This window comes from Aquamicrobium aerolatum DSM 21857, assembly GCF_900113935.1.
Classification (GTDB): Bacteria; Pseudomonadota; Alphaproteobacteria; order Rhizobiales; family Rhizobiaceae; genus Aerobium; species Aerobium aerolatum.
This window is the reverse complement of record NZ_FORF01000004.1, coordinates 113,664-205,162: the sequence shown is the minus strand read 5'-3', so window position 1 is coordinate 205,162 and position 91,499 is coordinate 113,664. Positions and strand designations below refer to the sequence as shown.

The following is a 91,499-nucleotide window of genomic DNA, read 5'->3' as shown; positions in this document are numbered from 1 at the left end:
CCATGGCAGGCCCGACATCTTCAACACGGATCAGGGAAGCCAGTTCACCAGCTTCGCCTTCACGACGACGCTGAAGGATGCCGGCATCCGCATCTCCATGGACGGGCGCGGCCGCTGGATGGACAACGTCTTCATCGAGCGGCTGTGGCGCAGCCTCAAATACGAATGCGTCTTCCTCAATGCCTTCGAGACCGGCAGCGAGGCGCGCAGCGGCATCGGTTCCTGGATCGACTATTACAACCGTCGAAGGCTGCACTCAGCCTTCGACGGCAGGACACCCGATGAGGTCTATGCTACGGCAGAAATGACGGAGCAATTGGCGGCGTAGAAACAACCGGATCCACCTTAGCAAAGCCGCCAAGCTGTCTCACAGGGCGGGACCACCTCAAACACCCCGTCCGCTGGAAATGCGGCATGCGGCGGGCCGAAACGGATGAGTGGCCACAGTTTCAGCTACGAAGGTCTTGTGACCCCCGAAACCTAGGATGGCGGAGCACCTTCCTGTCGTCACGCTGCTTGTGCTCGGCAGTGGCAACAGCCTCAATCAGCAAGTCCAGAGCTTCACGTGCGTTCTTACTGATTTCATCCTGCCCATACAGATAGTCAAATGCCCGCTCCAGATGAAGGCGGGCGGCGGGATAGTCGCTCATGCAAAACTCCGTACAGCGCAAACCACGTCGCCTATCAGAACTGATGCACGTAAACGGGTGATCACTATCCACAGGTGGATTTAAATCAAACGCGATACGTCACCTCGGTAACTCAGCGTTTACCATTTTTCTGCAATCCTGATTTTGCAGCGGATTGGTATTGCGTTCCGCTTGCTGTTTCCTTTGATGACGAGTGGGCAACAAGACAACAGGACGTAGGTGACCACCACGCCAGCGGCAAGAAACAGAAACAGCGCCATGCAGAACGTGGGGTATTTCCACTTGTCGTCATGCATCGTCTGCCCTCGCGTCCGCTCCTTGACGCTCCAGCCTATGGCATCGCCGTCGCAATCGCCGCCGTCACGTCTTGAACGCCGGGGGCGTTCCAGACATCATCCCGCAACATGAACCTGTTGCTGTTCGTATGGGCGATGAAGGTGGACTTTTCGACCACGAGTGCGATGGGGATCAGCGCCGCTTTCATCACGTTGAAGTCGTCATCGAACAGAACGCCCGCCAACACGTCAAAGTGTCCGCCTTCAATGTCGCGGATGGTCGGTAATCCCCCCTGAATTTAAGGGTCTTCATTAGTAGAATTTTCTCGGCAAGATGTCTGAGGAGAATTTGAATGAAGAAGAGCAGATACAGCGAGGCACAGATCATCGCGATCCTGCGCCAGGCCGAAGGCGGTGTGCCGGTAGCGCAGCTTTGCCGTGAACATGGCATGAGCGATGCGTCATTTTACAAATGGCGGGCGAAGTATGGTGGCATGGACGCGTCCATGGTCAGCCAGATGAAAGCCATGGAAGACGAGAACCGTCGCCTGAAGCGGATGTATGCCGATTTGAGCATGCAGAACGATCTGCTCAAGGAGGCCCTAGGAAAAAAGTAGTTCGGCCATCTCAGCGCCGCGAGATGGCTGAAATAGCGGTGGAGCGACGCAGGGTCAGCATTGCGCTGGCGTGTCGAGCGTTTGGGGTCAGTCAGACCTGCTTTCGTTACAGCCCTAAGCTGAAGGACGAAAATGCAGTGATCGCCGATCTGCTGACAGAGCTGACAGACACGCACAGAAGTTGGGGATTTGGCCTGTGTTTTCTGCATCTGCGCAACGTGAAGGGTTATCCATGGAACCACAAGCGGGTTTACCGGATCTATTGCGAGTTGGAGTTGAACCTGCGGATCAAGCCCCGCAGGCGGCTGAAACGGGACAGGCCCGATGCGCTGGTCGTTCCAGATGCACCGAATGTGACCTGGTCGATGGACTTCATGGCTGATCGCCTCGGTGACGGCCGTGCGTTTCGGCTGCTCAACGTGCTGGATGATTTCAACCGCGAGGGACTTGGCATCGAAGTTGACTTCTCGTTGCCTGCCGAACGCGTTATCGTATGCGCTGCGCAAGCAAACCGTTGAACCCGTCTTTGGCATCATCAAATCGGTGATGGGCTTTCGTCAGTTTTCCTTGCGTGGTTTGAAGAAGGTGACGGGAGAATGGACGCTGGTTTGTCTGGCGTGGAATGTGAAGCGCCTGGCCGCCGTATTGCGTCTAACGTAGGGAGAAACAGGCTGAAAAGGGCTTTTTTGAGCCAAAATAGCCTGTTTTTAGCGAATTTTTCCTGTTTGGCTTGATCAAGACCGACAGGCTGCTAGCCAGTAAATATTTAACCGATTCTACTGCCGCTTACTGCTAAATATGGGGGGATTACCGTGTGAGCTTGCAAGACGACAAAGATCGTAAAGTTCCCGCTTCCGGCCGGCGCTCATGCCCTATCATCAAGCGACCCGGAATGATTCAACACGCCTGCTTCAATATGAATACTTCATTCTCGCCTTATCGCCGCAGTTTGCTCGGCCTGATGGCCGGAGCCTGGCTGCCTACGTCTTTCGCTGCTGCCGCTCCTGTTTTCAGCGTGCAGACCGAGCCGTCATTGGCCCATTGCATCGCCTTGCTGCATGCAGCCTTGAAGGCTGCCCAGTTTCCGGCGTCTCTGACCGACGCGCCTCACACGTCTGAAACGCGCAATCTTCACGAAACAACGTCTGGACGTATTCACATCAATCTGCTTCCAGCGTCTCCCACCAGACTGGATATGGTGCGGGAAGGACGTTTGAGAATGATCCCGGTCCCGCTTGAACGCGGCCTGCTGGGGTGGCGCACTTCTTTTATCCTGCAGGGCCAGGAAAAGGCCCTGGCTCATATCCGCGATCTGAACGGCCTACGTACTTTGACGATCGGGCAAGGCACAGGCTGGTGGGATGCAGAAGTCTATCGAGCAGCCGGGATCACAACCCGCGAAGTCCAGGCATGGCGCAACGGGGAATTTATAGAGCAGATGAAAGCTGGGGTAATTGACCTGTTTCCTATGGGGCTGGAAGAATCGCTGAGTTATTTCCTGCCTCATTTTCGTCAACACCATCAACAGCTCGGTCTGGAGGAGTCGCTGTTGCTGCGTTATCCCTGGTATCGCTTTGTCTGGGTGTCTCCCCATCCTAGTGCGGATGAGTTGTATGAAGCCCTGCAAAGGGGCTTCGACATCATCTGCAGTAACGGTGTATTCGAGTCAGTCTGGAACCAGACGCGCCAGTTGCCGCCCGCCGATTCCTGGCAAAACCGCACCGTCATTGAGCTGGACAACCCTTTCTACACTCCAGACATCGTTCCGCAGCGTTACCAACATCTTCTGCTGAAGAAAAAAGTCTCGTGATGTCCTCCCGGAAACTTTACACTCGGTTCCTGCGACAGCTCTTCCCATTGCTGGCCCTGGCCTACTTGCTTGCGGCCTCGCTCACCGCCTGGCTTTATTATCAGGATCAGATCACAGACGCCGTCAATCACCGCAAACAAACCCTGGACACCTTCGCCCATGTCCTGATCAAACCCTTGTGGGACTGCAACAGCCTGACGGCCAGCGGCATTATCCAGGCCATGATTTTGCAGCCTGACGTCTTGGGTGTCAGCGCGCTTGATCAATGCGCGCAGCAACCGATACAGGCAGGCGCCCTACCGCAACCGGGCGACAAAGATACCTTGGTTGCCCGGTTGCAATACATCGATGAAATGGACCGCGCCCACGCCCTGGGTGAGCTGCGTATTGCCTTCCGTCCGATCTCGATCTTTACGGCGGCCTCCCGGAGTCTGGCGCCCCAGCTGGCGGTCTTTCTATCAATGCTGGCCGCCGTGCTGGCCAGCGCGCTCTGGACGTTCAACCGCACCATCGGGCAGCCGCTGTCAACACTTCGCCAAGCCATGCGCGAGCACCAACCGCTGGACCCCATCCCTGAAAGCTGGACCGAAGAGTTGACTGAAGTGACCCAGACTTACAACACCCAGCTTCAGGATCTGCGTCGGCAGGCCAGGCATGATCCACTGACCGGTCTGGCAAACCGGCTGCTGCTGGAAGAGCACCTGAACCGCGTTATCCTGCAAGTCAGACGCGCAGGGTCTCAAGGCCATGTTCTGCTGCTGGATCTGGACCAGTTCAAGCCTGTCAATGACACACTGGGCCATGCCGCCGGTGACGAGGTGCTGCGAACGGTAGCTCAACGCCTGCTTGCCTGTGTGCGCAGCACCGACATCGTGGCCAGGCTCGGGGGCGACGAATTCGTCATCGTCACCAGTGACAGCCCGACCGACCCGCAAACCCACGACATCAAGGCACTGTTGGAACGCATTGAGCAGGCTCTGCGTGAACCTGCCTACTGGCAAGGGACTCCCATACAGATTTCTTACAGCTTGGGCCTGGCACGATTTGGGCAGGACGACTGCACCAGTGCTTCCTTACTTGCTCAGGCTGACGCTGAAATGTACCGTGAAAAAAATAAGCCGCCGGTAGGTTGAGCCAGCGGCTTAACTTGATTAGCAAGACTTAGTTTGGCGCGTGGTCAATCCATTTCTACAGCGGTCGTCTGTCCCGACACTACCTGCGCTTCTTCCAACATCAATTCAGGCACCAGCCCCACCCTGACCCGATAATTGCCGGGGGGCAGGGCCACTGGCTCGCCATCCACCTGTCCTTGCGCCACTTCCTGGCCGACCGCATCCAGTACGGTGTAATGCACCTGCAGCGCCTGACCCACCGCCTGATCAAAGCCGGCCTTATCCGCCGCGCTGAAATATTCCCCACCCCCAAGCTGGGCCCAGGCGCTGAAAATCTGTTCCAGAATGGGATCGTCCAGCGCGAAGCCGATGATGTTCAGGCGGACGTCATAGCCTTCACTGATCAATTCTCGGATCACCGCTTCCGGGTCGCCATCGCAGGTTTCTTCGCCATCGGTCACCAACACGATGGTGCGGGGGCCCTGCGCCTGGGCCAGGTATCGGTGCTGGCGTGATGCGGCCACGCTGCCTGGCCTGCCGATTCGCTTCCAAGTAACGCTTGAGCATGCTGGCCGTCAGCTCGTGGCGCTGCGATAGGCCGGTCATCAAGACGGCGTCAACGGGCTGATGATTTTGCAGCAGCGCGCGCACCGCCACGAGCTGATCCTTGTAGATACGTGGCGATGTGCGTTTGAGCACCGCGCATAAAGCGGTGGCTGTTTCCTGCTGTATGAGGGCCGCGATGGCTTGCTCAAGGTCGGCGATGCGCTGAGCGTGATCCCGGTAATGGTGATTGTTCTTAACGATCCGGCCACGCTCGGCACACAGCTTGTGCACGGCAATCGTGTCGCCCGTTTCCAGGTCAGTGACAGTCAGATCATTGTCGTGTTCTACCACGCCTACGTTGGCCTGTTGCCAGGCCATGGGCACGGAGTACTTGTTCGACTTCCAGGAGATGAGACCGACCTTGTCGGCGCACCGGGTCTGGACCGTGGCCGCCCGGGTGGTCACACTGGCCGGCGACAAGTACGGACGCAAGTGCTGGCGTTCCTCTTGCTCGAAGTGTTTGCGTGGCACGCGCCCCGTCGTTCCATGCACCCGCGCATTGGCCACCGTCTCGAGCCATTGCTGCAGGTGTTCGCGCAGCTCCTGTTGGCTGGCAAACTCCTCGCCGTACAGGCAGTCCTGCTTGACGTATTTGACGCCGGCTTCCACCTTGCCTTTGCTCTCTGGATCGTAGCCTTCGCAGGCGTAAATCCGGAAGCCCGCCGTGGTCGCGAATTCATGGAAACGCTGGTTGACGGTCAGTTCCCGATATTGTTCGCTGAGCACCACCAGCTTGGTCTGATCGTACACACACTCTTCAGGCGTGCCGCCGAAGTAACGCAAGGCCTCGTCGTGCAATTGAATGAAGGCCGCGGTATCCAGCGGCTTGAACGCGACCCCAACGTACATCAGGCGCGAGCACGACAGCACGAACACCACGAAGTGCACAGTACGTTCCTGCCCTCCAATGAGTACACCACGCAGTTCGCCCGGATCAACCTGGCATTGAATGCCGGGCACGGACTGGAGCACCGGCTCGTAATAGCGCAACTGGCCCGTGGCTACTTGCTCCTTTAACGCCTGCACATAGCGACGGATGCTGCGCGAGGATACCTCCAACTCGCCACGGCGTTCCTGTAGCCGACGCGCCAGCTTGACGGCACTGAGCTTCGGGAAACGCTTTAGTTGATGGATCAGGAAATCCCGGTGCGCATCCAGGCGCTTGTGGCGAGACCGGTCGTCCTGGTAGGCACTGATCTGCGTTTCTTCCATCTGCAAATATTTACGTACCGTATTACGCGAGATGCTCAGTTCCTGGCTAATGGCACGGATCGACAGTCCATTGCCCTGGTCATACAACCCTTTGATCTTGTGAATCACTACCCACTCCTTCACTGACGCGCTCCCGTTGCCCTTCTTTATATGGCGGGAACGCTACACGTTTCATGGCTTTGCAGCCACCGGGGGTGGGTCAAAACTACTGGCCATTATGGGGTCAGTTTAATTGGCCAAAAGTGGGTCAAAAAGTAAGCGGTGTTGCGCTCACACCTTGTCGGGATAGTTCCAGGGCAGCAGTTCATCGATCCGGCTCTGTTTGTGGCCGTTGACGATGGCGGTGAGCGTGCTGGTGAGATATGGACTTACAACAATGACCGCCCCAACATGGGCATCGGCGGCATAACACCCGCACAGAAACTGAAAATGGCCGCGTAAATTCTACGAATGCACCCCGTTAAAAAGGGGGAGATTACCGGTCGACAAAACCGGATCGACCACATGGCTCCTTTGCTGACATTGCAATTCATCGCGCTTTCGCTGTTTCCGCTATATTTTACCACGCTACCTGCGCCAATGCGGCGGGTTCATTTCTATGTCTATATAGCGCTCGTCCTGCTCATCGGCGGCTTTATGGGGAACGTCTATTCGGTGCCGATAGCCGATGGTGCCGTAATCTCGGGCGGCAACCTCTGCTACGGCGCCTTCATGATGGCGTCTGTGATGTTTGTCTGGGTCGAGCGAGACACGTTCATCTTGCGACATCTCGTCCGGCTTGTGATTTTCGTCAATATTTTCAAGATCGTTTTTGCCTTTCTCACTCAAGCCCTTTTGAGGGCGGACGGCGTTATCAATACCCACAATGTTCCGCCGGACATGTTTGAGGCGTCCACCTACCTGATTGTTGTAGGCGGCGTTCTCATTATCGCTGAATTGCTGATCCTTCTGTTCATTTTCGAGGCGGCCAAAAAGAAGATAAGCTCGCCGCTCGCCAATGGCGCGATCTACATCCTCGCGTTCATTCTTGTCCTCGTGTTGGATGGCTTTGCCTTTTTCTTCATTGCCTTCGGCGTCGGTTCGGAAATCGTGGCCATTGTTTTCGGAGGCATTCCCGGCAAGGTGTTGATGGCGACGGCCTTCAGCATACCGCTCGGTCTGTTCATGTTCTGGCAGCGAGAGGCATTCGTCGATTATCTTGAGAGCGACGTAGTCCGCTGGCGTCTTCTGACTTCCAGTAGCGCCGCCCTCATCAGGGAGATGGCCAGAAAAGATGAGGAGGTCCAGCGCGGAGCTGCCGTGTTCAGGAACTCGTCCGAAGGCCTTGCGATTGTTGATGCGTCCGGTGCGCTGCTTAGGGCAAATTTGGCATTCCGGAAGATGCTTGGGATCGACCCTGAGGCTAAGGACGTGAGCAATGCGTTCTGGTACGCGAACAAGCCCCTCAACCTGCCGAAAACGCTTGGGGCGCGGTGGCGCAACGAGGTCACGTTTGGGCGAGACCAGCAGAGTGTCGGCATTCTTTCCATCGTCCCTGTTGAAGGGGAAAGCGGCCCCCGCGACACCCACGTCTTTTCCCTCGCTGACATAAGCAAGCAAAAACACACGCAGGAAAGGTTGGAATACCTCGTACTACACGACCAACTGACCGGGCTTCCCAACCGTCGTTTTCTGGACCAACACCTGAGCGGCCTTCAAGAAACGCCGCATATATTCATTGCGGTCGATCTCGATCGTTTCCGCGACATCAATGACAGCTATGGCCACGGCGCGGGGGACCGCGTCCTTCAAGTCATAGGCGAGCGCCTTGACACACTCCGAACGACGCATCTCGGAGAAGGCGATGTGCTCTGCAACATCGGCGCCGATGCATTTGTCTTCGTCGTCCGGTCACGGGATCGCAAGTTCGTGGAACGCATCACAGAAGATATTCAGCGCGCGATTGAGCAGACGATCCACATTGACGACAGTCTAGCGGTATTCACCACCGTAACGATCGGCGTGAGCTATCAGGACATCGAGCAGAATGGTGATGCCCTTTTAGAGGCGAACACCGCCCTCTATGCAGCAAAGCGCAAACGGCGCGGTTCTATCGGGGTCTATCATCACGGCTTGAGTGGCGAGACCCAGAAGAAAATGGAACTGAGCCTCAAGCTGAAAAATGCGTTGGCGGATAATTTGCTGGACGTTCACTATCAGCCACAATTCGATACTGTCAGCCGCAAATTGCGCGGCATGGAAGCGCTTGCCCGGTGGACTGATCCGGAACTTGGCGTCATCTCGCCGGGCGATTTCATACCCGTGGCGGAGGCGACCGGCCTTATTGAAGTCCTTGGCGAATATGTTCTTGAACGCGCTTGTCAGGATGGGCGGCGATGGCTGCAAGACGGGCATCCACCCATCACCGTGTCAGTCAACATTTCGGCAAGCCAGCTCAGATTCGGGCGCTTTGCATCCGTCTTGCCCAGAACACTGGAAAGAACGGGCTTCCCCGCCCGGCAGCTTGAAATCGAGATAACCGAATCCTCCTACATTGAGCGTGAGGAAGAAGTGACGCCCTTGCTCCACAAATTGAGGGAAATGGGTGTCAGCATCGCCATCGACGATTTCGGTACGGGATACTCATCTCTTGCCTACCTGCGCGACATGCCGTGCGACTATATCAAGATCGACCGGAGTTTCATTACCGACATCCCCCACGATGCCAAACAATGCAACCTGACCTCCGCCATAATCGGACTGGCCAAGAGCATGTCGTTCAAAGTGGTGGCGGAAGGGGTGGAAACCAAGGAGCAACTTGATTTCCTGGCGGCTCAGGGCTGTGACCTTGTCCAAGGATACTATTTCGCACCCGCTCTGCCGAAAAACGAACTGGAAGCGCTGTTGGAGCGGGCGGAAAAGGGGGCCGGTTAATGTGCTCGACATGACTATCGCCGAACGACCCCAGGCCGAGAAGCCTAGCATATCGGGCAGCTCGGAACGCTCCCATGATTGCCGGTCAAGCAGGCAGTTCGCTTGTGCATGGTGCGGTGCAGGTGGAGAGGGCATATCTCCAGGCCCTGCGAGTGGGTTCAGGGCGGCGCGATAGCCCTCTGATCGGGTTCAGCGCCGATGCGCTGGCGGCATCCAATCGGCGCACGGTTGGTCAGGTGTCCAGAGGGCTGGAACGCCCTTTGCTCGATGGGTGCAGGGAGAGCCGAAGTCTCCCGCGCGTGGTCAACCGGCGCAACGGTTGGATGGCAGAATGAGGCTCGATGCTGAGGTTCCGCCACGGCTCGGGGGATGCAACGGGGGTGGCCTGTTGCCACTCGGCCAAGGTGAAGTTGAGCGGATTCTTCCAGCCATTTTCCTTGTAGCCGTCCGGCAGTTGCCAGCCGTGCTCAAGGAACAGGTCTTTCGATAGGCTATTCAGCCGGTTCTTGAAGTGCGTTTCGACTTGCTCCAACACGTTCGGAAAATATCCCAGTGCCCATTATGCTGGTCGGAAAAAATTCTCGGAGCCGGTTCCAGGAGGAAGGCAACGGGATTGAATCGTGTGCATTTTTGGTTATATTGAGTACACCGACATGAAAGGAGCGTTGCAATGTCTCGAACGACCACGATGACGGTCCGCATCAGTGGCACGCTCAGCGATTTCGTTGCCGCCAATGTCAGCGAGAACGGATCTTATGAAAACATCAGCGAATATGTCCGAGATCTGATCCGCCGCGATAAGGAGCGGGTAGAGATGGAAGCATTTGATCGGCTGAAGGGTGAACTGACACTTGCTTTCGCCGCACCCGAGGCGTCCTACAAGCCGCTCACTGCGCGCGAAGTGATCGCGCGGAACCGGGCCTGATGGCTGCTGTCCGTGTTCAGGAGGCAGCCTCTCACCGTCTCGACGAGATCTACCGCTACACGCAGGAAAGATGGGGTACCGATCAAGCAGATCGGTACATTACCGGATTGTTCGATGCTTTCGGCAAGATCGAAACTCACAGTGTCATGTCGAAGCCCGTCCCTGCGGAGTTCGACGTAGAGGGATATTTCTTCCGATACGAACGGCATTTCGTCTATTGGCGCCGTCTCTCGAACGGAGATATCGGCATCGTTACAATCCTCCACCAGCGCATGCACCAGATGGATCGGTTCCGCGAGGATTTTGGCTTGTAACCCCGGCTGCCACCGGTCGGCCGAGAGAGTTCATCAACGGGTTCTCACTCTTTCGCCATCCGAGGCCCGCCACAATTTCTTCAGACTGGAGAAGGTTGGATTTCAGGCCCATCCCCTCCGCCACTCCCCCAGATTGCCCTCTACGGCGCGATATTACCGACGATCTCCGCAGTAAAGTAGGGCGAGTCCACTTGAATCAAAGAATGCGTTGCGTCATTGCTGCCATCTAGTTGTCAGCCAACCGGGGAGTATCGAGGACGAAATGGCGTATTTGGAAGACGTTTTTGTTACCGAGGGCGTTCCGGAATTTACCTTTGTAAAGCCCCCAAATTACACCGCGCTTCTTGTTGACATCCGCCGCAAAGGCAAGCCGGTCGTGGTTGAAGGCCAATCGGGCACTGGTAAGACAACCACCGTAAAAAAGGCACTCGCGGAAGTTTTTCCACACAACACGCCAAAACTTTTGACGCCGCGCGAACCCAAAGATCTACCGATCATTGAGGCCATCAATTTAGATTCCGGCGATGAAACATATGTTGTCGATGATTTTCACCGGCTCGACGCAGATTCCAAAGAACGTCTTGCGAATCTCGCCAAAGTAATCGCTGAACGAGATAATCGTGACGGGCTTCCAAAAATCATACTCATAGGAATTAATAATGTAGGGTCAGATCTTATTCAGCTAGTGCCTGACATAGCAAAGCGCATGGGCATTCACCGTATCGCGCCAGGTACGACCGGTGTAATCGCCGAAATGATTAGACTCGGAAGCAGTCAACTAAATGTCGAGATTACGAACGAAGAAGCCATCATCACGGACTGCAGGGGCGACTATTGGCTAACCCAGCAAATTTGCAGAACAATCTGCGTCTCTAACGACGTCGACCAAACGCAAGAAAACACGCGGCGTATCGACTGGACACCAGACGAGATAAAAGCTCGCGTAGTGGAAACGCTACATCACAACTATGATCCGGCTGTTCGCGAATTTTGTCGCGGCCGTCGTTTTCGTCCCACAAATGACCCTTACTACAAACTTCTGCGAGCAGTCTCTGAGCAAGAGCGATCAAGTGTTGACCTAAATGAAATTACAAATTCACGCCAAGATATTAAAGGAAGTATAAACAACGTAAAAGATCATCGCCTGCGGGTTCTTTTGGAGCAAAAAGAGTCGTGCGCCAGATTGTTTTACTACGATGTGGATACTAAAAATTTTGCAATCGAAGATCCTGCTCTTTTTTATTACATAAAGAATCTGGACTGGGAGGATCTTCGGCAGCGTTGCGGTTTTCGCGAAGATGCCAAAGATTTTGAGTGGGATGTTGCAATTTCCTTCGCCGGCGAAAATCGGACCTTCGCAAACTTCGTTGGCGAGCAGCTCCGCGAACTTGACATTTCAGTGTTTTATGATCGCAACTACGAAGACAATTACCTAGGCGGCCTCTGGTCCAAGGAGTTCTTAGAAATCTTCGTTAATAAATCGCGCCTAGTCGTTGCGATTCTCGATCAACACCACAAGGACAAGGTTTGGCCGACTTTTGAGAGGGATTGTTTTACCTCAAGGGTTTCGGATGCCGAGGTGATTCCCGTTTTCCTTGATCGGACAATATTCCCCGGCATCCCGTCCGATCTTGTTTCTATTCATTTTCTGTTCGGGGGGGATGTTTCGACACAGTCAGACGCCATTATTGATGACGTGGTGCTCCGCATCGCGGGCAAACTGGACGGTCTCTAAAACGATGTCAGTGGCGATGGTGTCGCCAACCCAACCGCTAAAAAAACGCAGAATTTCCACATCTAACCAAACGAAATCAGCTTGGGTAACCGGCTAAAGAGCCACTTTCCGGGAGCAAGCCCCCGAAATCTGCCTGTCCGCCCTCCACCCCATCGCAGCCACCCGCTTATGGCTCATTTTAGAGGACCATAGCGTGTGTTGTCCTCGGCTTCGTCCCGCCAAAGACTTACCCCTGACCCGCTCAGACAGGTTCGGGCGCTCCTTCCGGTTGCTTCCAACTCTTTGCGTGCGGCATCTTCAGGTCCGCGTCCGCGTCACCACTGACTGCGCTCCCCCCCGCCCCGTGGCGACCTCAGATTCGGGCGAGTTGCCAGTTGGCGAATATGCCTGCGCGTTCGGCAAAAACATCCGCCTCGTGGCCTGCGAAAAGTCCGTCTTTGGTGACAAGCACGGTCTGCCAGCCGCGGGCGGCGGCACCGATGATGTCGGTGTGAAGCGTGTCGCCGCACATGGCGATGCGCGCGGGCGGTATGCCCGGCAGGGTCTTTTCCACCAGTCGATAGGCTTCAGGGAACGGCTTGCCGTAGAAGCTGACCTGATCGGGGTGGCGATCTGCGATGCGGTGTCCGTAATAGCCCGGCTCGATTGAAAAGCCGTGGTCGCGCGGGGCCACGAGGTCAGGATTGGCGACAACAAGCGGACGCGGCGAAGCGTTCATCGCCGCTTCCAACATCGTCTGCCGCTCTTCGGTCCACTCGGCCGACGACAGGAAGAGAAAACCCTCCACGTCGGCATAGGCGCTTTTATCGCTCTCAAGACGCGTCCACCTGAACGGGATGTCGGCAAGACGATCCTCGGACGTCGCGATCACGCCCCAATGCAGATCCTGCAGGCTCTGCAGCGCAGCATCGCGGCTGGTGATGATTTCTTCGTCGCGAACCCGAACGCCAAGACGACGGAATTTTTCGACCGCATGTGCGCGGTCATAGCTCGCCGCATTGGTCAGGATGCGAATCTGGCAGCCTTGGGAGCGCAACTCATCCAGCCGGATGTCGGCTCCCTCGATCAGCGTGTCCCCAACATTCAGAACGCCGAATGCATCGAACACGAAAGCATCGACCTTTCCCGCCAGATCCAGCAAGGAGCTGATTTCCGCCGTCGTGGAAACAGCGTCCGCTTCCGGCAAGCGCGACCGGACGGCTTCGTAGCGGCCAAAGATAGTTTCTACATCCTGCATGTCAGCTTCCATTCACCAGCCCCGGACGCACTGTCACGAAAGTGCAACTTGTCCGCGTTAACCGATCATATCGCAAGACCACAGCGATCTGGAAGATACAAAGCCTCAAAACAACATCAATCGGCCTATCGGCGGCGAATTCTTGGGAATTTCTCCACAGATCGGGATAGTTTTGTTATTTTTTTGTTTCTTCTCACAAAAACTTGTTGTTTTGCCAGTTTGGCTGCCCTAGCCTTCAAGTGGAGGAGCCCCAAGGATGTCGTACAGCAAGAGCAAGAGGCGTGAGAAACTACTCGCCCTCGTCAATGAGCGAGGGGCCATCTCCGTTGGCGCACTGGCCGAATTGCTCGACGTCTCGATGCAAACGATCCGCCGCGACGTGGATGAATTGTGCGACGGCGAGAGCCTTCGTCGGCTGCATGGCCGTGTCGAACTCGGCGAAAAGGCGCTCAACATTCCTTTCGATCAGCGCACCGGGACCAATCTGGCGGCCAAGGAATCGATTGGCGCCGCAGCAGCGAGGCTGATCCCTGACGGAGCCACGATCTTCATCTCGATCGGCTCCACGCCGGCAGCCGTGGCACGCGCGCTTCGGGCGCGCAAAGGACTGACCGTCATCACGAACAATCTGACCGCCGCAATGGCGCTGAGCGACGAACTTTCCAATCGCATCATCATTCCGGGCGGCGAGCTTCGCCTGCCCGACCGCGACCTGCTGGGCGATGAGGTCGTCAGTTTTTTTGCGCGCTACCGGGCGGAATTCGGGATTTTCGGCACAGCAGGGGTCGCAAGCGACGGCCGCCTGCTCGAATTCCATTCCGCCGAAGTCCGCGCCAGCGAGCGTATCAGGCTCAATTCGAAGACATCCATTCTTGTCATCGATCGTTCGAAATTCGGTCGGGCGGCACCAGCGCTCGGGCCAAAAATCACCGACATAGATCGCGTTGTCGTCGATGAAATGCCAGCGGAAGACTTTGCGGAAGTGATCGACTCGTTGGGCGAAAAGATTGTGCTGGCCAAGGAGAACGGGTCGTGACGGATAAGGGTTTTGTGGTTCTCGACAACGTCGCAAAGCGATGGAAAGGCCAGCTTGGCGTCGAAAACATCACGCTCGACATCGAAGAAGGCTCATTCGTCGCCCTGCTCGGCCCGTCGGGCTGCGGCAAGTCTACGACGTTGCGGCTGATCGCTGGCCTTGAGGCCGCTGACGAAGGCCACATCATCATCGACGGCAAGGATGTAACCCATGCGCCGTCGGCTGACCGCAACCTGTCGATGGTGTTTCAGTCCTATGCGCTGTTCCCGCATCTGAGCGTTGCCGAAAATGTCGTCTTCGGCATGAAGGTGCGGCGCGTTTCCAAGGCGGAGCGCGCTGAAAGGCTGGCGCGTGCGCTCAAGATCACCGGCCTGGAAGGGCTGGAGGCGCGCAAGCCGGGCGAATTGTCTGGCGGGCAACGCCAGCGCGTGGCGCTGGCGCGGGCGATCGTGGCGGGCAAGCGTCTGTGCCTGATGGATGAGCCGCTGTCCAATCTCGACGCCAAGCTTCGCGCCTCCGTTCGCAAGGACATCAAGCGGCTGCAGCGGGATCTGGGCATCACCGTCATCTACGTCACGCATGACCAGACAGAGGCGATGAGCATGGCCGACAAGGTCGTGCTGATGAAAAGCGGCCATATCCAGCAGGTCGGCTCGCCAGCCGATCTGTATGACAGACCCGCCAACACTTTCGTTGCCGAATTCATCGGCGCGCCACCCATGGCGCTGATCGAAGCGCCAGTTATCGGCGGGGCCGCATCAAGCGACATTCTCGGGCTTCGGGCGGAACATGTCCGTCTGGCCGAACCAGGCGCCGGAAGGCTCACTTGCACCGTTGCGGAAAGCGAATTTCTCGGTGCCGAAACTCTCATCAGCCTGTCACATCCGGGCACTACAGGCTTGTGCGTGCTCCAGCCGGGACTGGCTCCCGTCGAGGTGGGCACAGAGGTTTCGGTCACGTTCGACGACCGCGACATTCATGTCTTTGACAGCGAAGGGCGCCGCAGGGAGGCAGTTTGAGCCTTGCAGGTGCAGCTCCGCACGCATTGTGAAACGAAAGGACAGGAGGAAAAGCCATGAACTACTTTACGAAAGCCAGCTTTGGACTGGCAGGACTTCTGGCAGCAACCGCACTGACGCTGCCGGCCTATGCACAGACCGAACTGACGATGTACTATCCGATCGCAGTCGGCGGCCCGCTCACCAACGTCGTCGACAAGATGATCGCCGACTTCGAGGCCGAAAACACCGACGTCAAGGTCAATGCGATCTACGCCGGCAATTACGACGACACGCGCGTGCGTGCGCTCTCGGCGCTGAAGTCCGGCGAGCCAGCGCAGCTGGCGGTCCTGTTCTCGATCGACGCCTATGACCTCATCGAGCAGGAAATCATCACCCCGTTTGATGAAGTGGCCACCGACGAGGCCAGCAAGGAGTGGCTCAAGAGCTTCTACCCGGCGCTGATGGCCAACGGCGAGATCGAAGGCCATGTCTGGGGCATTCCGTTCCAGCGCTCGACCATCGTTGCCTACTACAACAAGGACAAGTTCAAGGAAGCAGGCCTCGACGCCGAAAACCCGCCAAAGACCTGGGACGAGATGGTCGCAGCCGGAAAGGCGCTGACCAAGAACGGCAAATGGGGCCTGATGATCCCGTCGACGGGTTACGCCTACTGGATGTTCCAGGCGCTCGCGATCCAGAACGGCAAGGAGTTGATGTCGAACGATGGCCTCAACACCTATTTCGACGATCCAGCCGTCGTCGAAGCGCTTGAGTTCTGGAAGGCACTGTCCGACGAACACAAGGTGATGCCGTCCGGGACGATTGAGTGGGGCACCCTGCGCCAGGCGTTCCTGGAGGGGCAGACCGCGATGATGTGGCACACGACCGGCAACCTAACTGCCGTCAAGGATGCCGCGACGTTCGACTTCGGCGTCTCGGTCCTGCCGGGCAACGTGCAGCCGGGTTCGCCGACCGGCGGCGGCAACTTCTACCTGTTTGCCGAAACGACGGAAGAAGAACGCGCAGCGGCCCTGAAGCTGATCCAGTTCATGACCGCTCCCGAACAGGCAGCGCAGTGGTCGATCGCGACCGGCTATATGGGCGTATCGCCGGCATCGTATGAAACCGAGGCGCTGAAGGCCTACGGCGCGGAGTTCCCGCCAGCGCTGGTCGCCCGCGACCAGCTCGAGAACGCCATCGCCGAGTTCTCGACCTACGAGACGTCGCGCGTTCGTGACGGCCTCAACAATGCGATCCAGGCAGTTTTGACCGGAACCAAGGATGCCAAGTCTGCGCTCGGTGAAGCGCAGGAAGCAGCCGAGCGTCTCCTGAAAGACTATCGCTGATCCACTAGCACGATGGCGCATCAGCCCTGCGGCTGGTGCGCCAATTTCCGAGGACAGTCATGGCGCGAAGCATCAATCTCGACAAGAAGCAGCAGACAATCTACGGCTGGCTGCTGCTGCTGCCGGCAGGCGTCCTTTTGTCCCTGTTCGCGTTTTACCCGGCTGTGGCGACATTCTGGTCGAGCCTGTTCTCGCGCGGAACACGCCGCCGCGCCGCCGAATTCGTCGGCACCGAAAACTACACGGCCCTGTTCAATGACCCGACCTTCTGGGTCGTGGTCAAGAACAACCTCATCTACGCCGCCGCAACGGTCCCGATCTCGATCGGCATCGCGCTGGCCATGGCGCTATGGGCCAATTCAAAGATCCCCGCGCGCGGTTTCGTGCGCACCGCCTATTTCACCCCCACCGTCCTGCCGATGATTGCAGCGGCAAATTTGTGGCTGTTCTTCTACACCCCGGATCTGGGTCTGCTGGACCAGATCGGCGGGCTGTTCGGGTTCTCGTCCGTCAACTGGCTCGGCCGGCCTGACACCGCGCTCTGGGCGGTGATCATCGTGACGATCTGGAAGGAGGCAGGCTTCTTCATGATCTTCTACCTGGCGGCCTTGCAGACGATCCCGGAAGACCTGCGCGAAGCCGCCAATATCGAGGGCGCAAGCCGCTGGACCTTTACGCGGCGCATTGTGCTGCCGCTCCTGATGCCGACGACCCTGTTCATCATGGTCAATGCCATGATCAATTCGGTGAAGCTCATCGACCACCTTTTCATCCTGACAAAGGGCGGGCCGAACGATGCTTCGAAACTGATCCTCTACTACATCTGGGAAATGGCCTTCGCCTTCTTCGATGCGCCAGCAGCGGCAGCCACAACGGTGATCGTGCTCGTTGTCCTCTGCACCGTGGCAGCAGTTCAGTTCTTCATGCTTGATCGCAGGACGCATTACCAATGAGCCGCTTTCTCCGACATATCGAAGGCGCAGGCGCCATTCTCCTGGCGATCATCTGGATTTCGCCACTGGTATTCGCGTTCTGGGCGGCGTTCCACACGACGTCCGACGCGGTGAACTTTCGCATTTTTGCGCCGTGGACCATGGAAAATTTCCGCACCGCATGGGAAGGCGCGCCGTGGCTGCGCTATTTTCTCAACACATTCATCCTCGTGACCGTGGTGCTGATAGGACAGTTCATCCTCACCACGCTTGCCGGATTTGCCTTTGCCCAGCTGAGATTCCCCGGCAAGGATTTCGTCTTCATCCTGGTCCTGATGCAGCTCTTCATCCTGCCTGAAGTGCTGATCGTCGAGAACTACGCGATGGTATCGCGGCTTGGCCTGTTCGACACGTTTCTGGGCGTCGGCATGCCGTACATGGCCAGCGCATTCGGCATCTTCCTGATGCGACAGGCATTCAAGTCCGTGCCGGTCGAATTGCACGAGGCGGCGAAGATCGAGGGATGCAGCCTTCTGGGCATCTTGTGGCGTGTCTATGTGCCGCTCGCGCGCCCGACCTACCTCGCCTATGCGCTGGTTTCGGTCTCGACTCACTGGAACAACTTCCTGTGGCCGCTGATCGTGACAAACACGACCGCGACACGTCCCCTGACGGTCGGCCTTTCGATCTTCGGCGCACCGGAAAGCGGCGTGAATATCAGCGTCATTTCGGCGGCGACCATGATGAGCGTTGCGCCATTGCTGATTGTCTTCCTGATCTTCCAGCGCCAGTTCGTGCAGGCATTCCTGCGCACCGGCATCAAGTAATTTCGGGAGGACGCCGTGGCGCGCATTCTGCAGATCACCGATACGCATCTGGTCGCCCGCTCCAGGCTGGTTTCCGGCGTGCTCGACACCGCCCAATTGTTCGAGGCGCAGATCGCTCAGATCGCGCAGGCGCTGCCGCGTATAGGGCCGATCGATAGTCTGCTGGTGACCGGTGACATCAGCGATGACGGCACCGCCGAAAGCTATGCCTTGTTTCGAGAGATCGCAGAGCCGCTTGGCCTGCCCTTGCTGGTGATCCCCGGCAACCACGACCAGCGCGAGCCGATGCGCGCCGCGTTTGCCGATCTTGGTCTTTTCGAGGCCGCAGGGCCACTCAACTGGGTGCGCGACCTCGGCAATCTGCGCCTCGTCGGCATCGACACCCTCGTTGAAGGGTCGGGCGGGGGACGCATCGATGCCGTCACCGCCCGTTTCCTTCAACAGGCGCTGGCGTTTGACGGGCCGGTGCTTCTGGCGATGCACCATCCGCCATTCGAATGCGGCATTGCATTCATGGACGCTATCGGCCTGGCGGGGAAGCCTGAGCTGGCCGACCTGTTATCGCAATCTCCGGCGGACATCCGGATCGTCTGCGGCCATCTTCATCTGGCGATGACGGGCCAGATTTCGAGATTTCCCGCGCTGGTTGGCCCCTCGCCCTGCAGCACGTTCCAGTTTGACGTGCGCCCCGACGCGCCGGTCGGCTTTTACACCGGCAGCGGCGGCTTCATGATCCATGAATGGAACGGCGTTTTTCGCAGCGTGCATATTCCCGCACAGACAGGACAAGGCCCGTTCCCGTTCTGACGGGTCAGGCAGGCCTCAAGCGGGTGCGCCAGCAGCCGTCCGCGATGACAGGTGGATGGCGAGGCCCGTCAACGCCAGCGTGATGCCACTGACGATTGTGCGCACCACGTTCCAGAACTGCCATGGCGTCGAATAATCATCCCAGATGCGCTGCGCTTCGGCGGCGTCCTGAGGAATGGCGACCACAGCCAGCGCCTCGTTCATCGGAACGTTGACCGTCATCGTCAGAACCATGCCACCCAAAAGATACAGCAGGCCGGCGAGAGCAAAAATCACGCTGGCGGCTTTCAGACGGCAAAACCAGGCGAGCAGCGCGGTCGCGAGCAGGAAAAAAGGCGTGCCGAAAAACGCCGGGGCAAATACCGCATTGCGCACAGACGCGTTCATCGCCTGCATCGCGCCGATCGCGACAGCCGGATCAGCCGCATCCAGCCCCCACATCGTCGAACACACCCACGCATAAAAGAAGCCGAAAATCGCACCGCTCGACAACAGCGACAAAAGCGAAAACACGCAGAGGGCAGGTTTCATCTGGAAGGTCTTTCCTTTGGGGGAGACAGAGACTGCGTCTGGTTGGCGGGAGCATGAAGGCGGAGAAAAAGGGTCATGGCATCGCCGGCCCGCCGCTCTATTTCGGCAGGCGACAATTCATCGAGAACGCCAATGACACGTCGAATCTGAAGGTCGCCGATCAACAGTCGCAGGTAGATGTCGGCGGCGTCCGCGGGACTGTCGCAGATAATACGGCCGGACCGGCTGGCCATCTGCAGCACGTCGCAGACGAGCGGCGCAATGGTATCACGCCCGAATTGCGCGATGGCCGGGCCGAGCGTCTTCGTGTCGCCAAAATCGCCCGCAGCGGCGCGGTTCAGCACGATAGCCTTGTCGCTGGTCACAAGAGACAAAAGGACAGGGCCGAGCGCAGCTAGCGCATCGAGCAGATCGCCTCCTTCATGAAGCGTGCGCTCCAGCAGGAGTTTTGCCTCTCTCGCGTTGGCTTCGACCAACGAACGGAACAACGCCTGCTTATTGCCGTACCATTTGTAGAGGGTTTCATTGGAGACCGCTGCGCGCTGGGCGATCGCCAGCAGCGAGGCAGATTTGTAACCGGATTCCTTGAGAACCGCATAGGCAGCGTCTTCAATACGCTGGCGCCGTTCGATCTGCTTTTCAGTAGCCATCACACCTGCCTCAATGCAAAAATCGTACAAATATGTACGATTTTGTCAATGAGACTGTTCAGACGAAAAAATGCTATTTTTGAAGATGCAGGTGGAAAAGACGCGGCAGCGAAGCCGTCAGAGACGCGGACGACCGCCCTCTGAAGGCGGGCAGATCATCCAGAGCGTGTCCGATTTTCGTGGGCCCAAGGGAGCGCGAAAGCGTTGTTTTGGCGTGATTCATGCAGCACTGAGCGCCCGCCGCTGCAGTCATTCCACAACGTCTGCAACTGATCTGGCCGGTCGCGCTGGGTTCTGCTCGACGAGAGCAGAGGGCAAATGAATTATCTGCGGAAAAGTGTTACAAGCACACTGCGCATCGCAGAATAGTCATCGCTGCCGATTTTGACTTCCCAGTCCTGCTTTACCTTGCGGGGCGGAAATTTAGCTCTTCGCAACGCCGTCTGAAAAACAGCGAGATCAATGCCGACTTCCAGCGCCATATCTCCAACTGTCTTGTGAAATCTAGACAATGTAAAATCTCCTTATTGCTACACTAGATATAGGAGACGGAACCGCGAACCGCAAATCACCGCTCCAGGAGACGATGAATCCTTGCCAATCGGGTTCTCCATTGCGTCAGTTTGTGGAGAAAACAGGCCGCGTTCTTCAGAACCGGATTGAATTAATTGAACGACCGTTTTATTCCTTATTCAACAGGAGCGGATGATGGCGCGGACGGTTGGTTCGGACGGTGAAAAAACGCGCAGCGCAATCCGCGATGCAGCGACCGGCCTTTTTGCCCGTCACGGCTACGACGCTGTCTCGATCCGTCAGATCGCTGCCGAAGTCGGCGTCCAGGCAGCCGCCCTCTACCGCTATTTTGCGACCAAGGAAGACCTGCTGTTCGATCTGATGCAGAGTCATATGGATGCGCTGATCGACAGCTGGGAGCAGCAGCGCCCAAATGACGACCCGACCGCGCGGCTGGCCGCGTTCGTGGGCAACCATATTCGCTTCCACATCGAGCGTCGTCATTCGACCCACGTCAACAACATGGAGCTGCGCAGCCTGTCCCACGACCGGCTCAGCACGATATTGCGTCTGCGCGGTGCGTACGAAAAGGAACTGCGCCAGATCCTGCGCGACGGCGCAGAGACGGGCGCATTCGTGATCGAGGATGTCACGCTGACGGCGATGGCGATCATCCAGATGATCACCGGCGTGATTGTCTGGTTCCGGCCCGATGAGCGTCTGTCGGTCACACAAGTCACCGAAACCTATCACCAAATGACCATGCGCCTCGTCGGCGCGCAGGAATGGGAGAGCCAGCATGTATGATCACGTCATGAATTTCGGGCTTGGCGAAGACATCGACGCCCTGCGCGACACGGTGCGCCGCTTTGCGCAGGAGCGCATCGCGCCAATCGCCGCCGAGATCGACCGCTCCAACGAATTCGCACCGCATCTGTGGAAAGAGATGGGCGATCTCGGCCTGCTCGGCATGACCGCCGACCCCGACCATGGCGGCACCGGCATGAGCTACCTCGCCCATGTCGTCGCGATGGAGGAAATTTCCCGCGCCTCGGCGTCGGTCGGCCTGTCCTATGGCGCGCATTCAAACCTGTGCGTCAACCAGATCAACCGCTGGGGCACGCCGGAGCAGAAGGCGAAATACCTGCCGGGGCTGTGCGCCGGCGATGCCGTCGGCGCGCTGGCGATGTCAGAGCCGGAGGCAGGCTCCGACGTCGTCTCGATGCGCCTGCGGGCCGAGAAGAAGAACGACCGCTATGTTCTCAATGGCTCGAAGATGTGGATCACCAATGGCCCCGACGCCGACACGCTGGTCGTCTATGCCAAGACCGACCCGGAGCGCAATTCGCGCGGCATCACCGCGTTCCTGATCGAACGCGAGATGACGGGGTTCTCGGTCGCGCAGAAGCTCGACAAGCTCGGCATGCGCGGTTCCAACACCGGCGAACTGGTGTTCGAGAATGTCGAAGTGCCGTTTGAGAACGTGCTCCACGAAGAAGGGCGCGGCGTCGAGGTGCTGATGTCAGGCCTCGACTATGAGCGCGTCGTCTTGTCAGGCGGGCCGCTGGGCCTGATGGCCGCAGCGCTCGACGCAGCGGTTCCTTACGTCCACGAGCGCAGGCAGTTTGGCCAGCCGATCGGCGCGTTCCAGCTGGTGCAGGGGAAGCTCGCCGACATGTACACCACGATGAACGCCTGCCGCGCCTATGTCTACGCCGTGGCGTCGGCCTGCGACCGCGGCCAGACTTCGCGCAAGGACGCCGCCGGCTGCATCCTCTACGCCGCCGAAAAGGCGACCCAGGTCGCGCTCGACGCGATCCAGCTGCTGGGTGGCAATGGCTACATCAACGACTACCCGACAGGCCGCCTTCTGCGCGACGCAAAGCTTTACGAGATTGGCGCCGGCACCAGCGAAATCCGCCGCTGGCTGATCGGCCGGGAGATGATGGACGAGGCGGTTTAGCCCCTTCCCTTCCTGCGCCGGTTTCTTCACACTGCCGCCACACGAGATGATTTGAGGACCGCATGCCTGCCATTCAGTCGAAGATTTCTCCCGCTTCCGAGACGTTCAAGGCCAATGCCGAACGGATGCGAGCGCTTGTCGACGACATTGCCGACAAGGCGACAATCGTGGAACGGGGCGGCAGCGACGAGGCGCGCGAGCGTCATATTGCGCGGGGCAAACTTTTGCCGCGCGACCGGCTGGCGCAATTGCTTGACACCGGGTCGCCGTTCCTCGAAATCGGCCAGTTTGCGGCGTGGCAGATGTATGGCGACGAGATCGCGTCGGCGGGCATGATCGCCGGCATCGGCCGCATCGAAGGCACCGAATGCATGATCGTCGTCAACGATGCGACGGTGAAGGGTGGCACCTATTATCCGCTGACGGTGAAGAAGCATCTGCGCGCGCAGGAAATCGCGATGCAGAACAATCTGCCCTGCATCTATCTGGTCGATTCCGGCGGCGCGAACCTGCCCAACCAGGACGAGGTGTTCCCCGACCGCGACCATTTCGGTCGCATCTTCTTCAATCAGGCCAATATGAGCGCGGCGGGCATTCCGCAGATCGCCTGCGTCATGGGTTCGTGCACGGCGGGCGGCGCCTATGTGCCGGCGATGTCCGACGAAACGATCATGGTGCGCAAGCAGGCGACGATCTTCCTTGGCGGCCCGCCGCTGGTGAAAGCCGCCACCGGCGAGGACGTGACGGCGGAAGAACTTGGCGGCGCGGATCTGCACACGCGCGAATCCGGCGTGGCCGATCATTACGCCGTCGATGACGAACATGCGCTCGCCATCGTGCGCCGCATCGTGCGCAACCTGAACCGGTCCAAGAAATTGCAGCTGACGCTGCAAAAGCCAGCGCAACCGCTCTATGCGCCGGAAGAGCTTTACGGCGTCGTCCCGGCCGATCTGAAGCAGCCCTACGACGTGCGCGAGGTGATCGCGCGGCTGGTCGACGGATCGGAGTTCGACGAGTTCAAGGCGAATTACGGCACCACGCTCGTCACCGGTTTTGCCCATATTCACGGCATGCCGGTCGGCATCATCGGCAATAATGGCGTGCTGTTTTCCGAAAGCGCGCTGAAAGGAGCGCATTTCATCGAATTGTGCTGCCAGCGCAAGATTCCACTGGTGTTTTTGCAGAACATCACCGGCTTCATGGTCGGGCGCAAATATGAGGCGGGTGGCATTGCCCGCGATGGGGCCAAGCTGGTCACCGCCGTTGCCACCGCGCAGGTGCCGAAATTCACCATCATCATCGGCGGCTCGTTCGGCGCCGGCAATTACGGCATGTGCGGCCGTGCCTATTCGCCCCGTTTCCTGTGGATGTGGCCGAATGCGCGCATCTCGGTGATGGGCGGCGAACAGGCCGCCACCGTTCTGGCGATGGTCAAGCGCGAAGGTTTCGAGCGCAAGGGCGAGGAATGGTCGGAAGAGGACGAGGCGAAATTCCGCAAACCGATCCTGATGAAATACGAGCATGAGGGCCACCCGCTCTATTCCTCGGCGCGGATGTGGGACGACGGCATCATCGACCCGGCCAAAACCCGCGACGTGCTGGCGCTCAGCCTGTCAGCGTCGCTGAACGCCGAAATCAAGGACACCAAATTCGGCGTGTTCCGGATGTAGCAACGCGGGAGGTGGGCGGAACATGGCAAAGCACCGGATCTACACGACCAGTTTCGCCAGCGTCTATCCGCACTACCTCGCCAAGGCGCACAAGAAGGGCCGCACGAAGGAAGACGTGGACGAGATCATCCGCTGGCTGACCGGCTATTCGCAGGACGATCTTGCCACGATACTGGACGATGGCACGGATTTCGAAACCTTCTTTGCCAACGCACCGCGCCCCAATCCCGCCCGCGTGCAGATCACCGGCATGATCTGCGGCGTGCGGATCGAGGAAATCGAGGAGCCGACGATGCGGGAAATCCGCATCCTCGACAAAATGATCGACGAGCTGGCGCGCGGAAAGGCGATGGAGAAAATCCTCCGCGCGCCGTGAAGTGTCAACGGATCGGCGTCAGAGAGCCGCTTGCTCCCGCTGCCACCAGGCATAGAGCGCTGCGACATCGCCTGATGTCAGCAGCTTGATGGCCGCGCTCAGCGCGTCCGTCTCCCAATCCCACCAGCACATCTCCAAGAGCATCGCGATTTCCGCATCGGAAAAGCGCTTGCGGATCGGCCGCGCGGGGTTGCCGCCGACGATGGTGTAGGGCTCGACATCGCGCGTCACCAGCGCGCGGGTGCCGATCACGGCGCCGTGGCCGATCGTGACGCCCGGCATCAGCACCGCTTCCGAACCGATCCACACATCGTTGCCGATCACCGTGTCGCCTGCCGGCAGATAGCCGTTGGCTGCGCCGTCGAACTCCGGCGCATCGGGAACGAAGGCGAATGGAAAGGTGCCGATCCATTCGTTGCGATGGCCCTGATTGCCAGCCATGATGAAGGCCGCCCCCGAGCCGATCGAGCAGAAACTGCCGATAATCAGCCGATCGCCGCCTTCGTCGGGCAGCAGATAGCGCGCGCAATCGTCGAAGCTGTGGCCGTGATAATAGCCGGAATAATAGCTGTAGCGCCCGACGCTGATGCGCGGGTTTGTCACCTGCTGGTCGAGCGGGATGCCCTTGAACGGGCTTTCGAAATAATTGGTCATGAGAGTACCTGCATGAATGCCGCGACGAGCCGCATGGAGCGGGCACATCAGTCGCATGGCATTGAATGATCTGAAAATGGACGCGCGCGAAAGGGTCCGGCGCTTGTCCGGTCAAACAGCCTCGCGCGTCAGAGACGCGGAAGCGCGATGCAGGTGGTTCGGTCTGCCGACTTCATGATGTCGTCTTCATAACGATTTTTGCGGGTGCCGCCAAGCGGACTACGAGCCGTTGACCAGCGCCAGCACCAGCTTGTGCACGTTGCCGCCGTCGCGCATCTCGACCTGATCGAACTCGCGGCTGCGGCGGCGTTGCTCCTGCGACAGCGGCCCGAGGCGGCTTTGCAGCGCGGCGCGGACCTTGTTGCAGTCCGGGTCATTGGGTGCGCTCAGGCCGATGGAGACGTCCTCGATCGCCTTGACCAGATCGACGATCATCTCGCCATGCACCTTTTCGTGCCGGATGACGCCTTCGAGAAAACTGTCCCATGACCGGCGCGTCGCAGTCGGCATGTCACCGGCAGCTTTCGGCAACCGGTAGGTGATGGTCAGGTTGGGCCTGGCGGATACCAGCGTGCACGATCCGTCTTTCTGCGGGCGATAGTCGCGCGACCACAGCAGCTTGAAATCGGTATAGGCGATGACGCGACCGACGCCGACTTTCGGGCCATGTTCACCGATCGAGCGGTAAAGCTCGATGCCCGACTGCCCCGACACGCGATAGTTTTCGATCTTTTCGACCGGCTTCCACTGCGCCTGTGCCATCGTCGGCAGCATGATCGCGACCGCGACAACAGAAACCAAACGCCGGAATGCCATCCATCAACTCTCCCGTGAATCCGACCGCGACCATCGGTGATTTGCGGCGGCATCGCAACCACTCGCATCTCTGGACGCCACGCAGCGGCTCTCTTACTGTCGCAAGATCAAACAGGGGGATCACATGACGACGAATTCCGGCGCAATCGAGACCAGCCACGGCACCATCGCCTACACCCAGACCAGCATAGAGGGACCGGCGATGCTGCTGATCCACGGCAATTCGAGCTGCAAGGAAGTGTTCGGCAAACAATATGCCGCGCCGGAACTGGCTGAGTTCCGCCTCGTCGCTTTCGACCTGCCGGGCCATGGCGCGTCCGATGACGCCGCCGACCCGGCCCGCAGCTACACCCTTGGCGGCTATGCTGAAATGGCCGGAGAGGTCGCGTCGGCACTGAAACTGGACAAGCCGATCATCTTCGGCTGGTCGCTGGGTGGCCACATCGCACTAGAGATGATCGGCAGCGGTTTCGACGCCGCCGGCGTGATGATTTCCGGTACACCACCGATCAAGCCGACAATCGAAAGCCTCATGACCGGTTTCAACATCGATCCGAGCGCCGAAAACCTGACTGGCAAACGTGATTTCACCGAAGCCGACGCCATCTTTTACTCCACGCATACGTCGGCGGTCGACGGCGTCGTCGCGCCGGAACTTCTCGCCATGTGCAAACGCACCGACGGGCGGGCGCGCGAAATCATGTTCGGCTCAGTGATGCAGGGACATGCACTCGACGAACAGGAAATCGTCGCCACGACGACAACGCCGTTCGCGGTCGTCAACGGCGTCGACGACGTATTTATCCAGGCGTCGTATTTTGACACACTCGTCTATTCGTCGCTTTGGGATCGGGGTGTCGTGCGCCTCGACGGCGCGGGCCACGCGCCATTCCTGCAGCAGCCGGCAGCGTTCAACGCCCTACTCGCCGAGTTTGCCAGAACGGCCTGAGCCGCAGGGCGCGCGTGTTCTCACGGCCTCAATTCCACTTAGACGCCGCGCAGGGTTTGCAAAGCCGTCCGAACATGCTTTCTCTGATCTTCAGTTCAGGAGTCTTCTCATGTTCTCAAAGATTTTGATCGCCAATCGCAGCGAGATTGCCTGCCGGATCATCCGCACGGCGCGGAAGATGGGTGTGGCGACGGTGGCGGTTTATTCCGATGCCGATGCCCGGTCGATGCATGTCGCGATGGCCGACGAGGCGGTGCATATCGGGGCGTCTCCGGTCGGCGAAAGCTACCTCGTCGCCGAGCGTATTATCGACGCCGCGTTGCAGACCGGAGCGCAAGCCATTCACCCCGGCTATGGCTTCCTGTCGGAAAACCCCGATTTCGTCGACATGGTCGAGGCGGCGGGGCTGGTCTTCATCGGCCCGTCGGCAGCGTCGATCCGCGCCATGGGGCTGAAGGACGCCGCCAAGCGGCTAATGGAAAAAGCCGGCGTACCGGTGGTGCCCGGCTATCACGGCGAAGGCCAGGAAATCGTCATTCTGGCGACCAAGGCCAACGAGATCGGCTATCCGGTTCTGATCAAGGCGCGCGCTGGCGGCGGCGGCAAGGGCATGCGCAAGGTCGACGACCCCGCCACCTTCCCGGAAGCGCTGGCAGCCGCCAAGCGTGAGGCCAAGGCGGCATTCGGTGACGACCGCGTGCTGGTGGAAAAATATGTCGAGACGCCACGCCACATCGAAGTGCAGGTGTTCGGCGACAGCCACGGCAATGTCGTGCATCTGTTCGAGCGCGATTGTTCGGCGCAGCGCCGACACCAGAAGGTGATCGAGGAGGCCCCCGCCCCCGGCATGTCGCCGGAGATGCGCGCGGCGATGACCGACGCGGCGGTGAAGGCGGCAGAGGCAATTTCCTATTGCGGGGCCGGCACCATCGAATTCATCGTCGATGCCACCGAAGGGCTGCGGCCCGACCGTTTCTGGTTCATGGAAATGAACACCCGCCTGCAGGTCGAACACCCGGTCACTGAAATGATCACCGGCGTCGATCTGGTCGAATGGCAGTTGCGCGTCGCGGCTGGCGAACGCCTGCCGAAATTGCAGGACGAGATCAGCATCAACGGGCACGCGTTCGAAGCACGGCTTTACGCCGAGGATGCAACCCGCGACTTCCTGCCCGCTATCGGCACCCTGCACCATCTGCGGTTCCCGCCCGAAAACGTCAGCCTGCGCGTCGAGACCGGCGTGCGCGAGGGCGACTCGGTCTCTCCCTTCTATGACCCGATGATTGCCAAGCTGGTGGTGCACGGCGACAGCCGCGCCTCTGCATTGGCCGCGCTGACTGCCGCGCTGGAGGAGACAGAAATCGCAGGTTCTGTCGTCAACACGCAGTTTCTGGCGGCTCTCGCCAGCGACGAGGACTTTGCAGCTGGCAATGTCGAAACCGGACTCATCGCACGCAAGCAATCACAGCTTACCCGGCAGCAGGAGCCAACCGCCGCCATGGTGGCGACTGCCGTATTGACGGCAACGGATCGGATCGTCGAGCCTGACGCCGCCGATCCATGGCTTGCGATCTCAGGCTATGCGCATTTCCACGCACCGAAAAAGATGGTCATGCTGTCACGAGGCGAGGATATGATCGTCGCGCGCCTTGCGGTCGCGGCAAACGGCAACACCAATGTCAGCTTTGGTGATGAAAGACAGATCGTTGCGCCGGCAAGATTGAACTCCGCCCGCTGGCCCGGACATGTCACGGTGTTTTCCGGAGCGGCAAGCCATACTTTTGCAGTCGCCGACCCGTTTGCCGCGGTTGAAGCTGCGATCGCTGGCGGCGGCGGCTTGCGCGCCCCGATGCCAGGGCTCGTCAAGCTGGTGCGTGTTTCGCCGGGCGAAAAGGTGGTGAAGGGACAGGCGCTGCTCGTTCTGGAAGCGATGAAGATGGAGCACACCATCATCGCACCTCACGATGGCATCATCGAAGAGATTGCAGAAGCAGGCGCTCAGGTGACAGACGGCACCGTGCTTGCCCGTTTTGTCGAGCAGGAAGCTGCATCCTGATATGAGACAAGCCGCGCGGGGTTTCTCCCCGTCGCGGCTTGCTTCTGGAAACTGACGGCCCTCTGCGTGGCCTGTTCAGCGCCTGCCCTGTGTGACTGTCTTGATTTTCAGTGGACGGTCATCCACTCGCGCGCTTCGCGCAATGCCCTGGCAATATCGAGCTTCGACATCGTTGCCGACAATTCAGCGCGCATGTCTGCCGCCCGCTCCGAGCCTTTGATGGCCGCAATGTTGAGCCATTTGTGAGCCGTGACGAGGTCAACATCGCAGTCGCGTCCGGTGGCGTACATCAGGCCAAGTTCAAACAGAATTTCAGCCTGGGCGGTGGAGCCGATACCGGCTTCAAGCATGTCGTAGCGAGCCATTGTAGTTGTTCCCTGTTTCAATCCCGAGAGCCGTTTTCGGCCGTTGCGGTCGTTGCCGTCCTTGTTCTCGAGAATGCCGGGGAGCCTTGAATCCGCCGTTAAATGGCTTGCTTAACTGGAAGAAAACAAAACTAAAACAAGAGGTAAACCTCGGAATTTGTTAAGGATAGGAAGCGTGGAAAGCTGCGGCTTTTGACGAAAATTCGATGAAATTTTTCAGACCGGCGAGAAAGGCTTTGCTAACCACACGCCGCAATTGCCGGAAACGGATTGTGTTTGAGAGGTCGCTCAATCCGCCCTTCAACGCATGCAGCTGCCATCTTTCGCTGCGCCTGAAAGTCGATTACTCTTACGTGTGCGTAAAACAATCCGGCAACGCGCTGTTGATCTGGCCGGACGGGGAGGACTTCTATGTTTCGCAGACTGACACTGGCGATTGCCACATCCATCATCGTCGCTGGCTCCGCGATGGCGGCAGACCCGATCGAAGGCAACTGGAAAACCGATAGCGGCGAGACCGCGCAAATCGCAGCGGCTGGCGGCGGTTTCGCCATCACGCTGCGGACGGGGAAACACAGCGGCAAGCGCATCGGCGAAATGAAGGCCAACGGCAGCGGCAAGTACAAGGGGACGATTACCGACCCGGCCGACGACAAGACCTATTCGGGCAATGCCACGATCAAGGGCAACGCCCTTGCCATGCAGGGCTGCGTCGCTGTGGTGTTCTGCAAGACGCAGAACTGGAAGCGCCAGTAAAGCTGAACTGACGGGCAACGGAAGTCTCGATGGGCTCGCAACGATGCGGGCCCATCGTCGTTTGAGGGGCCATTTCGCGTTGAGGCGTGTCGCGTTGCACCGGGGTTGCTTCACACACATAACGTTTCGCCCATGTCTCCCGAAACCGGTCCCCTGTCGGAAGACATGCGTTAAGGTTCTTGAACCGAAGATGAACATCCGTCTCAGGACGGGTTCAGCCGGTGGCTGGCATATTCCTCTCATCATCGAGGGGAATGAAAAATGCTTGCTCGTCGTTTCACAATCGTCTGTCTGCTGGTCGCCTTGTTCGGCATGAGCCTTGCCATGCTGGTTGCCGAAAAGAGCCGCTATCCGCATCCCTACATGAATGCGTCGTCGACGATTTTCAGCCTGTGCGATTCAGGCGGCGCCATCGGCTGCCCCCGCTGAGTACGGACTTAACCAGCACTGTTGTTTTGGCGGAAGTCCCCCTCGAAACGTCACGGGGCTGTGCCTATAATGGGTCATGGAAAAGCGAATCTATCCTCATCCGATTGAATCAGTCTCGACGCCGGAGCCCTACGCCCGACAGAGTTTTACCGACGCGCGCAAGGCAGTTGACGCGCTGAGGGCGCTGTATGAGCGCAATACCGAATTCTTGCGGAATTCATTCGATCAGCTGTCCGGCGGCAACGACGAGAACCAGCGCTTCCGCGCGTTCTACCCCGAAGTCGGCCTCACCACGACTTCCTATACGCGCGTCGACACGCGACTTGCCTATGGCCACGTCGTCGAACCTGGCCACTACACCACGACCATCACGCGCCCGGACCTGTTTGACAGCTATCTCGTCGAGCAGCTTCGCCTGCTGATGAAGAACCACGGGGTTCCGGTCACCGTCGGCGAATCCGAAACGCCAATTCCGCTGCACTTCGCGTTTCTTGAAGGAACCCACGTGAAGGCGTCCGTTGCCGATCAGATCATGCGTCCGCTGCGCGATCTGTTCGATGTCCCGGACCTCAACAACACCGATGACCATATCGCCAACGGAACGCACGAACCGGCAGCTGGAGAACCCTCGCCACTGGCGCCGTTCACCGCACAGCGGGTCGACTATTCGCTGCACCGGTTGACGCACTACACAGCCACCAGCCCGTCCTCGTTCCAGAACTTCGTGTTGTTCACGAACTATCAGTTCTACATCGACGAGTTCTGCGACTATGCGCGCAAGCTGATGGCCGATGGCGGCGGTGGCTACGACTGCTTTGTCGAGCCGGGCAATCTGGTGACGAAAGCCGGAGAAAGCCAGCCGCACGAAGGCGCGATGCTGACGCGCATGCCGCAGATGCCAGCCTACCATTTGTGCAAGCCGGGCCATGCCGGCATCACGATGGTCAATATCGGCGTTGGCCCGTCCAACGCCAAGACGATCACTGACCACATCGCAGTGCTGCGCCCGCATGCCTGGCTGATGCTGGGCCACTGCGCCGGGCTGCGCAACAGCCAGGCGCTGGGCGACTATGTGCTGGCGCATGCCTATGTGCGGGAAGATCACGTGCTCGACGACGACCTTCCGGTCTGGGTGCCGATTCCGGCGCTGGCTGAAGTGCAGGTCGCTCTTGAAGACGCCGTCGAGGAAGTGACGGGGCTTGAGGGCTACGACCTCAAGCGGATCATGCGCACCGGTACAGTGGCTACGATCGACAATCGCAACTGGGAACTGCGTGACCAGCGTGGCCCGGTGCAGCGCCTGTCCCAATCGCGCGCCATTGCGCTCGACATGGAGTCGGCGACGATTGCCGCGAACGGTTTCCGCTTCCGCGTCCCCTATGGCACGCTGCTGTGTGTCTCCGACAAGCCGCTGCATGGCGAGTTGAAGCTTCCGGGGATGGCGACGGATTTCTACAAGCGGCAGGTCGCGCAGCATTTGTCGATCGGCATCCGCGCTCTGGAGAAACTCGCGGAGATGCCATCGGAGCGGTTGCACTCACGCAAGCTTCGCAGCTTTTCAGAAACGGCATTCCTCTGACGCAACGTACAAGGCAGATCGCATTGGCTGCATTGATCGTGCAGCCGCGGTCTGCGGGCGGCCATAGCTGCGCCCCAATTTTCGTTCAGGTGGTGCGCCGATGACCCAGATTTCCGTTTTTCTGATATTCAGACTGCTTGTCTTGTGCGCAGTTCTCGGCGTTGCCGGGGCTCTGTCCTTTGGCTATCTGGGCTGGATACATCCGGCATTTGATGCATTTTCACACTTTCGTATTCATCTGGCAGCCCTGCTCCTGATCGCAGTTCCGGTGCTGATGCTATTGCGGTTCTGGCCGGAAGCAGCATTTGCAGCCCTGCTGGCCGTATCCTCCCTCATCAGCACCACCGGCCTGCCCTGGCTCTCGCCCCTGCCGAGCGCCAACGCATCAGACAGTGCTGGACGCGAGGGGGAGACGACGGGCGCGGTCTACCGCCTGTTTCACGCAAATCTGCGTTTCGACAATGCGCGTCCTGAGGCGATCCTCTCGCTGATCGGGCAATACCGGCCAGACGTCATGACATTCAATGAAGTGTCGGACCATTGGCGCACCCAACTGGAAGTGCTGCGCGGCGTCTATCCTTATAGCGTCGTTTGTCCTCGACACGCCGAGATAGGCGGCGTCGCCATCTTCTCGCGACGCCCATTTGCGCACGGCATCGCGCCGATTTGCGGTGACCGTGGGTCGTTTGCCCATGCAGTTGTGGATCTTGGCGGGCAAAATGTCGATGTCGCGACGCTGCACCTTGGCTGGCCATGGCCGTTCGATCAAAACTGGCAGATAAAAACCGTGCTCCCCATGCTTCAGAAAGTCGGGGAAACAGCGCTGTTTGCGGGTGATCTCAATGCCGTTCCGTGGAGCAACACCGCACGCAAGGTCGAGGCGGGGCTGAACGCGACAATCATTCGCGGCCTCGGGCCAACATGGCTCACCGCGATGCTGCCCGACCGTCTTCGACCGCTGATCGGCCTGCCCATCGACAATGTGATGACGAAGGGACGGATCGTCCCGCTGAGCGCTCGCACGCTCACCGGCGGAAGTTCGGATCATCTGCCGGTTCTGATGGAATTCGGACTGCGCCCTGTGGAAGAGCAGCAACCAGTCCTGAGCGTCGCGCTTCAGTGACCGGCGACAGCCTGACGAATATGGTCCGTCAGGCTGCATTTCCAGCTTACATGTTCGGGTAGACCGGGCCTTCGCCACCCTGTGGCGGAACCCAGTTGATGTTCTGGTTCGGATCCTTGATGTCGCAGGTCTTGCAGTGAACGCAATTCTGCGCGTTGATCACGAACTTGACGTCGATGCCCATGCGGTCGGCAGCGGCGTTGCCGTCGGCGTCGACCCATTCATATACGCCCGCCGGGCAATAGCGCGTGGAAGGACCGGCAAACACGTCGTGTTCCGAACGCTTCTGCAACTCCATGTCCTTGACGTGAAGATGGATCGGCTGGTCCTCTTCGTGGTTGGTGTTCGACAGGAACACCGAGGACAGACGGTCGAAAGTCAGGACGCCGTCTGGCTTGGGATAATCGATCTTCTTGTGCTTTGAAGCCGGTTCGAGCGAGGCAGCGTCGGTCTTGCCATGCTTCATGGTGCCGAATGGCGAGGCTCCGAACAGCGTGTTCAGCCACATGTCGAGACCGCCCAGGCCAACGCCCAGCCACAGACCAAGCTTCGACCACAGCGGCTTGACGTTGCGGACCTTCTTCAGATCCTTGCCGATATCGCTTGCGCGCCACTCGTTCTCGTAGCCGACCAGTTCGTCATGCTGACGACCTTCCGAGATCGCCTGCGCGACGTGCTCGGCGGCCATCATTCCTGACAGAACCGCATTGTGCGAGCCCTTGATGCGCGGAACGTTGACGAGGCCAGCCGAGCAGCCCATCAGCACGCCGCCGGGGAAGGACAGCTTCGGCACCGACTGGAAGCCGCCCTCAGTGATCGCGCGTGCGCCGTAGGAAATCCGCTTGGCGCCCTCGAAAGTGGGGCTGACGGACGGATGCGTCTTGAAACGCTGGAATTCCTCGAACGGTGCGAGGTAGGGATTCTTGTAGTTGAGGTGAACGACGAAGCCGACCGCAACCTGATTGTCTTCAAGGTGATAGAGGAACGAGCCGCCACCGGTCGCGCCGCCCAGCGGCCAGCCGAACGAATGCTGCACGAGGCCTGGCTTGTGGTTCTCGGGCTTGACCTGCCAAAGCTCTTTCAGGCCGATGCCGAATTTCTGCGGCTCGCGCCCCTCGCCCAGCGAGAACTTCGAAATCAGCTGCTTGGCCAGCGAACCGCGCACGCCCTCGCCGATCAGGACATATTTGCCCAGAAGCGCCATGCCCGGAGCATAGTTCGGACCGTGCGAGCCGTCGCGCTCGACACCCATATCGCCTGTGACGACACCGATTGCCGCGCCCGCATCGTTGTACAGCACATCGGCGGCGGCAAAGCCTGGGTAAATCTCCACGCCAAGCGCCTCGGCATGGCCGGCGAGCCAGCGACAGACATTGCCCAGCGAGACGATGTAGTTGCCATGATTGTTCATCAGCGGCGGCATCAGGAAATTCGGAATGCGCAACGCACCGGCAGGCCCGAGCAGCATGAAGTGGTCATCCGTGACAGGCGTCTTGAACGGATGGTCGCTTTCCTCGCGCCATTCCGGCAGCAACCGGTCGATCCCAACCGGATCAACGACAGCGCCCGACAGGATGTGGGCACCAACTTCCGCACCCTTCTCGAGCACGACAACGGAGAGGTCCGGGTTGACCTGCTTCAGACGGATCGCTGCAGACAGCCCTGCCGGGCCAGCCCCCACGATTACAACGTCGAATTCCATGCTCTCGCGTTCTACATCGCTCATCGAAAACCTCCGCGTCCGCCCGTCGGCACTCAAAGTCTTACTATCCCAGCGCTCTTAATGCATGTTTCGCCGAAACGGTACAGGCTCGAATGCGCTTTACGTCCATGAAGGTGGGGGATTCCAAGCAAAATATATTCATCTTACGTAAACGTCAATTAAAGTCTGTCGATTGCAGTTGTCTGGCGTTACGTTCAAGGCGCGTGCAGCGCTTCAGCCATCGTCGCTCTGAGCCTGCGCCATTTTCCACCGGAAGTGGAATTTGGCGACTGGCTCCTTGCCCCGGCTGTGCCGACAAGCGACAATAGGACATGGAAATTTCAGCCCCACCCCCTCTCGATCCGGCATATCTGCGTGAACTGCTGCTGTTTTACGCAGATGCAGGCGTGGATGAAGCGCTGCTGGACGCGCCTGTCGATCGCATTGCTGAAGTGGCGGCCACCCAGCTCGCGCGGACTGCGTCGCCAGCGCGCGAACTTCCACGCCAGCAACCTGCCCGCGCCCCGGAACCAGCGCGCCCCGCTGCGGCCATGTCAGTGCCTGACGATGCGCAGGCGGCCCGTGCCCGCGAACTGGCGAGCAAAGCGCAGTCGCTGGACGAACTTCGGGAAATTCTTGCCGGTTTCGACGGCTGCAATCTCAAATTCACCGCCAAGCAACTGGTTTTCGGCGACGGAAACGCGGCAGCCGATCTGATGCTCGTCGGCGAGGCGCCGGGACGAGACGAGGACATCGAAGGCATCCCGTTTGCCGGTCGCACCGGCAGCCTGCTTGACCGCATGCTGGCGGCAATCGGCATCGATCGCAGCGAAGGCGCTTACATTGCGAATGTGGTTTCCTGGCGTCCGCCCGGCAATCGCGCGCCAACAGCGCTTGAAACCGAAATCTGCCGTCCGTTCATCGAGCGGCAAATTGAACTGGTCAATCCAAAGGTTCTGGTCACGCTCGGCGGCCCACCCGCAAAGGTTTTGCTCGACGCCAATGACGCGGTGTTGCGGCTGCGCGGCACATGGAAGGTGCACCGCACCGCCTCGGGCGCAGAAATACCGACGATGCCGACGCTGCACCCGCTCTATCTGCTGCGCAATCCGGCACACAAGAAGCTGGTCTGGCGCGATCTGCTTGAAATCCGCGCGAAGCTGGAAGAACTACGCGGCTGACGCCCGTTATTGTGGCGGAGAGACTTTTCTGGCCGCGCCGCGCTCCAGACCCAACTGCCGCTCACGCCAGATGATAAACAGACCGGCACTGATGACGATAGCGCCGCCGACAATCGTATGGAGTGTCGGAATATCGCCAAATGCCCAGTAGCCGACAATGATACCCAGGATCATGGACGTGTATTCGAACGGCGCCACGGTCGACGCTTCGGCATAGCGATAGCTTTGCGTCATGAAGATCTGCGCGACACCGCCGCAGAACCCTGCCCCAATCAGAAATGCCGTCTGCTCGAATGTCAGGGCTGCCCAGCCGAAGGGAGCGGTGCAAAGGCCCGCGACCGATGCGGTCAATGAGAACCAAAGCACGATCGTTGCCGTCTTTTCCGTGTGGACCAGCCTGCGCACGAGCAGCAGCGCGACGGCGGACATGGCCGCGGCAACCAGCGCAGCGAGCACACCGGCGGCCATATCGACGCTCATCGGGTCTTCCGCACCAAACAGGGTCAGCTTGGGCCATGAAATCGTGACAACTCCGACCAGCCCGACAAGCACGGCCGACCAGCGATACATATGAATGGCTTCGCGCAAAAATATCGCGCTGAAGACGATCACCAGCAATGGCTGCGCATAGTTAAGCGTGATCGCATCGGTCAACGGCAGACGCGTCAACGCAAAGAAGCCAAGCCCCATCGACATCACACCGACAACACCACGTGCAATGTGGCCCCAGGGATGCGCCGTCGTCAGACCCTGACGCAGTTCCTTGCGCCACGCCAGCATGATGACAATGGGAAGAATGGCAAAAAATGAGCGAAAAAATACGATCTGCCCCGCCGGCAGCTGGCCAGCCGCCTTGATGCATGTCGACATACCGACGAAAATTGCGACCGACGCGATCTTGAGGGCAATCCCGCGCAGGGCATTACCGGATATTGCTGAAGATGATGTCAACGCAGGCTCATTCGGAAAAGTGGCAGCAAGGCAAGGTCGCGCACTCGAGCGCTACGGAATCATTTGTTCCCGCTCAAAGCGTGTCGCGATCTCCTGGATTCGATTCACACGCTTCAAGTTTCTGTATTTACGCATCTCTTTGTCCCGAAACCGGTTCCCGCTTTCGGCAGACATGCTCTAGTTCATCACAAGTTTAACACCAAGGCGTAAATTTCCAGAACGTCACGATAGAGCATCGCATCGGAGAGTGACAACGCGACCTTTGGCCCTCTCGGCCTTGCAAGCGTTGGTCCAGCTGACGGTGTTGCGGGCGCATCGGATCATGTAAGACTGCTTGACGGACAATAAGGACGATCATCGTCCCACAGCAGGAACATGTGCTTATGCGTCAGGACACCGGTCAGATCTTCAAGATCGAGGATTACCAACCCAGCGATTACCTGATCCCCGAAACGAAACTGACTTTTGAGTTGCAGCCAGAAGCGACCATTGTCACGGCACAGCTCCAGTTCGAACGCCGCAAGGGAGTGGAGGCAGGAACGCCGCTGGTGCTGGACGGCGACGAGCTTTCACTGGTTCGGCTCGAACTCGACGGCAGGCCCGTCGACGCTTCCGGATATCAGGCAAGCCCGCAGCAGCTGATCCTGACCGCCCCACCCGCCTCAGCGCGATTTACGCTCACGGTCGTCACACAACTCGATCCATCGCGCAACAGCACGCTGATGGGCCTCTACCGTTCCAACGGCGTCTACTGCACGCAGTGCGAGCCGGAAGGGTTTCGACGCATCACCTATTTCTACGACCGGCCCGACGTTCTGTCGGTCTACACCGTGCGCATCGAGGCTGACCGGGCCACCGCACCGACACTGTTGTCGAATGGCAATCCGGTCGAGCAGGGCGATCTTGGCAGCGGGCGCCACTACGCGGTGTGGCATGACCCGTTTCCCAAGCCTTCCTACCTGTTCGCAGTCGTTGCCGGCGACTTTGACGTTCTTGAAGACAGTTTCATCACCGCTTCCGGCCGGAAGGTCGAGCTTGGCATCTATGTCGAGCATGGCAAGAAGGCGCGCGCGGCCTACGCGATGGATGCCCTGAAACGCTCCATGGTCTGGGACGAAGAGGTGTTCGGACTTGAGTACGATCTCGACGTCTTCAACATTGTCGCCGTCTCCGATTTCAACATGGGAGCGATGGAGAACAAGGGCCTGAACGTCTTCAACGACAAGTACATCCTTGCCGATGAAGCAACAGCCACCGATGCGGATTTCGCGAACATCGAGGCCATCGTCGCGCACGAATATTTCCACAACTGGACCGGTAACCGCATCACCTGCCGGGACTGGTTTCAGCTCTGCCTCAAGGAAGGGCTGACCGTCTTCCGCGACCATGAATTCTCCGCCGACCAGCGATCCCGCCCGGTCAAGCGCATCGCGGAAGTACGGACCTTGCGCGCGATGCAGTTTCCGGAAGATCAGGGGCCGCTTGCACATCCCGTGCGCCCGCGCCGCTATCGCGAGATCGCCAACTTCTACACGGCAACGGTCTACGAGAAGGGCTCCGAGGTAGTGCGCATGATCCGCACCGTTCTGGGTGCAGAAGCATTTGCACGGGGACTCAAGCTGTACATCGAGCGCCATGACGGTGAAGCGGCGACGATCGAGGACTTCATCCGCGCCTTTGAGGACGCGTCAGAGCAAGACCTTTCGCAGTTCGCCCTCTGGTATCATCAGGCCGGCACGCCGAATCTGGCCGTCACCGCAACCCACAACGCCGCCGACGCAACATTTCGCGTCGAGATCGAGCAATCGGTGCCGCCGACGCCATCTGAAAGCCGCAAGCGGCTCATGCATATCCCGCTTGCATTCGGGCTGGTCGGCGAAGACGGGCAGGACATTGTCGCCGCGCAAATCGAAGGTGCGCAGGTCGAAAATGGCGTGATTCATGTGCGCAAACGGAAGCATAGCGTTGTCTTTCACGGCATTCCCAAACGCCCTGCTCTATCCCTCAATCGCGGATTTTCGGCACCCATGACGCTCTCGATGGAGCAACGTCCAGAGGATCTGGTTTTTCTGGCGCGAAACGATAGCGACCTTTTCGCCCGCTGGCAGGCGCTCAACACGCTGCTTACCGACGCCACCATTCGAGCCTATCGCGCCGTGAGCGGCCAGGCGAACGTTGCACACGATCCCAATCTGATCGCGACGATGGGGGAGATGGCCCGAGACGACAGCCTCGAACCCGCATTCCGGGCTCTGGCGCTGACCTTGCCTTCCGAATCCGACATTGCGCGGGAGATCGGCGCAAATATCAATCCGGATGCCGTCTTCATGGCGCGAGAAGGGCTGGCGAAAGCAATCGCCTGCGCCAACGCGGATCAGTTCGCCACCCTCTACGGCATTCACGATGCAGGCGAATTCCGGCCCGATGCTGCAAGCGCAGGAAAGCGTGCCCTTCGAAACGTGCTGCTCGATTATCTGTCGCTGTCGAGCGACCAACCGACCTATGCAGCCGCACAATTTGCCAGCGCCACCAACATGACCGACAAGGCCGCGGCGCTGACGATACTGGCGCACCGCTTCCCCGGCCATGTCGAAGCGAGCGCTGCACTGGCGCGTTTTGAAGACACCTACACGAACGATCCGCTGGTGATGGACAAGTGGTTCCAGATTCAAGCAAGCACGCCCGGCGCTAACGCCGTGGAGGTCGTGCGCTCCCTTCTTGACCACCCCGCCTTCTCGATTGGCAACCCCAACCGTGTGCGGGCGCTGATGGGAACGTTTGCGACCCTGAACCAGACCGGTTTCCATCGCGACGACGGCGAAGGCTACCGTCTGTTTGCAACGACGGTTCTGGAAGTCGAGAAACGCAATCCGCAGGTGGCTGCACGTCTGGCAACCGCGCTGCGCTCGTGGCGCTCGCTGGAGCCGAAGCGGCAGGAAGCTGCGCGGCAGGTGCTGGTGATGATTTCTTCGCGCGAAGATCTTTCCAGCGATCTGCGTGATATCGTCGAGCGCATTCTTTCGTGATCGCCTGCTCCCGCAAACAGGGCGGCGCGCCAAAATTGCGCCGCTTTGTAACTAAATTGTAAGAATTGGCCTCGCGGGCACTGGACAGTGCGAATCGCGTCTGATTCTTTAGGGACGATTCGGGCGTGCGGCGTTGCCGGATCTTCAGAGGGACAGATGGGGAGCCGTTTCATGGCCAAGGCGGACGCGTGGCACGCGCCCGAAGGGGATTTTTATGTCCGGCGCTCGGCAGCGCGGCGGGCTGGCCTTGGCATGACCGGACATGCGCGGATGATTGCCGCGCCCGCCTACAAGCGGTTGCTGGCCTCGGAACCCTATCTGCGACGTGTCATCCCGATCCTCATCGTGCTGTTTCTCATCATCGTTGCAGGAACACGCTTCCTGTCATTGATGGCCCAGCGTGACGACATCGAGCACTCCGCAAAGGGGTTGCTCAGCCTGGCCGCATCGCAAATTTCGCAGTCGCTGACGCTGACCGAAATGCGCGGTAGCAATGACCCCAACCGATACAACGCACTTACCGAAGACATGGCGTTTTCCGGTGCATTGACGAACCAGCACATAATTCTCGTCACAGACAGCGCGCTGAAGGTTCAGGCCGCGACGCCGGCAGGCGCGGGATGGGTAGGACGGTCGCTCGAAAGCTTCATCTATGGAGGGCAGCCCCTGTTCCTGTTCGGCGAGCGCGCCGGGGTGATGAATGTGCGCATCGGCGACCAGACATGGTACGCCGCGCTGGCACTGGCCGATGGAAGATCAGGCGCGGCTGTTGCGCTGATCAGGCAAGATGCAGTGTTTCAGGAGTGGCGAAAGACCGTCACGCTGAACATCACTTTGTTCGTGGCCACGGCTGCGGTGCTGCTGGTCATCCTCTACGCCTATTTCGGGCAGGCCGCGCGCGCCCGAGCTGCCGACAGGCTCTATCTTGAGGCGCATGAACGCGTCGATCTTGCCCTTGTGCGCGGCCGCTGCGGTCTCTGGGACTGGGACATGGTGCGCGGCAAGATGTACTGGTCGCCTTCGATGTATGAAATGCTGGGCTACGAGCCCTCCGACGCAATGCTGTCTTTCGGCGCGGTCTCCGAAATCATCCACCCCGATGATGGCGACCTTTTCGACATCGCAAACCGTATCGTCGCCCGTGAACTGACCCAACTCGACAAGATTTTCCGCATGCGTCATGCCGACGGCAACTGGACGTGGATTCGCGCCAAGGCGCAGGTCAGCGACCCGGATGCTTCCGAAATCCATCTTGTCGGCATCGCCATCGACATTTCCGAGCAGCGCACGCTGGCGCAGCTGTCGGAAACCGCCGACCTGCGTCTGCGCACCGCTATCGAGAGCATTTCGGAATCCTTCGTGCTCTGGGATGCCTCGCAACGGCTGGTGATGTGCAACTCCAAATATCAGCAGGACAACGGCCTGACGCCGCAGGATGTCGTGCCCGGCACATCGCGCGCATGGATCGAGATGCGCATGAGCGCTTTTGCAAACGAGCGTCGTCTGGCAAATCCCAACGGGCCTTCCGGCGGCGCTTCATTCGAGCGGCAGCTGGCGGATGGGCGCTGGCTTCAGGTCAACGAGTTGCCGACCCGCGACGGCGGCATGGTGTCGGTCGGCGCGGACATCACCCAGCTCAAGCAGCATCAGGCCAAGCTCGTCGACAGTGAACGCCGCCTGATGGCGACGATCCATGACCTCAGCCTTGCCCGCAAGGCAGAGGGCGAGCGCACGAGCGAACTGGTCGAACTGAACCGTAAATACATGAAGGAAACCGAGCGAGCCGAAGCGGCCAGCCAGGCAAAATCGGAATTCCTCGCCAATATGAGTCACGAGCTGCGAACCCCGCTGAATGCGATCATCGGCTTTTCAGAGATGATGCAGCAGGCCTATTTCGGGCCGCTCGGGTCTGACAAATACGACGAATACGTCAAGGATATTCACGCCGCCGGCGCCTATCTGCTCGGCGTCATCAACGACATCCTCGACATGGCCAAGATCGAGGCGGGGCAGTTTTCGATCGAGCGCGAGGGGATCGACCTCGCGCCGATGATCAGCGAAACCGTGCGCGTCGTGTCGCTGCAAGCCGCCGACAAGTCGATTACGCTGGAAACGAAAATCTCCGACTCGATGGTGCTTTTCGCCGATCGACGGGCGATCAAGCAAATTGTGCTCAACCTGTTGTCCAATGCGGTGAAGTTCACCGACCACGGCGGTCACATTTCCCTGCGCGCGCGCAAGGTCGCTGGCGCGATCATGCTGTCGATCGAGGACAATGGCTGCGGGATTCCGAAAGAAGCGCTCAAGAAGCTCGGCCGCCCATTCGAGCAGGTTCAGAACCAGTTCTCCAAGAACCACACCGGCTCCGGCCTCGGCCTCGCCATTTCGCGCTCGTTGGCGGAACTTCACGGCGGCGCGCTAAAAATCCGCTCGACCGAAAATGTCGGCACCATCGTCTCTGTTCGCATTCCGGTGCGCGACAAGCCGATCAGCAAGGCGGCATGAAGCCAGTTGCAGGAGTTGAGTGCGCTCAACCCATCCGCAAGCGGCCACCCGGAATGGCATAGACACGCACATTGCCAAGCATGTGGGCGATGAAGCGTTCCCAACGGAACAGGCCATGATAGGCGCGGTCAAGCACGTTGAGCGAACCGGTGAACGCACCGAAAGCGGGCATGATCAGGCGGTCGCCGTCAGCCGCAAAGCAGCGTCGGCGTACCGCGCGGCCACGCTGAATGACCATCGCGCCCGGATGAAGATGGCCGGCAATCTCACCGCTCTGAGCGCCCGCCGAAGGCTCGTGGCGGAAGCGCAAGCCGTCGATGGCGATTTCCTCGGCGACCATTCCCGGCAGACCGACGGGAGCCTGAGGATCATGATTACCGGTGACCCAGATCCAGTCGCGCCCCGTCATCAACGCGAGCAGCTTTTCGCGGTAGAAGCCGGGCATTCGCCCTGCCCCGCCATCGTCATGAAAACTATCGCCAAGACTGAGCACGGTGGAAGGGCGAAGATCGTCGATCACCGCAGCCAGCCGGTCGAGCGTCGCGCCGGTGTCGTAAGGAGGAAGCAAGCTTCCGCGCCGCGCGGCAGACGAGCCCTTCTCCAGATGAAGGTCAGAAACCACCAGCAAGTTCAGATGGGGCAGGAACAAGGCTCCGCGGGGATCGCACAGCGCAACCTGACCGGCGATGGTGATTTCTCCGGTGCGCGGTACAAAGCCTGACATGCGGTTCGCAACGTTCATTGCAATCTGGCCCTACGCCCTTCTCATCACGACATTGCTTCGCGGATCAGATCGTCCTCGACCTCCGACAGCAGCACGTCATCAGCCTCGCCCTTGACGCTTTCACGACCGATTTCGAGCATGACCGGAACCGCAAGCGGGGAAATCCTATCAAGCGGCTTATGCACGATATGGCCCCTGATTCGCGAGAGCATGTCGGCAAGTCTCCTGACATCCAAGAGGCCAGCAGCAGCGTCCGCACGCGTGGCATGCAGCAGGATGTGGTCGGGATCGTGAGTTCGCAGCACGTCGTAGATGAGGTCGGCGGAGACGGTGACCTGCCGCCCGGTTTTCTCCTTGCCGGGGTGACGCTTTTCGATCAGTCCGGAAATGACGGCGCAGGCGCGAAACGTGCGCTTGAGCATGTAACTTTCCGCCAGCCATGCGTCGCGATCGTCGCCCAGCATGTCCTCGTCGAACAATGCCGATAACGACAGTTCACCGCTGGCGATCATCGCGCCGAGATCGCCATGCGCCCATACACCAAGCGAATAGTCGGTGGCGACAAAGCCGAGCGGACGCGCGCCCGCGCGCTCCAACCGCCGTGTCAGCAGCATCCCCAATGTCTGGTGCGCCAGCCGCCCCTCGAACGGATACAGCACCATGTAAAAGCGCTTGCCGCGTGGGAAAGTCTCGACAAGCAGATCGGCGGCGTTTGGCAGCATCGACTTGAGCTTTTGCATCTCAAGCCACCCAGCGACCTGCTCCGGCAGCGCCTGCCAGCGCTTTGGGTTTGCCAGCATCGAACGCACTTCCGCCGCCAGATAGGTCGACAGCGGAAACTTCCCGCCGGCATAGGATGGCACCTTGGCGTCCTGCCCGGCGGCGTTGGAGACATAGACCTCGTTCTCGCGGATGCCTTCGAAACGCAGCATCTTGCCGGCGAACAGGAACGTGTCGCCATGCGTGAGGCTTTCGACAAAGCCCCCTTCCACCTTGCCAAGCGTCATGCCCCCCATCGCGCCACGGCGTCCGCCGCGCTTGATGAGCCGGACATTGAGCATCGCTTCTTCGACGATCGTGCCGACATTGAGCCGGTATTGCTGGGCGTAGCGGGGATGTGAGACGCGCCAAAGCCCCTCTTTGGTCTGGCGTATGCGGGCGTATCGCTCGTAACTGCGCAGCGCATAACCGCCAGTGGCAACGAAATCGACGACGCGCACGAAAATGGCCTCGTCGAGCCGGGCGTAGGGCTCGGCGGCGCGCACCTCCTGCCACAGCGCATGGGCGTCGAACGGTGCGGCACAGGCCATGCCCATGATGTGCTGCGCGAGGACGTCGAGCGCGCCGTCAATGAGGGGGGGCGTATCCTGCGCGCCAAGATAATTGGCCTCGAGCGCCGCACGGCACTCCAGCACCTCGAAACGGTTGGCCGGGACGAGAATGGCGCGGCTTGGCTCGTCCATACGGTGATTGGAGCGACCGATGCGCTGCGCCAGACGGCTGGCACCCTTGGGCGCGCCAACATGGATCACCAGATCGACGTCGCCCCAGTCGATGCCAAGGTCGAGCGTCGAAGTGGCGACGACGGCGCGCAGCGCATTAGCCTCCATGGCATTCTCGACGCGACGACGCTGGGCTACGTCGAGCGAGCCATGATGCAGCGCAATCGGCAATGTGTCGTCGTTGACGCGCCACAGTTCCTGGAAAAGAAACTCCGCCTGTGAGCGCGTGTTGACGAACAGCAGCGTCGTTCGGTGAGCCTTGATCGCCTCATAGACATCGACGATGGCATAGCGCGCCGAATGCCCGGCCCACGGCACGCGCTCTTCGGATTCCAGAATGGTGATGATCGGCTTTGCCCCACCGGCCACCGTGATCAACGCGGCCATATTTCCAGGAGGGTTCTGCGCCACCAGCCAGCGGCGCAGCGCATCAGGCTCGGCGACCGTTGCCGAAAGGCCGATGGTCTGGAGCGACGGCACCAGCTTGCGCAACCGCGCCAGACCGAGCGCGAGAAGATGTCCGCGTTTGGACGTGACGAGCGAGTGCAGCTCGTCGAGAACGACATATTTGAGATCCGCAAAGAAGCGGTCAGCATCCTTGGATGCAATCAGCAGCGCCAGCTGCTCAGGTGTGCTCAGGAGGATGTCGGGCGGGGCGAGTTTCTGCCGTTGGCGCTTGTGATGGGGCGTGTCGCCAGTGCGGGTTTCGATGCTGACGGGAAGCTGCATCTCTACAACCGGTCGCGACAGGTTACGCTCGATGTCGACCGCGAGGGCTTTCAGCGGCGAGATATATAGCGTGTGAACGCCGCGATGTGCTTCACCCGGTTTGCGCTTTGGCCGCATGGCAAGATCGGTCAGCGCGGGTAAAAAACCAGCCAATGTCTTGCCGGCGCCGGTCGGCGCAATCAGCAGCACAGACTGGCCCGCCTGCGCCTCTTGCAGCAGGGTCAACTGATGCGGGCGGGGCGACCATCCACGCTCGACAAACCAGCGGGTAAATATTTCAGGTAGCAGGTCGGGAGGCGATGGTGGGGTCACGCGACAAAGTTAGTGCGTGAGCTGCTGATCGCCAAGACCCGAGAGCCCATCGCGGACATTTCTGCGCATATTCTGCGCCGGGGTTTCCCTTGGGAGGACGCAAGCCTATCTATGATGGCATGCTGCCAAGCGACCTGCTTCACCCCCGCCCCGAAGGGCTTTACTGTCCGATCGGGAATTTCTTCATCGACCCGGTGCGGCCGGTGGAGCGCGCAGCAATCACGCATGGCCATGCCGACCATGCCCGCGCAGGCCACGGCCATGTGCTGGCGACGCGGCAGACGCTCGACATCATGGCGCTGCGCTATGGCGACAATTTCGCCACGACGACGCAAGTGGCGATGTGGCGGGAGCCGGTCACCATCAATGGGGTTACACTCACTTTTCACCCGGCTGGTCATGTGTTGGGATCGGCGCAAATTGCGGTGGAACATGGCGGGCTGCGCATTGTTGCGTCCGGCGACTACAAGCGCGCCAGCGATCCAACCTGCCAGGCGTTCGAACCCGTGGCGTGCGAGGTGTTCATCACCGAGGCAACATTTGGCCTGCCTGTGTTTCGTCACCCGAAAGCAAGCGACGAAGTCGGAAAGCTGCTGAAATCGGTGTCGCAATTTCCCGAGCGCGCGCATCTTGTGGGCGCTTATGCGCTGGGAAAGGCACAAAGGATGATCAGATTGATCCGCGATGCCGGCTACGACAAACCCATCTATATTCACGGCGCGATGGCACGGTTGTGCGAATATTATCAGAGCCAGGGGATTGACCTCGGACGGCTGGAACCTGCCACCGCCGACCAGCGCACGCGCGCGGATTTCGCCGGTGCGATCATCGTCGGCCCGCCCTCGGCCTTTACCGACAAATGGGCGCGGCGGTTTCCCGACCCGGTTTCGGCGTTTGCGTCGGGCTGGATGCGCATTCGCCAGCGCGCCAAGCAAGGCGGCGTCGAACTGCCGCTGATCGTGTCGGATCATTGCGACTGGGACGAATTGACAGAGACGATTCCCGAAACCGGCGCGAGCGAGGTGTGGGTCACGCACGGGCGCGAGGAAGCGCTGGTGCGCTGGTGCGAACTCAACAGCATCGCCGCGCGTCCGCTCCATCTCGTCGGCTATGAGGACGAGGCGGAATGAGGCGTTTTGCCGAACTGCTCGACCGCTTGCTGCTGACACCGTCGCGCAATGCCAAGCTGAAACTGATGCAGGATTATTTTCGCGAGACGCCCGACCCCGACCGTGGGTTGGCGCTGGCGGCGCTGACGGGGGAACTCTCATTTGCCGCGGTCAAGCCAGCCTTGCTGCGGGCGCTGATTGCAGAGCGGATGGACGCAGTGCTGTTTGCGTATTCGTATGATTATGTCGGCGACCTTGCCGAAACGATCTCGCTGGTGTGGCCTGCGCCGCGTGGGGCAACGACGAACGACACCGACATTTCGCTATCTTATGCGGTCGAGGCGCTGCACGGCGCGAGCCGGTCGGATGCGCCGATGGTGCTGGCCGGACTGCTCGACCGGTTGCAACCAGATTCGCGCTTTGCGATCATCAAGCTGGTGACCGGTGGTCTGCGGGTCGGCGTTTCGGCGCGGCTGGCCAAGCAAGCGCTCGCCGATTATGGCGAGGTCGATGTCCACGACATCGAGGAAATCTGGCACGGGCTGGAGCCGCCCTATGCCGGGTTGTTTGCGTGGCTGGATGGTCGCGCGGAAAAACCCGAACGGGCTGCGCTGGCGCTGTTTCGCCCGGTGATGCTGGCCAATCCGGTGCAGGACGGTGATCTGGAGAAGCTTGAGCCAAGCGATTATGCCGCCGAGTGGAAATGGGACGGCATCCGCGTGCAGGCGGTGGGCGAAGGCGGGCGGCGAAGGCTTTATTCGCGCAGCGGCGACGAGATTTCGGCGGCGTTTCCCGATCTGGTCGAAGCGATGGATTTTGCCGGCGCGGTGGACGGCGAGTTGCTGGTCGGGCGACCGCCGGAGCATGTCGGGACGTTTTCAGACCTGCAACAGCGGCTCAACCGCAAGAGCGTGGCCGCAAAGACAATCCGCGACTTTCCGGTGTTCGTGCGCTGCTATGACCTGATGCTTGACGGTGATGTCGATCTGCGCGCCCTGCCCTTCCATGAAAGGCGGGCGCGGCTTGAGGCATTCCTGCGCAACCTCGATCCGGCGCGGTTCGACCTGTCGCCGCTGGTGCCGTTTTCCGACTGGGCGCAGCTCGACACGATAAGGCTGGCACCGCCGCATCCGATCATCGAAGGCGTGATGCTGAAGCGGCTGGATTCAGCCTATGTGCCGGGCCGCCCGAAAGGACCGTGGTTCAAGTGGAAGCGCGACCCGCACATCATCGACGCGGTGCTGATGTATGCGCAGCGCGGTCACGGCAAACGGTCGGGGTTTTATTCCGACTACACGTTTGGAGTGTGGAAAGGCGATGCGCTTGTGCCGGTCGGCAAGGCCTATTTCGGCTTCACCGACGAGGAACTGAAGCAGATCGACAAATTCGTGCGCGACACACGGTGGAGCGGTTCGGGCCGGTGCGCTCGGTGCGCGCGGACGCCCAGCATGGACTGGTGCTGGAAGTGGCGTTCGAAGGGCTCAACCGCTCGACGCGGCACAAGTCCGGCGTGGCCATGCGATTTCCGCGCATTTCACGGCTGCGCTGGGACAAGCCGCCGAGCGAAGCCGACCGGCTAGAGACGCTGGAAGCGATGCTGAGCGATCCCGCAAGGTGAGTGTGGCAATCAGCGGGGGACTTTGGTGACGCGGATGGCATACACATCGACGCTGCGACCCGAGCCTTCAACATCCGGGTTGATGGCGATGGTGCCGCCTGCACCCGGATTGACGCGTGGCAGATCGATCTCGAAGAGGAACTCTTCCTCCGCCGCACCGACGCTATAGCGCTTGCGCCCGCAATCCCCCAATTCCCCCAGCGAGCATTCGACTGACATCTGGGTTTCCGCCCCGTCCTGGGCGCGCGCCACGATGTTGAAGACGACGCGGCTGCCAATGAGCGCTTGCAGGACGCTCTCACGCACGTCGAACAAAATCGGCGACCCGGATGATCCTGATGTGATACGAATGAAGGGGCCGTTTTCTTCCTGCATCAGCTCCGCGCGCGAATCTCCCGGCGCGGTGACCGTGGTCGCGTCGCTGGGCTGGAACACCATGATCCAGTCAGTCAGATCCTGCCCGGACAGCGGCGGCGGGGTGGCCCGTGTCTGCTCCTGCTCAGGCGAGAAATCTTCCGTGTCCATGGGCGGCGAAGTCGGGAATCCGGGATCAATCGGTCCGGGGGCGAAGAATAGCCAACCCCCAATACCGAGCAACGCGAGCACAACAAACGTGATGACAAGCGACAGCCAGGGGCGACGACGGCGCTGGCGCGGCGCATATTCGCCATAGGAAGGTGCCTCGACCTCTTCATCATAAGAAGGGCGCGACGTGCCGCGGCTCGCGTTCTCCCGATCGACGGCGACTTCAGGCGCGCGATTTCCTGCAGGAGATGGCGCGACCGCAGGCGCGACCGCCGGGATGAACTCAGATTCGATCTGCGATATCTGCGCCGACAGCATCTGCTTGCGGCGCATCGCGTTTTCGACCGTGGTCTGCGGATTCGCTTTCAGCGCGCGCTCAAGCGCAGCAAAAGCCGAACGATAAACCTTCTCGCGATAAGCTCGATCTGAAGCATCCCCTTTCTCAAAGGCTGCTCGTATCGCTTTTTCAAACGGATCCAACGGCTTGTCCCATCGTACTGGCTCTAGTTTTCCATGGTTAACCCTGTAACGGGATTCGTTCAATGACATCCGCACCCTGTCCAGAGCTTGCTATCGAGTAGGCCATGTGAAAATGCGGACTCCACATTCTGCAGCGATCAGGTAAAAAGTGACGTTTACGAAAACGTCAAAATCGGAGGACTTGCTTCATGGCACTGCCCGACATTCTCAAGACCAATCTGCGTATTCCCGTCGTGGCGTCGCCAATGTTCATCATCTCGCATCCCCCTCTGGTTCTGGAGCAGTGCAAGGCTGGCATCGTCGGCTCTTTTCCCGCGCTTAACGCTCGGCCCGAGGCCCAGCTGGACGAATGGCTGGCGCAGATGAACGAGGAACTGGCCTCGCACAACGCCAGCAACCCGAACCGGCAGGCAGCGCCGTTTGCGGTCAACCAGATCGTGCATAAGTCAAACAAGCGTCTCGACCACGATCTCGAGATGTGCGTGAAGTACAAGGTGCCGGTTGTCATCACCTCGCTGGGCGCAGTGCCGGAAGTCAACGATGCTGTGCACTCATACGGCGGGATTGTCCTGCACGACATCATCCATGACCGTCATGCGCGCAAGGCCATCGAAAAGGGTGCAGACGGGCTGATCGCTGTTGCAACAGGGGCTGGCGGCCATGCGGGCACCCTGTCACCGTTTGCGCTGATCCAGGAAATCCGCCAATGGTTTGATGGGCCGCTTCTGTTGTCGGGCTCGATTGCGACCGGTGGCGCAGTTCTGGCAGCGCAGGCGATGGGCGCTGACATGGCCTATATTGGCTCCCCCTTCATTGCCACCAAGGAAGCGCGCGCCGTCGATGCCTACAAGCAGATGATTGTCGACTCCACCGCCGCAGACATCGTCTATTCCAACCTTTTCACCGGGGTGAATGGCAATTACCTCAAGGGCTCGATCGTTGCAGCCGGCCTTGACCCCGACAATCTCGCAATATCCGATCCAACGAAGATGGATTTCGGCGGCGCGACAAAGGCGTGGAAAGATATCTGGGGGTGCGGTCAGGGGATCGGCGCAATCAAGGAGATCGCGGGGACGGCGGAATACGTCGAGCGCCTGATCGAAGAATATCAAGCAGCAAAAATGAAGCTCGCAGCCTGATGCAGCAATCTACCGCCCCGCAGCGTTACTCGGCGCGCGATGTCGTGATCTCGGTTGTCCTGATGATCGTCGCCTGCGCGCTGCTGGCTGGCACGACGCTGATTGCCAAGATATTGGGGTCGCCTAGCAGCGACAACCCGCTGCACCCGATGCAGATATCGGCGGGACGCTTCATGTTTGCGTTCGCGGCGCTCACACCCCTGCTTTTATGGAAGCGCCCGTCTTTGCGAACCGCGGTGTGGGGAAACCACATCATGCGCGTTCTGTTGGGCTGGGCGGGTGTGACATGCATGTTCGCCGCGTCGTCTGCGATGCGGCTGGCCGACGCGACAGCCATCTCGTTCCTCAATCCGATCGTCGCGATGATGCTGTCGATCCCGCTTCTGGGTGAACGTGTCGGCCCTTGGCGATGGGTCGCAGCGGCCATCGCATTCTCCGGCGCCGTCATTCTGACCGAACCCGGCACCGAGGCATTTCAGCCGATTGCGCTTGTGGCACTGACGGCAGCGGTGTTTCTGGGCGCGGAAACCATCCTGATCAAGAAGCTGGTCGACAACGAACCGCAGCTGCGCATCCTGGCCATCAACAACTTCATCGGTGCCTGCCTCGCGCTCACGGCAGCTTCCTTTTTCTGGCGTCCTCCGCTGCCGGAACAATGGTTGCTGATGGCTGCGCTGGGCGTGACCATGGTGTGCGTGCAGGCATTGTTCATTCAGGCGCTGAAACGCGGCGACGCCAGCTTCGTGACGCCGTTCTTCTACACGACGCTGCTGTTTGCCGGTTTCTACGACTTCCTCGTGTTCAACGCCCATCCGTCAACCGCAGGGCTCATCGGCGCGACCCTGATCATTCTCGGTGCGATGACAATTGCCTGGCGTGAACGCGTGGCGCGAAGGAAGCAACCTTCAGTCTGACTACCGCTGACAGGAACAGGGCCGACTTCACGCCGGCCCCGTTTGCTCCATATTCGGCTAGCTCTTTGGGATCACCGTGATCCGGTCCCCAAGCTCCACCTTGTACGGCGCGTTGTTGGCGATGAATTCCGCCAAAACCTCTTCCATACCGGGGCCATAGTCGTAGGGATCGATCGCGTTGGACGCGAAAAGCGCGTAACCGTCACCGCCTTTGCGCATAAAGTCGTTGGTGCCGACGTGATAAATCCTGTCATGCTCGATCGCGACCCAGCGGTCACCGTCCCTCACCATGACGTCCTTGACGCGCCCTTCATTGGGAGCAACATTGAGATCGACGGTGAATTTCAGACCAGCCACCTGTGGGAACTTGCCCGCGGCGTTTTCAACATCACTGACGCCAGCCTCAAGCGAGCCCACGATGTCGGCGCCCTTGAGCTTCATGGTCGCCAGCGTGTTCTGGAACGGAAGCACCGACAGGACATCGCCAACCGTTGCCATCCCCTCACCGATAGATGCGCGCAAACCGCCACCGTTCTGGATCGCAATCGTCACGCCCATCTCGGCCGTGCGCGCGAGGATCGCGTCGGTCACGGCAACTCCCATTTCGCACTCACCCGCACGGCAGCTTTCGCGGCTGCCGTCGATGGGCGCGGAGACGACACCAACTTCGGTCGCCTTCATCGTCTCGATCGGCCCGGCAAGTTCGGCGATACGTGCCTCGATCTCCGCATCAGGCTCGATCGACGCATCGAGAATGACCGTGTCTCCCGACGCCTCGGCCACATATCCATCTTCATCGAAGGTCAGCGACAGATCGCCAAGATGTTTGGAATAGGAGCCTGCCTGCACGATCGGCACAGCCTTGCCCGCCGGGTTCTGCACCAAGGTAGCATAGGCCGGCGCGCCCTCCTCCGTATTGGAGAGCAGCGTGTGGCTGTGGCCACCGACGATGGCGGAGATGCCCTCGACCTGCGCTGCAATTTCCTGATCGCGGGTGAACCCGACATGGGACAGAAGCAGCACCTTGTTGACGCCCTGAGCGCGGATACGCGTCACCGCCTCCTTGAGATATTCGATATCATCGCGGAATGACACATTGGGTCCGGGCGCAGCGATGATCGCAGTGTCGGGTGTGAGAACAGACAGCACACCAATCTTCTCGCCGCCAACTTCAAGGACCGCCCATTCCTGAATCTTGCCTGCAAGCTTTTCTCCGTCGGCAACGGTGATGTTACCGCAGATCACCGGGAACTCGACCAGATCGACGAAATCGGCCAACACATCTGGACCGTTGTCGAACTCATGGTTTCCGACAGCCATGAGATCGAAACCGATCTTGTTCATGAACTCGCCTTCGACCTTGCCCTTGTAGGTGGTGTAGAATAGCGAGCCCTGAAACTGATCGCCGGCATCAAGGGTAATGACGTTCTCGCCAGCGTCGGAAATCTGCTTTCGACGCTCCCAGATCTTGGTCGCGAGGCGTCCAAAGCCACCGAAGCACTTGCCCTCGCCTTCATCCTCAACGGAGCAGGTCGAGTTGAAGCGACTGATCGACTCGACGCGGGAATGCATGTCGTTGATGTGGAGGATGTTGAGCTTGAATGCGCCCTGTGCATGAGCGCTGGTCATTGAGAAATGCGCTACGCCGCTCCCGCTTGCAACGACCAGACTTGCACCAGCAACCTGAAGAAACCGACGTCGGCTAAGGTCTGCCGGGATGGATTTCGTCTTCGTATCTTTGAACATATGTCGCCTCCAATCAAACTGTTACTGAAGTTGTATTCCCCGTAAATTCCGAGTCTCAGGAAAAATACGACCGCTTCAGCGGCCGCATGACAATACCACGTCAATGTGTTGGCTGGATGAATGTTCACTTGGCTTGATCATTTGGTCAAGGATTACCTTCCTCTACGGCACGAGAGGTTGGGATCGACCAAGCAGATCATCTATGGGAAGGACTAGCGATTCATGGCCTTAGTGCGTGTCGCGTCCTTCGGGATCCGCTTCACACGCTCAAAGTGTCTGGAGTTGCGCAGGTCTTTGTTCCGAGCCGGCTCCCGCTTTCGGGAGACATGAACCAGCTTTGCGTCAAAGCTGGGATTCGATCGGCAACCAGGAGATCACGGAGGCAACCAGCCGACGCGGCATTGGCGCTTCCGGCTCTCGTGCATGAATGGCGATCTCGTCCTCCAGTTCCTCCGCCCACTGCAACTGGCCGCGCTCGCCCAAAAAGACACGATAGCTCATCTGAAGGTTTGTTTCGTACTCGAACAACTCGTTCATCGCCTCGACAAGTTGCTGCTCGACAAAAAGAACGCCCATCTCCGTGTTCAGCGACACCGAGCGTGGATCGAAATTGAACGACCCGACAAAGCCGGTGTGATCGTCAACCGTGAAAGCCTTTGTATGAAGGCTGGCCTCACTCGACCCGAAAAGCGAAATGTTGTGGCGACGCAGAAACGGCTGTAGCTCAAACAACTTCACGCCACCTTGCAGAAGCGCCTTTCGGTAGGGTGCATAGCCGCCATGCACCGCCGCCACATCGGTTGCGGCAAGCGAATTGGTGAGAACCGAAACGGCAACCCCGTTTGCAGCAAGACCGGTCAACAGCGTCACGCCTTCGCGCCCCGGCACAAAATAGGGCGAAGTGATCCGCACAGACTTGTCGGCGCTGGCTATGACCGGCATCAAGGATGCCATCAGCCAGTTCTCATTGCCGCGATTGAACGCCTTTTCCGGTGGGTCTGCAACAACGCGCACCTGCGACGTCCAGTTCACCGGCAGCAGCGTATCGAACATCACGATCAGCGACACCCGCTCCATCGCTTTTTCTATGTATGGACGAGCACGCGCACCCTTCGTGGTTTCGGCCAAGGTGACCCGGAGGCGATCCAGCCGTGGCTTGCGCGTGCGCACCAGCGCATGGATCGGCATCGCCGCTTCGCTATTCCAAAAATTGTCGAACACGGTTTCGACTTCGCGGACGACCGGACCAGCCATGACCATGTCGATGTCGCGAAAATTCAATGTTTCGGCCGCATCAAAATACTGGTCGCCGATATTGCGCCCACCAACGATGGCCAGGCGTCCATCGGCGATCCAGGCCTTGTTATGCATGCGCCGCGTCACGGAAAAAGCACGCAAAACCATTTCCAGGCCGCGCCGCAGGCCACGCTCGCGGGCGCGGCTGGGATTGAACAGGCGCACATGAATGTTGGGGTGGGAATCGAGCGAGAGGTAGATTCGGTCCTTGCCCTGCGTGTTGATGTCGTCAATCAACATCCGGACGCGGACACCCCGGTCGGCGGCCTTGACCACCTCATCCGCCAAGAGGCGTCCGGTCAGATCGTCATTCCAGTAGTAATACATGAGGTCGAGGCTGCGTCCCGCCGCCCGCGCAGCAAGCGCACGCATGGCAAATGCATCGAGATTGGCGGACAGCAGAGCCAGGCCGCTGCGACCTGACTGGTCGTCGACGCGCTGCTCAATTCCACGGTCGAGGATCGTCGCGTCCGCCTCAGGCTCGAACGCGAACATGTCTTCGCCACGCGCACGTCGGGCAAAATGGCCATAGGAATAGACGGCCAGAACAGAGCCTGCGCCAAAACCAAGAGCGGCGATGACCAGAAAAACAACGACTTCCATCGTCGGCACCGTTAAAGACCCCCGTGTCGCATCATACGGGTTGGGCACCAACTTCCAAGCGGCTTCATGCGTGTTTCTTCAGGCACACAAGTTTTGTGAATAGGTGCTTGTCTTTCCCGCACAATGAAGCTATCACGCGCTCACATCCGAACCGCGCCTCGCGCGGAGTGAAAGCCGCTTTAGCTCAGTTGGTAGAGCACATCATTCGTAATGATGGGGTCAGGTGTTCGAGTCACCTAAGCGGCACCATTTCCTCAAAATGACCGTCCAGCCGGTCTTCCGGATGCTTCTCCGATTTTGACGTCAGGACACGGGCACGCGGCCAGTGGACATTTCCGTATTGTCATCGCTTACTGAAGCGGGGAGACGGGGATGGCCAGTTCTAAAGCCGGAGCGGGTGTATTGCAGCCCGCGATTCTCGCGACGGTGGTGCTTTTGTTTCTGGCATCGCCCAACCTGCTGCACGCCTTAAACATCCCCTATTCGACATCGCATGGGCCGCAATGGGCAAAAATCCATCCCGCGTTCTATGCAGTTCTCGGCGTGCTGGCAGCACAGGCCTGTCGACGCAAAGCGTTCACATACCCGGCGTTCGCGTTGCCGGCACTGGTCCTGGCAGGAGCGGCGCTGCTCGCGATCCTGTCGGTCAGCCTGTCGCCGCAATCACGTAGCGGTGGTGGCGAACTGTCAGCATTGATTGTCACCTTCCTCCTGCCGGGGCTACTCCTACTCGCCCTGGCGCATGCCAGCGCAAGAACCCTTGAGGCGCTGCCTTCGATCATTGCGGCCATTCTGGCTGTAAATTCGATCACAGCGATCTTCGAAAGTCTCTCGGGGTTGCGGCTGCTACCCTTTGTGGCCGGGGACGCTATTCTGGCTTTTGACAAGCGTCCAACCGCATTGCTGGGCCACCCTCTGACCAATGCAACCCTTACAGGAGCCTGGATCCTCGTCACGGTGATGCGGCTGTTTCCCTCGCGGTTGCGGTCATGGCCGCTGATAATCTGCAGCCTGCACCTTTTGGCGCTGTTTGTGTTTGCCGGACGTGTGGCGCTGGCGGTGACCCTGACGCTGTGCACCATCTATGTCGTTTCCTACACATTCGCGCGAATGGCGCGCGGGGGTGGCGGACATGAGCTGTTGCGTCTTGGCATGCTGAGCCTGCTCATCCTCTGCATCGCATTGGTGGGCTGGCAAAGTGGCCTTGCCGATCTCACCATTGCACGCTTCAGCGATGGGCGCGGCAGCAACGAGACCCGATTGGCTGCACTGCAAATGCTTTCCGAACTGGACGCGGGGCACTGGTGGAGCGGTGCTCCGGTGGAGGTGCGCAGCGCCTTGCAGGCGCGTTTCGGATCGCCTCACGGCATTGAGTTGTCCTGGGTTGCGCTGATCATGACATACGGCCTGCCAATAGCAGTGGCGCTCCTTGCTGCCACCATCGCTGTTTTCGCAACTCTGATATTAGACAGGGGCGTCGCAGCGCTGCTGGTCAGCATCTACTTCCTCGCGACAAGCTTTTCGTCGCTCTCAATCGGAAGCAAATCTCTTCTGATCTCACAATTCATAGTAATATTGCTTTGCATTCCTCCACAAAGATGAATGAAAATTGTGGGATTTGAAATATATTTCACTCAAATTCCAGCTTTCTGTTTCAATTTCTCTGACACTCATGTTTCATGGAATATGGGGCAACTAAAAATCAGCGACATGTGACCAACGTGCCCCTCGGGGCGTGGCGACGTGAGATACGATGTTCTCGTCATGGGACTGCGGAGCATCGCCGACATGCAGGGCGGCGTAGAAACACATGTCCGCAATCTGGCCACCGAACTGGATCGCCTCGGCATCACGGTTGGGGTTTTCGTGCGCACCCCATATGCAGCTCGCGGGCAGAAACTGCCGGGTACGCAGGTCAGGATCATTCGCGTCTGGGCACCGCAACTGGTCGCCGCAGAAGCCTTGCTGCATACGCTGTTGTGCATCCTTTACGCCGCGATCATGCGTCCCCGGCTGATCCACATCCATGCTGTCGGCCCAAGTCTGATGGTACCGGTGGCAAGATTGCTGGGTCTCAGAGTGGTCACCACGCATCACGGCGAAGATTATCGTCGTGAAAAATGGGGGAAGGTCGCCCGTCGTCTGCTGAAGATGGGTGAAGTCTGCCAGGCGCGTTTTTCCCACCGTACGCTCTGCGTGTCGCGTTCGCTGTCTGCCGCGCTCACAAGCCAGTATCGACGCGAGTTCAGCTATGTCCCGAACGGCGTGAGACTCCCCAAAGCCCTTGCACCCACTGCCGTCTTGCAGGAATTGCAACTACGGCCCCAAGCCTATGTCCTGACAGTAAGCCGGATCGTTCCGGAAAAGCGCCATCTCGATCTCATCGCCGCCTGGTCACGCCTTCAAGGCGACGGCATGACATTGGTGATCGCCGGCCTGCCCGACCTGATGTCCGAACGCTATGGTCGCAGTGTTCGCGATGCCGCTGCAGCCACGCGCAATGTCGTCCTGGCAGGCTTTCGTTCCGGCGCCGAGTTGAAGGCGCTCTATGAAAATGCTGCACTTTTCGTGCTGCCGTCTTCGCATGAAGGCCTGCCAATTGCGCTTCTGGAAGCGATGGCCCATGGCTGTCCAGTTCTGGTCAGTGACCTGCCCGCACACCGGGATCTGAAACTGGGTCCGCAGAATTATCATCCGGTCGGCGACGTGGATGATCTGGCAGCCAAAATCGGCGAACACTTGTCGAGAACCCCGACCAGCCCGCCCTGCTGGGAATCAATGTTACGACCTTTTCGCTGGACAACGATTGCTGCCAAGACGCTCGCCGCATACCGAGACGTGGCCCCGGCCATCGGATGCGAGGCCTCCACCTTCCCCGACCCAGCCGAGGCACCGGCCGCCGAATAGGCAATCTCTGCGCATTTTGATCCCCCTCCCGCGGGTCGCACTTACCCTTGAGTGACGACAACCACGGGAGTTTTGCAATGCTTGGCCTCGGTCTCGGACTTACCCATCACAGATACGCAGCCTCTCGCTGGCAACCGCCGGTCGGTTACGTTCGCCTGACATCGCGTTTACGCAGCGGTTCATTCATCACACTGCGGGGAAATATCAGAACAGTCGGCATCGCAGATCTGGTCGGGCGGATTGCGTGACATGGCAGGACAAATCGACAAACTGCCGTTGATCGATGCCACCCATGGCGTCGGTCACGATGGCGAGGGGTTCGCCGGCCGGTTTCCGCTCACCGAAGCAACCGTGCGATCGGCAATTTCTGGTGCGACGCGGCGCGACGCGTCAGGACGGGCGCGAACCACCACAGCTGCAGCTATCCCGCTCGCGCCATTGCCGCGCGAAATTATCGGCAACGGTCGGCTCTTCGGCACTGCCGTGCCGCAAGCTTTCCGACTCGACCCGGCCGACGCGCGCCATATTCCCGGCCTGCTCGACCTGCTCACGGCACACAGCGACATCTGGGTGTTCGACAATGACTTCCAGCCGGCTGCAATCCAGCCGGTCCAGAACGTTTTCCGCCTATCGGCTGCCCAGGAAGCAGTCGCCAGAGCGATCAACGCGGGCAAGGCATGGCGACTGCATTCCCTCGTCTATCCCACTCATGACATGCCGTGGATCAACGCGTCGACGCTGTCCGGCACCACCTACATGTCGATCATCGATCAGCACCTGAACGCAATCGCGTCCGTGAAGGACGTGCAGAGCGCCTACAATATCGACGTCACCAACGAGCTGTTCGACGGACTGGGCACGCTGCCAGGAGGATATCGACCCAATCAGTGGTACACTGCGTCGGCGCCCGGAACCGTTGGTGACAGCTGCCCCAACAAGGGCATTTATGATGGCCCCGACTGGGTCGCCTATCTGTTCCTGAAGGCGCGCGAGGCTTTCCCTCATACGCCGCTCTATCTGTGCCACGATCAATGTGAGCAGATCACCTCTCCGTACCATGTCGAGCACAATGCCAGCATTCTCAACTTCCTGCGCAAGGGGCTGGATGCAGGCCTGCCGATCGACGGCCTGAACATGCAGGGCCATCTCAGCCTGCGCCGCGGGTTCGATGCAGCAAAGCTGCGCGAATTCATGGCTGGGGTGAAGCAACTGGGTCTGCGCATCATGATCGGTGAACTGGACTGCCGGGCGGGCGATGACAGCTTCAAGACACTGACGACAGCCGAGTACGACCTTCGCTGCTCTGATCTGATCCGGCGTTTTCTTGACGTGGCGCTCGAATTCCTGGGACCGGGTGATCCCGTCATTTCATGGGGTCTGTCAGACAACCGTCATCCATGGACAGCGGGCGAGCGCCCCCTGCCCTTTGACGTGTTTTATCAACCCAAACCGCAATACGCAGCGATCCGCGACGCGCTGAAGGAGGCACAGTGACATGGCGAGCATCAAGGACAATCTGACCGCAATCATCCCCCCACATTCCGGCAACGATCTCACTCAGGGATATGGACCGGGCTCGGAATGGTTCGACATCGCACGGGGCAGCATGCACAAATGCCTCGACGCAACGGCGGGCTCGGCATCCTGGATGGAACTGGACATCCACACGCCAGCCTGGGCGGTCGGCGATTATCGCGTCCCTGCACATATCGCGCAGGTTTCCGACAGCAGCGCCCTCACCCCAGACCTTCTGACCATGCAACCAGTCTTCGTCGGAAGGCGCACCCAGATCGACCGGCTGGCGTTGCGGGTGACGACAGCCCAGCCAGGGGCAGCGGCGCGGATCGGCCTTTTCGCGACTGATCCCGAGACCCATGCACCCGCTGCGCTCGTGTTGGACGCCGGCGAGCTCGACCTGTCCGAGTTCAATGGCGACCGCTGGCGCACCATCAGTGTGTCGCTCAAGCCCGGCCTTTACTGGACTGCATGCATCATGAAAGCTGTGGGGACGATGCCTGTTGTAAGGCGTGTCGGCGGTGCACTCTATGGCCACTTGCCAACGTCTACGCTGACGGAGCTGGCAGCCAGCGCAGCCTTTCGATACCTCAGCGCGTCATGGGCATATGGGGCGCTGCCTGCGACCGCGCCTGCAATGATGCAGGATAGTGGCACGCATGGCCCAATCGTGGCGCTGCGCCGATCGATGTAGGACGGCTAAAGCGTCTCGCGATCTTGCGGTTTCGCTTTCCGACATCGGTTCTCGCTTTGGGGAGACATGCGCTGAGGCAGCGAAACCTGCATGACCTGCCAATATGCATCAATGGCGGGCTGCATCTGGTAACGGGCGGCTCCTTCAGCCGCCCGCACAGCCTGCACATCGCGGAAACCATCACTGCTCATCATCGTCAACGCCTTCGCCAAGGCCGCAACGTCCCCCACCGGCACCAACAAACCATGCCGAGCCCCGTACAAAGCCGAGACTTCCAGCGCCGGCTCTTCGCCGAGGAGTTCCGCGGGGCCGGAGCGGCAATTGGTGGCAATGACCGGAATGCCGAGCATCATCGCTTCGGCCAGCGCATTGGGGAACCCTTCAGCGTCAGAGGACGATATGAATGCCCGTGCCCTAAGGATGAGCGGAAACGGATTTTCCAGGAAACCGGTGAAATGCACACGATGTGCGAGCCCCAACCGGTGAGCAAGCAACCGCAACTGATCGCGGAGCGGCCCGTCGCCGATCAGGACAAGATCATATTCAGGCGTCGATCGCGCAAATGCCTGCAGCAACAGGGCAAAATTCTTGTTCTCGACCAAGCGCCCCATCGCGACGAAGTATGGCCGGCTTGTGGGGAATTGCGCTGGCTGCGTCGCTGCGCGATGCAAAGCCTCCCGGTCAGTCGGATTGGGGATTGTTGTTACTTTCGGCGGGGGCACGCCAAAATTATCAATCAAATCCGCCGCCACGCCAGCCGAGGGGCAAATCACGACATCTGCTTTGGGATAGATGTATCGCGTCAGAATCCGCGCCAGCTTTGCGCCTGCTCCGCGCCGATGATGACTCGACGGGCTGACCCGTTCGCTGATGAGCGCCTTGTATCCCAGCAGCCTTGCGCAGATGACATTCACGAGATTGGCGCGGGTCAGGAAACTCAAACATATGTCCGGCTCCAGGGCGCGCAGGCACCGAAGGGCCACGCCGAGGCTCGCAGCCATGGAACCCGCCGTGCCGAGACGATGAACCGCAATCCAGTCGGGCACGCTGTAAGCCTCCGGCGCTTTGTCGAGAAGGACAAGGTGCATCTCATAGTGATGTGAATGGGCCATGGAGTGCGTGATCAGCCGCGCCATGATCCGTTCCGCGCCCCCGCCGGTGAGCGAGTTGATCAGGAACACCACCCGCGGTCTGGTGTCGCTTAGGCTCATCGCCGCCGGCTGGCATAGGTACGCGCGACGACACGTCGCCAGCTGCAGGAGGCCGCATGCCGGCGCGCATCCTGAGCGAGCGCCGCAAGCTGCGCCGGGTCACGATAGAGACCAAGCAGGGCGGCAGAGAGTGCTTCCGCATCTGCCGGAGCCACAAGAAGACCAGTCTCGCCGTCAATCACCGCATCGGTGACGCCGCCGAGCCGTGTTGCAAGCGCAGGCGTGCCGCATGCAGCTGCCTCCAGATAGACAAGTCCATAGCCCTCTACCGCACCGTCGGGATCGGGCATTCCCGGCAAGCAAAACAAATCTGCCGCTGTAAGCCACCTGCGAATGCCGACAGCATCAAGCGCTCCGCTGACGACTGTTTGGCAGGCCAGATGAGATGAAGCGGCGTAAATCTCCGACACATAGCTGGGATCGAGTAGCGGCCCGATGATGTGCCAGTGTATTTTCTGCTGCACCTCCAGTGGAAGCAAGGCGAGCGCTTTCGCCAAAAGAAGATGACCTTTTCGCGCCACCACCCGGCCAAGCGTCACGATGACGAAGCGGCCCGGTTCCAGATCGAGAATGGCTCGTGCCTGAGTCTTGCTTTCAGGAGATACGAACCAGAACTGCGACACTCCAAGACCGGTGACGTTGATCAGCGCGGGATCTGGCCGAAACGCAGCACTGAGCCGCGCAGCCGTATCCCGGCTATTGACTGCAAACTCGCTCCAACCATTCCAGAACTTTACCATCTGGAGGGGAACCGCGCGTCTGCGCTGCTGCATGAAAGCAATCTCGGTTCCATGAAACGACACGACACAATGGGCATGTCGACGCCACGGTGATAGCGACAGTGGCAGAAAGAATGGCCAGTCGACTGCGTGGACGACATCATAAGCAGGGCGCTGGCGCGCAAGCTTCTGCACGAGCGCCATTTTGGCCGGGATATGGCTCATTGTGTGATCGCCCCCACGGTAGCGGATCACCTCAAATGGCAGGAAATGATCCGACGCCGAATGATCGCGCCCATAATCTGCTGCGACAACCGTCACCTGATGGCCAAGCTCGGTGGCGACATGCGCCATCTCGAGAACATATGTGCCAATCCCCCCCACCCGCGGCGTGAACTCGCTGCTGAGGAGAAGGACCTTCACCACACTTCTCCACGCCGCCAAAGCGACTGCAGCGTCGAGAGGGCAAGCATTGGGAGGCATGCCAATGTGAGACAAACACCATAAATCAAAGCGCCGACGGCGATCGTCAGCAAAAACGCCGGAAGCGTTTGCGCGGTCGGAACAAATTGAAGAGCAAGCAGCATGCCGCACGCAGCAAGTGCACAGCGCAACACAGGCGATACGGGAAAGACAAATCCAAACCGCCAGCGCGCGATCACAACGCTGATGACGCCACAGATCAAAGCAGCACACACCGCGCCGACAAAAGCCCCGCCGATTCCCCAGAAAGCGATCCCTGTAGCGCTCAAGCCGGTGATCAGCATCAGCTCAAGGATTGACAGCCGCATGGAGACCTCACTGTGTCCATGGAGCAGGAACACCTGATCCGTCGAGTGCGATCGCGCATAACGTAGCAGACCGAACAAGGCTGCGAGCGGGAGCAGCGTCCTCGCCATTTCCTGGAAAGCTTCGGGCAGAAACAGCAGTGCAAATGACGGTGCAACGGCGATGAAACCGGCAACGGCTGGAAACAGGATCATGGCCAAAACCGCGATATTTTTTGCAAGCTGTTGGTGACCGGCGTCGGTTCCACCAGCTTCCATCTTGCGAGCAGCCAGTGGGTAGGCGCCGGCAGACACCAGCATGACCACGCCGCTCGCGACACGCAGACCCAACCCGAAGAAAACAGCGAAGAGCCCAGCTGCTGCAATTCCGAGCTGCTGTTCAACCATGAAACGCGGTGCATTGATCGCGACTGATGCCGCCAGCGCAGCAAGCGTGACGGGCAGGCCAAAGACAATGCCCGATCTCAAGATATGATAATCGGGCCAGGCTAGGACACGCCGCGATCGACTTCGCACACCAACGAAGATCAGGCCCGCGCCATACGCAACCGTCATCGCCAACAACACAGACTGCGCCGTGGGGGCGATTTTCGTGATGGCGATAACGGACAGCAACAGCGCCAGCGCAGGAAACAAGGCCTGCAGACACGTATAAGCCAGAGCGTCATCGTCTGCGCGCGCCCGCTCTGACAGATAGACCGCCAGCGAACGGGTGATCACAAATCCGATCACGGTCGCGTTGAGCGCACCAGAGCGGTCCGCCCCCAAAACCAGTGGCAGCGCCAAAAGTGTCAAAAGTGCTTGCAGGAGGGTTGATCCCGCCAACACCCCCTGCTCTGTCTGCCGGAACGCCCCGATCTCGTGACGCGCACCGAAACGCAGCATGTATTGGGACCAGCCCATAAGTGTCAGGGCGAACAAGATCTCCTGTACCGCGACGACGAGCGTCAGCCGACCGATCTCACCGAGAGGCAGGAGCCGTGCCCAGAGCAGAAGAGCAAAGAGCTGCATGGCCAGCGCAACGACCTGAGCAGGAAAATACCGCCATATCTGCTGCAACGGCGCGAGCATATCCGCTCCCTGCAAATCGAGGAATTAACCCTGCATTGTCACCCAGCTATAACTTTCACAATCCGCTCAAATATTCAAAGCATATCTCAAGATTTTACCTTGAGATAGACATCATTAAAACAGTCGCAGGAAGAAAATCAGGCTCATCAATGCGCCAACAACTATGACGGTCCCACGCACGACCCTCTGCGGGAGGGCGCGGGCGAGTGGCGCACCAACATAGCCGCCGATGGTGGCAGCCACCATCATCACAACCGCCTGCGGCCAAGCCACAATCCCAGCGAAGGCAAAGGTAGCAACCGAAATTGCCGAAAGGATCAACGACAGGAAGTTCTTCAGCGCGTTCATCTCGTTCATGTCGCGCATGCCCCACAGGGAGAACAGCGCCAGCAGAACGATCCCGAGCCCCCCGTTGAAGTAGCCGCCATAGACCGAAACCAGCAATGTGCTGACGGCACCGTCCGGTCGAGCGGCTGCATGGCGGCTTGCCCAGGCTTGAATCTTCGCCCCGTAGGCAAATGCAAGCGTCGCGGCGGCAAGCAGGAACGGAACCACGAACGAAAACGCCTCATTGGATGAGACCAACAGCAGCAACGAGCCAATCAAGCCGCCGATCGCGGTGAAGCCGACGATACGCACGAGCCGTTTGCGGTCAAATGCAGCAATTTCCTTACGAAAACCGAGCGCGCCGCCAAAATATCCGGGGAAGACAGCGACAGTACTCGTGGCGTTGGCTGCCACTACCGGCACTCCGGTAAACACCAGTGCCGGGAAGGTCAGGAACGTGCCACCGCCCGCTACAGTATTAAGAACACCGGCAAAGAAAGCCGCGATCGACAATAGCGCAAATTCCCACACGGCTTCATCCTCCAGACAGGCAACACATTCACGTCACGGCAGCAGTTAGCGAAACTACCGACGATAAGCCAGCCTTTGCGAAAGAGATTGTGAGCCAAAGGAGAACGCGTCAAAAACGCGCAGAACCGTGGGATACGCGCCATCTGTATTCTCACAATCAAGATGCGCTGATAGGTAAGGCGTATTGGAGGCTGTCGTCTTGCGTGCATTCAGACTGAAAACATGGACCATGGGGATCGCGTTCATCGCGTCCTACATGCTCGTGCTTCAGGTGCTGGTCGGCGCATTTGCAATGGGTGCGGCAACGGCATCGCCGATGCTTGACATTTTCGGCAATCCCCTCTGCATCACCTCTTCCTCGTCTTCCGAATCCGACGGCGATCGCTCAACCCATACCGCGCTTCCCGATTGCTGCACGGTTGCGTGCAGCATGTTTGCGCCAGCGACTGCCCAGGATGGAAACCCCGCGAACTGGTTGTCCAACCCGCTGGTTATCGAAACAACTCGCGTGAGCACTCCGGCGGATTCACTGCCACCTTCTTCCCCACTTGACGTTGGTCCGGGAAGTCCGCGCGCACCTCCTGCAACTGTGTGAACCAGATCAAATTCACATCAGTTTAGGCCGTCTGCATGGATGCAGTTCGGCACTGCAAGGAGACTACCATGTCCAAGTTTGTTTCGTTCGCTCTCGGAAACTCGCTGTCCGCCATTCGCATGCTTGCCGCCGCTGGCGCATTGTCGCTGCTGGCCACCGCCCAGCCAGCAATGGCTCACGACTACAAGATCGCCGAACTGAAGATCGACCATCCCTGGTCGCGCGAGACGCCGCAGGGTGCAAAGGTGGCCGCTGGCTACCTCAAGATCACCAATAATGGCAGCGAAGCTGACCGCCTCGTCAGCGTTACCGGCGAGATCAGCAAGCGTGGCGAGATTCATGAGATGCTCGTCGACGACAAGGGCGTCATGACCATGCGGCCGCTGGCCGATGGACTGGAAATCCCAGCCGGTGGCGTCGTGGAACTCAAGCCAAGCTCGTACCACGTCATGTTCATGGACCTCACCGACTCAAAGAAGAAAGGTGAGCGCTTTGCCGGCACGCTGACCTTCGAAAAGGCCGGAACCGTGGACGTCGAATTCGCTGTGGACGCTATCGGCGGCGCAAGCGAGCATGACCATGATCATGATCATGGCGACGACCACAGCGGGCACGACAACCATGGCGGATGACGGACGCTTGCGCCGGTTGCGGCGGAGCATCCAGCTTCTCGGCGCACTCGCCGTGGTACTGGTTGGGGCGACAGGATGGCTGATCCTGCGCCCCGGCGGCCCGCTGGTCGACGCGCAACAGGGCGCCACCGTGCAGATTGGCGCTCCCTTCGAACTGGTGTCGCATACGGGCGAGACGTTCAGCGACCGCGACCTGGCCGGCAAGCCCTATACGGTGTTCTTCGGCTTTACGCATTGCCCTGAAGTCTGCCCGACAACGCTGTGGGAGATGTCGTCAGCGCTGGATCAGCTGGGTGACGAGGCCGCCAACATGCAGGTGCTGTTCGTTACCGTCGACCCGGAACGCGATACGCCGCAGGTGCTTGCCTCCTATCTGCAATCGTTCGACGACAGGATCATCGGCCTTACCGGTACTTTGGAAGACGTCAGCGCCATGGCAAGCTCTTACCGCGCCTACTGGCGCAAGGTGCCGACCGACGACGGTGACTACACGATGGACCACACGGCATCCGTCTATCTGATGGACGCCAATGGCGACTTCTTCGGAACCGTCGCCTATGAGGAACCAGCCGACGCACGCATGGGCAAGCTGCGTCGGTTGATTGCGACCGGCAGCTGAACCAACCAAACGATACCCGCCGTGCATGCACCCGGCGGGTATCGCGAATTCTGCTTGAATTCTCGCCCCACCGCCTCTATCTCAGGGATGCCGTCCTTGTGGCGGCTAAGGTGCTAAACCGGCTGTGCAATAGACGAACCGGACGCGGTTTCGAAACCGCCACCTCCACCAGGAGTCCATGGGCTCAAGAGCCAGACTGGCTCGGCATGGGTTGCTGATGGGGGTGAAATGGGATTGACGGGCGTTGAAAGACAGTTCGCTGTACTCGGCATTGTACCACCGTTATCGGGCTAAACTTGTAGTTGCAAACGACAACTATGCGGAAGCACGTCTCGCTGCTTAATGCGGTGCGATAGCTTCAAATTAAGTCCTAGTGGTTCGCACTTCTAGGCGGGGTTCGGAGGTACCTGGCAACAGAAACCTCCACTTTCCCTTTGAAATACTGAACAATCCTAGCTTTTTATTGTGCGAAGCGTTGCGCCACACCGATTGCGTCCTATGATGACGTATGTCGTTGGAGGACGATTCACTGTGAATTGGGGTCGGTACTGCCGCCCCGCTTTCGGGGGGAAAGCATGGACAGCCTCATCACAATATTCCTGCCGCTGGCGCTGGCGATCATCATGTTCTCGCTGGGGCTTGGCCTGACACTCGACGATTTTCGGCGTGTCGCGGCACGGCCCAAGACCTTTGCCATCGGCGCGGGGGCGCAGCTGATCCTGATCCCGGCGGTCGCCTATATTCTGGTGCTTCTGTTCCGGCTGCCGCCCGAACTGGCAGTCGGCATGATGATCCTTGCCTTGTGCCCGGGCGGCGTCACCGCCAATTTGCTGACCAAGCTTGCAGGCGGCGAAGTCGCCTTGTCGATTTCGCTGACCGGCATCATCAGTCTGGTCGCAGTGTTCAGCGTCCCGGTGCTGACCGCCTTCTTCGCCAGCCATTTCATGGGGCTCGACGCGCCGGCCATCAACGTCACGTCGCTGGGCGTGTCGATGTTCCTGATCACGCTGGTTCCGGTCGCCATCGGCATTGCCATTCGCAAGATGGCGGAAGGCTTCGCGTTGAAACTCGACGCCATCGTGTCGAAACTGGCGGTGGTGCTGTTTGTCGTGGTGGTGGTCGGCGCGCTGGCCGCCAACTGGCGCACCTTCATGGACAATCTCGCCGTCCTCGCACCCGCTTTGATACTCCTCAACATCATCCTGCTGGGGGCTGGCATCTTCTTTGGCCGGGTGTTTGGGCTCACGCTTCCGGAAGCCAAGGCAATCTCGATCGAGACCGGTGTCCAGAACGCCACGCTCGGCATCACCGTCGGCTCGCTGATCGTGGAACAGGCCAGCGCCCTGCCGCCATTCAGCCTGCCCTCTGCAGTCTACGGCATCACCATGTATCTGGTGTCGATCCCGTTTGTGTTCTGGCTGCGGGGGAGACGAGTGGAAGCGATGCAGTAGGGATGTAGGGGAATAGGGTTTTAGGGGAAGAAGGGAGTAGGGGAATAAGAGAAGGCAGTAGGCGTCGATTCACGCTGCCTTGGTTTTCTTCCCATACTCCCTTATTCCCTTCTTCCCTATTGCCTATTGCCCACTGCCGCATTCCCCATTCCTTCCGGCCTCTTCCCCCCATACGCCCAGTCGAGCAACCGCACCGTGTGAACGATAGGCAGCGCCGTGCCGGAGGCGATCTGGGTGATGCAGCCGATATTGCCGGTCGCGATGAGGGCAGCACCGGTGGCTTCGATGTTCTTAACCTTACGGGCTTTCAGCGTTTGCGAAATTTCAGGCTGAAGAATGTTGTAGGTTCCAGCTGAACCGCAGCACAGATGGCCCTCGCGCGGCTCTCTGACGATGAAGCCGGCGCGGGTGAGCAGGTCTTTCGGCTGGCGCACGATCTTCTGGCCGTGCTGCATCGAACAGGCGGAATGATAGGCGACGGTGAGGCCGGTTTTGAGCGTCGGTTGCGGCAGGTCGAGCGTGGCGAGATATTCGGTAACGTCCTTGGCCAGCGCCGAGACGCGGGCGGCTTTTTCGGCGTACGCCGGGTCGAGCCGCAGCATGAAGCCGTAATCCTTGATCGTGGTGCCGCAGCCCGACGCTGTGATGATGATGGCGTCGAGACCGCCATCCTCAATCGCGCGCGTCCACACGTCGACATTGCGCCGGGCGGCCTCCAGCGCTGCCGCCTCGCGGCCCATGTGATGCACCAGCGCGCCGCAGCATCCCTCGCCCGCCGGAACCACGATTTCGACGCCGAGCCGGGTCAGCAGCGACACCGTCGCTTCGTTGATGGCGGGGTCGAGCACCGACTGGGCGCAGCCAGTGAGGAGCGCGACGCGGCCGATCTTCGCGCCGATCGCGGGGTGGGTGGCAGGCTGGGACACCGACGATGCGGCAGGCAGCGTCGGCGGTGCAAGCCGCAACATCGCCGCGACAGGTTTCAACGGTTTGATGTTGTCGAACAGGTCGATGAACGGACGGCCGAGCGGGGCAAGCTTCAACGCCGCGCGAAACCGCGCCGGATAGGGCAGCACCGCGGCGAGCACCTTCCGGATCAGCCGGTCGATCAGCGGCCGCTTGTAGGTTTTCTCGATGTGGGCGCGAGCGTGGTCGACCAGGTGCATATAATTGACGCCCGACGGACAGGTGGTCATGCAGGCGAGACACGACAGGCAGCGGTCGATATGGGTGACGACCTGCTCATCGGCGGCGCGGCCGTTTTCGAGCATGTCCTTGATGAGATAGATGCGCCCACGCGGGGAGTCGAGCTCGTTGCCGAGCGTGACATAAGTCGGGCAGGTCGCGGTGCAGAAGCCGCAATGCACGCATTTACGCAGGATCGATTCCGACTCCGCGATGTGCGGATCGGCCAGCTGGGCGAGCGAAAAATTGGTCTGCATCAGATGCCCATCCTGCCCGGATTGAGGATCGCCCTAGAGTCGAACTGGTCTTTGAGGCGTGCCGAAAGGGCCGCGAGTGCGGGCGGTTGCGGCTGGAACACCGGGATCGCGGAGCGCCACGGCGCCGGGGCGCGGATCAGCGTGGCGTGGCCGCCGCCATATTGGGCGATCAGGGCGCGCAAGAGATCGGCTTCGGGGTCGGCTTCCATGCGCAGCCAGATCAGGCCGCCCTGCCAGTCGTAGAACGCGTCGACCGCGGTCTGCATCCGCAGCGCCATCACCATGTGGTGGCCCTGCGACGGGGCCATCGAGACGCGCCAGACGGCACGCGGCGTGCCATCGGCGAAGGGCTGGCAGTCGCGCACTTCGCGCCAGAGCTGACGCGATTGCGCGTCGTCCAGCCGCTCATGCGAGCCGTGGCCTTGCAGCAAGGCGGAAAGACGGTCGAAACGATAGGCGACGGAGGGGCCGAAACCTTCGAGCCGCAGCAAGGTCGAGCCCTTGCCGCGCAATGCGCCGTCGAGCACGCGGCCGGTGACGGATTCGGGCAGGTGGGCGGCACTCGCGACCTCGGCGCTGGAGCCCATGGCGAGCGCCATCGCGTGCGCCGCGTCTTCTTCGGTGAGGCCGCGCAACACCAGCGTCGCCTCGGTGGCAGCGCGGGGCAAGACCTTGAAGGTGACGTCGGTGACGACAGCAAGCGTCCCCCAGGAGCCTGCCATCGCTTTCGACAGGTCATAACCGGTGACGTTTTTCACCACGCGGCCGCCGGATTTGAACGAAGCGCCGCGCCCGGAGACGGCGTGGATGCCCAAAATATGGTCGCGCGCGGCCCCAGCCTTGACCCGGCGCGGGCCCGCAAGATTGGTCGCCAGCGCGCCGCCGATGGTGCCGCGACCGGGCTCTTGCCCAAGCAGCGGACCGTAGTCCATCGGCTCGAAGGCAAATTCCTGATTGTTCTGTGCCAGCAGCTTTTCGAGCTCGGCGAGCGGAGTGCCGGCGCGGGCGGACAGCACCAGCTCCTCCGGCTCGTAAAGGGTGACGCCGGTCAGTTGCGACAGATCGAGCGTGTGTTCGACCCGCAACGGGCGGCCGATGGCGCGCTTGGAACCATGGCCGACGACCTCCAGCGGCGTCTCTTCGGCGGCGGCCCAGCTGACGGTTTCCAGCACCTGCTCCGGTGTCGAGGGGGTGAAAGTCGTCATCAGAACCTCGGAATATCCGGGAACGCCACCTGCCCGCGATGGACGTGCATGCGGCCCATTTCGGCGCAGCGGTGCAGCTGCGGGAAGACTTTTCCCGGATTGAACAAATGGTCGGGGTCGAAGGCGCATTTGACGCGGATCTGCTGGTTCAGATCCTCTTCGGTAAACATTTCCGGCATCAGATCGCGTTTTTCGACGCCGACGCCGTGTTCGCCGGTGAGGACGCCGCCGACCTTGACGCAGAGGCGTAAGATATCGGCGCCAAAGGCTTCGGCGCGGGCGAGTTCGTCATCCTTGTTGGCGTCGTAGAGGATCAGCGGATGCAGATTGCCGTCGCCGGCGTGGAAGACGTTGGCGACACGCAGGCCATATTTTTCCGACAATTCGCGCATGCCGGCCAGCACTTTCGGCAGTTCCTTGCGCGGAATGGTGCCGTCCATGCACAGATAATCCGGCGAGATGCGCCCGACCGCCGGGAATGCCGCCTTGCGCCCGGCCCAGAAATTCATCCGCTCGGCCTCTGAGGTCGAAATCTGGCAGGTGGTGGAGCCGTTCCGTTTAGCGATGGCTTCGACCTCGCCGATGAGGTGGTCGACTTCGGCGGCGGGGCCGTCCAGCTCGACGATCAGCAGCGCCTCGACGTCGAGCGGATAGCCGGCCTGGACGAAATCTTCCGCCGCGTGGATGGCGGGACGGTCCATCATCTCCATGCCACCGGGGATGATGCCCGCGCCGATGATGTCGGCGACGCACTGGCCCGCCTCTTCGCTCGACGCGAAGCCGAGCAGCACGGCGCGTGCGGTTTCTGGCTTTTTGAGGATGCGCACGGTGACTTCGGTGACAACACCGAGCAGCCCTTCCGAACCGGTCATCAGCCCGAGCAGATCATAGCCTTCGGCGTCGAGATGCTTGCCGCCGAGGCGCACTACTTCGCCCGAGATCAGCACCATTTCGATGCCGAGCACATTGCTGGCCGTGAGGCCATATTTGAGCGAGTGCACGCCGCCGGAATTTTCGGCGATGTTGCCGCCGATGGAACAGGCGATCTGGGACGACGGGTCGGGGGCGTAGTAGAAACCGTCCTGCTCGACCGCGTGGGTGATGCCGAGATTGGTGACGCCCGGCTGGGCGGTGACAGTGCGGTTGGCGTAATCGATGTCGAGGATACGGTTGAAGCGGCTCATCACTAGGAGCACGGCGTCGGCCAGCGGCAGTGCGCCGCCGGACAGCGAGGTGCCGGCGCCACGCGGCACCACCTTGATGTTGCGCTCGCCGCAATATTTGAGGATGCGCGACACCTGCGTCACGGTTTCCGGCAGCACCACCACCATCGGCAACTGGCGATAGGCCGTCAGCCCGTCGGTTTCGAACACCCGCATCGCGTTTTCGGCGTCAACGACCCCCTCGCCCGGCACGATGATGCGCATGTCGGCGACGATTTCGGCGCGGCGCGCCAGCGTCGCGGCATCGGGCAATGGCATTTTCAGGCCGGACATGGCTTCCTCCAAACTGGTAAAATCATTTTACCGGCCATTCCCCGAGGCTGCAATCTGAAATCGTCAAAGCTCGTCACACAACCGATTCCGCCGTTGATCGGATAATAAAATTGACCACTCTGCCGCAAGGCCGATATATCTGCGCCAACAGACGGACGGAACAAGTGACCGAGATCTTCGCACCTATCGCACATTCGCGCACCGCCGACGATGTTGTCGAGCAGGTCGAGATGCTGATTCTGGAAGGCGTTGTGCGCCCCGGCGACCGTCTGCCGGGCGAGCGTGAGCTGGCGCGGCAGTTCGATGTGTCGCGGCCGATCGTGCGCGATGCGCTGAAGGATCTGGAAGGGCGCGGCCTCGTCGTGACACGGCCGGGCGGCGGCAGCCATGTCGCCGACGTGATCGGCGAGGTGTTTGCCGCGCCGGTGATGGATCTGATGGCGCAGAACCGCAAGGCGGCGGCGGATTATCTAGAATATCGGCGCGAGGTCGAAGGCATCGCCGCCGAATTTGCCGCCCGCCGCGCCACCGCCGACGACCGCGCACTTTTAGCCGATATCATCAGGCGCATGGAAGACGCCCATGCGCGCGACGATTTTGCTGCGGAAGTCGCCATCGACGTCGAGTTCCACAATGCGGTCGGCGAATGTGCCCACAATATCGTGCTTTTGCACACGCTGCGCTCGTGTTACCGGCTGCTGGAGGACGGGGTCTTCCTGAGCCGCACGTTGATCTATCGCACCCACGCCGCGGAGGACGAATTGCTCGGACAGCATCGCGCCATCTACGACGCCATCGTCGCCGGCGATGCCGAGGCGGCACGCAAGGCGGCACGCGCGCATATCGACTTTGTCGAACAGGCAATGACCAACGCCGAACGCAGCGGCGAATGGCAGCGCATCTCGCAATTACGGCTGCGGCAACGCAGCCTTGGCCGCGACCGAAGCACAGCAGGATAGGCTCATGCAACATCTTCTCGCTATTGCCGACCTCAAGGAACGTGCCCGTCGCAAGGTGCCGAAGATGTTCTTCGACTACGCCGATTCCGGCGCGTGGACGGAGAGCACCTACCGCGCCAACGAGGAAGATTTTCACAAGATCAAATTGCGCCAGCGCGTGCTGGTCGACATGACCAACCGCTCGCTGACCTCGACCATGATCGGCGAGAAGGTGTCGATGCCGGTCGCGCTTGCGCCGACGGGGCTGACCGGAATGCAGCATGCCGATGGCGAGATGCTGGCGGCGCAGGCAGCGGAAGAATTCGGGGTTCCGTTCACGCTGTCGACGATGAGCATCTGCTCGATCGAGGATGTCGCCTCGGTGACGACGAAGCCGTTCTGGTTTCAGCTTTACGTGATGCGCGACCGTGATTTCGTCAAGAATCTCATCGACCGCGCACGGGCAGCGAAGTGCTCGGCGCTGGTGCTGACAGCGGACCTGCAAATTCTCGGCCAGCGCCACAAGGATCTGCGCAACGGCCTGTCGACGCCGCCGAAATTCACGCCGAACCATATCTGGCAGATGGCGACGCGGCCAGGCTGGTGCGTCGGGATGCTCGGCACGCAACGCCGCACATTCCGCAACATTGCCGGACACGCCAAAAACGTCACCGATCTGTCGTCGCTGGCGTCGTGGACGGCCGAGCAGTTCGACCCGCAGCTGTCGTGGAACGACGTCGCGTGGATCAAGGAGTATTGGGGCGGCAAGCTGATCATCAAGGGTATTCTCGACGCTGAAGACGCGAAGATGGCAGCCGCCACCGGGGCCGATGCGATTATCGTGTCCAACCATGGCGGGCGGCAACTCGACGGCGCACCGTCTTCGATCTCGGTGCTGCCGGAGGTCGTCGATGCGGTCGGCGACAGGATCGAAGTGCATGTCGATGGCGGCATCCGCTCTGGCCAGGACGTACTCAAGGCACTGTGTCTGGGGGCGAAAGGCACATTCATCGGGCGGCCGTTCCTTTACGGGCTGGGCGCTGGCGGCAAGGCGGGCGTGACCCGCGCGCTGGAGATCATCCGCAAGGAACTCGACACCACGCTGGCGCTGTGCGGCAAGCGCAACATTGCCGACGCCGGGCCGGAACTGCTCTACAACAAAGCGTCGTGACCACGGGCGGGATCAGCATCAGCGACGCCGCAACGCCAGACGGCATACGGCTTTACGCCATCGGCGACGTGCATGGGCGCTTCGACCTGTTGCAACAGATGCACCGGCTGATCGCCGCCGAGATCTTGCGCGATCAGCCGCGGGACTGGCGCGTGATTCATCTGGGCGACTATGTCGACCGGGGACCGCAATCAGCACAGGTGCTGGACTGCCTCACCAAGCTTGTCGCCCGTGATCCGCGCTATATTGCGCTGATGGGCAACCACGATGAGGGCATGCTGGAATTTCTCACCGACCCGACGGCAGAGGGCGCGCGGATTTTCCTCAATTTTGGCGGGGTCGAAACGGCGCAATCCTATGGCGTCGCGCTCGATGAAACGAGCCGCGCGCAATTGCTGGAAAGCCACCGGCTACTCCTGTCGGCACTGCCTGACAAGCACATGACGCTGTTGCGCAATTTGCCGCGCGCGGTGACGTTCGGTGATTTCTTTTTCTGCCATGCCGGCGTGCGCCCCGGCGTTGCGCTCGAGGCGCAAGATCCGCACGATTTGATCTGGATCCGGCGCGCGTTTCTCGATCATACCGGGCTGCTTGAAAAGGTCATCGTGCATGGCCACACCCCGCACGACGCGCCGCAACTCCTGCCCAACCGCGTCAATGTCGACACGAAGGCGTTCGCAACCGGGCGGCTGACAGCGCTTGTGCTGGACGGGCGGGAGAAGCGTTTTTTGGTGAGCGAGGGGGCAAGAGCATAGGCAGTTGGCAAGAGGCAGCGGCTTTCGACTTATTGCCTATTGCCAGCCGCCCTTTTCAGACTTGCTCAGCGCGCCGTGACGCCGTAGCCGTCAATGGCAGCGTGGTCGCCAGCAGCGTCGGCGGTGTAGACGCCTGCGCCCCACATGGCGATACCGGTCAACATGAATGCGGAGAGGAAGAGAGCTTTCACAGGCGACATCTCGGTTGGAATCCCACCGTTATTACGATCACAAAGTTACCAGCAGGTTTCTGCTTCAACTGTGCGACAATGTGTGAATAGAAGTGATCTGGCGTCGAAAAGTTCCGCGTCCGTCACCTTCGAAGCGGTCTGATAGGCTTGTGTCGGCCAAAACGCCAGTAGCGTTGCCGCGCATCCACACGGTTTCGCAACAGCGGTGCGAAAATGCAACGCTTGCCGGGCTTTGCCTTGCCGCGCCCCCCCTTATCGGCTAGGAAACCCGCGCGCCCAGAAGGGCTTTTTCTCACATAGACGGACGGATACGATCATGGCTGACAAGGCGGACAAGATGAAAGCGCGGCTCCCACGCGGGTTCGTCGATCGCCATGCGGACGACATTCGCGCCGTCAAGAAAATGACTGACGAAATCGTCAAGGTCTACGAGCTCTATGGCTTTGAGCCGGTCGAGCAGCCGCTGATCGAATATACCGACGCGCTCGGCAAGTTCCTGCCCGATCAGGACCGCCCCAACGAAGGCGTGTTCTCGTTTCAGGACGACGACGAGCAATGGCTGTCGCTGCGCTACGACCTGACCGCGCCGCTGGCGCGCTTCGTGGCGGAAAACTTTGAAGCGATCCCCAAGCCGTTCCGCTCCTATCGTTCGGGCTGGGTGTTCCGCAATGAAAAGCCGGGACCGGGCCGCTTCCGCCAGTTCATGCAGTTTGACGCCGATATCGTCGGCACGCCGGGCGTCGCCGCCGACGCCGAAATGGCGATGATGATGGCTGACACGCTGGAAGCCGTCGGCATCAAGCGTGGCGACTACGTCATCCGCGTCAACAACCGCAAGGTGCTGGACGGCGTGCTCGAGGCGATTGGCCTCGGCGGTGCCGACAATGCTGGCCGCCGCCTGACCGTGCTGCGCGCCATCGACAAGCTCGACAAGTTCGGACCGGAAGGCGTGCGCCTTTTGCTGGGCGAAGGCCGCAAGGACGAAAGCGGCGATTTCACCAAGGGCGCGGGGCTGGATGAAGCCGGTATCGCGACGGTGCTGGCCTATATTGAAACCGGCGACGTCGCCGGCAATGAAGGCGTCGAAGAACTGAAGCAGATCGCCGCGCTGGTGGCGGCTGCCGGTTACGATGACGGGCGCATCAAGATCGATCCGTCGGTTGTGCGCGGGCTCGAATATTACACCGGTCCGGTCTACGAAGCCGAGCTGCTGTTCGAGGTGCCCAACGACAAGGGCGAGATCGTGCGGTTCGGCTCGGTTGCCGGTGGCGGACGCTATGACGGGCTGGTGTCGCGCTTCCGCGGCGAGCCGGTTCCCGCGACGGGCTTCTCCATCGGTGTCTCGCGCCTGACATCGGCGCTGAAAAACCTTGGCATGCTGGACAGCTCCGACGTGATCGCGCCAGTCGTCGTGTTGGTCATGGACAAGGACACCGAAAGCCTCGGTCGCTATCAGCAGATGGTGTCGTCGCTGCGCCAGGCCGGCATCCGCGCCGAAATGTACCTCGGCGGCTCCGGCATGAAGGCGCAGATGAAATATGCCGACCGGCGCGGTGCGCCATGCGTGGTGATCCAGGGTGGCGACGAACGCGCCAATGGCGAAGTCCAGATCAAGGATCTGATCGCTGGCGCGAAGGCGGCCGCGGCGATTACCGACAATACCGAATGGCGCGAAAGCCGTCCGGCACAGGTGTCGGTGAAAGAGGCTGATCTGGTCGCAACCGTGCAAGGCATTCTCGACGCGCAGAAGGCGGATCGGGGATGAGTTCGCGTCTGCCGGCTTTTGCCGCTGACATTCGCGCGGTATTTGCCGAGCGTGATGTCAACATGACCGAGATCGACGTGCTGCAACCGGCCGATCCGTTTCTGGATATGGCCGGCGAAGATTTGCGCCGACGGATTTTCCTGACCGAAAGCGAGACCGGCGCTGCGCTGTGCCTGCGGCCGGAATTCACCATTCCGGTCTGCCTTGACCATATCGCCAGCCAGGCCGGAACGCCGCGCCGCTATGCCTATCTCGGCGAAGTGTTTCGCCAGCGCCGCGACGGCGGGGCGGAATTCTTTCAAGCCGGAATCGAAGACCTTGGCGAGACCGATATCGCCGCTGCCGATGCACGCTCGGTTGCGGACGCCCATGCCCTGCTGACGCGGGTTCTGCCAGACGTGACACTGACGGCGACGCTCGGCGACCAGCGGCTGTTTGAGGCGGTGCTGGCGGCGCTTGGCCTGCCGCGCGGCTGGCGCACGCGCCTCGCACGCGCGTTCGGCTCGGCGGCGCAATTGGCGACCGCGCTGGACGACCTTTCCAATCCAAGCCGTTCAGCGTCCTATGCTGAACCGGTGGCGTCGCTGATCTTCGATGGCGACGCACGCGGCCTTGCCGCCCATGTGCGCGCGCTGATGGAAGATGCAGGTCTGTCGGTGTCGGCAGGCCGTGCGCCTGACGAAATCGCCCAGCGGGTGATCGAAAAGGCGGAATTGCGCAGCGTGCGGCTGTCTTCGGACGCGCTCGACGCGCTGAGAGCCTACCTCTCGATCCGCACCGAACTGGAAGGCGCGTCGGAGGCACTGGCCGATTTCGAGCGTCAGGCCGGGCTATCGCTTGGGGCGGCGCTGGAGCTGTTTTCCGCGCGCGCCGACGCGGTGCTTGGTCATGGCTTGCCACGCGGTTGCGTCAAGTTCGATGCCGGGTTCGGGCGTCCGCTCGACTATTACACCGGGCTGGTGTTCGAGATTTCGGCCGAGGGCTCGCGCCCGCTGGTTGGCGGTGGTCGCTTCGACCGCCTGCTGACCTTGCTGGGAGCGCAGCAGCCAATCCCCGGCGTCGGGTTTTCGGTCTGGCTCGACCGGATTGAGGCACTGCGGGGAGACGCGGCATGACAATCACGCTCGCCCTCCCCTCCAAGGGTCGCCTCAAGGAAGAATCGCTGGCCGTGCTGACCAAGGCCGGCATGAAGGTGATGCCGCAGACCGACGAGCGCAGCTACCGGACGCGCGTCGACGGGCTCGATGTCGAAATCGCGTTTCTGTCGGCGTCCGAAATCGCGCGGGAGCTTGGCAACGGCACCGTCGATCTTGGCGTGACCGGTGAAGACCTCGTGCGCGAGACGATCCCCGACTGGGAAAAGCGTGCCGCCATCGGCGCACGGCTCGGCTTCGGGCGTGCCGATGTGGTGGTCGCGGTGCCGGAAGCCTGGCTCGACGTCGACACCATGGCCGATCTCGATGATGTCGCCGCCGAATTTCGCCAGCGCCATGGTCGACGCTTGCGGATCGCCACCAAATATTGGCGGCTGACGCAGCAGTTCTTTTCCAGCCAGCACGGCATTCAGGTCTACCGCATTGTCGAAAGCCTCGGCGCGACCGAAGGCGCACCGGCGGCAGGATCGGCCGATGTGATTGTCGACATCACCTCGACTGGCTCAACGCTGCGCGCCAACCACCTGAAGATCCTCGACGATGGCGTGATCCTGCAATCGCAGGCCTGCATGGTGCAGGCGCTGAAACCCCGCAGCACCGAAGATGACGCCACGTTGCAGGCGGTGCTGGCGGCAATCAACGGCAGGTAGTTTCGGTATGTCCCGCGGCTCGCTGCAATCATGCTAGCCTCGTAGAACGCAGATCCCAATAGAAAAAGGCCCGGATTGCTCCGGGCCTTTTTCTTGGGCAGGGAAAGATTTTAGCGCTTGTCGACCGACAGCGCGCCGGGACCAGCAACGGACAGCGCGAGGAAGCCGCCAGCAATCGCGACGTTCTTGAAGAAGTTGTTGAACTCGTTGGCATCGGCCCAATTCGTGTGGCCAAGAAGCGCCGAACCGATGGCAAACGCTGCAATCGCATATGCCGCATAGCGGGTCTTAAAGCCAACCAAGACAGCCAAACCGCCGAGAACCTTGATTGCAATCACAATCCAGGTGACCAGCATCGGCGCAGGAAGACCGATAGCTCCCATGTAACCGGCAAAGCCGCCGGGTGCGAACATCATCGGGATGCCTGAAGCAAGAAACAGGGCGACAAGAAAGATACGCGATACGAGAAGGGTAAGATCGTTAGACATTTGGGAAATCCTCTCCGGGGTGTTGACGAGGAAAATAACGCGATTTCGCACTGCAACAAGTCATAGCTTTTCGAACTCATTGTTCACTAAAATCGAACAGCTAGACAAATCACGTTCACGCAATTGTCATCCCGGTTTTGTCATCGCTTCGGGCCGCACGATGGCGTCGAACTCGTCGCTACTGACCAACCCGGTCGCCAGCGCTTCCTCGCGCAAGGTAGTGCCGTTCTTGTGCGCGGTTTTGGCGATCTTGGCGGCGTTGTCGTAACCGATCTTCGGCGCCAGCGCGGTGACCAGCATCAGCGAGCGGTCGAGCGCCGCCTTGATGTTGTCTTCGCGCGCGACGATGCCGACGACGCAATTGTCGGTGAACGACACCGACGCATCGGCCAGCAGCCGCACCGACTGAAGGAAATTGTAGGCCATCACCGGGTTGAACACGTTGAGTTCGAAATGTCCCTGGCTGCCGGCGAAGGTCAGCGCGGCATTGTTGCCGAACACCTGTACGCAGACCTGCGTCAGCGCCTCGCACTGGGTCGGGTTGACCTTGCCCGGCATGATCGACGAACCGGGTTCGTTTTCCGGCAGATTGAGTTCGCCGAGGCCCGAGCGGGGGCCGGAGCCAAGGAAACGGATGTCGTTGGCGATCTTGAACAGGGACGCGGCAACGGTGTTGATCGCGCCATGCGAGAACACCATCGCATCATGGGCAGCCAGCGCCTCGAACTTGTTGGGGGCCGAGGTAAACCCAAGGCCGGTGATGGCGGCGATCTTTTCGGCCACCTTCTCGGCAAAGCCGACCGGCGCGTTGAGGCCTGTGCCGACCGCCGTGCCGCCCTGCGCCAGCTGCATCAGTCCTGCCAGCGTCGATTCGATGCGGGCGATGCCGTTTTCGACCTGCTGGGCGTAGCCGGAAAACTCCTGGCCCAGCGTCAGCGGTGTCGCGTCCTGGGTGTGGGTGCGGCCGATCTTGATGATGTGGTCCCACGCCTTCGCCTTGGCGTCGAGCGCGGCATGAAGATGCCTGAGCGCCGGCAGCAGGCGGTGGACGATCTCCTCCGAACAGGCAACGTGCATCGCGGTCGGATAGGTGTCGTTGGACGACTGGCTCATGTTGACGTGGTCGTTGGGGTGGACCGGCGACTTCGAGCCCATCTGGCCGCCCAGCATCTCGATGGCGCGGTTGGAGATCACCTCATTGGCGTTCATGTTGGACTGGGTGCCGGAGCCGGTCTGCCAGACGACCAACGGGAAATGCGCGTCGAGCTTGCCGTCGATGACTTCCTGCGCCGCCTTGACGATGGCATCGCCGATTGCGGGATCGAGGCGGCCAAGCTGCATGTTGGTTTCGGCGCAGGCGCGCTTGACGATGCCCAGCGCACGCACGATCGGCAGTGGCTGTTTCTCCCAGCCGATCTTGAAATTGCCGAGCGAGCGCTGTGCCTGCGCGCCCCAATACCGGTCTGCATCGACCTCGATCGGGCCAAACGTGTCGATTTCTATACGGGTGGTGGTCATATCGGTCTCCATGAAAGGACCGCCTTGGCTTGCGCATCGTGGCTGGCGAGGTCGGCGCGCTGATGTGTCAAACCATCCCCATCAGCCAGATCAGCGTCGCATACCGCGCTGTCTTTGCAAATGCCACGACGCCTAAAAACAACCAGAACGGGGTGCGCAGAAAGCCGGCTATCACGGTCAAAGGGTCACCCACCACCGGCACCCAGGAAGCAAACAGGCTGGGCCAGCCGTAACGTCCGTACCACCGTTGTGCGCGCTCGATCTGCGCTTCACTGACCGGAAACCAGCGTCTGCCGGCATAGTGAGCCATGAAGCGTCCCATGAACCAGTTGACACAGGAACCAGCGACATTGGCAAAACTGGCGGTGGCAATGAGCAACCACGGCGGAGCAGTGTTTGCCAATTGCAACGCCACCAACACCGCCTCCGATGTGCCAGGCAGCAAGGTGGCCGACGTGAACGCCGAGATTGCAAGGGTAGCGAGAGCTGGAAATGCGTCTGGCACAATATTCCTTCAGCGTGAAAACGAATGAGATGGTCGCTCAACCTCCCGATAGCGCGACGAGCTACAGATTCTGTTAACTCAGAGCGTTCAGAATCCGCGCGCAACACGCAGAGCGGACCATCTCCGCTACTGCACTTGGCAAACAGGACGGGGCGCTCCTTTGAATTACATTATTTCGCTGTCTTTTTTCGGGGTGTTCGTCGCCGCGCTGATTTTTACCGTAGCCCTGACCGCATTCGCACTACTGACGCTGCGGATGTTTCACAGACGTCTCGCCAAGGAACCTCTCAGCATCCCGGTCCCGCCATTCATAGCCGCAATCGCGACCGCGTGGGCGCTGTCCATCGGGTTTGTCGCCGCCGACATCTGGACAATCAACGCAAAGGCCGAAAACGCGGCTGCTCAGGAGCGCTCGGCAATTGTACGACTGGCTGGCTCGTCCAGAGCAGGATCGCTGGACAAGCCACTGCTGAAGGAAGCCCTGCGCAACTATGCCGAGGCCAGCACCCGTTACGAATGGCAGGCTCGCTCAAACAGCGAACCTGCGCCCGAGGTTGAGGAAGCACTGCAGCGCATTCGAGAGATGATCACGGGCGACGAACTGGCTGACGTGGCGCCGGCATTGCTCGCCAAGGTGGTCAACGATTTTGATCAGTTGCAGGACTCCCGCGAACTGCGGTTGGGAATCGGAGCGCGATCCGTCAACAACTACCGATGGTACCTTGTATTCGCGCTGACGCTGCTAACACTTGTCTCCATCGCTGCAACGCATGCCGACCGCCCAGCTGCCGGTCGCAATGCCATCCTCATCTTCACCACGACAGCTGTGGTGTGCATCTGGATACTGGTCCTGCACGCGAACCCCTATCACGGGGTCGAAGGTATTGAGCCGGGCGAGGTGAATATCTTGCCGCAGGCCGTGGCCCTGGCCTCGTAGTTCCTGCGAAATAAACATCAAAGGAGCGGCCACAAACCACTCCCTTGATGTGTCGAACGACTATTTCGGGCAGCTGAAAACTACAGCGCCTTCTTGACCTTTTCCTTGGCGTCGCCGACGGCCTTCTGGACCTTTCCAGCAGCCTTTTCGACCTTGCCTTCTGCTTCGGTTTTCTTCGAACCGGTTACCTTTCCAGCAGCCTCTTTCACCGCGCCTTTTGCCTGTTTGGCAACGCCCTTGACCTGATCCTTGTTGACCATATGTCTGGTTCCTCTCTTAGAACCGCATGGTTGCGGCCTGCAACAACGGGCCAGCGAGAGATTGGTTGCGAGGTCAGCCGGGCCTCATCTGAACACGCCCATAAGATCCAGCGTTTGATAGGTCGCAAGACATACGATCAAGGTGCCGACGGCGCGTAGCAAGGTTCGCTCAGCCAGCGTCTTGACGATCAGACCCGCAAAAGGCGCTGCAACCAGCCCGCCAACGACCAGTCCGCCGACGGCAGCGACGTGATTTGTCAAATCCCCGGCGTCTTGCCAGTGCCCGGTTAGCAACGCGGTCAGAAACGCGATGGACACAGATGTCGTGATCAGAAATTCGGCGCTGTTGACGGTGCCGATGACGTAGCGGGGCGCGCCCCCGGCCCCCAGCAGGCCGGTCGTGACGATCGGCCCCCAACCGCCGCCACCTGCCGCATCAAGAAATCCGCCAGCCAGTCCAAGCGGGGCGACAACGCGCGGTGGAATGCTCGCACGGGGAATCTTGCGAAACGAACGCAGCAACAACCATGCGCCGACAAATGCGAGATAGGCGGTCACGAACGGCTTTACCACGTCGCCGTCGAACGATGTCAGCACATAGGCGCCCAGACACCCTCCGGCAACGCCGAAAGGCACCAGCCGCGCAAACAGCTTCCAGTCAATGTTCCGGTGATAGAGATGCGCCGACCCTGATGCCGCCGTGGTGAAGATTTCCGCGCCATGCACGGCAGCGGAAGCAGTCGCGGGTGGCACGCCGAATGCCAGCAAAGTTGTCGAGGAGATGACGCCGTAGGCCATTCCCAAAGCGCCGTCGACAGCCTGAGCCAGAAAGCCGACCAGCACGAAGAGAAGAAATTCCTCCATTCACCACCTCCACCTTCGTAGTTCGCCGGTCTTCTCGTCAGCGTCAGACTCACGAAAGAAGCCCATTGCGGCTCACCACAACAGGCCTCCTGAATCCATATATAGCACCCTTTGGCTGCGTGGCGCCTCTTTTGAAGCAAAAGATCGTACATGCTGGCCAAAGCAAAAGGGGCAGCATTGCTGCTGCCCCTTCGCAAATGGTGTCGGAACGGCTTCTTAGAAGTCCATGCCGCCCATACCGCCCATGCCACCGCCCGGCATTGCCGGCATTGCAGCGTCCTTCTTCGGAGCTTCTGCAATCATAGCTTCGGTGGTGACGAGCAGACCTGCAACCGAAGCTGCGTCCTGCAGAGCCGTACGAACGACCTTGGTCGGGTCGACGATGCCGTTGGCGATCATGTCGCCGAACTCGCCGGTCTGTGCATTGTAGCCGTAGGTCTTCGAGGCGTTCTCGAGGATCTTGCCAACGATGACCGATGCTTCGTCGCCAGCGTTCGTTGCGATCTGGCGAGCCGGAGCCTGCAGAGCGCGACGGACGATGTTGATGCCAGCTTCCTGGTCAGCGTTGATGCCCTTGGCGGTCAGGTTAGCCGAAGCGCGCAGGAGAGCCGTGCCACCGCCCGGAACGATGCCTTCTTCAACGGCAGCGCGGGTTGCGTTCAGAGCATCGTCAACGCGATCCTTCTTTTCCTTCACTTCAACTTCAGTTGCACCGCCAACGCGGATCACGGCAACGCCGCCAGCCAGCTTGGCAAGACGCTCCTGGAGCTTCTCACGGTCGTAGTCCGAAGTGGTCTCTTCGATCTGCTGCTTGATCTGGGCAACGCGGCCTTCGATCTCGGCCTTCTGGCCAGCGCCATCGACGATGGTGGTGTTCTCCTTGGAGATCTGCACCTTCTTAGCGCGGCCGAGCATGTCGAGGCCAACGTTCTCGAGCTTGATGCCGAGGTCTTCCGAGATCACCTGGCCACCGGTCAGGATCGCGATGTCTTCCAGCATTGCCTTGCGGCGATCGCCGAAGCCCGGAGCCTTGACGGCAGCAATCTTCAGGCCGCCACGCAGCTTGTTGACTACGAGCGTTGCAAGAGCTTCGCCTTCAACGTCTTCAGCGATGATGACGAGCGGCTTGGACGACTGAACGACAGCTTCCAGAACTGGCAGCATCGCCTGCAGGTTCGACAGCTTCTTCTCGTGGAGGAGAATGTAGGCGTCTTCCAGCTCGGCAACCATCTTGTCCGGGTTGGTGACGAAGTATGGCGACAGGTAGCCGCGGTCGAACTGCATGCCTTCGACGACTTCCAGCTCGGTCTCAGCGGTCTTGGCTTCCTCGACGGTGATGACACCCTCGTTGCCGACCTTCTGCATGGCGTGGGCGATCATCTCGCCGATTTCCTTCTCGCCGTTAGCCGAGATGGTGCCGACCTGTGCAACTTCTTCCGAAGTGTTGATCTTCTTCGTGGCAGCAACCAGCTGCGCGACAACGTCGGTAACAGCCAGGTCGATACCGCGCTTCAGGTCCATCGGGTTCATGCCAGCGGCAACGGCCTTGTGGCCTTCCTGAACGATTGCCTGAGCGAGAACGGTCGCGGTCGTGGTGCCGTCACCAGCGATGTCGTTGGTCTTCGAAGCAACTTCGCGGACCAGCTGGGCGCCCATGTTCTCGAACTTGTCTTCCAGCTCGATTTCCTTGGCAACCGACACACCGTCCTTGGTGATGCGTGGTGCGCCGAAGGACTTGTCGATGACGACGTTACGGCCCTTGGGGCCAAGCGTTACCTTGACAGCGTCGGCGAGAATGTTGACGCCGCGCAGCATGCGCTCGCGGGCATCACGGGAGAAACGTACTTCTTTAGCAGCCATGTTCAGCTCCTGTTTCGCGGCCGTTCAGATGAACCGGCCAGAATTTCAATGGGATTCGTGGATAGACCGGAATTAACCGATGATGCCCATGATGTCGGATTCCTTCATGATCAGAAGGTCTTCGCCATTGAGCTTCACTTCGGTGCCCGACCACTTGCCGAACAGAACGCGGTCGCCAGCCTTGACGTCCAGCGGGACCAGCTTGCCAGCTTCGTCGCGCGCGCCGGAGCCAACGGCGACAATTTCGCCTTCCTGTGGCTTTTCCTTCGCGGTGTCGGGGATGATGATGCCGCCAGCGGTCTTTGCCTCGGACTCAACCCGACGAACGACCACGCGGTCATGGAGCGGGCGGAAATTCGACTGTGCCATCTCTGTGATGTCCTCAATAGGATAGATTGAACATTCCCCCTACCAGTAAGGCGGGAGGTTCGTTAGCACTCCCATCAGGCGAGTGCTAACACGTCTTTGAGATAGTGAGTGCAAAACGACGAGTCAACATCCGCGATCGGAATTAAATGCCGCTCGGGAACAAGGCCGTGACGCTACGCTGACCGGATCGTTGCAACCCAGTTGCGCGCCATCTTCAGGCCGACTGCGTCCGCCGTCTCGGCATGTCGGGCAGCCTCTTGTGGATAGCGCTTTGGCCAGTCGGGTTGTGATCGCGCCAGCCATTCCGAAAACTCTTCATTCCATTGCTCAACGACCGGCACATTTGCCTCGAAATGGAACTGCACGCCGTAAGCTGCACGTCCCAGACGAAAAGCCTGATTATGAGTCGTGATATTACCCGCAAGCCGCGTCGCGCCTCGCGGGAGGATGAATGTGTCATCGTGCCAGTGAAAAATCGGAAACTCGCTCGGCACGCCCAGGAAAAGCGGATCGTCCCGGCCATCTTCGGTCAGGCTGACCTCGTGCCAGCCAAACTCAGATGCGCCGCCGATGATGTTTTCGGCATGATACGCACGGGCGAGCAACTGGCTGCCAAGGCAGATGCCCAGGACCGACCGGTCAGCGTCAGAAAATCCACGCATCAATTGCAGCAGCTTCGGAAAGTAGGGATGTGCGTCGTCAGCCAGTGCGTTCTGTCCGCCACCCAGCACAATCATCGCCGAGAAATCGCCAATCGTTTCGGGCAGCGCATCGCCGTGGTGCGGACGCAGGAACTCGACCTGTGCACCGGCTTCCTCCAGCGCTGTCGACAATTGTCCAAGTGGCGTACCATCAAAATTTTGAACGACAAGAACACGCATGATGAACTTCTGGCCCGACTAGTAGAAACGACGATGCCAGCGTTAGCATGACCGATCGAAATGAGCCAAGAGAAGCGGCCATGACATTGCAAAATCGGGTGGATCCGTTCGGTGCGATACACGCCGTGCCGGAACGAGGCGATCTGACCGGCAATCGCGGTGTTCTTCACGACCCGTCGACGAAAACCCTGCTGAACCGGCGATGGACGACGACCGCATGGATCATCTGTGCGCTTGCTCACCCGCGCGGCGTGAAGCGTGAAGTGATGGGCCGCAACGTGCGCTCCGGCAAGGCGGGCTGGACCGAACTCTTTTTCCTCGATGAGGTGACTGCCCTCGCAGCTGGGCATCGACCCTGCTTTTATTGTCGCCGTGCCGCAGCCATGCAGTTTCAGCACTGCTTTGCGGCCGGGAATGGCTACAGCCACATGACGGCGCCGCAAATGGACAGGCTTCTCCACACGCAACGCCTTGCAACATCCCGTCCAACACTCGGCGCCGACGCAATTCGCAACCTTCCATCCGCAACGATGATTGCGGCCCAGGGTCAGCCGCTGGCCATCTTTGGAACAAGAGCGCTGGTGTGGAGCTTCGACGGATATGCCGGCGAAACGCCCCTGCCCCTGGAAGCCAAATTGCTGACGCCACAGGCTAGCATTGCTGCCCTTCGAAACGGCTACACGCCCCTATGGCACGTCTCTGCGGATCGCCCCAGCACATGACATGAAATTAGGAACGGATCGGGCCACAAAGCGTTTACCGACTGATCGGCCTTGGCCATCACTCCCAAACGTCCCCTGGCCGGCTTTTGCCGGCCTTCTTTTTGCCCGCTCGCCAGCTCCGTGCCATTTTGGGGATGACGCCACCTCTGCGACGACGTACACGGCCTCTAGAAACAACTGACGGAGCATCCCTTGGAGACACTGAAAGGCATCATCGGCGCAATCGGATACGCGATTTTGCTGACGGCCCTGATGGGCGCTGCAATGTACGGAATCTACCTGTTCGTATCCATGCTGAGTGTTTCGTAGAACGCCCGTTCCGCGTTAACCAATTGTTAACCATCGTCATCTAGCTTTGGTTCAGAACGGTTCAGGTTCTGACCACGGATGTACTGGCAGAGCTTCGAAACCACGGAAAAGGTCGGGTAATTCCCGGCCTTTTTACGTTTCCAGACCTATCTCTTCATTTCTCCCTGGCGACATTATCGCCCTGCCCGCGCCCTGTTGCGGTGGCAAGCGCGATCTTCAGATCCAGCGTCAGCGACTGCAGGCGAAGGTAGCGCTGATCCCAACGCGCCAGTTTCTCAGGGTCGCTCATGTCGATGCCATTGACCTGCGCAAGTCCGCTGATTCCCGGCTTGAGTGTAAAGACGCCACGCCGCGCCCGCTCCTCGATCAGCAAAGTCTGCACCGGAAGGCACGGCCTTGGACCGATCAGGCTGATCTCGTTGCGAAAGATGTTCCAGATCTGCGGAAGCTCGTCGATTTTTGTCTTGCGCAGGAAATGCCCCAGACGCGTCACCGAACTTGCAGACACTTCATTGGTCGCGGCCTGAACCGTGCCAAGCTTCATCGTTCTGAATTTGTAGCAGGTAAACTCCTCGCCGTGCTGGCCTACGCGTGTCTGTGCGAAGATCCCTGGGCCGGGCGACTGCAGGCGAATGAGAACCCAGACCGCAAGCAGCAACCACCACAGCAGCACCGCCACAGCAACGGCGAAAGCAAGATCAATGAAACGCTTCACGATGCGATAGAAAATATTGCTGCTCTGTCCATCGCTCAGGATGAGTTGCGGCTTTGAAAACGCATCTTCGCTCGTAATGAAATCGGCCAATACTCCCACAGAAACCGTCGGGGTCAGGGCGGCCAGCGGCTTGAATGCCAGCTGCGCCAGCCAGCGCGGGAGCCGATTGAGAACCGCAAGCTTGCCTGCCCACCGCGCGCCATAGACAGGCGGCAGGAAAACAGTCACCGCGCCGATTCCGTTGGCCTTGCCAACGACATCGACCGCTTCTCGCTTGGTGCGCGCGTAAAGCGTGTCCTTGCGATCATCGAGCGTATGGATGGACGAGATGTTGATGAAACGCGCAATCCCCGCCTCGCGCGCGGCGCGCAGCGTGTCGTTCAGAAGCTGGACATTGGCTTCACGAAAGCCTGTCACGTCCAGTTCGGCATCACTATTTGCAACCGCAAGATGGACGATCATGTCGTAGCCGGAGCCTTGCTGCGCCAGTTCCGGATAGCCGCATGTCAATTCTGCGGGAAAAAGCGCAGCCGCTTTTTGCGGATCGCGGCCGACGAGCAGCAATTGATGGCCACGCTTGCGCAGCAGGGGCACAAGTTCACGACCGACAAACCCGGTCGCTCCGGTAAGGACAATGCGCATGCGTTCCGTTCTCCAACTCGTCGCTGGTGCGGATTCTGTGCTTAGAGATGCGCGTCACACTGTGCAATCATCGTAAAGCCCGGACCCTCAAGACGCTGCCCGACAACGAGAACTCCGGCCCGTGTATCCACACCACATTGTTCGTGATCCTCCAAGGTCTGCACATCCGGTTGCGTGGCTGAGTGCTATCTACTAGGAGAGGTCTGAAACATGCTGGGACGGCACTACGTATGATGTCCAAAAGGACGATACCCTTACGCCTTCTGTCGCGGCACCTCGTAGCCGTCGCCCTTGATCTTTTTCTGTCCGGTGTGGCGATATACGCAGCTTACCTGACTGCTTATGGCTATCCGCGTGTAAACTACGTCCCCAATCTGGGGGCGAAGTTTATCGGCTTCGGAGCAGCCACGCTCCTGACCTATGTGATTTTCAAGCCCTATCGTGGGTCCTGGCGCTATGTTTCGTTGCCCGACCTGAGATCCATCGCTGTCGCATCCTTCTTCACGATGGTTCTCTACACTGTCGGGATGTTCCTGCTGTCGCGCGGCGAGGGCTTTCCGCGCTCTGTCGTCGTGCTCGGCTTCATCTACATGGTGATCGGTCTCGTCGGCGCACGCCTCGCCTACCGCATGTTTGTCGAACGCGTCATCCACTTCCCAAGCCTGTGGGGTGGGGTGAAGCGCGAGATGACGCCGGTGCTGCTCTACGGCTTTTCGGGCAGCGCCGAGAGCTTCATCAGATCCACCCGCCGCGATGGCAACAACAAGTTCGCAATCGTCGGCATCATCGACGATACCGACCGCAATGTCGGCCGCACAATCCAGGGCATCAAGGTGCTCGGTCAACTTTCTGCGCTTGAGGGCATCCGCTCAAAGCTGTCAAACCGCGGCATCGACGTCAGCGAATTGATCGTCACGCAACCGCGGCTGGACAAGGAGCACCTTGCGAAGGTCGTGGAAATGGCAACCGCCCTTGCGATCAAGGTTTCAAGGCTGCCTGATCCATCCGGCATGGCATCGCTGACCAGCAATTCGCTGATGCAACCACGCCCGATCGAACTGGGCGACCTGCTCGAACGCCCCGAAGTAAACACCGATGTCGCGGGCGTGGCGAGCATGATCGAAGGCAAGGTGGTGCTGGCGACCGGCGCCGGCGGCTCCATTGGCTCGGAACTTTCGCGTCAGATCGCGACTTTCCAGCCGCGCCGGCTGATCGTCACCGACAACTCCGAATTCCACCTCTACACGCTCGACAAGGAACTGCGCCAGCAGCATCCGGACATCGACATCGTCACGCGCGTCGTCGACGTGCGGGATCGCAGCCGGGTTGCCAGCACGTTCGCTGAATTCCAGCCTGATGTGGTCTTCCATGCCGCAGCGCTGAAGCATGTTCCGCTGATGGAGGAAAACCCGCTCGAAGCGGTCAAGACGAACATCCTTGGCACGAAGAACGTCGCCGACGCCGCTGTCGCGACCAAGGTTTCGATTTTCGTGCTGATCTCGACTGACAAGGCGGTAAATCCCACGAACATCATGGGCGCGACGAAGCGCTCGGCGGAAGCCTATTGCCAGTCACTGGACGTGACAACGGAAACGACCCAGTTCAAGACGGTCCGTTTCGGCAACGTCCTTGGCTCCAACGGGTCGGTCGTGCCGCGTTTTGAAGAGCAGATCGCGGCGGGAGGCCCCGTCACTGTCACCCATCCAGACATCGTCCGGTTTTTCATGACCATTCCGGAAGCGGTGCGTCTTGTCC

82 protein-coding genes, 1 tRNA gene, 1 other RNA gene and 5 pseudogenes (1 of these 89 only partly in view) are annotated in these 91,499 nt (G+C 60.0%); 52 read left to right on the top strand and 37 right to left on the bottom strand.

Features of this window, described 5'->3' with window-relative positions; translation table 11 throughout:
- On the top strand, positions 1 to 328 hold a 328-nt coding region (locus BMZ42_RS05145), incomplete at its 5' end, for an integrase core domain-containing protein (protein WP_139207855.1).
- Between the two features lie 121 nt (positions 329 to 449).
- Here the strand turns inward: BMZ42_RS05145 and BMZ42_RS05140 are convergent.
- Both BMZ42_RS05140 and BMZ42_RS05135 read right to left on the bottom strand, forming a co-directional pair.
- Positions 450 to 650, bottom strand: coding sequence for a hypothetical protein (locus tag BMZ42_RS05140; protein ID WP_091519426.1), 201 nt, complete (start codon positions 648 to 650; stop codon positions 450 to 452).
- Positions 651 to 981: 331 nt separating this feature from the next.
- The gene (locus BMZ42_RS05135; protein WP_091519423.1) at positions 982 to 1,173 is read right to left on the bottom strand and encodes a hypothetical protein; all 192 of its coding nucleotides are present in this window, start codon (positions 1,171 to 1,173) and stop codon (positions 982 to 984) included.
- A gap of 105 nt (positions 1,174 to 1,278) precedes the next feature.
- On the opposite strand from BMZ42_RS05135, the pseudogene BMZ42_RS05130 reads away from it, so the two are divergent.
- The 4 genes and pseudogenes from BMZ42_RS05130 to BMZ42_RS05115 form a co-directional block, all read left to right on the top strand.
- A pseudogene (locus BMZ42_RS05130) lies at positions 1,279 to 2,033 on the top strand (IS3 family transposase); the annotation flags it as partial.
- A pseudogene (locus tag BMZ42_RS05125) lies at positions 2,032 to 2,202 on the top strand (transposase); the annotation flags it as partial. The pseudogenes BMZ42_RS05130 and BMZ42_RS05125, both read left to right, overlap by 2 nt.
- Before the next feature lie 154 nt (positions 2,203 to 2,356).
- On the top strand, positions 2,357 to 3,352 hold the full coding sequence (locus BMZ42_RS05120) for an amino acid ABC transporter substrate-binding protein (RefSeq protein WP_139207854.1): 996 nt from the start codon (positions 2,357 to 2,359) through the stop codon (positions 3,350 to 3,352).
- Positions 3,353 to 3,399: 47 nt separating this feature from the next.
- Positions 3,400 to 4,485: a GGDEF domain-containing protein gene (locus BMZ42_RS05115; RefSeq protein ID WP_175556638.1), complete on the top strand. Its 1,086-nt coding sequence runs from the start codon at positions 3,400 to 3,402 to the stop codon at positions 4,483 to 4,485.
- A 44-nt stretch (positions 4,486 to 4,529) separates the two neighbouring features.
- Here the strand turns inward: BMZ42_RS05115 and BMZ42_RS05110 are convergent, their stop codons facing one another.
- The 3 genes and pseudogenes from BMZ42_RS05110 to BMZ42_RS17745 all read right to left on the bottom strand — a co-directional run.
- Positions 4,530 to 4,871: a hypothetical protein gene (locus BMZ42_RS05110; protein ID WP_091519415.1), complete on the bottom strand. Its 342-nt coding sequence runs from the start codon at positions 4,869 to 4,871 to the stop codon at positions 4,530 to 4,532.
- Between the two features lie 88 nt (positions 4,872 to 4,959).
- Positions 4,960 to 6,390, bottom strand: a pseudogene (gene istA / locus BMZ42_RS05105) (IS21 family transposase); the annotation flags it as partial.
- 162 nt (positions 6,391 to 6,552) lie between these two features.
- Positions 6,553 to 6,645 (bottom strand): annotated as a pseudogene (locus tag BMZ42_RS17745) (transposase domain-containing protein); the annotation flags it as partial.
- Between the two features lie 141 nt (positions 6,646 to 6,786).
- Between BMZ42_RS17745 and BMZ42_RS05095 the strand changes: the two are divergent.
- Positions 6,787 to 9,195, top strand: coding sequence for a putative bifunctional diguanylate cyclase/phosphodiesterase (locus BMZ42_RS05095; RefSeq protein ID WP_175556637.1), 2,409 nt, complete (start codon positions 6,787 to 6,789; stop codon positions 9,193 to 9,195).
- A 232-nt stretch (positions 9,196 to 9,427) separates the two neighbouring features.
- Here BMZ42_RS05095 and BMZ42_RS17955 read toward each other — a convergent pair whose 3' ends face one another.
- Complete coding sequence (locus tag BMZ42_RS17955) at positions 9,428 to 9,730, bottom strand: hypothetical protein (RefSeq protein ID WP_175556636.1); 303 nt, start codon at positions 9,728 to 9,730, stop codon at positions 9,428 to 9,430.
- Positions 9,731 to 9,865: 135 nt separating this feature from the next.
- Between BMZ42_RS17955 and BMZ42_RS05085 the strand changes: the two genes are divergently transcribed.
- The 3 genes from BMZ42_RS05085 to BMZ42_RS05075 all read left to right on the top strand — a co-directional run bounded on the left by BMZ42_RS05085 (position 9,866) and on the right by BMZ42_RS05075 (position 12,169).
- On the top strand, positions 9,866 to 10,120 hold the full coding sequence (locus tag BMZ42_RS05085; RefSeq protein ID WP_091519403.1) for a ribbon-helix-helix domain-containing protein: 255 nt from the start codon (positions 9,866 to 9,868) through the stop codon (positions 10,118 to 10,120).
- Positions 10,120 to 10,434, top strand: coding sequence for a type II toxin-antitoxin system RelE/ParE family toxin (locus tag BMZ42_RS05080; RefSeq protein ID WP_091519401.1), 315 nt, complete (start codon positions 10,120 to 10,122; stop codon positions 10,432 to 10,434). The genes BMZ42_RS05085 and BMZ42_RS05080 overlap by 1 nt, the downstream gene beginning before the upstream one ends.
- A 262-nt stretch (positions 10,435 to 10,696) precedes the next feature.
- A complete protein-coding gene (locus BMZ42_RS05075; protein ID WP_091519399.1) occupies positions 10,697 to 12,169 on the top strand; it encodes a TIR domain-containing protein in 1,473 nt (490 codons plus the stop codon).
- A gap of 352 nt (positions 12,170 to 12,521) precedes the next feature.
- Here BMZ42_RS05075 and BMZ42_RS05070 read toward each other — a convergent pair whose 3' ends face one another.
- Positions 12,522 to 13,406: an HAD-IIA family hydrolase gene (locus BMZ42_RS05070; RefSeq protein WP_091519396.1), complete on the bottom strand. Its 885-nt coding sequence runs from the start codon at positions 13,404 to 13,406 to the stop codon at positions 12,522 to 12,524.
- 256 nt (positions 13,407 to 13,662) lie between these two features.
- Between BMZ42_RS05070 and BMZ42_RS05065 the strand changes: the two genes are divergently transcribed.
- The 6 genes from BMZ42_RS05065 to BMZ42_RS05040 are packed head-to-tail and all read left to right on the top strand — an operon-like array spanning position 13,663 to position 19,355.
- Positions 13,663 to 14,442, top strand: a complete 780-nt coding sequence (locus BMZ42_RS05065) for a DeoR/GlpR family DNA-binding transcription regulator (protein ID WP_091519394.1) — start codon at positions 13,663 to 13,665, stop codon at positions 14,440 to 14,442.
- Positions 14,439 to 15,461, top strand: coding sequence for an ABC transporter ATP-binding protein (locus BMZ42_RS05060; RefSeq protein ID WP_091519392.1), 1,023 nt, complete (start codon positions 14,439 to 14,441; stop codon positions 15,459 to 15,461). The genes BMZ42_RS05065 and BMZ42_RS05060 overlap by 4 nt, the downstream gene beginning before the upstream one ends.
- Positions 15,462 to 15,517: 56 nt before the next feature.
- Complete coding sequence (locus BMZ42_RS05055; RefSeq protein ID WP_091519390.1) at positions 15,518 to 16,789, top strand: ABC transporter substrate-binding protein; 1,272 nt, start codon at positions 15,518 to 15,520, stop codon at positions 16,787 to 16,789.
- A gap of 59 nt (positions 16,790 to 16,848) precedes the next feature.
- The gene (locus BMZ42_RS05050) at positions 16,849 to 17,742 is read left to right on the top strand and encodes a carbohydrate ABC transporter permease (protein ID WP_091519387.1); all 894 of its coding nucleotides are present in this window, start codon (positions 16,849 to 16,851) and stop codon (positions 17,740 to 17,742) included.
- Positions 17,739 to 18,548 carry a carbohydrate ABC transporter permease gene (locus tag BMZ42_RS05045; protein WP_091519384.1) on the top strand — a complete coding sequence of 270 codons (810 nt, stop codon included), beginning with the start codon at positions 17,739 to 17,741 and terminating at the stop codon, positions 18,546 to 18,548. Before BMZ42_RS05050 ends, BMZ42_RS05045 begins: the two co-directional genes overlap by 4 nt.
- Positions 18,549 to 18,563: 15 nt before the next feature.
- Complete coding sequence (locus BMZ42_RS05040) at positions 18,564 to 19,355, top strand: phosphodiesterase (protein WP_091519381.1); 792 nt, start codon at positions 18,564 to 18,566, stop codon at positions 19,353 to 19,355.
- Between the two features lie 15 nt (positions 19,356 to 19,370).
- Here BMZ42_RS05040 and BMZ42_RS05035 read toward each other — a convergent pair whose 3' ends face one another.
- The 3 genes from BMZ42_RS05035 to BMZ42_RS17950 form a co-directional block, all read right to left on the bottom strand.
- Positions 19,371 to 19,886 carry an anthrone oxygenase family protein gene (locus BMZ42_RS05035; protein WP_091519379.1) on the bottom strand — a complete coding sequence of 172 codons (516 nt, stop codon included), beginning with the start codon at positions 19,884 to 19,886 and terminating at the stop codon, positions 19,371 to 19,373.
- Positions 19,883 to 20,536, bottom strand: a complete 654-nt coding sequence (locus BMZ42_RS05030; protein WP_091519377.1) for a TetR/AcrR family transcriptional regulator — start codon at positions 20,534 to 20,536, stop codon at positions 19,883 to 19,885. The genes BMZ42_RS05035 and BMZ42_RS05030 overlap by 4 nt, the downstream gene beginning before the upstream one ends.
- A 323-nt stretch (positions 20,537 to 20,859) precedes the next feature.
- On the bottom strand, positions 20,860 to 21,018 hold the full coding sequence (locus tag BMZ42_RS17950) for a hypothetical protein (RefSeq protein ID WP_175556635.1): 159 nt from the start codon (positions 21,016 to 21,018) through the stop codon (positions 20,860 to 20,862).
- 226 nt (positions 21,019 to 21,244) lie between these two features.
- Here BMZ42_RS17950 and BMZ42_RS05025 point away from each other — a divergent pair, with 226 nt between their 5' ends.
- The 4 genes from BMZ42_RS05025 to BMZ42_RS05010 all read left to right on the top strand — a co-directional run bounded on the left by BMZ42_RS05025 (position 21,245) and on the right by BMZ42_RS05010 (position 25,058).
- Positions 21,245 to 21,856 carry a TetR/AcrR family transcriptional regulator gene (locus BMZ42_RS05025; RefSeq protein WP_091519481.1) on the top strand — a complete coding sequence of 204 codons (612 nt, stop codon included), beginning with the start codon at positions 21,245 to 21,247 and terminating at the stop codon, positions 21,854 to 21,856.
- A complete protein-coding gene (locus tag BMZ42_RS05020; RefSeq protein ID WP_091519374.1) occupies positions 21,849 to 23,012 on the top strand; it encodes an isovaleryl-CoA dehydrogenase in 1,164 nt (387 codons plus the stop codon). Before BMZ42_RS05025 ends, BMZ42_RS05020 begins: the two co-directional genes overlap by 8 nt.
- 62 nt (positions 23,013 to 23,074) lie before the next feature.
- Positions 23,075 to 24,682, top strand: coding sequence for a carboxyl transferase domain-containing protein (locus tag BMZ42_RS05015; protein WP_091519371.1), 1,608 nt, complete (start codon positions 23,075 to 23,077; stop codon positions 24,680 to 24,682).
- 22 nt (positions 24,683 to 24,704) lie between these two features.
- On the top strand, positions 24,705 to 25,058 hold the full coding sequence (locus tag BMZ42_RS05010) for a DUF2200 domain-containing protein (protein ID WP_091519368.1): 354 nt from the start codon (positions 24,705 to 24,707) through the stop codon (positions 25,056 to 25,058).
- An 18-nt stretch (positions 25,059 to 25,076) separates the two neighbouring features.
- On the opposite strand, the gene catB is transcribed toward BMZ42_RS05010, so the two are convergent.
- Both catB and BMZ42_RS05000 read right to left on the bottom strand, forming a co-directional pair.
- Positions 25,077 to 25,712: a type B chloramphenicol O-acetyltransferase gene (gene catB / locus BMZ42_RS05005; RefSeq protein WP_091519365.1), complete on the bottom strand. Its 636-nt coding sequence runs from the start codon at positions 25,710 to 25,712 to the stop codon at positions 25,077 to 25,079.
- Between the two features lie 219 nt (positions 25,713 to 25,931).
- Complete coding sequence (locus BMZ42_RS05000) at positions 25,932 to 26,528, bottom strand: DUF922 domain-containing Zn-dependent protease (protein WP_091519363.1); 597 nt, start codon at positions 26,526 to 26,528, stop codon at positions 25,932 to 25,934.
- Positions 26,529 to 26,652: 124 nt separating this feature from the next.
- Here BMZ42_RS05000 and BMZ42_RS04995 point away from each other — a divergent pair, with 124 nt between their 5' ends.
- Both BMZ42_RS04995 and BMZ42_RS04990 read left to right on the top strand, forming a co-directional pair.
- On the top strand, positions 26,653 to 27,477 hold the full coding sequence (locus tag BMZ42_RS04995) for an alpha/beta fold hydrolase (RefSeq protein WP_091519361.1): 825 nt from the start codon (positions 26,653 to 26,655) through the stop codon (positions 27,475 to 27,477).
- A gap of 109 nt (positions 27,478 to 27,586) precedes the next feature.
- The gene (locus BMZ42_RS04990; RefSeq protein WP_091519359.1) at positions 27,587 to 29,533 is read left to right on the top strand and encodes an acetyl/propionyl/methylcrotonyl-CoA carboxylase subunit alpha; all 1,947 of its coding nucleotides are present in this window, start codon (positions 27,587 to 27,589) and stop codon (positions 29,531 to 29,533) included.
- Positions 29,534 to 29,640: 107 nt separating this feature from the next.
- Here BMZ42_RS04990 and BMZ42_RS04985 read toward each other — a convergent pair whose 3' ends face one another.
- On the bottom strand, positions 29,641 to 29,898 hold the full coding sequence (locus tag BMZ42_RS04985) for an SEL1-like repeat protein (protein ID WP_091519357.1): 258 nt from the start codon (positions 29,896 to 29,898) through the stop codon (positions 29,641 to 29,643).
- A 411-nt stretch (positions 29,899 to 30,309) separates the two neighbouring features.
- Here BMZ42_RS04985 and BMZ42_RS04980 point away from each other — a divergent pair, with 411 nt between their 5' ends.
- The 4 genes from BMZ42_RS04980 to BMZ42_RS04970 all read left to right on the top strand — a co-directional run bounded on the left by BMZ42_RS04980 (position 30,310) and on the right by BMZ42_RS04970 (position 33,785).
- Entirely contained in the window at positions 30,310 to 30,654 is a 345-nt protein-coding gene (locus BMZ42_RS04980) for a DUF2147 domain-containing protein (protein ID WP_091519354.1), read from the top strand.
- 261 nt (positions 30,655 to 30,915) lie between these two features.
- The gene (locus BMZ42_RS17945; RefSeq protein ID WP_175556628.1) at positions 30,916 to 31,083 is read left to right on the top strand and encodes a hypothetical protein; all 168 of its coding nucleotides are present in this window, start codon (positions 30,916 to 30,918) and stop codon (positions 31,081 to 31,083) included.
- A 76-nt stretch (positions 31,084 to 31,159) separates the two neighbouring features.
- Positions 31,160 to 32,662, top strand: a complete 1,503-nt coding sequence (locus BMZ42_RS04975; RefSeq protein ID WP_091519352.1) for an AMP nucleosidase — start codon at positions 31,160 to 31,162, stop codon at positions 32,660 to 32,662.
- A 100-nt stretch (positions 32,663 to 32,762) separates the two neighbouring features.
- Entirely contained in the window at positions 32,763 to 33,785 is a 1,023-nt protein-coding gene (locus tag BMZ42_RS04970; protein WP_091519349.1) for an endonuclease/exonuclease/phosphatase family protein, read from the top strand.
- A gap of 46 nt (positions 33,786 to 33,831) precedes the next feature.
- On the opposite strand, the gene BMZ42_RS04965 is transcribed toward BMZ42_RS04970, so the two are convergent.
- A complete protein-coding gene (locus BMZ42_RS04965; RefSeq protein ID WP_091519347.1) occupies positions 33,832 to 35,511 on the bottom strand; it encodes an electron transfer flavoprotein-ubiquinone oxidoreductase in 1,680 nt (559 codons plus the stop codon).
- A 314-nt stretch (positions 35,512 to 35,825) separates the two neighbouring features.
- On the opposite strand from BMZ42_RS04965, the gene BMZ42_RS04960 reads away from it, so the two are divergent.
- Positions 35,826 to 36,668 carry a uracil-DNA glycosylase gene (locus tag BMZ42_RS04960; RefSeq protein ID WP_420492444.1) on the top strand — a complete coding sequence of 281 codons (843 nt, stop codon included), beginning with the start codon at positions 35,826 to 35,828 and terminating at the stop codon, positions 36,666 to 36,668.
- 6 nt (positions 36,669 to 36,674) lie between these two features.
- Here the strand turns inward: BMZ42_RS04960 and BMZ42_RS04955 are convergent, their stop codons facing one another.
- Positions 36,675 to 37,619 (bottom strand): DMT family transporter, encoded by a 945-nt coding sequence (locus BMZ42_RS04955; protein ID WP_244523157.1) that lies wholly within the window; start codon positions 37,617 to 37,619, stop codon positions 36,675 to 36,677.
- A gap of 383 nt (positions 37,620 to 38,002) precedes the next feature.
- On the opposite strand from BMZ42_RS04955, the gene pepN reads away from it, so the two are divergent.
- Complete coding sequence (gene pepN / locus BMZ42_RS04950; protein WP_091519340.1) at positions 38,003 to 40,645, top strand: aminopeptidase N; 2,643 nt, start codon at positions 38,003 to 38,005, stop codon at positions 40,643 to 40,645.
- Positions 40,646 to 40,816: 171 nt separating this feature from the next.
- On the top strand, positions 40,817 to 43,150 hold the full coding sequence (locus tag BMZ42_RS04945; protein WP_091519337.1) for a PAS domain-containing sensor histidine kinase: 2,334 nt from the start codon (positions 40,817 to 40,819) through the stop codon (positions 43,148 to 43,150).
- A 25-nt stretch (positions 43,151 to 43,175) separates the two neighbouring features.
- Here BMZ42_RS04945 and pdeM read toward each other — a convergent pair whose 3' ends face one another.
- Together pdeM and BMZ42_RS04935 are read right to left on the bottom strand one after the other, a co-directional pair.
- Positions 43,176 to 43,892: a ligase-associated DNA damage response endonuclease PdeM gene (gene pdeM, locus BMZ42_RS04940; protein ID WP_091519335.1), complete on the bottom strand. Its 717-nt coding sequence runs from the start codon at positions 43,890 to 43,892 to the stop codon at positions 43,176 to 43,178.
- A 26-nt stretch (positions 43,893 to 43,918) separates the two neighbouring features.
- Complete coding sequence (locus BMZ42_RS04935) at positions 43,919 to 46,417, bottom strand: ligase-associated DNA damage response DEXH box helicase (protein ID WP_244523155.1); 2,499 nt, start codon at positions 46,415 to 46,417, stop codon at positions 43,919 to 43,921.
- A 119-nt stretch (positions 46,418 to 46,536) separates the two neighbouring features.
- Here BMZ42_RS04935 and BMZ42_RS04930 point away from each other — a divergent pair, with 119 nt between their 5' ends.
- A complete protein-coding gene (locus tag BMZ42_RS04930) occupies positions 46,537 to 47,547 on the top strand; it encodes a ligase-associated DNA damage response exonuclease (RefSeq protein WP_091519333.1) in 1,011 nt (336 codons plus the stop codon).
- Positions 47,544 to 49,144, top strand: a pseudogene (locus BMZ42_RS04925) (cisplatin damage response ATP-dependent DNA ligase). The gene BMZ42_RS04930 and the pseudogene BMZ42_RS04925 overlap by 4 nt, the downstream one beginning before the upstream one ends.
- A 9-nt stretch (positions 49,145 to 49,153) precedes the next feature.
- On the opposite strand, the gene BMZ42_RS04920 reads toward BMZ42_RS04925, so the two are convergent.
- On the bottom strand, positions 49,154 to 50,149 hold the full coding sequence (locus BMZ42_RS04920) for a hypothetical protein (protein WP_091519331.1): 996 nt from the start codon (positions 50,147 to 50,149) through the stop codon (positions 49,154 to 49,156).
- A gap of 188 nt (positions 50,150 to 50,337) precedes the next feature.
- Between BMZ42_RS04920 and BMZ42_RS04915 the strand changes: the two genes are divergently transcribed.
- Positions 50,338 to 51,288: an NAD(P)H-dependent flavin oxidoreductase gene (locus BMZ42_RS04915; RefSeq protein WP_091519328.1), complete on the top strand. Its 951-nt coding sequence runs from the start codon at positions 50,338 to 50,340 to the stop codon at positions 51,286 to 51,288.
- Positions 51,288 to 52,202: a DMT family transporter gene (locus BMZ42_RS04910; protein WP_091519325.1), complete on the top strand. Its 915-nt coding sequence runs from the start codon at positions 51,288 to 51,290 to the stop codon at positions 52,200 to 52,202. The genes BMZ42_RS04915 and BMZ42_RS04910 overlap by 1 nt, the downstream gene beginning before the upstream one ends.
- A 57-nt stretch (positions 52,203 to 52,259) precedes the next feature.
- On the opposite strand, the gene BMZ42_RS04905 is transcribed toward BMZ42_RS04910, so the two are convergent.
- Both BMZ42_RS04905 and BMZ42_RS04900 read right to left on the bottom strand, forming a co-directional pair.
- Entirely contained in the window at positions 52,260 to 53,948 is a 1,689-nt protein-coding gene (locus BMZ42_RS04905; protein ID WP_091519322.1) for a bifunctional metallophosphatase/5'-nucleotidase, read from the bottom strand.
- A 342-nt stretch (positions 53,949 to 54,290) separates the two neighbouring features.
- Positions 54,291 to 55,847 (bottom strand): phospholipase D family protein, encoded by a 1,557-nt coding sequence (locus tag BMZ42_RS04900; protein WP_091519321.1) that lies wholly within the window; start codon positions 55,845 to 55,847, stop codon positions 54,291 to 54,293.
- A gap of 173 nt (positions 55,848 to 56,020) precedes the next feature.
- Between BMZ42_RS04900 and BMZ42_RS04895 the strand changes: the two genes are divergently transcribed.
- From BMZ42_RS04895 to BMZ42_RS04875, 5 genes are all read left to right on the top strand, one after another.
- Positions 56,021 to 56,096 (top strand) — tRNA-Thr (locus BMZ42_RS04895).
- 123 nt (positions 56,097 to 56,219) lie between these two features.
- Complete coding sequence (locus tag BMZ42_RS04890; RefSeq protein ID WP_139207852.1) at positions 56,220 to 57,449, top strand: VpsF family polysaccharide biosynthesis protein; 1,230 nt, start codon at positions 56,220 to 56,222, stop codon at positions 57,447 to 57,449.
- Between the two features lie 141 nt (positions 57,450 to 57,590).
- Positions 57,591 to 58,754, top strand: coding sequence for a glycosyltransferase family 4 protein (locus BMZ42_RS04885; protein WP_139207851.1), 1,164 nt, complete (start codon positions 57,591 to 57,593; stop codon positions 58,752 to 58,754).
- Between the two features lie 249 nt (positions 58,755 to 59,003).
- Positions 59,004 to 60,248, top strand: a complete 1,245-nt coding sequence (locus tag BMZ42_RS04880; protein WP_091519314.1) for an endo-1,4-beta-xylanase — start codon at positions 59,004 to 59,006, stop codon at positions 60,246 to 60,248.
- 1 nt (position 60,249) lies between these two features.
- On the top strand, positions 60,250 to 60,963 hold the full coding sequence (locus BMZ42_RS04875; RefSeq protein WP_091519311.1) for a hypothetical protein: 714 nt from the start codon (positions 60,250 to 60,252) through the stop codon (positions 60,961 to 60,963).
- Positions 60,964 to 60,968: 5 nt separating this feature from the next.
- Here the strand turns inward: BMZ42_RS04875 and BMZ42_RS04870 are convergent, their stop codons facing one another.
- From BMZ42_RS04870 to BMZ42_RS04860, 3 genes are read right to left on the bottom strand one after another with little or no spacing between them, the layout of a single operon-like run.
- On the bottom strand, positions 60,969 to 62,174 hold the full coding sequence (locus tag BMZ42_RS04870) for a glycosyltransferase (RefSeq protein WP_091519308.1): 1,206 nt from the start codon (positions 62,172 to 62,174) through the stop codon (positions 60,969 to 60,971).
- Positions 62,171 to 63,316 carry a glycosyltransferase family 4 protein gene (locus BMZ42_RS04865; RefSeq protein ID WP_175556634.1) on the bottom strand — a complete coding sequence of 382 codons (1,146 nt, stop codon included), beginning with the start codon at positions 63,314 to 63,316 and terminating at the stop codon, positions 62,171 to 62,173. The genes BMZ42_RS04870 and BMZ42_RS04865 overlap by 4 nt, the downstream gene beginning before the upstream one ends.
- Positions 63,313 to 64,317, bottom strand: a complete 1,005-nt coding sequence (locus BMZ42_RS04860) for a lipopolysaccharide biosynthesis protein (RefSeq protein WP_139207850.1) — start codon at positions 64,315 to 64,317, stop codon at positions 63,313 to 63,315. Before BMZ42_RS04860 ends, BMZ42_RS04865 begins: the two co-directional genes overlap by 4 nt.
- 225 nt (positions 64,318 to 64,542) lie before the next feature.
- Here BMZ42_RS04860 and BMZ42_RS17735 point away from each other — a divergent pair, with 225 nt between their 5' ends.
- Entirely contained in the window at positions 64,543 to 64,860 is a 318-nt protein-coding gene (locus BMZ42_RS17735) for a hypothetical protein (RefSeq protein WP_139207849.1), read from the top strand.
- 6 nt (positions 64,861 to 64,866) lie between these two features.
- On the opposite strand, the gene BMZ42_RS04855 is transcribed toward BMZ42_RS17735, so the two are convergent.
- Positions 64,867 to 65,610, bottom strand: a complete 744-nt coding sequence (locus tag BMZ42_RS04855) for a sulfite exporter TauE/SafE family protein (RefSeq protein WP_091519300.1) — start codon at positions 65,608 to 65,610, stop codon at positions 64,867 to 64,869.
- A gap of 199 nt (positions 65,611 to 65,809) precedes the next feature.
- On the opposite strand from BMZ42_RS04855, the gene BMZ42_RS04850 reads away from it, so the two are divergent.
- The 5 genes from BMZ42_RS04850 (at position 65,810) to BMZ42_RS04830 (ending at position 68,907) form a co-directional block, all read left to right on the top strand.
- Positions 65,810 to 66,205 carry a hypothetical protein gene (locus tag BMZ42_RS04850; protein ID WP_139207848.1) on the top strand — a complete coding sequence of 132 codons (396 nt, stop codon included), beginning with the start codon at positions 65,810 to 65,812 and terminating at the stop codon, positions 66,203 to 66,205.
- A gap of 68 nt (positions 66,206 to 66,273) precedes the next feature.
- A complete protein-coding gene (locus BMZ42_RS04845) occupies positions 66,274 to 66,837 on the top strand; it encodes a copper chaperone PCu(A)C (RefSeq protein ID WP_091519296.1) in 564 nt (187 codons plus the stop codon).
- Positions 66,779 to 67,456, top strand: a complete 678-nt coding sequence (locus BMZ42_RS04840) for an SCO family protein (RefSeq protein ID WP_342028907.1) — start codon at positions 66,779 to 66,781, stop codon at positions 67,454 to 67,456. Before BMZ42_RS04845 ends, BMZ42_RS04840 begins: the two co-directional genes overlap by 59 nt.
- 50 nt (positions 67,457 to 67,506) lie before the next feature.
- Positions 67,507 to 67,884: a transfer-messenger RNA gene (gene ssrA, locus BMZ42_RS04835) on the top strand.
- Between the two features lie 147 nt (positions 67,885 to 68,031).
- Entirely contained in the window at positions 68,032 to 68,907 is an 876-nt protein-coding gene (locus BMZ42_RS04830; protein WP_091519293.1) for a bile acid:sodium symporter family protein, read from the top strand.
- A 116-nt stretch (positions 68,908 to 69,023) separates the two neighbouring features.
- Here the strand turns inward: BMZ42_RS04830 and glcF are convergent, their stop codons facing one another.
- From glcF to BMZ42_RS04815, 3 genes are read right to left on the bottom strand one after another with little or no spacing between them, the layout of a single operon-like run.
- Entirely contained in the window at positions 69,024 to 70,349 is a 1,326-nt protein-coding gene (gene glcF / locus BMZ42_RS04825) for a glycolate oxidase subunit GlcF (RefSeq protein WP_091519292.1), read from the bottom strand.
- The gene (gene glcE, locus BMZ42_RS04820) at positions 70,349 to 71,554 is read right to left on the bottom strand and encodes a glycolate oxidase subunit GlcE (RefSeq protein WP_091519289.1); all 1,206 of its coding nucleotides are present in this window, start codon (positions 71,552 to 71,554) and stop codon (positions 70,349 to 70,351) included. The genes glcF and glcE overlap by 1 nt, the downstream gene beginning before the upstream one ends.
- Positions 71,554 to 73,050: an FAD-linked oxidase C-terminal domain-containing protein gene (locus BMZ42_RS04815; RefSeq protein WP_091519287.1), complete on the bottom strand. Its 1,497-nt coding sequence runs from the start codon at positions 73,048 to 73,050 to the stop codon at positions 71,554 to 71,556. The genes glcE and BMZ42_RS04815 overlap by 1 nt, the downstream gene beginning before the upstream one ends.
- 164 nt (positions 73,051 to 73,214) lie before the next feature.
- On the opposite strand from BMZ42_RS04815, the gene BMZ42_RS04810 reads away from it, so the two are divergent.
- The 3 genes from BMZ42_RS04810 to BMZ42_RS04800 are packed head-to-tail and all read left to right on the top strand — an operon-like array spanning position 73,215 to position 75,914.
- Positions 73,215 to 74,009 carry an FCD domain-containing protein gene (locus BMZ42_RS04810; RefSeq protein ID WP_091519284.1) on the top strand — a complete coding sequence of 265 codons (795 nt, stop codon included), beginning with the start codon at positions 73,215 to 73,217 and terminating at the stop codon, positions 74,007 to 74,009.
- A 4-nt stretch (positions 74,010 to 74,013) separates the two neighbouring features.
- Complete coding sequence (locus BMZ42_RS04805; RefSeq protein WP_091519282.1) at positions 74,014 to 75,159, top strand: alpha-hydroxy acid oxidase; 1,146 nt, start codon at positions 74,014 to 74,016, stop codon at positions 75,157 to 75,159.
- Positions 75,156 to 75,914, top strand: coding sequence for a metallophosphoesterase family protein (locus BMZ42_RS04800; RefSeq protein WP_091519279.1), 759 nt, complete (start codon positions 75,156 to 75,158; stop codon positions 75,912 to 75,914). Before BMZ42_RS04805 ends, BMZ42_RS04800 begins: the two co-directional genes overlap by 4 nt.
- A gap of 65 nt (positions 75,915 to 75,979) precedes the next feature.
- Here BMZ42_RS04800 and BMZ42_RS18380 read toward each other — a convergent pair whose 3' ends face one another.
- On the bottom strand, positions 75,980 to 76,114 hold the full coding sequence (locus BMZ42_RS18380) for a hypothetical protein (RefSeq protein WP_091519277.1): 135 nt from the start codon (positions 76,112 to 76,114) through the stop codon (positions 75,980 to 75,982).
- Positions 76,115 to 76,421: 307 nt separating this feature from the next.
- Between BMZ42_RS18380 and hisS the strand changes: the two genes are divergently transcribed.
- From hisS to hisG, 3 genes are read left to right on the top strand one after another with little or no spacing between them, the layout of a single operon-like run.
- Positions 76,422 to 77,870, top strand: coding sequence for a histidine--tRNA ligase (gene hisS, locus BMZ42_RS04790; protein WP_091519275.1), 1,449 nt, complete (start codon positions 76,422 to 76,424; stop codon positions 77,868 to 77,870).
- On the top strand, positions 77,867 to 78,985 hold the full coding sequence (locus BMZ42_RS04785) for an ATP phosphoribosyltransferase regulatory subunit (RefSeq protein WP_091519273.1): 1,119 nt from the start codon (positions 77,867 to 77,869) through the stop codon (positions 78,983 to 78,985). Before hisS ends, BMZ42_RS04785 begins: the two co-directional genes overlap by 4 nt.
- On the top strand, positions 78,982 to 79,674 hold the full coding sequence (gene hisG / locus BMZ42_RS04780) for an ATP phosphoribosyltransferase (RefSeq protein WP_091519271.1): 693 nt from the start codon (positions 78,982 to 78,984) through the stop codon (positions 79,672 to 79,674). Before BMZ42_RS04785 ends, hisG begins: the two co-directional genes overlap by 4 nt.
- A 110-nt stretch (positions 79,675 to 79,784) precedes the next feature.
- Here hisG and BMZ42_RS04775 read toward each other — a convergent pair whose 3' ends face one another.
- The 3 genes from BMZ42_RS04775 to BMZ42_RS04765 form a co-directional block, all read right to left on the bottom strand.
- A complete protein-coding gene (locus BMZ42_RS04775) occupies positions 79,785 to 80,162 on the bottom strand; it encodes a DoxX family protein (protein ID WP_091519268.1) in 378 nt (125 codons plus the stop codon).
- 126 nt (positions 80,163 to 80,288) lie between these two features.
- Positions 80,289 to 81,680: a class II fumarate hydratase gene (gene fumC / locus BMZ42_RS04770; protein WP_091519265.1), complete on the bottom strand. Its 1,392-nt coding sequence runs from the start codon at positions 81,678 to 81,680 to the stop codon at positions 80,289 to 80,291.
- Between the two features lie 67 nt (positions 81,681 to 81,747).
- Entirely contained in the window at positions 81,748 to 82,185 is a 438-nt protein-coding gene (locus BMZ42_RS04765; protein ID WP_210185202.1) for a YqaA family protein, read from the bottom strand.
- Positions 82,186 to 82,345: 160 nt separating this feature from the next.
- Here BMZ42_RS04765 and BMZ42_RS04760 point away from each other — a divergent pair, with 160 nt between their 5' ends.
- Complete coding sequence (locus BMZ42_RS04760) at positions 82,346 to 83,122, top strand: bestrophin-like domain (RefSeq protein ID WP_091519262.1); 777 nt, start codon at positions 82,346 to 82,348, stop codon at positions 83,120 to 83,122.
- Between the two features lie 80 nt (positions 83,123 to 83,202).
- On the opposite strand, the gene BMZ42_RS04755 is transcribed toward BMZ42_RS04760, so the two are convergent.
- The 5 genes from BMZ42_RS04755 to BMZ42_RS04735 all read right to left on the bottom strand — a co-directional run bounded on the left by BMZ42_RS04755 (position 83,203) and on the right by BMZ42_RS04735 (position 87,356).
- Positions 83,203 to 83,382, bottom strand: a complete 180-nt coding sequence (locus BMZ42_RS04755; protein ID WP_091519259.1) for a CsbD family protein — start codon at positions 83,380 to 83,382, stop codon at positions 83,203 to 83,205.
- Positions 83,383 to 83,466: 84 nt separating this feature from the next.
- Positions 83,467 to 84,246 (bottom strand): sulfite exporter TauE/SafE family protein, encoded by a 780-nt coding sequence (locus BMZ42_RS04750; protein WP_091519257.1) that lies wholly within the window; start codon positions 84,244 to 84,246, stop codon positions 83,467 to 83,469.
- Positions 84,247 to 84,462: 216 nt separating this feature from the next.
- Positions 84,463 to 86,106, bottom strand: a complete 1,644-nt coding sequence (gene groL, locus BMZ42_RS04745) for a chaperonin GroEL (protein WP_091519255.1) — start codon at positions 86,104 to 86,106, stop codon at positions 84,463 to 84,465.
- A gap of 72 nt (positions 86,107 to 86,178) precedes the next feature.
- Positions 86,179 to 86,475: a co-chaperone GroES gene (gene groES / locus BMZ42_RS04740; RefSeq protein ID WP_091519253.1), complete on the bottom strand. Its 297-nt coding sequence runs from the start codon at positions 86,473 to 86,475 to the stop codon at positions 86,179 to 86,181.
- Between the two features lie 173 nt (positions 86,476 to 86,648).
- Entirely contained in the window at positions 86,649 to 87,356 is a 708-nt protein-coding gene (locus BMZ42_RS04735) for a type 1 glutamine amidotransferase (protein ID WP_091519251.1), read from the bottom strand.
- An 80-nt stretch (positions 87,357 to 87,436) separates the two neighbouring features.
- On the opposite strand from BMZ42_RS04735, the gene BMZ42_RS04730 reads away from it, so the two are divergent.
- Positions 87,437 to 88,078 (top strand): hypothetical protein, encoded by a 642-nt coding sequence (locus tag BMZ42_RS04730; protein ID WP_091519248.1) that lies wholly within the window; start codon positions 87,437 to 87,439, stop codon positions 88,076 to 88,078.
- A gap of 463 nt (positions 88,079 to 88,541) precedes the next feature.
- Here BMZ42_RS04730 and BMZ42_RS04725 read toward each other — a convergent pair whose 3' ends face one another.
- Positions 88,542 to 89,744, bottom strand: coding sequence for a hybrid nucleoside-diphosphate sugar epimerase/sugar transferase (locus tag BMZ42_RS04725; RefSeq protein WP_091519246.1), 1,203 nt, complete (start codon positions 89,742 to 89,744; stop codon positions 88,542 to 88,544).
- 230 nt (positions 89,745 to 89,974) lie between these two features.
- Between BMZ42_RS04725 and BMZ42_RS04720 the strand changes: the two genes are divergently transcribed.
- On the top strand, positions 89,975 to 91,499 hold the 5' portion of the coding sequence (locus tag BMZ42_RS04720; protein WP_244523154.1) for a polysaccharide biosynthesis protein. It continues 422 nt past the right edge of the window; 1,525 of the gene's 1,947 nt are visible here — the first part of the coding sequence; its start codon is at positions 89,975 to 89,977; its stop codon lies off the right edge, out of view.

Bases quoted from the DNA above. Each gene is read 5' to 3' on its own strand.
- BMZ42_RS04905 (WP_091519322.1), bottom strand. From the start codon at position 53,948: ATGTTCAAAGATACGAAGACGAAATCCATCCCGGCAGACCTTAGCCGA.
- glcF (WP_091519292.1), bottom strand. From the start codon at position 70,349: ATGCAGACCAATTTTTCGCTCGCCCAGCTGGCCGATCCGCACATCGCG.
- BMZ42_RS05020 (WP_091519374.1), top strand. From the start codon at position 21,849: ATGTATGATCACGTCATGAATTTCGGGCTTGGCGAAGACATCGACGCC.
- groES (WP_091519253.1), bottom strand. From the start codon at position 86,475: ATGGCACAGTCGAATTTCCGCCCGCTCCATGACCGCGTGGTCGTTCGT.
- BMZ42_RS04965 (WP_091519347.1), bottom strand. From the start codon at position 35,511: ATGAGCGATGTAGAACGCGAGAGCATGGAATTCGACGTTGTAATCGTG.
- pdeM (WP_091519335.1), bottom strand. From the start codon at position 43,892: ATGAACGTTGCGAACCGCATGTCAGGCTTTGTACCGCGCACCGGAGAA.
- BMZ42_RS04805 (WP_091519282.1), top strand. From the start codon at position 74,014: ATGCAACATCTTCTCGCTATTGCCGACCTCAAGGAACGTGCCCGTCGC.
- BMZ42_RS05055 (WP_091519390.1), top strand. From the start codon at position 15,518: ATGAACTACTTTACGAAAGCCAGCTTTGGACTGGCAGGACTTCTGGCA.
- catB (WP_091519365.1), bottom strand. From the start codon at position 25,712: ATGACCAATTATTTCGAAAGCCCGTTCAAGGGCATCCCGCTCGACCAG.
- BMZ42_RS04880 (WP_091519314.1), top strand. From the start codon at position 59,004: ATGGCAGGACAAATCGACAAACTGCCGTTGATCGATGCCACCCATGGC.
- BMZ42_RS05010 (WP_091519368.1), top strand. From the start codon at position 24,705: ATGGCAAAGCACCGGATCTACACGACCAGTTTCGCCAGCGTCTATCCG.
- BMZ42_RS04975 (WP_091519352.1), top strand. From the start codon at position 31,160: ATGGAAAAGCGAATCTATCCTCATCCGATTGAATCAGTCTCGACGCCG.
- BMZ42_RS04840 (WP_342028907.1), top strand. From the start codon at position 66,779: ATGACCATGATCATGATCATGGCGACGACCACAGCGGGCACGACAACC.
- BMZ42_RS04890 (WP_139207852.1), top strand. From the start codon at position 56,220: ATGGCCAGTTCTAAAGCCGGAGCGGGTGTATTGCAGCCCGCGATTCTC.
- BMZ42_RS04775 (WP_091519268.1), bottom strand. From the start codon at position 80,162: ATGTCTAACGATCTTACCCTTCTCGTATCGCGTATCTTTCTTGTCGCC.
- BMZ42_RS04785 (WP_091519273.1), top strand. From the start codon at position 77,867: ATGAGTTCGCGTCTGCCGGCTTTTGCCGCTGACATTCGCGCGGTATTT.
- BMZ42_RS04845 (WP_091519296.1), top strand. From the start codon at position 66,274: ATGTCCAAGTTTGTTTCGTTCGCTCTCGGAAACTCGCTGTCCGCCATT.
- BMZ42_RS04985 (WP_091519357.1), bottom strand. From the start codon at position 29,898: ATGGCTCGCTACGACATGCTTGAAGCCGGTATCGGCTCCACCGCCCAG.
- BMZ42_RS04930 (WP_091519333.1), top strand. From the start codon at position 46,537: ATGCTGCCAAGCGACCTGCTTCACCCCCGCCCCGAAGGGCTTTACTGT.
- BMZ42_RS04990 (WP_091519359.1), top strand. From the start codon at position 27,587: ATGTTCTCAAAGATTTTGATCGCCAATCGCAGCGAGATTGCCTGCCGG.
- BMZ42_RS05095 (WP_175556637.1), top strand. From the start codon at position 6,787: ATGGCTCCTTTGCTGACATTGCAATTCATCGCGCTTTCGCTGTTTCCG.
- BMZ42_RS04830 (WP_091519293.1), top strand. From the start codon at position 68,032: ATGGACAGCCTCATCACAATATTCCTGCCGCTGGCGCTGGCGATCATC.
- BMZ42_RS05000 (WP_091519363.1), bottom strand. From the start codon at position 26,528: ATGGCATTCCGGCGTTTGGTTTCTGTTGTCGCGGTCGCGATCATGCTG.
- BMZ42_RS17950 (WP_175556635.1), bottom strand. From the start codon at position 21,018: ATGGCGCTGGAAGTCGGCATTGATCTCGCTGTTTTTCAGACGGCGTTG.
- BMZ42_RS05140 (WP_091519426.1), bottom strand. From the start codon at position 650: ATGAGCGACTATCCCGCCGCCCGCCTTCATCTGGAGCGGGCATTTGAC.
- pepN (WP_091519340.1), top strand. From the start codon at position 38,003: ATGCGTCAGGACACCGGTCAGATCTTCAAGATCGAGGATTACCAACCC.
- BMZ42_RS05070 (WP_091519396.1), bottom strand. From the start codon at position 13,406: ATGCAGGATGTAGAAACTATCTTTGGCCGCTACGAAGCCGTCCGGTCG.
- BMZ42_RS04875 (WP_091519311.1), top strand. From the start codon at position 60,250: ATGGCGAGCATCAAGGACAATCTGACCGCAATCATCCCCCCACATTCC.
- BMZ42_RS04995 (WP_091519361.1), top strand. From the start codon at position 26,653: ATGACGACGAATTCCGGCGCAATCGAGACCAGCCACGGCACCATCGCC.
- BMZ42_RS05025 (WP_091519481.1), top strand. From the start codon at position 21,245: ATGGCGCGGACGGTTGGTTCGGACGGTGAAAAAACGCGCAGCGCAATC.
- BMZ42_RS04730 (WP_091519248.1), top strand. From the start codon at position 87,437: ATGACATTGCAAAATCGGGTGGATCCGTTCGGTGCGATACACGCCGTG.
- BMZ42_RS04945 (WP_091519337.1), top strand. From the start codon at position 40,817: ATGGCCAAGGCGGACGCGTGGCACGCGCCCGAAGGGGATTTTTATGTC.
- BMZ42_RS04755 (WP_091519259.1), bottom strand. From the start codon at position 83,382: ATGGTCAACAAGGATCAGGTCAAGGGCGTTGCCAAACAGGCAAAAGGC.
- BMZ42_RS05045 (WP_091519384.1), top strand. From the start codon at position 17,739: ATGAGCCGCTTTCTCCGACATATCGAAGGCGCAGGCGCCATTCTCCTG.
- BMZ42_RS05065 (WP_091519394.1), top strand. From the start codon at position 13,663: ATGTCGTACAGCAAGAGCAAGAGGCGTGAGAAACTACTCGCCCTCGTC.
- BMZ42_RS05030 (WP_091519377.1), bottom strand. From the start codon at position 20,536: ATGGCTACTGAAAAGCAGATCGAACGGCGCCAGCGTATTGAAGACGCT.
- BMZ42_RS04900 (WP_091519321.1), bottom strand. From the start codon at position 55,847: ATGGAAGTCGTTGTTTTTCTGGTCATCGCCGCTCTTGGTTTTGGCGCA.
- BMZ42_RS05015 (WP_091519371.1), top strand. From the start codon at position 23,075: ATGCCTGCCATTCAGTCGAAGATTTCTCCCGCTTCCGAGACGTTCAAG.
- fumC (WP_091519265.1), bottom strand. From the start codon at position 81,680: ATGACCACCACCCGTATAGAAATCGACACGTTTGGCCCGATCGAGGTC.
- BMZ42_RS05080 (WP_091519401.1), top strand. From the start codon at position 10,120: ATGGCTGCTGTCCGTGTTCAGGAGGCAGCCTCTCACCGTCTCGACGAG.
- hisS (WP_091519275.1), top strand. From the start codon at position 76,422: ATGGCTGACAAGGCGGACAAGATGAAAGCGCGGCTCCCACGCGGGTTC.
- BMZ42_RS05075 (WP_091519399.1), top strand. From the start codon at position 10,697: ATGGCGTATTTGGAAGACGTTTTTGTTACCGAGGGCGTTCCGGAATTT.
- BMZ42_RS04735 (WP_091519251.1), bottom strand. From the start codon at position 87,356: ATGCGTGTTCTTGTCGTTCAAAATTTTGATGGTACGCCACTTGGACAA.
- groL (WP_091519255.1), bottom strand. From the start codon at position 86,106: ATGGCTGCTAAAGAAGTACGTTTCTCCCGTGATGCCCGCGAGCGCATG.
- BMZ42_RS18380 (WP_091519277.1), bottom strand. From the start codon at position 76,114: ATGTCGCCTGTGAAAGCTCTCTTCCTCTCCGCATTCATGTTGACCGGT.
- BMZ42_RS04980 (WP_091519354.1), top strand. From the start codon at position 30,310: ATGTTTCGCAGACTGACACTGGCGATTGCCACATCCATCATCGTCGCT.
- BMZ42_RS04970 (WP_091519349.1), top strand. From the start codon at position 32,763: ATGACCCAGATTTCCGTTTTTCTGATATTCAGACTGCTTGTCTTGTGC.
- BMZ42_RS04910 (WP_091519325.1), top strand. From the start codon at position 51,288: ATGCAGCAATCTACCGCCCCGCAGCGTTACTCGGCGCGCGATGTCGTG.
- BMZ42_RS05035 (WP_091519379.1), bottom strand. From the start codon at position 19,886: ATGAAACCTGCCCTCTGCGTGTTTTCGCTTTTGTCGCTGTTGTCGAGC.
- BMZ42_RS05085 (WP_091519403.1), top strand. From the start codon at position 9,866: ATGTCTCGAACGACCACGATGACGGTCCGCATCAGTGGCACGCTCAGC.
- BMZ42_RS04725 (WP_091519246.1), bottom strand. From the start codon at position 89,744: ATGCGCATTGTCCTTACCGGAGCGACCGGGTTTGTCGGTCGTGAACTT.
- hisG (WP_091519271.1), top strand. From the start codon at position 78,982: ATGACAATCACGCTCGCCCTCCCCTCCAAGGGTCGCCTCAAGGAAGAA.
- BMZ42_RS04815 (WP_091519287.1), bottom strand. From the start codon at position 73,050: ATGTCCGGCCTGAAAATGCCATTGCCCGATGCCGCGACGCTGGCGCGC.
- BMZ42_RS04870 (WP_091519308.1), bottom strand. From the start codon at position 62,174: ATGAGCCTAAGCGACACCAGACCGCGGGTGGTGTTCCTGATCAACTCG.
- BMZ42_RS17945 (WP_175556628.1), top strand. From the start codon at position 30,916: ATGCTTGCTCGTCGTTTCACAATCGTCTGTCTGCTGGTCGCCTTGTTC.
- BMZ42_RS04915 (WP_091519328.1), top strand. From the start codon at position 50,338: ATGGCACTGCCCGACATTCTCAAGACCAATCTGCGTATTCCCGTCGTG.
- BMZ42_RS04750 (WP_091519257.1), bottom strand. From the start codon at position 84,246: ATGGAGGAATTTCTTCTCTTCGTGCTGGTCGGCTTTCTGGCTCAGGCT.
- glcE (WP_091519289.1), bottom strand. From the start codon at position 71,554: ATGACGACTTTCACCCCCTCGACACCGGAGCAGGTGCTGGAAACCGTC.
- BMZ42_RS05050 (WP_091519387.1), top strand. From the start codon at position 16,849: ATGGCGCGAAGCATCAATCTCGACAAGAAGCAGCAGACAATCTACGGC.